The sequence below is a fragment of the Lysobacter sp. TAB13 genome (assembly GCF_052113885.1).
GTDB lineage: Bacteria > Pseudomonadota > Gammaproteobacteria > Xanthomonadales > Xanthomonadaceae > Lysobacter > Lysobacter gummosus.
Genome location: NZ_JBFRDR010000011.1, coordinates 112,299 through 208,815, shown reverse-complemented (window position 1 = coordinate 208,815; position 96,517 = coordinate 112,299). Strand labels below are relative to the sequence as shown.

Annotated in this window: 87 protein-coding genes and 2 pseudogenes (1 of these 89 running past the window's edge); 63 read left to right on the top strand and 26 right to left on the bottom strand. The window is 67.3% G+C overall.

All coding sequences use genetic code 11. The annotated features are described in order from the left end of the window. A pseudogene (locus AB4Y92_RS15195) lies at positions 1-87 on the bottom strand (IS1595 family transposase); the annotation flags it as partial. A 230-nt stretch (positions 88-317) separates the two neighbouring features. Continuing rightward, a complete protein-coding gene (locus AB4Y92_RS15190; RefSeq protein WP_235110637.1) occupies positions 318-926 on the bottom strand; it encodes a class I SAM-dependent DNA methyltransferase in 609 nt (202 codons plus the stop codon). Between the two features lie 109 nt (positions 927-1,035). On the opposite strand from AB4Y92_RS15190, the gene AB4Y92_RS15185 reads away from it, so the two are divergent. After that, positions 1,036-1,458 (top strand): CopD family protein, encoded by a 423-nt coding sequence (locus AB4Y92_RS15185; protein ID WP_441820417.1) that lies wholly within the window; start codon positions 1,036-1,038, stop codon positions 1,456-1,458. Positions 1,459-1,730: 272 nt separating this feature from the next. On the opposite strand, the gene AB4Y92_RS15180 is transcribed toward AB4Y92_RS15185, so the two are convergent. After that, complete coding sequence (locus tag AB4Y92_RS15180) at positions 1,731-3,440, bottom strand: alkaline phosphatase (protein ID WP_441820416.1); 1,710 nt, start codon at positions 3,438-3,440, stop codon at positions 1,731-1,733. Between the two features lie 224 nt (positions 3,441-3,664). Further along, complete coding sequence (locus AB4Y92_RS15175; RefSeq protein ID WP_441820415.1) at positions 3,665-4,837, bottom strand: MFS transporter; 1,173 nt, start codon at positions 4,835-4,837, stop codon at positions 3,665-3,667. Positions 4,838-5,021: 184 nt separating this feature from the next. On the opposite strand from AB4Y92_RS15175, the gene AB4Y92_RS15170 reads away from it, so the two are divergent. Both AB4Y92_RS15170 and AB4Y92_RS15165 read left to right on the top strand, forming a co-directional pair. Further along, on the top strand, positions 5,022-5,465 hold the full coding sequence (locus AB4Y92_RS15170) for an ArsR/SmtB family transcription factor (RefSeq protein WP_441820414.1): 444 nt from the start codon (positions 5,022-5,024) through the stop codon (positions 5,463-5,465). 201 nt (positions 5,466-5,666) lie between these two features. Continuing rightward, the gene (locus AB4Y92_RS15165; protein ID WP_441820413.1) at positions 5,667-6,989 is read left to right on the top strand and encodes a dicarboxylate/amino acid:cation symporter; all 1,323 of its coding nucleotides are present in this window, start codon (positions 5,667-5,669) and stop codon (positions 6,987-6,989) included. A gap of 32 nt (positions 6,990-7,021) precedes the next feature. Here AB4Y92_RS15165 and AB4Y92_RS15160 read toward each other — a convergent pair whose 3' ends face one another. Then, complete coding sequence (locus AB4Y92_RS15160) at positions 7,022-8,653, bottom strand: DHA2 family efflux MFS transporter permease subunit (protein WP_441820412.1); 1,632 nt, start codon at positions 8,651-8,653, stop codon at positions 7,022-7,024. Positions 8,654-8,717: 64 nt separating this feature from the next. On the opposite strand from AB4Y92_RS15160, the gene AB4Y92_RS15155 reads away from it, so the two are divergent. The 4 genes from AB4Y92_RS15155 to AB4Y92_RS15140 all read left to right on the top strand — a co-directional run bounded on the left by AB4Y92_RS15155 (position 8,718) and on the right by AB4Y92_RS15140 (position 11,609). Continuing rightward, positions 8,718-9,335 carry a TetR/AcrR family transcriptional regulator gene (locus tag AB4Y92_RS15155; RefSeq protein WP_441820411.1) on the top strand — a complete coding sequence of 206 codons (618 nt, stop codon included), beginning with the start codon at positions 8,718-8,720 and terminating at the stop codon, positions 9,333-9,335. 25 nt (positions 9,336-9,360) lie between these two features. Next, a complete protein-coding gene (locus tag AB4Y92_RS15150; RefSeq protein WP_441820410.1) occupies positions 9,361-9,810 on the top strand; it encodes a PaaI family thioesterase in 450 nt (149 codons plus the stop codon). Further along, complete coding sequence (locus tag AB4Y92_RS15145) at positions 9,807-10,943, top strand: HlyD family secretion protein (RefSeq protein ID WP_441820409.1); 1,137 nt, start codon at positions 9,807-9,809, stop codon at positions 10,941-10,943. Before AB4Y92_RS15150 ends, AB4Y92_RS15145 begins: the two co-directional genes overlap by 4 nt. A 132-nt stretch (positions 10,944-11,075) precedes the next feature. Beyond that, the gene (locus tag AB4Y92_RS15140) at positions 11,076-11,609 is read left to right on the top strand and encodes a hypothetical protein (protein ID WP_441820408.1); all 534 of its coding nucleotides are present in this window, start codon (positions 11,076-11,078) and stop codon (positions 11,607-11,609) included. A 181-nt stretch (positions 11,610-11,790) separates the two neighbouring features. On the opposite strand, the gene AB4Y92_RS15135 is transcribed toward AB4Y92_RS15140, so the two are convergent. Then, positions 11,791-12,279, bottom strand: coding sequence for an NUDIX hydrolase (locus AB4Y92_RS15135; protein WP_215056417.1), 489 nt, complete (start codon positions 12,277-12,279; stop codon positions 11,791-11,793). A 222-nt stretch (positions 12,280-12,501) separates the two neighbouring features. Between AB4Y92_RS15135 and AB4Y92_RS15130 the strand changes: the two genes are divergently transcribed. The 4 genes from AB4Y92_RS15130 to AB4Y92_RS15115 all read left to right on the top strand — a co-directional run bounded on the left by AB4Y92_RS15130 (position 12,502) and on the right by AB4Y92_RS15115 (position 16,810). Beyond that, positions 12,502-13,932: a M16 family metallopeptidase gene (locus AB4Y92_RS15130; protein ID WP_441820407.1), complete on the top strand. Its 1,431-nt coding sequence runs from the start codon at positions 12,502-12,504 to the stop codon at positions 13,930-13,932. A gap of 11 nt (positions 13,933-13,943) precedes the next feature. Next, positions 13,944-15,362 (top strand): M16 family metallopeptidase, encoded by a 1,419-nt coding sequence (locus tag AB4Y92_RS15125; RefSeq protein ID WP_441820406.1) that lies wholly within the window; start codon positions 13,944-13,946, stop codon positions 15,360-15,362. A 324-nt stretch (positions 15,363-15,686) separates the two neighbouring features. Next, positions 15,687-16,316 (top strand): NADPH-dependent FMN reductase, encoded by a 630-nt coding sequence (locus AB4Y92_RS15120; protein WP_441820405.1) that lies wholly within the window; start codon positions 15,687-15,689, stop codon positions 16,314-16,316. After that, positions 16,313-16,810, top strand: coding sequence for an acyl-CoA thioesterase (locus AB4Y92_RS15115; RefSeq protein ID WP_057942157.1), 498 nt, complete (start codon positions 16,313-16,315; stop codon positions 16,808-16,810). The genes AB4Y92_RS15120 and AB4Y92_RS15115 overlap by 4 nt, the downstream gene beginning before the upstream one ends. A gap of 873 nt (positions 16,811-17,683) precedes the next feature. On the opposite strand, the gene AB4Y92_RS15110 is transcribed toward AB4Y92_RS15115, so the two are convergent. Beyond that, positions 17,684-18,340, bottom strand: a complete 657-nt coding sequence (locus AB4Y92_RS15110) for a C40 family peptidase (protein ID WP_441820404.1) — start codon at positions 18,338-18,340, stop codon at positions 17,684-17,686. Between the two features lie 248 nt (positions 18,341-18,588). Then, complete coding sequence (locus AB4Y92_RS15105; RefSeq protein ID WP_441820422.1) at positions 18,589-19,239, bottom strand: C40 family peptidase; 651 nt, start codon at positions 19,237-19,239, stop codon at positions 18,589-18,591. A 61-nt stretch (positions 19,240-19,300) separates the two neighbouring features. Between AB4Y92_RS15105 and AB4Y92_RS15100 the strand changes: the two genes are divergently transcribed. Then, positions 19,301-19,780, top strand: coding sequence for an FKBP-type peptidyl-prolyl cis-trans isomerase (locus AB4Y92_RS15100; protein ID WP_057942160.1), 480 nt, complete (start codon positions 19,301-19,303; stop codon positions 19,778-19,780). Positions 19,781-20,034: 254 nt separating this feature from the next. Further along, positions 20,035-21,267, top strand: coding sequence for a DUF418 domain-containing protein (locus tag AB4Y92_RS15095; protein WP_441820403.1), 1,233 nt, complete (start codon positions 20,035-20,037; stop codon positions 21,265-21,267). A gap of 90 nt (positions 21,268-21,357) precedes the next feature. Here the strand turns inward: AB4Y92_RS15095 and AB4Y92_RS15090 are convergent, their stop codons facing one another. Both AB4Y92_RS15090 and AB4Y92_RS15085 read right to left on the bottom strand, forming a co-directional pair. Then, positions 21,358-23,169: a M4 family metallopeptidase gene (locus tag AB4Y92_RS15090; protein WP_441820402.1), complete on the bottom strand. Its 1,812-nt coding sequence runs from the start codon at positions 23,167-23,169 to the stop codon at positions 21,358-21,360. Positions 23,170-23,701: 532 nt separating this feature from the next. Continuing rightward, positions 23,702-25,534 carry a M4 family metallopeptidase gene (locus tag AB4Y92_RS15085; protein ID WP_441820401.1) on the bottom strand — a complete coding sequence of 611 codons (1,833 nt, stop codon included), beginning with the start codon at positions 25,532-25,534 and terminating at the stop codon, positions 23,702-23,704. Between the two features lie 539 nt (positions 25,535-26,073). On the opposite strand from AB4Y92_RS15085, the gene AB4Y92_RS15080 reads away from it, so the two are divergent. From AB4Y92_RS15080 to AB4Y92_RS15060, 5 genes are all read left to right on the top strand, one after another. After that, entirely contained in the window at positions 26,074-27,369 is a 1,296-nt protein-coding gene (locus tag AB4Y92_RS15080; protein WP_441820400.1) for an NAD(P)/FAD-dependent oxidoreductase, read from the top strand. Continuing rightward, positions 27,366-28,745 carry a glutathione-disulfide reductase gene (gorA, locus tag AB4Y92_RS15075; protein ID WP_441820399.1) on the top strand — a complete coding sequence of 460 codons (1,380 nt, stop codon included), beginning with the start codon at positions 27,366-27,368 and terminating at the stop codon, positions 28,743-28,745. Before AB4Y92_RS15080 ends, gorA begins: the two co-directional genes overlap by 4 nt. A 63-nt stretch (positions 28,746-28,808) precedes the next feature. Then, positions 28,809-30,956, top strand: a complete 2,148-nt coding sequence (locus AB4Y92_RS15070) for a prolyl oligopeptidase family serine peptidase (RefSeq protein ID WP_441820398.1) — start codon at positions 28,809-28,811, stop codon at positions 30,954-30,956. A gap of 8 nt (positions 30,957-30,964) precedes the next feature. Beyond that, the gene (gene hutG / locus AB4Y92_RS15065) at positions 30,965-31,774 is read left to right on the top strand and encodes an N-formylglutamate deformylase (protein WP_441820397.1); all 810 of its coding nucleotides are present in this window, start codon (positions 30,965-30,967) and stop codon (positions 31,772-31,774) included. Further along, the gene (locus AB4Y92_RS15060; RefSeq protein WP_441820396.1) at positions 31,771-33,141 is read left to right on the top strand and encodes a winged helix-turn-helix domain-containing protein; all 1,371 of its coding nucleotides are present in this window, start codon (positions 31,771-31,773) and stop codon (positions 33,139-33,141) included. Before hutG ends, AB4Y92_RS15060 begins: the two co-directional genes overlap by 4 nt. A gap of 33 nt (positions 33,142-33,174) precedes the next feature. Here the strand turns inward: AB4Y92_RS15060 and AB4Y92_RS15055 are convergent, their stop codons facing one another. The 3 genes from AB4Y92_RS15055 to parE all read right to left on the bottom strand — a co-directional run bounded on the left by AB4Y92_RS15055 (position 33,175) and on the right by parE (position 36,035). After that, the gene (locus tag AB4Y92_RS15055) at positions 33,175-33,480 is read right to left on the bottom strand and encodes a hypothetical protein (protein ID WP_441820395.1); all 306 of its coding nucleotides are present in this window, start codon (positions 33,478-33,480) and stop codon (positions 33,175-33,177) included. A gap of 30 nt (positions 33,481-33,510) precedes the next feature. Then, the gene (locus AB4Y92_RS15050) at positions 33,511-33,852 is read right to left on the bottom strand and encodes a hypothetical protein (RefSeq protein WP_236465760.1); all 342 of its coding nucleotides are present in this window, start codon (positions 33,850-33,852) and stop codon (positions 33,511-33,513) included. Positions 33,853-34,115: 263 nt separating this feature from the next. Further along, the gene (gene parE, locus AB4Y92_RS15045) at positions 34,116-36,035 is read right to left on the bottom strand and encodes a DNA topoisomerase IV subunit B (RefSeq protein WP_441820394.1); all 1,920 of its coding nucleotides are present in this window, start codon (positions 36,033-36,035) and stop codon (positions 34,116-34,118) included. Between the two features lie 445 nt (positions 36,036-36,480). On the opposite strand from parE, the gene AB4Y92_RS15040 reads away from it, so the two are divergent. From AB4Y92_RS15040 to AB4Y92_RS14985, 12 genes and pseudogenes are all read left to right on the top strand, one after another. Further along, positions 36,481-36,705 (top strand): hypothetical protein, encoded by a 225-nt coding sequence (locus AB4Y92_RS15040; RefSeq protein ID WP_057942171.1) that lies wholly within the window; start codon positions 36,481-36,483, stop codon positions 36,703-36,705. A 278-nt stretch (positions 36,706-36,983) separates the two neighbouring features. Then, a complete protein-coding gene (locus AB4Y92_RS15035) occupies positions 36,984-37,388 on the top strand; it encodes a hypothetical protein (RefSeq protein WP_441820393.1) in 405 nt (134 codons plus the stop codon). Between the two features lie 29 nt (positions 37,389-37,417). Beyond that, positions 37,418-37,795: a DUF488 domain-containing protein gene (locus AB4Y92_RS15030; protein WP_441820392.1), complete on the top strand. Its 378-nt coding sequence runs from the start codon at positions 37,418-37,420 to the stop codon at positions 37,793-37,795. Between the two features lie 54 nt (positions 37,796-37,849). Next, entirely contained in the window at positions 37,850-38,263 is a 414-nt protein-coding gene (locus AB4Y92_RS15025; protein ID WP_441820391.1) for a hypothetical protein, read from the top strand. Positions 38,264-38,447: 184 nt separating this feature from the next. After that, positions 38,448-40,106, top strand: a complete 1,659-nt coding sequence (locus AB4Y92_RS15020) for a CTP synthase (RefSeq protein WP_441820390.1) — start codon at positions 38,448-38,450, stop codon at positions 40,104-40,106. A gap of 224 nt (positions 40,107-40,330) precedes the next feature. Next, a complete protein-coding gene (gene kdsA, locus AB4Y92_RS15015; protein WP_057942175.1) occupies positions 40,331-41,164 on the top strand; it encodes a 3-deoxy-8-phosphooctulonate synthase in 834 nt (277 codons plus the stop codon). Between the two features lie 192 nt (positions 41,165-41,356). Beyond that, positions 41,357-42,643 carry a phosphopyruvate hydratase gene (eno, locus tag AB4Y92_RS15010; RefSeq protein WP_441820389.1) on the top strand — a complete coding sequence of 429 codons (1,287 nt, stop codon included), beginning with the start codon at positions 41,357-41,359 and terminating at the stop codon, positions 42,641-42,643. Between the two features lie 25 nt (positions 42,644-42,668). Then, positions 42,669-43,046: pseudogene (gene ftsB / locus AB4Y92_RS15005) on the top strand (cell division protein FtsB); the annotation flags it as partial. Positions 43,047-43,188: 142 nt separating this feature from the next. Next, positions 43,189-43,884: a 2-C-methyl-D-erythritol 4-phosphate cytidylyltransferase gene (gene ispD, locus AB4Y92_RS15000; RefSeq protein ID WP_441820421.1), complete on the top strand. Its 696-nt coding sequence runs from the start codon at positions 43,189-43,191 to the stop codon at positions 43,882-43,884. A 289-nt stretch (positions 43,885-44,173) separates the two neighbouring features. After that, on the top strand, positions 44,174-44,647 hold the full coding sequence (gene ispF / locus AB4Y92_RS14995; protein ID WP_441820388.1) for a 2-C-methyl-D-erythritol 2,4-cyclodiphosphate synthase: 474 nt from the start codon (positions 44,174-44,176) through the stop codon (positions 44,645-44,647). Continuing rightward, positions 44,644-45,714, top strand: coding sequence for a tRNA pseudouridine(13) synthase TruD (gene truD / locus AB4Y92_RS14990; RefSeq protein WP_441820387.1), 1,071 nt, complete (start codon positions 44,644-44,646; stop codon positions 45,712-45,714). The genes ispF and truD overlap by 4 nt, the downstream gene beginning before the upstream one ends. A 371-nt stretch (positions 45,715-46,085) precedes the next feature. Beyond that, positions 46,086-46,331 carry a hypothetical protein gene (locus AB4Y92_RS14985; RefSeq protein WP_441820386.1) on the top strand — a complete coding sequence of 82 codons (246 nt, stop codon included), beginning with the start codon at positions 46,086-46,088 and terminating at the stop codon, positions 46,329-46,331. A gap of 51 nt (positions 46,332-46,382) precedes the next feature. Here AB4Y92_RS14985 and AB4Y92_RS14980 read toward each other — a convergent pair whose 3' ends face one another. Together AB4Y92_RS14980 and AB4Y92_RS14975 are read right to left on the bottom strand one after the other, a co-directional pair. Then, a complete protein-coding gene (locus AB4Y92_RS14980; RefSeq protein ID WP_441820385.1) occupies positions 46,383-46,970 on the bottom strand; it encodes a Smr/MutS family protein in 588 nt (195 codons plus the stop codon). A gap of 510 nt (positions 46,971-47,480) precedes the next feature. Continuing rightward, positions 47,481-48,224: a helix-turn-helix transcriptional regulator gene (locus tag AB4Y92_RS14975; RefSeq protein WP_441820384.1), complete on the bottom strand. Its 744-nt coding sequence runs from the start codon at positions 48,222-48,224 to the stop codon at positions 47,481-47,483. 137 nt (positions 48,225-48,361) lie between these two features. On the opposite strand from AB4Y92_RS14975, the gene surE reads away from it, so the two are divergent. From surE to AB4Y92_RS14930, 9 genes are all read left to right on the top strand, one after another. Continuing rightward, positions 48,362-49,168, top strand: coding sequence for a 5'/3'-nucleotidase SurE (gene surE, locus AB4Y92_RS14970; RefSeq protein WP_441820383.1), 807 nt, complete (start codon positions 48,362-48,364; stop codon positions 49,166-49,168). Then, entirely contained in the window at positions 49,165-49,845 is a 681-nt protein-coding gene (locus AB4Y92_RS14965; RefSeq protein ID WP_057942183.1) for a protein-L-isoaspartate(D-aspartate) O-methyltransferase, read from the top strand. The genes surE and AB4Y92_RS14965 overlap by 4 nt, the downstream gene beginning before the upstream one ends. 28 nt (positions 49,846-49,873) lie before the next feature. Then, positions 49,874-50,485 (top strand): YqaA family protein, encoded by a 612-nt coding sequence (locus tag AB4Y92_RS14960; RefSeq protein ID WP_441820382.1) that lies wholly within the window; start codon positions 49,874-49,876, stop codon positions 50,483-50,485. A gap of 96 nt (positions 50,486-50,581) precedes the next feature. After that, positions 50,582-51,394, top strand: coding sequence for a peptidoglycan DD-metalloendopeptidase family protein (locus AB4Y92_RS14955; protein WP_441820381.1), 813 nt, complete (start codon positions 50,582-50,584; stop codon positions 51,392-51,394). Positions 51,395-51,423: 29 nt separating this feature from the next. Beyond that, the gene (locus AB4Y92_RS14950) at positions 51,424-52,047 is read left to right on the top strand and encodes a hypothetical protein (RefSeq protein ID WP_441820380.1); all 624 of its coding nucleotides are present in this window, start codon (positions 51,424-51,426) and stop codon (positions 52,045-52,047) included. 72 nt (positions 52,048-52,119) lie between these two features. Continuing rightward, complete coding sequence (locus AB4Y92_RS14945) at positions 52,120-53,331, top strand: hypothetical protein (protein WP_441820379.1); 1,212 nt, start codon at positions 52,120-52,122, stop codon at positions 53,329-53,331. Positions 53,332-53,514: 183 nt separating this feature from the next. Then, positions 53,515-54,855 (top strand): hypothetical protein, encoded by a 1,341-nt coding sequence (locus AB4Y92_RS14940; RefSeq protein WP_441820378.1) that lies wholly within the window; start codon positions 53,515-53,517, stop codon positions 54,853-54,855. Positions 54,856-55,613: 758 nt separating this feature from the next. Continuing rightward, a complete protein-coding gene (locus tag AB4Y92_RS14935; protein ID WP_441820377.1) occupies positions 55,614-55,808 on the top strand; it encodes a hypothetical protein in 195 nt (64 codons plus the stop codon). Next, the gene (locus tag AB4Y92_RS14930) at positions 55,805-56,464 is read left to right on the top strand and encodes a hypothetical protein (RefSeq protein ID WP_441820376.1); all 660 of its coding nucleotides are present in this window, start codon (positions 55,805-55,807) and stop codon (positions 56,462-56,464) included. The genes AB4Y92_RS14935 and AB4Y92_RS14930 overlap by 4 nt, the downstream gene beginning before the upstream one ends. 227 nt (positions 56,465-56,691) lie before the next feature. On the opposite strand, the gene AB4Y92_RS14925 is transcribed toward AB4Y92_RS14930, so the two are convergent. From AB4Y92_RS14925 to yhbY, 3 genes are all read right to left on the bottom strand, one after another. Further along, positions 56,692-57,297 (bottom strand): hypothetical protein, encoded by a 606-nt coding sequence (locus AB4Y92_RS14925; RefSeq protein ID WP_441820375.1) that lies wholly within the window; start codon positions 57,295-57,297, stop codon positions 56,692-56,694. Positions 57,298-57,435: 138 nt separating this feature from the next. Beyond that, positions 57,436-57,810 (bottom strand): Mth938-like domain-containing protein, encoded by a 375-nt coding sequence (locus AB4Y92_RS14920; protein ID WP_441820374.1) that lies wholly within the window; start codon positions 57,808-57,810, stop codon positions 57,436-57,438. 99 nt (positions 57,811-57,909) lie between these two features. After that, entirely contained in the window at positions 57,910-58,215 is a 306-nt protein-coding gene (gene yhbY / locus AB4Y92_RS14915) for a ribosome assembly RNA-binding protein YhbY (protein WP_441820373.1), read from the bottom strand. 78 nt (positions 58,216-58,293) lie between these two features. Here yhbY and rlmE point away from each other — a divergent pair, with 78 nt between their 5' ends. The 19 genes from rlmE (at position 58,294) to AB4Y92_RS14820 (ending at position 84,244) form a co-directional block, all read left to right on the top strand. Continuing rightward, positions 58,294-58,941, top strand: a complete 648-nt coding sequence (gene rlmE / locus AB4Y92_RS14910; protein ID WP_057942192.1) for a 23S rRNA (uridine(2552)-2'-O)-methyltransferase RlmE — start codon at positions 58,294-58,296, stop codon at positions 58,939-58,941. 162 nt (positions 58,942-59,103) lie between these two features. Further along, the gene (gene ftsH / locus AB4Y92_RS14905; protein WP_215056455.1) at positions 59,104-60,999 is read left to right on the top strand and encodes an ATP-dependent zinc metalloprotease FtsH; all 1,896 of its coding nucleotides are present in this window, start codon (positions 59,104-59,106) and stop codon (positions 60,997-60,999) included. Positions 61,000-61,267: 268 nt separating this feature from the next. Then, positions 61,268-62,167, top strand: coding sequence for a dihydropteroate synthase (folP, locus tag AB4Y92_RS14900; protein ID WP_441820372.1), 900 nt, complete (start codon positions 61,268-61,270; stop codon positions 62,165-62,167). A 1,186-nt stretch (positions 62,168-63,353) separates the two neighbouring features. Continuing rightward, positions 63,354-64,343 (top strand): tRNA (adenosine(37)-N6)-dimethylallyltransferase MiaA, encoded by a 990-nt coding sequence (gene miaA / locus AB4Y92_RS14895; protein ID WP_441820371.1) that lies wholly within the window; start codon positions 63,354-63,356, stop codon positions 64,341-64,343. A gap of 192 nt (positions 64,344-64,535) precedes the next feature. After that, positions 64,536-64,808: an RNA chaperone Hfq gene (gene hfq / locus AB4Y92_RS14890; RefSeq protein ID WP_057942196.1), complete on the top strand. Its 273-nt coding sequence runs from the start codon at positions 64,536-64,538 to the stop codon at positions 64,806-64,808. Positions 64,809-64,906: 98 nt separating this feature from the next. Next, complete coding sequence (hflX, locus tag AB4Y92_RS14885) at positions 64,907-66,205, top strand: ribosome rescue GTPase HflX (protein ID WP_441820370.1); 1,299 nt, start codon at positions 64,907-64,909, stop codon at positions 66,203-66,205. A 141-nt stretch (positions 66,206-66,346) separates the two neighbouring features. Beyond that, positions 66,347-67,462: an FtsH protease activity modulator HflK gene (gene hflK, locus AB4Y92_RS14880; protein WP_441820369.1), complete on the top strand. Its 1,116-nt coding sequence runs from the start codon at positions 66,347-66,349 to the stop codon at positions 67,460-67,462. Continuing rightward, entirely contained in the window at positions 67,459-68,325 is an 867-nt protein-coding gene (hflC, locus tag AB4Y92_RS14875; protein ID WP_057942199.1) for a protease modulator HflC, read from the top strand. Before hflK ends, hflC begins: the two co-directional genes overlap by 4 nt. A 6-nt stretch (positions 68,326-68,331) precedes the next feature. Further along, on the top strand, positions 68,332-68,523 hold the full coding sequence (locus AB4Y92_RS14870; RefSeq protein WP_386791288.1) for a DUF2065 domain-containing protein: 192 nt from the start codon (positions 68,332-68,334) through the stop codon (positions 68,521-68,523). A gap of 558 nt (positions 68,524-69,081) precedes the next feature. Then, a complete protein-coding gene (locus AB4Y92_RS14865) occupies positions 69,082-70,782 on the top strand; it encodes a hypothetical protein (RefSeq protein WP_441820368.1) in 1,701 nt (566 codons plus the stop codon). Between the two features lie 475 nt (positions 70,783-71,257). Continuing rightward, on the top strand, positions 71,258-73,012 hold the full coding sequence (locus AB4Y92_RS14860; protein WP_441820367.1) for a hypothetical protein: 1,755 nt from the start codon (positions 71,258-71,260) through the stop codon (positions 73,010-73,012). Positions 73,013-73,392: 380 nt separating this feature from the next. Beyond that, positions 73,393-74,685, top strand: coding sequence for an adenylosuccinate synthase (locus tag AB4Y92_RS14855; protein ID WP_441820366.1), 1,293 nt, complete (start codon positions 73,393-73,395; stop codon positions 74,683-74,685). Positions 74,686-74,935: 250 nt separating this feature from the next. Then, a complete protein-coding gene (locus AB4Y92_RS14850; RefSeq protein ID WP_441820365.1) occupies positions 74,936-75,763 on the top strand; it encodes an NAD(P)H-dependent oxidoreductase in 828 nt (275 codons plus the stop codon). A gap of 84 nt (positions 75,764-75,847) precedes the next feature. Continuing rightward, the gene (locus tag AB4Y92_RS14845) at positions 75,848-76,792 is read left to right on the top strand and encodes a hypothetical protein (protein ID WP_441820364.1); all 945 of its coding nucleotides are present in this window, start codon (positions 75,848-75,850) and stop codon (positions 76,790-76,792) included. A 524-nt stretch (positions 76,793-77,316) separates the two neighbouring features. Then, entirely contained in the window at positions 77,317-79,224 is a 1,908-nt protein-coding gene (locus tag AB4Y92_RS14840; RefSeq protein WP_441820363.1) for a hypothetical protein, read from the top strand. 77 nt (positions 79,225-79,301) lie between these two features. After that, a complete protein-coding gene (locus tag AB4Y92_RS14835) occupies positions 79,302-80,018 on the top strand; it encodes a tetratricopeptide repeat protein (RefSeq protein ID WP_441820362.1) in 717 nt (238 codons plus the stop codon). Between the two features lie 322 nt (positions 80,019-80,340). Continuing rightward, entirely contained in the window at positions 80,341-81,000 is a 660-nt protein-coding gene (locus AB4Y92_RS14830) for an ankyrin repeat domain-containing protein (RefSeq protein WP_441820361.1), read from the top strand. Positions 81,001-81,067: 67 nt separating this feature from the next. Further along, positions 81,068-82,288: an XVIPCD domain-containing protein gene (locus AB4Y92_RS14825; RefSeq protein WP_441820360.1), complete on the top strand. Its 1,221-nt coding sequence runs from the start codon at positions 81,068-81,070 to the stop codon at positions 82,286-82,288. 144 nt (positions 82,289-82,432) lie between these two features. After that, the gene (locus AB4Y92_RS14820; protein ID WP_441820359.1) at positions 82,433-84,244 is read left to right on the top strand and encodes a hypothetical protein; all 1,812 of its coding nucleotides are present in this window, start codon (positions 82,433-82,435) and stop codon (positions 84,242-84,244) included. Positions 84,245-84,292: 48 nt separating this feature from the next. Here AB4Y92_RS14820 and AB4Y92_RS14815 read toward each other — a convergent pair whose 3' ends face one another. The 3 genes from AB4Y92_RS14815 to AB4Y92_RS14805 all read right to left on the bottom strand — a co-directional run bounded on the left by AB4Y92_RS14815 (position 84,293) and on the right by AB4Y92_RS14805 (position 86,604). After that, the gene (locus tag AB4Y92_RS14815; protein WP_441820358.1) at positions 84,293-84,757 is read right to left on the bottom strand and encodes a carboxymuconolactone decarboxylase family protein; all 465 of its coding nucleotides are present in this window, start codon (positions 84,755-84,757) and stop codon (positions 84,293-84,295) included. Between the two features lie 246 nt (positions 84,758-85,003). Then, the gene (locus AB4Y92_RS14810) at positions 85,004-85,846 is read right to left on the bottom strand and encodes a type 1 glutamine amidotransferase domain-containing protein (protein WP_441820357.1); all 843 of its coding nucleotides are present in this window, start codon (positions 85,844-85,846) and stop codon (positions 85,004-85,006) included. Between the two features lie 50 nt (positions 85,847-85,896). Then, positions 85,897-86,604 carry a type 1 glutamine amidotransferase domain-containing protein gene (locus tag AB4Y92_RS14805; RefSeq protein WP_441820356.1) on the bottom strand — a complete coding sequence of 236 codons (708 nt, stop codon included), beginning with the start codon at positions 86,602-86,604 and terminating at the stop codon, positions 85,897-85,899. A gap of 101 nt (positions 86,605-86,705) precedes the next feature. Between AB4Y92_RS14805 and AB4Y92_RS14800 the strand changes: the two genes are divergently transcribed. From AB4Y92_RS14800 to AB4Y92_RS14790, 3 genes are all read left to right on the top strand, one after another. Next, positions 86,706-87,605 carry a LysR substrate-binding domain-containing protein gene (locus AB4Y92_RS14800; protein WP_441820355.1) on the top strand — a complete coding sequence of 300 codons (900 nt, stop codon included), beginning with the start codon at positions 86,706-86,708 and terminating at the stop codon, positions 87,603-87,605. 618 nt (positions 87,606-88,223) lie between these two features. Further along, on the top strand, positions 88,224-89,027 hold the full coding sequence (locus tag AB4Y92_RS14795; RefSeq protein ID WP_441820354.1) for a MipA/OmpV family protein: 804 nt from the start codon (positions 88,224-88,226) through the stop codon (positions 89,025-89,027). A gap of 218 nt (positions 89,028-89,245) precedes the next feature. Next, positions 89,246-89,983, top strand: coding sequence for a siderophore-interacting protein (locus AB4Y92_RS14790; RefSeq protein ID WP_441820353.1), 738 nt, complete (start codon positions 89,246-89,248; stop codon positions 89,981-89,983). 54 nt (positions 89,984-90,037) lie between these two features. Here AB4Y92_RS14790 and AB4Y92_RS14785 read toward each other — a convergent pair whose 3' ends face one another. Further along, positions 90,038-91,411 carry a DUF2252 family protein gene (locus AB4Y92_RS14785; protein WP_441820352.1) on the bottom strand — a complete coding sequence of 458 codons (1,374 nt, stop codon included), beginning with the start codon at positions 91,409-91,411 and terminating at the stop codon, positions 90,038-90,040. Between the two features lie 186 nt (positions 91,412-91,597). Here AB4Y92_RS14785 and AB4Y92_RS14780 point away from each other — a divergent pair, with 186 nt between their 5' ends. Then, positions 91,598-92,614 carry a M28 family peptidase gene (locus AB4Y92_RS14780; protein WP_441820351.1) on the top strand — a complete coding sequence of 339 codons (1,017 nt, stop codon included), beginning with the start codon at positions 91,598-91,600 and terminating at the stop codon, positions 92,612-92,614. Positions 92,615-92,656: 42 nt separating this feature from the next. On the opposite strand, the gene AB4Y92_RS14775 is transcribed toward AB4Y92_RS14780, so the two are convergent. The 3 genes from AB4Y92_RS14775 to AB4Y92_RS14765 all read right to left on the bottom strand — a co-directional run bounded on the left by AB4Y92_RS14775 (position 92,657) and on the right by AB4Y92_RS14765 (position 94,796). After that, positions 92,657-93,217 (bottom strand): hypothetical protein, encoded by a 561-nt coding sequence (locus AB4Y92_RS14775; RefSeq protein WP_441820350.1) that lies wholly within the window; start codon positions 93,215-93,217, stop codon positions 92,657-92,659. Between the two features lie 187 nt (positions 93,218-93,404). Continuing rightward, positions 93,405-93,749 (bottom strand): hypothetical protein, encoded by a 345-nt coding sequence (locus tag AB4Y92_RS14770; RefSeq protein WP_441820349.1) that lies wholly within the window; start codon positions 93,747-93,749, stop codon positions 93,405-93,407. Positions 93,750-93,971: 222 nt separating this feature from the next. Then, positions 93,972-94,796, bottom strand: a complete 825-nt coding sequence (locus AB4Y92_RS14765; protein ID WP_441820348.1) for a helix-turn-helix domain-containing protein — start codon at positions 94,794-94,796, stop codon at positions 93,972-93,974. Positions 94,797-95,012: 216 nt separating this feature from the next. Between AB4Y92_RS14765 and AB4Y92_RS14760 the strand changes: the two genes are divergently transcribed. After that, on the top strand, positions 95,013-95,900 hold the full coding sequence (locus AB4Y92_RS14760; protein ID WP_441820347.1) for a methyltransferase domain-containing protein: 888 nt from the start codon (positions 95,013-95,015) through the stop codon (positions 95,898-95,900). A gap of 475 nt (positions 95,901-96,375) precedes the next feature. On the opposite strand, the gene AB4Y92_RS14755 is transcribed toward AB4Y92_RS14760, so the two are convergent. Further along, positions 96,376-96,517, bottom strand: partial view of a hypothetical protein gene (locus AB4Y92_RS14755; protein ID WP_441820346.1) — the 3' end only. It continues 239 nt past the right edge of the window; the window shows 142 of its 381 coding nt (coding positions 240-381); the start codon falls outside the window, past its right edge — the gene reads right to left on this strand; the stop codon is at positions 96,376-96,378.

Sequence of the window (96,517 nt, the reverse complement as noted above, 5' to 3'; positions counted from 1 at the left end):
GAGATCCAGTGCCCAACAGCGCACGAGCGCCCGAAATCGGGCCTCGCTGATTTTCGAACGGCTGTAGTACCTGTTTTTCTTTTGCATTTCAGGAAGATAGCTGCGTTATGGGACAGCTTTGCTTCCTAAGACCCTTGAAAAAGGGGGCGAGCGCCCGGCGGTGGTACGAAGTCGGTGCAGATGCTGTAGCGCGGGGGATTTGCTTTTGCTTGTGGGAAGCGCAAAAGCAAATCCCCCCTGGCCCCCCTTTTTCAAAGGGGGGAACAGCTCAGTAGAGGGGGATCAGAAGAGGGGGAACGGTTTCGTCGTGGCTTGGATCAATCCGCTGTTTCCAACGCCGCTGTGCCGCCGCGCAGCATCGGGCCCAGCCACAGATGCGAACCCAGGGCGGCGAATCCCTGCGCGGCGAAGCGCTCGCGGTAGAACTTCGCCGGCCGGCGCTTGAAGCCGTCGGTGTCGCCTTCGATGCCGTCTTCGCGGGTGAAGGTTTCCAGGAACGCCACCCCGCCGCACAACTCGGCCAGGCCGGGCAGGCCGCGATCGAGTTCGCGCGTGTCCAGGTAATGCAGCACGTCGCTGCAGATCAGCAGATCCACCGGCGCGCACGGCCGCAGGAATTCGAAGTCGCCGAATCGGGCCAGATGCAGATTGCGGCTGCGACCGAAGCGCGCAGTGGCGTACTGGCTGCTGTCGAATCCCAGATACTGCAGGCGCGGACGCAGCTTGAGCAGCGGCGCGCGCCACGGGCCTTCGCCGCAGCCGATGTCGAGCACGCTGCGGATCGGCCGTTCCAGGTGGTACTCGGCCGTGGCGACGGTGAGCGCGACCTTGCGCGTCAGCCGCGCGGCGCCGCCGATGGCCTGATCCTTCAGGGCCGGGTCGCGGTACCAGCGTTGGAAGTAGTCGCGGTCGTATTGTTTGCTCATGGTGGCCGTGCGTGGCGTGGGGGCGTGGCATCCTAACGCGCCCGGCCGATCGCCCGCATAAGCCGCCGCCGTTCGCCGTCACTGCCAGCCCGTTTTCAGGAAGCCCGCGATGAATGCCTATGTCTGGACCAAGACCTTCCATGTCGTATTCGTGATCGCCTGGATGGCCGCGGTGTTCTACCTGCCGCGAATCCTGGTCAACATCGCCGAAGCCGGCGAGGAACCGGTGGTGCGCGCGCGTCTGGTGTTGATGGGGCGCAAGCTGTATCGCTTCGGCCACATGATGTTCGGGATAGCGGCGATCCTGGGGGTGACCTTATGGCTGGTGTTCCATATGAGCGGCGGTTGGCTGCACGCCAAGCTGGGTTTGGTCGCGGTGCTGCTGGTGTACTACATCTTCACCGGGCGCTGGCTCAAGGGCGTGGACAAGGGGCGGGCGTTGCCTTCCTCGAGCACGTTGCGCTTGTTCAATGAGCTGCCGCTGGTGGCGTTGATCGCGATTGTCTGGTTGGTGTTGGCTAAGCCGTTTTGATGGTTCTTTCTTGGGGGAAGAGCAAATCCCCCTTAATCCCCCTTTTTCAAAGGGGGAGACTGGTTTGTCGGTAGTGGGGTGGCGCTGCGATTTGCGCGATCGTTATGCGTGGCGAAAAAAAACGGCGACCCTTAGGGCCGCCGTTTTTTTACTACCGAAGCGCGTGCTGTCCCCGATCCGAAGCTCCCCCCGAAGCCCATGCCGTTCCCCCCCTTTGAAAAAGGGGGGCAGGGGGGATTTGCTCTTCAATCGGAACGCCGGCCTCAACCACCTCAGTTCTTCTTGAAGTCCTCAACCTTAGGCAACATCACCGGCACCTTGTTCGCATCGCAATCGCCCTTGGCGCACAGCGCCGCGCGCAGCTTGGGCATCGACTGCAACATGAAGTGATAGATGGTGTTCTGCTCGACGCTGCCGCGCACCGCGGCGCTGCCGGGGCCGCGCGCCCAGATGCCGACGTCGTCGCCGCCGTGGGTTTCGTTGCTGGTCGGCACCAGCGCTTCTTGCATGTAGTCAGGCGCCTGGGTGTCAACGTTGGTCAAGTCCGGACGGCCCTTCTCGATTTCCTGCATGCCGCTGGCGGTGTGCGGGAACTTGTGCGGGCCTTCAGGCTGCTGCGAGCTGGCGCCGGTGTAGCCCGGGCCGTTGCTGTAGTTGAGCGTGGTGTACGGCTTGCCCAGCGCGTCGCGGGCGTAGTCGTTGGCGTCGCCGTCTTCGCCGCTGGTGCCGCGTACCTTGCCCAGCATCGGGTTGCCGCGGACCGGGTAGCCGACGAAGCTCAGCGTGTGCGAGTGGTCGGCGGTGACCAGAATCAGAGTGTCGTCGGCCGAGGTCGCCTTGTTCGCCGCGTCCACCGCCTGGCTCAGCGCGATGGTGTCGGTCAGCGCGCGGTAGGCGTTGCCCAGGTGATGGGCGTGATCGATGCGTCCGCCCTCGACCAGCAGCACGAAGCCGTTATCGCCCTTGATCTTCTTCAGCCGCTCGATCGCCGCCACCGTCATCTCCGCCAGCGACGGCTCGCCCGCGCCGTCCTGCGGGCGGTCGTGGTCGAACTGCATGTGATCGGGCTCGAACAGCGCGAACAGCGGCTTGTCCTTCGGCGCGGCGGCGAACTGCTTGGCGTTCCACACGTACTCGCCGCCGGGGTGGCGCTGCTTCCAGGTCGCGATCAGGTCGCGGCCGTCCAGACGCTGGCCGACCTTGTCGTCGTATTCCGGATCGCGCTGCTCGACGGTCATGAAGTTGCCGCGGCCGCCGCCCATCAACACGTCCGGGCCGGTGCCGTAAGGCGATTCGATCATCTGCCGGGCGATGTCGATGCAACCCTGGGCCTTGGCCTTGTCGGTCAGGTCCATGTCGTTTTCCCAGTTGCGCTCGGCCGAATGGCTGAAGGTCGCGCCCGGGGTGGCGTGGGTGACGCGGGTGGTGGTGACCACGCCGGTGGCCAGGCCACTGCTGGCGGCGAGTTCCCACAAGGTCAGCATCGGCGCCTGCAGCGCGGCCGCGCAATCGCCGCGCTGACCTTTCTGGCCGATGCTGAGCACGCCGGCGCGGGTCTTCACGCCGGTGGCCATCGCGCTCATGGTGCCGGCCGAGTCGGGCGTCTGCGAATCGGTGTTGTAGGTCTTGCTCAGCGCGGTCGCCGGGAAGCGCTCCCAGCTCAGGCGGTTTTCTTCGCCGGGCGCGCCCTTGAGCTGGCCGTCGAGAATGCGCGCGGCGGCGACCGTGGTCAGGCTCATGCCGTCGCCGACGAACAGGATCACGTTCTTGGCCTTGCCGGTGCTGGCGCCGCGCTGCGCGGCCTGGGCGGCGCCGTCGCGGTACCACCATGCCGGGGTTTCGTCCTGCGGGTGCTTGATCTGCGGGACATCGACGACGACGCCGCTGGCGGGCGCGTCGGCGCGCGTGGTCGGCGCGGCCGCGGCGCAGGCGGTGAGCAGCGCGGGAACGAGGAGAACGGAAGCGGAACGCAGCTTGGACATGGGCGGGCCGGGCGTTGGGAATGACAAGCCGGCGATTATGCCCTGGGCGTGTGACCGCGGTTGGGCGCCGGCGCCGGTTGTACGGCGCCGGATGTTTGCTGGTCGTGGCGGTCTGGCAGGAGCGGGGAAGCAGAAACGAGTTCAGAGGAGTGAGGAGTGAGAGAAAGCACGGCCCTTACTCACTCCTCACTCCTCTGAACTCGTTTTTGCCGCCCGCCGCCCGCCTAGATAGCCATGTCCAAACGCCGATCCGCCCGATGCTCCAGAAAATTCACCACCAGCCCCAGCCCGATCACCGCCGCGGCCACCACCAGCACCTGATTGAGCCCGACCTGGCGTAGCACCGCGCCGCCGATCAGCGACCCCAGGGCGATGCCGATGTTGTAGCCCGACACGGTCAGGCTGGAGGCGATCTCGGCCGAGCCGGGAATCAGGCGGCGCGACACCTCGATTCCGTAATGCCCCAGCGACGGCGTCGAACTCATCGCGAACAATCCCAGCAGCAAGATGCCGGCGTAGGCGAACGAGGGCAGGCCGATCAGGAAATAGATCGCCACGAACAACGCCGCGATCAGCGCGTAGTTGAAGCCGATCGTGCGCGACACGCCGTACCTGGCCGCGGCGATGCCGCCGAAATGATTGCCTAGCACCACGCCGACGCCGAACAACAGCAGCAGGAAATTCGCCGTGTCCTGGCTGTAGCCCAATGAATCGATGATCAGCTTGGGCAGATAGGTGTAGGCGATGAAATAGCCGCCGAACAGCAGCACGATCTTCATCAGCGCCGACAGCACGCGCGGGTTCGAGACCACTTCGGCGAAGCGCACTTGCTGCGATTCAAGCGTGCGCGCGCCGGCCTGCGCCGGAATCCAGCGCCACATCGCCGCAGCCGCGATCAGGTAGGCGCCGCCGAGCAGCCAGAAAGTGACCTGCCAGCGGTAGTGATCGCTGACGAAACCCATGATCGGAATGCTCAGCACGATGGCGATGGTCAGGCCGGAGATCACCTGCGCCATGCCTTCGATGGTCGAGCGCGGGCTGAGCCGGCCGGCCAGCGGCATCGCCAGCGAGAAGAATAGGCCGTGGTTGGCGCCCAGCAGCAGGCGCGCGGCCAGCAGCAGGCCGAAGTGTTCGCTCATCGACGCCAGCACCGTCAGCGCGCCGGCCGCGGCCATCGACACCGCCAGGGTCAGGCGGGTGTCGTAGCGCTGCAGCAGCCGCGTCAGCACCGGTGCGCCGATGGTGACGCCGATGGCGTAGATCGCCACCAGCCAGCCCAGTTCGTCGCTGCTGCGATGCAACTGGTGCGTCAGCGACGGAATCAGCCCGACCGTGCCGAATTCGGCCGAGCCGAGGGCGAAGGCGCCTAGCAGGAGTGCGAAGAGTGCTTTGTTCATGAGGCCGGGATTGGGGAGTCGGGATTCGCGACAGCGATTGCGCAGCGATCGGGGCGATTGGGTTCGCAGGCGGGAAAGCGGAGCAGCGCCGCGGGTGAGTTCCGAATCTGGATGCGGTATAGTTCCAATATTCGGAACTATGGAAAATATAGCAGCAGGCCCCGGCTTGTTGCAAGCTGTCGCCATGAGACCTCTGCATCACCCCGCCACCGACGACATCGAACTGACCACCGTGCTGTACGCGCTCGCCGATCCGGTGCGATTGGGCCTGGTGCGCGGACTCAGCAAGGATCAGCCGGTGTCGTGTATCGGCGCCTGCATCGACGAGGAATTGCCGCGCGCGACGCTGTCGCGGCATTTCGATGTGTTGCGCTCGGCCGGCCTGGTCCATACCGTCAAATCCGGAACGCAAAATCTCAATACCCTGCGCTGCGACGATCTGGAGCGCCGTTTCCCGGGCCTGCTGAGCGCGATCCTGGATTGCGCCGGCGGCGTGCCGGCGGCGAAATATCCGGGCAAGACGCCGGCGGCGCCGGCAAAAGCCGCGGTTAAAGCCGCCAGCAAGCCCGCCGCGCGCGCCCGCCGCGGCGAGCCGGCGCCCGCGCGTGCCGGCAAGGCCCGCGCATGAAAGCGCCTGCCGCGATACGGCGTTTTGCCGAAGCGGTTCACACTAATGAAGTTTCGTTGCCGGCTTATGCACTTCCATCAGCCGGCGCGATGGCGAAGCTGTTTATCGTGTCGTCCTCTCGCGCCGCCGCCCGCGCGGCGCGCGCATTCGCAACCGCGCGCGCAGGCGCGTCCCACGCTGAATTGACTGGATAGTCCCGCGATGAGTGCTCTGTTCTCGGCCTGGTTCCGCATTCCGTTCTGGCAACGCGTGGTCGGCGGCTTCGTGCTCGGCGCGCTGGCCGGCTGGGCCTTCGGTCATTCGGCCGAGACCTGGTTCGGGCCGCTGGGCGATCTGTACGTCACCCTGATCAAGATGATCGCGGTGCCGCTGGTGTTCTTCGCGGTGATCAACGCGGTGGCCTCGCTGCACGGGCAGAAGTCGATCGCCGCGCTCGGCGGCCGCACCTTCCTGTGGTTCGCGCTGACCGCGGTGCTGGCGGTCGGCGTCGGCCTTGCGGTCGGCACGATCCTGCAACCGGGCACCGGCGTCATCGGCCTGGCGATGGATTCGTCCTACAAGCCGCGCGACGTGCCCAGCGTGACCAAGGTGCTGCTGGACGTGGTGCCGAGCAATCCGTTCTACGCCCTGACCGGCATCGGCACGACCAAGAACGCGGCCGGCGAAACCGTGCTCGCCGCCGGCAAGGGTTCGATCCTGCCGGTGATCTTCTTCGCCGCGCTGCTCGGCTTCGCCATGGTCAAGCTCGGCGAAAAAGTCGCTGGCGTGCGTAAGCTGGTCGGCGAAGCCAGCGAGCTGATGATCCAGGTCACCCGCTTCGTCCTGGAATTCACTCCGATCGGCACTTTCGGCCTGATCGCCGCGCTGGTGGGCGCGTACGGTTTCGAAAAGCTGCTGCCGCTGGGCAGTTTCGTCCTGGCGCTGTATCTGGCCTGCGGCATTCATATCGTTGTGGTCTACAGCGGCCTGCTGCTCGCGCACGGCCTGAACCCGCTGAAATTTTTCCGCGGCGCCGCGCCGGGCATGCAGGTGGCGTTCGTGAGTTCGTCCAGCTTCGCCGCGATGCCGGTGGCGATGCGTTCGATCACGCACAACCTCGGCGTCAACAAGGATTACGCCGCGTTCGCTTCGCCCCTGGGCGCGAGCATCAAGATGGACGGTTGCGGCGCGATCTATCCGGCGCTGTGCGCGGTGTTCATCGCGCAATACACCGGCACGCCGTTGACCGCGGACCAATACCTGATCGTGCTGATCGCCTCGGTGCTGGGCAGCTTCGGCACCGCCGGCGTTCCCGGCACGGCGGTGATCATGGCCACCGTGGTGCTCAGCGCCGCCGGCCTGCCGCTGGAAACCATTGGCTATCTGTACGCCATCGACCGCATCCTCGACATGATGCGCACCATGACCAACGTGACCGGGCAGATGCTGGTGCCGGTGCTGGTGGCGAAGGAAACCGGCCTGCTCGACCGCGCGGTGTACGAGGCGGCGCCGACCAACGTCGGGATCGAGCAGGAAAACGCTTAGCGCAGCGCGGCGCCGCCGAAACGGCGCCGTTCTCAATGCGCGTCGGCCGGCGGCGGCGCGTTCGACACGGCCGGCCGGCAGAACGGCACCATGATCAGCGCCGCGGCGAACATCCATGCCATCAGCCGGAACACGTCGTTGAACGCCAGAGTCAGCGACTGCCGCGCCACCACCTTGGCCATCTCGCCCTGCGCGATCAACAGCGCCTGGGCCGGGTCGGGCGTGAGCGCGCCGACCTTTGCTGCCAGATCGGCGATGAAGCCGCTGGCATGGCGCCCGGCTTCGCCCAGGCTCTCGCCGAAGTGCGCGGCATGGATGCGGGTCTGGTCGCCGAGCCAGGTGTTGACGATGGCGATGCCGAGCGCGCCGCCGAGATTGCGCATCAGATTGAACAGCCCCGAGGCGTAGCGCAGCTCGGTCATGGCGAAACCGCCCAGGGCCATGGTCACGCTGGGCACGATGCACATCATCACCGCCAGCCCGCGCAAGGCCTGCGGCAGCAAGAACGCGCCGAAGCCCCATTCGGCGGTCAACTGCGAAGTCATCCACAGGCTGCCTGCGAACAACACCAGTCCCAGGGTGATGATCTTGCGCGGATCGACCCGTTGCGAGGCGCGCGCGACCAGCACCGTGCCGAATAACTGCGCGATGCCGGTGACGAACACGGTGGTGCCGATGTCCAGGCTGTTGTAACCGCGCACCCGCCCCAGGAACACCGGGATCAGATAGGTCGATGCGTACAGGCCGAAGCCGATCACCAAATTGAAAACGCAGGCGAACACGAAGGTGGGATTGCGAAACGGCGACAACCGCACGATCGGCCCCTGCGAGCGTAACGAACGCTCCAGAAACAAACCGAACGCCACCAGCGAAAACCACGCCGCCATGACGATGCCGTCGTCCTCGAACCAATCGTGGCGCGGGCCTTCTTCCAGCACGTACTGCAACCCGCCCAGGAACACCGCCATCGCCAGCAGATGCGAATAGTCGATGCGTTTGAGCATCGGCAGATTGGCGTGATCGACCCGGATCAACGACAGCGACAACGCCGTCACCGCGATGCCGGGGACGATGTTGATGTAGAAGATCCAGCGCCATCCGGCCACGTCGGTGAGCCATCCGCCGACAGTCGGCCCTAAGGTCGGCGCCAGCACCGCGACCATGCCCAGCACCGCCGGAATCAACGCGCGCTGCGGCCCGGAGAACAGGGCGAAGCCGGTGGCGAACACGGTCGGGATCATCGCGCCGCCGACGAAGCCCTGGATCACCCGGAAGGCGACCATCGAGTCGATGTCCCAGGCCAGTCCGCACAGCGCGCTCGACAGGGTGAACAATCCCGCCGACAAGGCGAACAGCCAGCGCGTGGACAGCGCCTGGGTCAAAAACGCCGAGAACGGGATCATCACCAGCTCGGCCATCAGATAACCGGTCTGCACCCAGCTGATCTCGTCCGGCCCGGCCGACAGCCCGGCCTGCACCTCGTTGAGCGAGGCGGCGACGATCTGGATATCCAGCAAGGCCATGAACTGGCCGAACGCCATCACCCCAAAGATCAACAGCTTGCGCGCCTTGGGCAGATCGCCCGGCGCGATCAATGCCGGCGCGGCACTAGGCGGGGCGGCGTCTGGATGGGCGTCCCCGGCGGCGACAACGGATGCGTTCATGGGTGCTTGCCAATCGCGGAGGACTTAGTATGATGATTATCATATAAGGCGCCAGGGTCAAGCGATGCGCTACGACAGCGAACACAAACTCAAGACCCGCGAGCGGGTGCTGGCGGCGGCGGCCGAAGCGATTCGCAGCCAGGGACCGCATCGGATCGGCGTGGCCGCGGTGATGAGCGAAGCGGGCTTGACCCACGGCGGCTTCTACGCGCATTTCGCCTCGAAGGACGAACTGGTCACCGCCGCGATCGATCACATGTTCATCGACGCGCGCGGGCGCTTCGAAAAATACGCGCCCAGCGACAAGCCGGCGGCCGAGGCGCTGCGGGGCTATATCGATTTCTATCTGTCCACGCGCCATCGCGATGCGATGGGCAAGGGCTGCCCGGTAGCGGCGCTGGCCGCGGATGTTCCGCGCCTGTGCCAGGCCTCGCGCGAGCGTTTCAGCCAGGGCGTGACCGCTCTGAGCGAGCACATCGCCGCGCCGTTAGCGCAGCTGGGCCACGCCGATGCCGGCGCGCTGGCGCGTTCGGTTCTGGCCGAACTGCTGGGCACCTTGGCGATGGCGCGCAGCGAGCCCGACCCGGTGCGATCGGATTCGATCCTGGCCGACGCGCGCGTGCTGATCAAACGCCGCCTGGGACTGGATGCCGGCGCCGCCGCCGTCGCGAAATCGAACTGACACCGCACGCCTTCGGAGAAACGCGATGAGTCTCGTGGAAGAAACCGGCGCCGGCCTCGACGGCTTGGGCCAACTGCACGCATTGATCGCGGCCGGGCGCAGGCCCGGCATCGCGATCTCGCTGGATTTCGATCTGGCCGAAGTCGGCGACGGCACCGCGGTCTTCGTCGGCACGCCCGGCCAGCACGCCTACAACCCGATCGGCATGATCCACGGCGGTTACGCCGCGACCTTGCTCGATTCGGCCTGCGGCTGCGCGGTGCACACGAAACTGAGCGCGCAGCAGCTCTACACCACCTTGGAAATCAAGGTCGCCTATCACAAGGCGATCACCGACCAGAGCGGGCCGATGCGCGCCGAAGGCCGGGTGATTTCGATCGGCCGCCGCGCCGCGTTCGCCGAAGCGCGGCTGATCGACGCCAACGGCAAGCTGCACGCCTCGGCGACCTCGACCCTGCTGGTGATGGAGCGATGAACGCCGCCGCCGACGGCGCGGCCAAGCCGCGCTGGAAGCCTTCGCGCAAGGCGGTGATCGCGGTATCGGTCGCCGCTGCGTTGGCGATCGCCGGCGCGGCCTACATCGTCTCGCCCAAATCCTCCGTGTCCACCGACAACGCCTATCTGCAGGCCGACAGCTCGGTGATCGCGCCCAAGGTGCGTGGCTTGGTCGCGCAAGTTTTGGTGCGCCACAACCAGGCGGTGAAGCGCGGCGATGCCTTGCTGCGCATCGATTCGGAAGAATTCGACGCCAAGGTCGCCTCCGCCTCGGCCGATCTGCAGGACGCGCGCGCCGCGGTGCAGGCCGCGCAGGCGGCGTTGTTTTCGCTCGATGCCGAGGAAAAACTCGCCGCGGCCTCGGTGCATGCGGCGCAGGTGTCGATCCGCGCCTCCGATGCGCAGAGCGAAGTGGCCCAGGCCAATCGCGTGCGTTACGACAATCTGGTCGCCTCCGGCGCGGTCGCGCGTCAGGATGTGGAGCAGTTCCGCGCCGCGGCGGTGACCGCGCAGGTCGGCGCACAGCGCAGCCGCGCCGAGTTCGCGGTAAGCCGCAATCAGGCCGGCGTGACCCGGGCCAAGCGCTCGCAGCTGATTGCCGCGCAGGCGCAGGCGCAGGCCACCGTCGCGCGTGCGCAGGCGGCGTTGAATCTGGCGCTGCAGGATCAACGCCACACCCTGATCCGCGCGCCGATCGACGGCGTCGTCGCCGACCGCCAGATCGAGCAGGGCGACTACGTGCAGCCCGGCACGCGGGTGATGAGCATCGTGCCGCTGGGCGCCTTGTATGTCGTGGCCAATTTCAAGGAAACCCAGACCGCGCGCATGACCGTCGGCCAGCGCGCCAGCATCGAAGTGGACGCCTTGCCCGGCACGGTGTTGAACGGCCGCATCGACAGCTTCGCCCCGGGCTCGGGCTCGCAGTTCTCGCTGCTGCCGTTCGAACCGGGCACCGGCAACTTCACCAAGATCGTCCAGCGCGTACCGGTGCGGATCCGCTTCGATGCCGATCAGCCAGAACTGGCGAGATTGCGGCCGGGGCTGTCGAGTACGGTCAGCGTGCGATTGGAGGCGCCGACGCGTGCGACGGCGATGCTGATGCCGGGTTCTTGAGTTTCTGCGCGGCTCCTTCGCCTGCGATCCAGCCCAACGCGCGACCCTCTGGCCTGCACGCTGGCTATCCGGTTATCGTGAGCCCATGGGAGCGAACATTGCCTGCCGCTTGATTCAGTCACGGAGGACAAGATGAAGTCATGGATGGCTGCGATTGCGGCCCTGAGTTTGGCCGCCTGCGCCAGCACGCCCACACCCCGCGAAGACCCGCGCAGCGGCGCCGTCGGTGTGCGTTCGATCGACAAGCTCATGCCGTCCGACGACCGCATGCAACTGGCCGACAACGAAACCTTCCAGATGCCGCTGGCCGAGGCGGGTAACGCGGTGCCGGTGTATCCGGCCGAGTTGTTGGCGCAGCGGTTGGCGCCTCAGACCGTGTGCCTGCGGGTGGCGATCGGCGCCGACGGGCGGGTCATGGACAGTCAGCCTATCGACGATGTGCAGGCCGGCTGCGCGATCGGGTCGGATGCGCGCTTCGTCGAAGCCGCGCGCGCCGCGGCGGCGCAGTGGCGTTTCGATCCTGCCTTCCGCTGCGTCTATCCGGGCGCGAAACCCGATGAGCAAGGCTGCGTGACCGGGAAGGAAGAATCGGTGGCGGTGAGCCTGGCTTTCAGCTTCGTGTTCGAGCAGAAGGACGGCAAGGGGTCGGTGCGGGTCGGCGGTTGAGGGTTTGCGAGGTGCCGGCCTTTGCGTGGAACATTTTTGTGGGAGGGGCGCTTTTGTGGGAGGGAGCTTTAGCCCCGATGCTTTTTTATCAGCACAGGTGAAAATTCGGTGACCTGACCGAAAAGCATCGGGGCTAAAGCTCCCTCCCACAAAAACTGCCCTCCCACAAAAGCGCCGCCCCTCAAATCCGCGAAAACTTCCAAGACACCATCCGCCCGTCGCGATACGGCATCACCCCATGGAACGGCCGCGGGTCGGCGTCGAACACCAGCGGCAGGAATTCGCGGTCGCCTTCCCACATCGGCAGCTCGTGCAGGCGCTCGATGTCCACCCACTCCAGCGTGCCTTCGGGATTGCTCGCGAACGGCGCGCCCTCGAAAGCCGTGATGGTGAACACGAAGCCCAGCCAGTCCTCGCCGTGCTTGCCGAAGCCCGGCCAGCTGATGGTGCCGCGCAACTGCATGGCGGTGCAGTCGATGCCGGCTTCCTCGAAGATCTCGCGGCGCATGCCCGCGACCACGTCTTCGTCGGCCTCGAGCTTGCCGCCCAGGCCGTTGTACTTGCCCAACTGGTGATCGTCGGGGCGGGCGTTTCGATGGACCATCAGCACTTGGCGGCCATCGGGCGAAATCACGTAGCCCAGGGTGGCCACGATAGGCGTGTACGGCATCGGGGGATCGGCGTCGGAAAGGGCGCAGCGGGACTGCAGGCGCACAGTGTCGACGATTCGTCCGATAACGGCCAGCGGCGCCGGTCTCCCTACGTGACTTTCGACCTGCCCCGGTGTCATCGGCGCGGGTTAAGGTGCCCGGGCCCGCGGCGACGGCATGCGGCCATAATCGCCACGGATCCATCACGATCCGAATATCTAGACAAGGACAGGGAGCACTCCATGCGCAAGCGTCACCTGAGCGTGCTGCTGGCCGGCCTGACCACGATCACGACCGCCGCGTTCGCTACAGCGTCCGCGGCCGAGAGCGATCGCTGGCAAGTGCCGGTGGCGGTCAAGAAACTCGACAACGGACTGACCGTGGTCGTATCGCAAGACCACACCTCGCCGACCGTCGGCATCAGCGTGGTCTACCACGTCGGCATGCGGCTGGAGCCCAAGAACCGCACCGGCTTCGCGCACCTGTTCGAGCATCTGATGTTCCAGGGCACGCCGGTCGCGCCGAAGGGCGTGTTCGACAAGGTCATCAGCGGCGGCGGCGGACGCAACAACGGCTCGACCCGCCCGGACTTCACCAACTACATCGAAATCGCGCCGGTGTCGGCGCTGGACCGCCTGCTGTGGCTGGAAGCGGACCGGATGAAGACCCTGGACTTCAATCCGGACACGCTGAAGAACCAGCAGGACGTGGTCAAGGAAGAAATCCGCGTCAACGTGAAGAACCAGCCCTACGGCGGCTTCATGTGGATCGACATCAGCCAGCATGCGTTCCAGAAGTGGGAGAACAATCACGACGGCTACGGCAGCTTCCAGGATCTGGAAAACGCCAGCCTGGCCGACGTGCAGTCGTTCCACCGCGATTACTACGGCCCCAACAACGCCGTGCTCGGCATCGCCGGTGACATCAGCCCGGACGAGGCGTTCGCGCTGGCCGACAAGTATTTCGGCGCCGTCCCGGGCCGCCCGACGCCGGCCGCGCCGGACTACAGCGAAGGCCTCAACACCGCCGAGAAGCGCATCAACCAGACCGACGCGCTGGCGCAGGTGCCGGCGATCGCCGCCGCCTGGAAGATGCCGGCGCGCGGCAGCCGCGATCACGCGCCGATGGCGGTGCTGGGCAACGTGCTGGCCGGCGACGACGCTTCGCGTCTGTATCAGGGCCTGGTCAAGCAGCGCCAGATCGCCTTGAACGTCGAGCCGCTGTACGGCCTGGTCGATCCGTGGACCTACAACGGCCCCACGCTCTACACCTTGTTCGCGCTGTACAAGCCCGACACCAACGCCGACGCGGTGCTGGCCGCGATCGACGAGGAAGTGGCCAAGATCGCCCGCGACGGCGTCGATGCGGCCACGCTCAAGCGGGTCAAGACCAAGATGCTGGCCGACTGGTACAACGGCCTGGAGAGCTTCATCGAGCGCGCCAACACCATCGCGCTGATGCAGACCCTGTGGGGCGATGCGAACGTGGTCAACAAGATCCCGGGTTTGATCGAAGGCGTGACTTCGGCCGATCTGCAGCGCGTGGCCAAGACTTATCTGACCCGCGCCAACCGCACCGTGATCGATCGCCGGCCGGCCGCCATGGCCGCCGCGCCCGCGGCCAAGGCCGACGCCGCGCCCTCCCAGACGGCCGCGCCGTCGGGCAAGAACTGAGGACCCGCGCCATGAGAATCCACACCAACTCGCTCGCGTTGTCGCTGGCCCTGACCCTTGTCGCCGGCACCGCCGCGGCCGGCCCCAACGCCAAGCTGCCCGAACGCCTGCCGCCGCTGGCCGCCGACAAGGCGCTGCCGGTGCCGCAGATCGCGCAGAAAACCCTCGCCAACGGCCTGCAGGTCTGGGTCGTGCCGCGCCAGGGACTGCCGCGCGTCGACTTCGCTCTGACCGTGCGCAACGCCGGCTATGCCAGCGACGCCGCCGACGCGCCGGGTTTCTCCGCGTTGTACTCCGGCCTGCTGGTCGAAGGCACCGCCAAGCGCGACGCCAAGGCGATCGCCGAAGCCGCGCAGAGCTACGGCGGCGTGATCGGCGCGATGCCGTACAACGACGGCCTGACTCTCAGCGGTTACGCGCTGCCGTCGCAGGCCGCATCGATGATGCAGCTGCTGTCGGAAGTCGCCGAAGGCGCGAGCTTTCCCGACGATGAGGTCAAGCTGGCCAAGGCCAATGCCCTGCAAGGCCTGAAGGCGCAGCAGTCGCAGCCCTCGTTCAAGGCCACGCGTGCGCTGCTGGCGACGACCTACGGCGATCATCCCTACGCCCGCACACAGCCCACCGAGGCGGCGATCACCGCGGTTACGGCCGAGACGATGCGCGCCGAGCATGCGCGTCGCTTCCGTCCCGACCGCGCGCTGCTGGTGGTGACCGGGCGGATCAGCGCCGAGGAAGGCTTCAAGTCCGCCGAAGCCGCATTCGGCGACTGGAAAGCCAGCGGCGAGCCGATCGCCGATATCGCCCCGGCGCGCAGTTCGGCGCCGGCGCAGCGCGTGTTCGTGCAGCGCGACGGCAGCGTGCAATCGGCGCTGCGCCTGGGCCGTCCGGCGATCGCGGCCACCAATGCCGATTACATTCCGGCGCAACTGGCCGGCATCGTGCTCGGCGGCGGTTTCAGCAGCCGTCTGATGCAGAAGTTGCGCGAGGAGAAGGGCTACACCTACGGCGCGCGCGGCGGACTCAGCGCGTTCCGCGCCGGCGGCGCGGTGCAGGCCTCGGCGGACGTGCGCAACGAAGTCACCGGCGCTGCGATCGGCGAGTTCATCTACGAACTCGGCCGCCTCAGCGACTATCCGGTGCCGGCGCAGGAGCTGGAAGACACCAAGCGCTACGTCGCCGGCGGTTACCTGATCAACAACCAGCTGCAGGCCTCGGTGGCGTCGTCGTTGGCCAGCAACTGGCTGTACGGCCTGCCGCCGGAATTCCTCGGCGAATACGTGCCGAAGGTCCGCGCCGTGAGTGCCGAGCAGGTGCAGGCGATGGCGAAGAAGTATTACGCCGTCAAGGATCAGTCGATCATCGTGGTCGGCGATTACAAAGCGGTGCAGTCGCAGCTCAAGGAGTACGGCGAGTTCAAGCAGGAGAAGTGAGTTCGCTGCCGATGGGCGGCGGGCGCGGCTGACGGGTTGTCGGCGTGCTTGCGATCTTCGCGACAGACAAAAGCCCCGGCCGTTCGCGGCCGGGGCTTTTTGGTTTGATCGCTGTCTGAGCCGAAACGGCAACTTGCGCGGAATCCGCTTTTTCGCTCGTCATTCCCGCTAACGCGCGAACGACGCGCAGGTAGGAGCGAAGGCCAGGCGCGAACATCCCCGCCGGCATGAGCGCTTCGCATCTTCGCCACCCCAATTCCGAATCCCCGATCCGGCCCCCGACCCCCGATCCCGCATAATGCCCGCCTTGCCACGGAGGACCGTATGTCTGCCGCCAGCCCGCTCGCCGATCCGCCCGCTGCCCCGCGTCTGCTCGCCTTCGCCGGCAGTCTGCGGTCGGGGTCTTACAACCGCCGCCTGATCCCGGTGCTGGTCGAAGGCGCGCGCGCCGCCGGCGCCCAGGTCACTCATATCGAACTGCGCGATTACTCGCTGCCGATCTACGACGGCGACATCGAAGCCGAAGGCCTGCCCGACAACGCCCGGCGCCTGCAGGCGCTGATGGCCGAGCACGATGGCCTGCTGATCTCCACGCCCGAGTACAACGGTTCGATGCCGGCCTTGGTCAAGAACACGCTCGACTGGATTTCGCGGCCGCTCGGCGACGGGCGCTCGGGCACCACGCTGTTTACGGACAAGGTCGCCGGCATCGTCTCCGCCTCGCCCGGGCCGCTGGGCGGACTGCGCTCGCTGCTGGTCCTGCGCGACGCGCTGGCCAAGCTGGGCCTGATCGTGGTGCCGCAGCAGGTCGCGGTCGGCCAGGCCGGGGAGAAGCTGCTCGACTACGGCCAACTCGGCGACGAGCGCGCGCGCGAAGCGGTGCATCGCGTCGGCGCCGCGGTGGTGCGGCATCTGCACGTCTACAACCCATCCAACGCCGGAGCCCGCGCATGAAAGGCCAGCAACGCGAATTGAACCTGCGCTTCCTCGCCCAGCCCACCGACGTCAACTACGGCGGCAAGGTCCATGGCGGCATGGTGATGAAGTGGATCGACCAAGCCGGCTATGCTGCCGCGGTGGGTTGGAGCGGCAAGTACAGCGTCACCGTCGCCGTTGGCGGCATCCGTTTCGTCGCCCCGATCCGCATCAGTGACTTGGTGACCGTGCACACCAAGCTGATCCTGACCGGCAACAGCAGCATGCATTTCGCCGTAGACGTGAAAGCGCGCGACCCGGGTCTGGACGACGGCGAGCCGGAAGAGCGGTTGTGCACCCACTGTGTGATCGTGTTTGTCGCGATGGATCAGGTCGAGGGCAAGCCGACGGCGGTGCCGTCGTGGACGCCGGAGACCGAGGACGACAAGCGCCTGGCCGAGTACGCGCTCAAGGTGATGGAGCTGAGCAAGGGCATCGAGGCTACGGTGGAGCGGTACGTCAAGGAAGGTTGATTCGGTAGTTGCTGTTCCCCCCTTTGAAAAAGAGGGCAGGGGGATTCGCTCTTAGCCGCAGTTGCCTGCGTTCCCACGAAAAGCAAATCCCCCGCGCTCCGATCGTTCCTCAGAGACGAACCCCGCGCCGGGCGCTCGCCCCCTTTTTCAAAGGGGGCAATGGGACGCGCCAGCACCGCGCTTGCTGTTCTCCAACTACTCCACCCCAGCCTTTGCTGTTCCCCCCTTTGAAAAAGGGGGGCAGGGGGGATTTGCTCTTAGCCGCAGTTGCCTGCGTCCCCCACGCAAAGCAAATCCCCCGCGCTCCGGTCGTTCCTCAGAAACGAATCTTGCGCCGGGCGCTCGCCCCTTTTTTAAAAGGGGGCAATGGGACGCGCCAGCACCGCGCTTGCTGTTCTCCAGTTCCTACGCACCCAGCTTTTGCTGTTCCCCCCTTTGAAAAAGGGGGGGAAGGGGGGATTTGCTCTTAGCCGCAGTTGCCTGCGTCCCCCACGCAAAGCAAATCCCCCGCGCTCCGATCGTTCCTCAGAAACGAACCCTGTGCCGGGCGCTCGCCCCCTTTTTCAAAGGGGGCAATGGGACGCGCTAGCACCGCGCTTGCTGTTCTCCAGTTCCTGCGCACCCAGCTTTTGCTGTTCCCCCCTTTTGAAAAAGGGGGGGCAGGGGGGATTTGCTCTTAGCCGCAGTTGCTTGCGTCCCTCACGAAAAGCAAATCCCCCGCGCTCCGGTCGTTCCTCAGAAACGAATCTTGCGCCGGGCGCTCGCCCCCTTTTTCAAAGGGGGCAATGGAACGCGTCGAATTCGCCTAGCCCACAACGAAACAGGCCGCCCAAGGGCGGCCTGTTTCATCGAATCGCTGATCGAGCGCGAACCTCAGATCCCATCAACCCGACGCGCTTCCATGAACTTGGCGCTCCAATAACCGCTGTCCAGGCTGGACACGGTCACGTCCTTGCCGGTGCGCGGTGCATGCACGAAGCGGCCTTCGCCCAGGTAGATGCCGACATGGTCCACGCGGCCGCGGCGGCCGAAGAACACGAGGTCGCCTTCGGTCAGCGAGTCGCGCTCGATCACTTCGCCGGTCTTGGCCATCTCGCGCGAGACACGCGGCAGTTCGATGCCCAGGGCGTTGCGGAATACGTAGCCGACCAGGCCGCTGCAGTCGAAGCCCTGGTCGGGCGAGGTGCCGCCCCAACGATAGGGCGTGCCCAGCAGGGCCAGGGCGCGTTGCAGCATGCCCTTGATCCGGCCCTGCTCGGCGACCGGCATGTCGGTCTTGCTCAGCTCCACGTCCTGACCCTGGCCCAGCAGGCGGTTCAGGTCGGTAGCGAGCATCATGGCGCGGTCGGACAGGGTCATCGCCTCCGGCAGCATGTTGCTGGCGGTCGGCTCCGGCGCGTCGGCCGAGTCGTTGCGCAGCGACGGGCCGCCCGGAAGGGCGCCGCCGGCCATCGACGAGCCGGCCACGCCGGTCGGCGCGGATTGGGCGAAAACGGGCAGGGCGCAAACCGCCAGCACGGCGGTCAGCAAAAGACGTTGGGTAGCCCGGCCGGAGTGGCTCTGGGCGGTGTCGCGGGATGCTTGGGGGGTGGCAGCCTGGCGGTTGTGGCGAGTGGTTTGGGTCGTCACTTATTAATCACGAAGTCGTCACCGGTAGGGGACGATACCTTCGAAGAGCAAGAGGTTGGTTCAAATTTCGTTAGACGGTCGTTAACAGGTATGTGATTTTCCTCACATTTCTGACGAGTCTGAGACCGATGCCGCATTCATAAAGGGTCTCAGTTCTTTCTGAGAACCCGTTTGGCACCACTGTAGTGGTCCCGCCAGTAGGGGCCGTCGAGCCGGTCCAGGCGTACCGTGCCGCCGCTGCTGGGGGCGTGGACGAAGCGGCCCTCGCCGACGTAGATGCCGACATGGCTGACGTTGCCGGAGCTGCCGAAGAACACCAGATCGCCCGCCGCCAGCCGCATCGGGTCGATGCGCGGGCCCTGGTAGCCGGCCAGGTCGCGCGAGGTCCGCGGCAGGCTCAGGGCCAGCATGTCGCGATAGACGTAGTTGACCAGGCCGCTGCAGTCGAAGCCGCCTTCCGGGGTATTGCCGCCGTAGCGGTAGGGCGTGCCGACCAGGCTGAAGGCGCGCATCAGCACCGAATTGGCGGCGCCGGGGTTTTCCGGATCGACATGCGGCCAGACCCGGACGGGCTGGGACGGCGGCGGGTGGCGGACGATCTGTTTGCCGCCGCCGCAGGCCGCGAGCAGCCCGCACAGGGCCAGCCCCAGCAGCGCCGCCGACGACGGCAGCGGCCCGCGCGCTGGCGCGGACACGGTGTTGCCGGGATAATGCGCGGCCTTCGTCACGGCCGATAGCTTGGCGGCTATCGGCGGCGGCGACAAGACAATCCATGTGACCTTTTGTGGCGGCCCGCGCATGTCGGTGCTGCCGTTACCTTTCCTGATCGCCCCGTGGGCGGTCATCCCAGCCGGACTTGCCATGAAAATCGAAAAAGATCGCGTCGTGCGTTTCCACTACACCGTTTCCGAGCAGGGCAGCGAGCCGCTGGAAACCTCGGAAGGCCGCGATCCGCTGGCGATCCTGATCGGCCACAACAACATCATTCCGGGCCTTGAGAAGGCGATGGAAGGCCACGAAGCCGGCGACAAGTTCGAAGTCGACGTGGCCGCGGCCGACGCCTACGGCGTGCACCAGGAAGGCCTGACCCAGCGCGTGCCGAAGAAGTATTTCAAGGACGCCAAGCTGTTCCCGGGCATGCAGGCGGTGCTCGAGACCAACTTCGGTCCGCGCGCGGTGACGATCCTGAAGATCGGCATGAGCGTGGTCGATGTCGATCTGAACCACCCGATGGCCGGCAAGGATCTGCATTTCGCGGTCGAGATCGTCGAAGTGCGTGAGGCGGTGGAAGAAGAGATCGCGCACGGTCACGTGCACGGCGACGGCGGCCACGCTCACTAAGAAACAGGTGGCCGGGCGGCGTTGTCGCGCCGCCGGCACCGCACGACGACGGCCCGCGCGAGCGGGCCGTTCGTTTTTGTGCGATAGCGATGGCGAGGCGGTTGCCGGATGAGAGGCTGGTCGCGCTGTGCACGAACAGCGTCGGGGCTGAAGCCCCTCCCACAAAAGACCTCGCGGCAGACGCCGTTGCCGGCATCATCGTCGCTCGTGCCATCGCCGAAGCCATCACTCATACCCCACACGCCACCGACTCGATGATCGCCGCCCCGCCCGAATTCGCGCCCATCCCCGCACGCGAGCGCCTGCTCGCGCTGGACGCGCTGCGCGGGATCGCCCTGCTCGGCATTTTGCTGAGCAACGTGGCCAGCTTCGCCGGCCCGCTGGCGGAATTGAGCGAGGGCATCGATCCGACGCTGAGCGGATCGGACTACGGGCTGTCGGCGTTCGTGTACGTGGCGATCCGCAACAAGTTCTGGACGCTGTTCGCGCTGTTGTTCGGCATGGGTTTCGCGGTGATGCTCGAACGCGCCCGCGATGCCGGCCGCGGGTTCGGCGCGATCTACCTGCGCCGCAGCATCGGGCTGCTGGCGATCGGCCTGATCCACGCCTGGCTGATCTGGGCCGGCGACATCCTGGTCACCTACGCCTTGAGCGCGTTCGTGCTGCTGGCGCTGCGTTCGTGGTCGGGCGCAGGCTGGCTCAAGCTCGGCGCGGCGTTGTATCTGGGAACGATCGCCTACCTGCTGCTGGTCGCCGCCGCGTTGACCGTGCCCGGCGTGGCCCAGGGCGACGCGACCGATCTGGCGCGCGCCCAGGCCGAACGCGCGGCGGAAGTCGCCGTGTACGCGCGCGGCGATTACTTCGCCGTCACCGGGCAACGCCTGCGCTTCTTCTTCGAGTCCACGACCCGCGGCTGGATCATGATGCTGCCGCTGTCGCTGGGCCTGTTCCTGATCGGCGCCGGACTGGCGCGCACCGGCCTCATCGCCGATCCGCGCCGCCATCGCGCGCTGCTGCGCGAGTTCGTGCGTATCGGCCTGCCCATCGGCGCGATGCTGACCGTCGCCAGCCTGATGATCGACAGCGCGCCGTCGCTGGCCTTGTTCAGCGCGTCCTCGATGCTGGCGCAGACCCTGCACATGCTCGCCGGGCTGCCGTTGGCGCTGGCCTTGATCGCCGGTGTGTTGCTGCTGATGCAGGGCGGTGCGCGCTGGCCGCTGCGTTTCGCTCCGGCCGGGCGCATGGCCCTGAGCAACTACCTGGGCCAGTCGCTGATCGCGACCTGGGCGCTGTACCACCACGGCCTGAATCTGTGGGGACGGCTGTCGTATACCGAACTGATCGCCGCCGCGGTGGCCTTGTTCGCGCTGCAGATGGCCGCCAGCACCTGGTGGCTGCGGCATTTCCGCTTCGGTCCGCTGGAATGGCTGTGGCGCGCGTTCGCGTATTGGCGCCGGCCGGCGATGCGCATTCGCGACCGCGATTGAGCCGGCCGGGATCGGCTTGCGCGCTGGCGCGGACAAAAGAACGGCCCGCTCGCGCGGGCCGCTCCGTTTCGCAGGTGTCGCCGCCCCGCCTTAGTTGACGCTGGCCGCGCTCCATGCGCGGGCGAGGATCTTGTACTCGTTGGAGGTGTTGCCGTACAGATCCGACGCCGCCTGCAGCGTCCACGTCCGCGCCTGCGGATAGGTGGTGCTGGAGACGAAGTAACGGGTCAGCGCGCGATAGAAGATCGCGCCGACCTTGTCGCGGCCGATGCCGACGATGGTGGTGTCGGTGTTGCAGACCAGCTGCGCCTTGGTATAGCTGAAGCCGCTGGGCACCACCACGCCTTCCGAAGCCAGGTAGTTCACCCGGTTGAGCACGCCGGAGGTGTAGTGCGGATCGTACGTGCCGCCCTGTCCGGTCTGCGAGGCGGTGAAGCCGCCGCTGGGATAACAGACCTTGGAGCGGCCGTCGGCATCCTGCTTGAACAACACGCGCAGCGCCTTGGTGCCGGTCGTATTGTTCTTGACCAGCTTCTCGCCCATCAGATAGTCGCCAGCATCGTTGGCGTTGTTGGCGTAGAACTCCACCAGCGTGCCGAAGATGTCCGAGATGCCTTCGTTGAGGCCGCCGGTGTCCTTGATGTTGTAGTAGCCCAGCTTGGCGGTGGCTTCGGTCACGCCGTGAGTCATTTCGTGGCCGGCGACGTCGAGCGCGACCAGCGGCAGGAAGCTGGAACCGTCGCCGTAGGCCATCAGCTTCTGCGAGCCGTACCAGAACGCGTTGTCGTAGGCGCTGCCGACATGCACGAAGCTCTTCACGCCCTTGCCGTCGTTGAAGATGCCGTTGCGGCCGTGCACGTTCTTGTAATAGTCCCAGGTCACCGCGACGCCGTAATGCGCGTCGGCGGCGACGGTGGCGCGGTCGGAGGTGGTGTTGCTGCCCCAGGTGTTGTCCGTGTCGGTGAACAGCGTCGCGCCCGGGAAGCCGGTGGTGTAGGTCATCGCGCCCTTGGCGTCGTAGGTCGAGCCGCTGCCGCGGTTGGGATCGACCAACTGGAAGCCGCCGCTGACCGAATTGGCGACGATGCCGACGTTGCCGACCAGCAGGGTCTTGCCGGTGCCGTTGGCGGCCGCGGTCTGGATGCGGTCTTCGGCGTGCAGCAGCTTGCCGTTGCTGGCGTCGATGAAATAGGCGATGTGGCCCGGGGTCTGGTCGTTGCGGCGGTCGCCCATCAGTTCCATCTGGTAGGCCAGGGTCGGCTGCGTGCCCTGCGCGAACACCACCAGGCCGGCGTTGTCGATCGAGTTGACGGTGCCGTCGAAGGCGGCGCCGGCTTCGATCTTGGCCTGCGCGGCGCTGATCTTCGGCGCGATGTCGGGGCGGCCGAAGGTGCGCATGTTGTCGCCCTGGCTGATCGACTTGAGCTCGCCGTTTTGCGAATGCACGACGAAGTCGCCGCCGACCACCGGCAGGCCCTGGTAGCTGCGCTCCATGCGCACGTGCTCGGTGCCGTCGCGGTCGATCATCACGTCGCGGGCGAGAAAGGCGTCGGCCTGGACGCGATGGACTTCCTGCGCTGCCGCGCCGGACAGCAAACCGCGCGCGCGGTTGGCGGCGGGCGATGCGTCGGCCTGCGCCGGCGACTCGGACGAAGCGGCCAGGTCGCTGCCCGGACGCGCGCCGGACGCGCTGGCGATCGCGCCGAGGGCGGAATGACGCGGCGCGACGGCCGAGGCGATGGCGGGCGCGGCGGCGTGGGCCGCGGCGACGCCGGAGGGCGCCGTCGCCGGGCTCTGGCGCGACAGCGATTGCATCGGGTTCGAACCCGAGCCGACTTGGGCGGACACAGCGACGAGCGCGGCGACCACGGCCGTGCTCAGCAGAGCGGTCTTGAGTTGCATTCGATTGGATCCCCTACAAGGTGGATGGAATGTGGTTGCGCACCTTCTCGCGAATGCGCGCAAAACAACGCTCCCGCAGCAATGGGAGGCTCATCGGCGTTGGATGCATGTTTCTTATGTGCCTGCGAGCGTTGAAAACCATATGCCTGCGCCGCCGATGCACGCAGCGAAAACCAGCGCATCGCGTCACACAATCGCGCGCGCTAGTTCGCAAGGCGTCACAGAACTTCATCAAGGTGTAAACGCGGCGTCGCAAAGGCGGGCATCGCGTTGCGCGGGCAAGGTCGAATCGGGGCGAAGCATTCGCCGTAATAATGCAGTCGAGCCTTTGCGTAAGTGCGCATGCGCGATGCGGCCGCCGGTATGCGCGCGATTGCCGCTGCGATCGGTTCGGCCGATGCCGCGGCGGTCAACGAAACCGGCGCGAGTGCGTGGTTCGATGGCGGGGCCGGGCCATGCGGTGGCACCGGCCCGCGCAAATAAAAAAACGGCCCGCGATGCGCGGGCCGTTTCGGTGACATCGATGGATCGATCAGTTGACTTTGGCCGCGCTCCAAGCCCTGGCCAGGGTGGCGTACTCGGGCGAGTTGGCGCCGTACAGGTCGCTCGCCGCTTGCAGGGTCCAGGTGCGCGCCTGCGGATAGGTGGTGCTGGAGACGAAGTAGCGGGTCAGGGCGCGGTACATGATCGCTCCGATCTTGTCGCGGCCGACGCCGACGATGCCGGTATCGTTGTTGCACACCAGCTGAGCCTTGGTGTAGCCGAACCCGGCCGGCACCACCGCGCCTTCGGAGGCCAGGTAGAACACGCGGTTGAGCACGCCGGAGGTATTGTGCGGATCGTAGGTGCCCCCCTTGTAAGTCTGAAAGGCGGTGAAGCCGGTGCTGGGGTAGCACACCTTCGACTTGCCGTCGGCGTCCTGCTTGAACATCACCCGCAGCGCAGCGGTTCCGCTGGGGTTGCTCTTGTAGACTTTCTCGCCGATCAGATAGTCGCCGGGATCGCTGGCATTGTTGGCGTAGAACTCGACCAGCGTGCCGAAAATGTCGGAGATGCCTTCGTTGATGCCGCCGGTATCCTTGATGCTGTAGTAACCCAGCTTGGCCGTCGCGCTGGTGATGCCGTGAGTCATTTCGTGGCCGGCGACGTCGATGGCGACGAGCGGATTGTAGGTGGTGCCGTCGCCGTCGCCATAGGCCATGTATTTGATGTTGGCGTTATCGTTGTACCAGAAGGCGTTGACGTAGTTCGTGCCGACATGGACGACGCTGCGCACGCCGTTGCCGTCGTTGAAGATGCCGTTGCGGCCATGGACGTTCTTGTAATAGTCCCAGGTCACCGCGACGCCATAGTGCGCGTCGGTGGCGGCGCTGGCGCGGTCGGAGGCGGCGTTGTTGCCCCAGAGGTTGTCCGCATCGGTGAACAAGGTCGCGTTGGGGTAGCCGCTGCCGTAGTTCTTGTCCGATTCGTTGTTGGCGTCGTAGGTCGCGCCGTTGCCGCGGTTCGGATCGATCAAGCGGAAGCCGCCGGAGACCGAGTCGGTGACGATGCCGACATCGCCGTAGATGATGCTCTTGCCGGTGCCGGCCGCGGCGGCGGTCTGAACCCGGTCTTCGGAATGAAGCACCGAGCCGGTGTGGGCATCCACGTAGGAGGTGAAGCGGCCCGGCGCCTGATCGTTGCGGCGGTCGCCGCGCAATTCCATCTGGTAGGCCAGGGTCGGCTCGGTGCCTTGCGCGTACACGACCAGCCCGGCGTTATCGACCGAATTGACGGTGCCGTCGAAGGCGCTGGCGGCTTGTTTGCCCGCTTGCGCGGCGCTGATCCTGGGCTGGATGTCGGGACGGCCGAAGGTGCGCATGTTGTCGCCCTGGCTGATCGACTTGAGTTCGCCGTTTTGCGAATGCACGACGAAATCGCCGCCGACCACCGGCAGGCCCTGGTAGCTGCGCTCCATGCGCACGTGCTCGGTACCGTCGCGGTCGATCATCACGTCGCGGGCGGCGAAGGCGTCGGCCGCGACGCGATGAACTTCTTCGGCGGCGGCGCCGTTGAGCAGGTCGCGCACGCGGTTCGCGGCAGGGGAGCTGTCGGCCTGCGCCGGCGACTCGGAGGCCGCAGCCAACTCGCTGCCGGGACGGGCGCCGGTGCCGGCGGACAGGTTCGACAGCGTATGCCGCGCCCGTGCGGTCTGGGAGGCGGCCGGCATGGCGGACGCGGTCAGGCCGGCAGCGGAGCGGACCGCGTCCGGGCGAGGCGCGGTGCCGGCATGGGTTGCCTGCGTATCGGTATGTGCGGCATGGAAGCTCAGGCCGGCGAGCGCGGCCAGGACGGCGGTGCTGAGTAGAGCGGTCTTCAATTGCATGGTGAGGTCCCCTGGAAAGTGCTACGGAAAGGCGGCATCCGGGCCGGGCCGCGAGCGGTTGCGGCTCGCGCTGGCGGTGCCGGTACGACGCCGCCACGACCGGCCCGGTGGCGGCGGGCGATCGTGAACTGCGTCGGGATTTACGTTAGGGCTCGCATCGGCGGCGGCTATGGGTCAAGGCTGTTTTTCTGAATTAGAAAATGCTATTCAAATCACACTTTTGTTGGATTCAGACTTGTCCTAGATCGCGAACGGTGATTGAACCTTCTCGCGCTTGCCGCCCAAGGCGACTGCCTTCGGCGCGCGGGAAGGGGGCAAGCGAGAGAGGGGGCTGAGTTTCTATCGGCCGCCCTGAGTCGCGCTTCGGTTCCGCCGCCGCCACCGCGATTTGCATCCGCATCACCGAAACCCTGCATCCGATCCACAACACAGCTGTATCGGCGCGCGCTCGTTACTATGTCGTCGGCGCCGCGCGAAGCGGCCCACGCCAGCGCCGCGCCGCCGCGCGCTGATCAGTTCGAACCGAGCGACGGAGCACAATGGGCGCAGCGCAAGTGGAAGTGGATTCGGCGGCCGCCGTGGGCGGGCGCGAAGACGTCATCGTCGTCGGCGCCGGCGTGATCGGCCTGACCTGCGCCCTGGCCCTGCTGGAAAGCGGGCGCGGCGTAAGAGTGATCGACGCCGGCCCGGTCGGCGGCGGCAGCTCGCACGGCAACTGCGGCACCATCACCCCCAGCCACGCCACCCCGCTGGCCGCGCCGGGCGTGATCGCGCAGGCGCTGCGCTGGATGCTGACCCCGGACGCGCCGCTGTACGTGCATCCCAAACTCGATCCGCAGCTGTGGAGCTGGCTGCTGCGCTTCGCCGCGCGCTGCAACGCCAGCGACTGGCGCGCCAGCGCGCAGGCCAAGTCGGCGCTGCTGAACGATTCGCGCGAGCGGCTGGAAGACTGGGTGACGCGCTACGGCCTGGTCTGCGAGTTCGACAGCTCCGGCGTGGACTACGTGTTCCGCGACGCTGCCGCCTTCGCCTCCGGCCAGCATGAGCTGGACCTGCTGCGCGAGTTCGGCGTGCAGATCGAACTGATCGACGGCGCCGCCTACGAGGCCCAAGACCCGGCGTTCAAGCCCGGCCTGGCCGGGGTGATCCGTTTCGATCACGACGCGGTGCTGCGCCCGGACCGCTACGTCGCCGAACTCGCCCGCACCGTGCGCGCGCGCGGCGGCGAGATCGTCGAGCGCTGCGCGCTGCGCGGGGTGCAGCACGGCGCCGGCGGCATCGAGCTGGACACCACGCACGGATTGATGCGCGCGCGCGAGGCGGTGATCGCGCTCGGCGCATGGTCGCCGAAGTTGTCCGACGCGATCGGCCTGCCTTCGCTTAAGCGCACCATGCAGCCGGGCAAGGGTTATTCGATCACCTACGACCGCCCGGCGCTGACGCCGTTGCGGCCGGTGGTGCTGCGCGAACGCAAGGTCTGCGTGACCATGTGGGACAGCGGCTTCCGCCTGGGCAGCACGATGGAATTCTCCGGCTTCGACGACAGCCTCAACCCGCGCCGCCTGGCCGCGCTGGAACGCGGCGCGGCCGAATATCTGCACCAGCCCGTCGGCCCGGTCGAGCGCGAGCGCTGGCAGGGCTGGCGGCCGATGAGCGTGGACGACGTGCCGCTGATCGGCCGCGTGCCCGGCCGCGACGGCCTGTGGCTGGCGACCGGCCACGGCATGATGGGCGTGAGCATGAGCGCCGGCACCGGCCAGCTGCTGGCCGACCTGATCGCCGGTCGCGCGACCGCGATCGACCCGCATCCCTACCGACCGGAGCGTTTCGCTTGAACGCAGACGAACAAAACAAGACCCACTTCGACCTGATCGTGGTCGGCGGCGGCTCCGGCGGCCTGGCCGGCGCGTTCCGCGCCGCCGAGTACGGCGCACGCGTGGCGCTGCTGGAACCGGCGCTGCTGGGCGGCACCTGCGTCAACGTCGGCTGCGTGCCGAAGAAGGCGATGTGGCTGGCCGCCGACATCGCCGGCAAGCTGCGCATGGCGCAGTCGCTGGGCTTCGCCATCGACCAGCCGCCGCAGCAACGTTGCGAACTGGACTGGCCGACCTTCATCGTCCATCGCCAGCGCTACATCGCCAACATCCACGAGAGTTACCGCAAGCGCCTGGACGCGTCCGGCATCGTGCTCGCGCCGATGCGCGCGCACCTGCTCGACGCGCGCACGGTGGAGTGCGAGAACGGCGCGCGCCTGAGCGCGCCGCGCATCCTGATCGCCACCGGCGGCCACGCGGTCAAGCCGGACATGCCGGGCGCGGAACTGGGCGGCACCTCGGACGATTTTTTCGCCTGGAACGCGGCGCCGGAGCGGGTGGCGATCGTCGGCGCGGGCTATATCGCGGTCGAGCTGGCCGGCGTGCTGCAGGCGCTGGGCAGCCGGGTCGAGGTGTTCGTGCGCGGCTCGCGCCTGCTCGAAGGCTTCGATGCCGAACTCACCAAGCAGTTGTCGGACGACTACTGCCAGAGCGGCGTGCGCCTGCATTTCGATCACGCGGTCGCGGCGCTGGAAGCCGACGGCGTGCGCGTGCGCCTGCGCGGCGCCGACGGCGCGCTCAGCGAAGCGTTCGACAAGGTGCTGTTCGCGACCGGACGGCGGCCTAACAGCGCCAAGCTGGGCCTGCAGCAGCTGGGCGTGAAGCTCGATGCGCGCGGCCATATCGTCGTCGATGAATTGCATGCGACCAGCGTGGCCGGCGTGAACGCGGTCGGCGATGTCACCACCGATGTCCAGCTGACCCCGGTCGCCATCGCCGCCGCGCGCCGGCTGATGGATCGCGTCTACGGCAAGCGCGAAGGCCGCCTGGATCAACACAACATTCCGACCGTGGTCTTCGCCCATCCGCCGATCGGCAAGGTCGGCCTCACCGAAGACGAAGCCCGGGCGCGACATGGTGACGATCTGCACATCTATCGCGCCGGGTTTCGGCCGATGCTGTATGCCCTGGCCGAATCGCCGCAGCGCAGCTTGTTCAAGCTGATCTGCGTCGGCGAGGAACGCCGCGTGGTCGGCATCCATCTGCTCGGCGAAGCCGCCGACGAGATGCTGCAGGGCTTCGCGGTCGCGCTCAAGCGCGGCATCACCCTGGACGACCTGCGCGACACGGTCGCCATCCATCCGACCAGCGCCGAGGAAGTGGTGCTGATGCGCTGAGCCGGCCGCAAGGTCGCCGCGCTGCCTGGTCGGTCACTATTCAAGCGGCACGGAGCAGGCGGCATGAAGGCAATACAGCGCGGGACGACACGGCTCGGCAGGATCGGCGCGGCGGCGGGCATCGCCATGGGCATCGCGCTCGCCGGCGCCGCGCAGGCCGCCGACGGCGGCATGGACATCGCCGATCTGCTGAGCGCGCCGCAGCCCGAACAGCTGACCGCCTCCCGCGGCGCGCCGGTGCTGGCCTGGGTGTCGAACGAGCGCGGCGCGCGCAATCTGTGGTCGGCGCGCGCGCCGGAATTCGTGCCGCGCAAATTGACCGCGTTCGACGAAGACGACGGCCAGTTGCTCGGCAGCCTGCAACTCAGCCGCGACGGCCGTTGGCTGGCCTACGTGCGCGGCAGCGGCCCGGATGCGGCCGGCAACAACAGCAATCCCACCAGCGATCCCGACGGCGAAGAACAGGCGGTGTGGGTCGTCGCCAGCGATGGTTCGGGCAAACCGCAGCGCATCGCTCCGGGCCGCTCGGTGCAGTTCGCGCCCAACGGCGACGCGCTGATCGTGCAGGGCCGCGGCGTGGGCTGTTTCGCGCTGCCCGGCGGCAAAGCGCCGGACTGGTGCAAGGAAGCGTTGATCAAGAGCCGCGGCGCCAACAGCGCGGCGGAGTTTTCGCCCGACGGCAGGTTGCTGGCCTTCGGCAGCAATCGCGGCGATCACGCCTTCGTCGGCGTGCTCGATCTGGCCGCGCGCACGGTGCGCTGGATGGGCGCGGATTTCTACAACGACGCCAATCCGGTGTTCTCGCCCGACGGGCGCCGCGTTGCGTTCCTGCGCACCGCGCCGACCCGCGCCGACGATGCGTTCGATCTCACCGCCGCCAACGCCTTCGAAATCTGGACCGCCGATGTCGCCACCGGGCTGGCGAAACGCGTGTTCCGCTCCAGCGACAAGGCCGGCGGCTACGCTCAGTTCAGCGCCGGCACGCCGTTGTCGTGGAGCGGCGACAACCGCCTGATCTTCGCCTCGGAACAAAACGGCTGGCTGCATTGGTACGCGCTGTCGCCCGACGCCGACGGCGGCAAGAACGCCGAGCCGGTCGCGCTGAGCCGCGGCGAATGCGAGGTCGAGACCAGCACCCTGGCCGATAACGGCGAATTCGTGTTCAGCGGCAACTGCGCCGAAATCGATCACCGGCAGATTTTCAGCGTCGATGCCAAGGGCGCGGCGCAGAAGCTGCTGACCGCCAAGAATGAGATCGCGACTGAACCTGTGGCGGTGGCCGGCGGCCAATGGCTGGCGTTCCGTCACGCCGATGCGCGCCGGCCGACCGCGATCGCGGTGATGCCGCGCGCCGGCGGCGAGATCAAGCGGATTTTCCCGGCGCGGTTGCCGGCGCAGTTTCCGCTGGACCGTCTGGTCGAGCCCAAGACCATGACCTTGCGCGCGAGCGATGGAGTGATCTCGCACGCGAACGTGTTCGAGCCGCCGAAATCCTTCACCGGCAAACGCCCGGCGCTGATCTACGTGCACGGCGGGCCGATCCGGCAAGTCGTCGCCGGTTGGCATTACATCGGCTACTACTATTCCGACTACGCCAACAACCAGTGGCTGGCCAGCCAGGGTTACGTGGTGCTGGTGTTGAACTACCGCGACGGCATCGGCTACGGCCAGGCTTTCCGCCGCGCCGACAAGCAGGGCCCGCGCGGCGCCAGCGAGTACCAGGACGTGCTGGCGGCGCAGGCCTGGCTGGCCAAGCGCGAGGACGTGGACGCCAAGCGCATCGGCATCTACGGCGGTTCCTACGGCGGGTTTTTGACCGCCTCGGCGCTGTCGCGCAACTCGGACCTGTTCGCCGCCGGCGTCGACCGCCACGGCGTGCACGACTGGCGCGTCAGCGCCCAGGGCGGCGACAACAGCGGCCTGTGGGGGCTCAAGCCGGACGAACTGGAGACCGCATTCAAGTCCTCGCCGGTCGCGCACATCGACGGCTGGCGCTCGCCGGTGCTGATCGTGCACGGCGACGACGACCGCGCGGTCAAGTTCGCCCAGAGCGTGGATCTGGTCGAGCGCCTGCGCGCGCGCAAGGCGCCGGTGGAAACCCTGGTGATCCCGGACGAAGACCACTTTTTCCTGCGCTACGCGACCTGGCTTCAGGTCCATCGCAGTACCATGGACTTCTTCCGCCGGCATCTGCAGTCCGGCGCCGACTGAATGCCCCCATGAACGTTCCGCACCCGACCGAGCCCGTGTTCCAACTGCATCGCGGCAGCGCGCCGCTGTTGATCAGCCTGCCGCACGACGGCTCGCTGATCCCGGAAGCGTTCAAGTCGCGCATGGTCGAATCGGCGCGGCGCGCGCCGGATACCGACTGGCACGTCTCGCGCCTGTATGCGTTCGCTCGAGAGCTGGGCGCATCGATCCTGGTGCCGCGCCATTCGCGTTATGTGGTCGATCTCAATCGCCCGCCCGACGACGTCTCGCTGTATCCGGGCCAGAACACCACCGGCCTGTGCCCGGGCGTGCAGTTCAGCGGCGAGGCGGTGTATCTGGAAGGCCAGGCGCCGGACGAAGCCGAAGTGGCGCAGCGCGTGGAGCTGTACTGGCGTCCCTACCACGACACCCTGGTCGCCGAGCTCGACCGCATCCGCGGCGAACACGGCCGCGCGGTGTTGTGGGAAGGCCATTCGATCCGCGGCGAAGTGCCGTTCCTGTTCGACGGGGTCTTGCCGGATCTCAACCTGGGCACCGCCGCGGGCAAGAGTTGCCTGCCGGAACTGCAGGCGCGGCTGGAAGGCATCCTGTCGGCGCAGAACGATTACGACTGGATCGCCAACGGCCGCTTCAAGGGCGGCTACATCACCCGTCACTACGGCGATCCGGAAATCGGCGTGCAGGCGGTGCAGTTGGAGCTGAGCCAGCGCAACTACATGGACGAGGATTCCTTCGCCTACGAGCAAGCCAAGGCCGCGCGCCTGCAACCGCTGCTGCAGGCGCTGCTGCGCGCCACCTTGCAAGCGCAGGACGCATGAGTCCCGCGGCGCCGCGACGCAAGCCGGCGTCGGAGTCAGCACAATCCGTATCGGCCGATCGCGCCGCCGGCGATGTCGCGGCCAAGCCCGCGCCGGCCAAGCGCGCGGCGAAGCCAACCTCCGCCGCCGATCCGGCGCCGATTACCCTGACCCAGGCGCGCGCGCTGCACCTGCATGCGCAAGGCCTGCTGACGCGGCCGCGCAAGCGCGCGACCCAGGCCGATGCGCTGGCGGCGATCGCGCGCATGCAGTTGCTGCAGATCGACACCATCCACGTCGTCGCGCGCAGTCCGTATCTGGTGCTGTTCTCGCGCCTGGGCTCGTACCCGGCGCGCTGGCTGGAAGAACTGCTGGCGCAGCGCGGGATCTTCGAAGTGTGGGCGCACGAAGCCTGCTTCGCGCCGATGGACGATTACCTGCTGCACCGCAACGCCCTGCAACAACGCGAGCACCATTGGGCGATCCGCAACGCCCAGCACCATCGCCAGACCAGCGCGGACAAGATCGATCGCCTGCTCGCGCACATCCGCGAGCTGGGCCCGGTCAAATCTTCCGACTTCGAACGCGAGGCCTCCAGCGGCGGCGGCTGGTGGGGCTGGAAGGACGAAAAACGCTGGCTCGAAGCCGGCTTCGCCCTCGGCGAGCTGATGGTCGCGCGGCGCGAGAACTTCCATCGTGTCTACGACTTGTCCGAACGTGTGGCCGGTCTCGCCGTGCCCGGCTGGGACAGCACCCGCATCGACGCCGACACGGTGCGCAGCCAGACCATCCTCAAGTCGGTGCGTGCGCTCGGCATCGCCCAGGCGCGCTGGATCGCCGACTACTTCCGCACCAAGCCGCGTTTGCGCGATGCGGACCTGGACGCTTTCGTCGAGCGCGGCGAATTGACGCGGGTGGCGGTGAAAGGCTGGAACGCGCCGGGCTACGTGCACCCTGATCACGCCGAGGCCTTGTCGCAGGCCGCCGCCGGCCGCTTGCGCGCGAACCACGCGACCTTGCTGTCGCCGTTCGATCCGGTCGTGTGGGATCGCGAACGCGCCAGCGAATTCTTCGGTTTCGACTACACCCTGGAGTGCTACACGCCCGAGCCCAAGCGCCGTTACGGCTACTTCGTCCTGCCGATCCTGGTGCGCGGCCGCCTGGTCGGGCGCCTGGACGCGAAGGCGCATCGCGCCCGCGGCGAGTTCGAGATCAAGGCGCTGTATCTGGAAGAGGGCGTCGATGCCGACGATGCATTGGCGGCGCAGATCGCCGGCGCGATCGACGACTGCGCGCGTTGGCACGAAACGCCGAAGGTGAAGCTGTCGCGCTGCCGGCCGGCGGCGTTCGCCAAGCCTCTCAAGGCGGCGTTGGCGGCATTGCGCTGAGCGAAGTCGGGTGCGGACGGCCCGCGGGATCGATCAGCACGCCAGGATGCCGAGCACGATCACATCGTCCGCGCGCAAGGGAAAATCCCGGTCCTGGCGCGCGCAATGCTCGCCGTCGGCGCGCAGCACGTGGATGTCGACGTATTCCTCTTCGCCGCTGACCAAGTCGCGGTGAATGAAATAGCGGCCGTCGTGCTGGTTCGATTCGATGAGTTCGACCGCGTATTCGGCCTGATACGCCGCCAGCGCCTCGCCGAGGGTGGCGGCCTGCACCGACAGGCCTTCGTCGGGCACGCCCGGCCAGCCGATGCGATGTTTGGGGCCCTGGATCATCGGCATGCGATCACTGTCCTTGTGCTGCGCCGCCGCTCAGGCGCGCTCGGCCAGCACCATATACGCCGCCAGCAGTCCCAGCAACGGAATCATGTTCAAGACCAGCGCCGGCACCGCCAGCGAGCGACGCTCGCCGCGGAACAGCGCGGTCATCGCCAGCAGACTGCCGAACAGCCAGCTGGCGGCGCTGTACATGATGGCCTTGCCGGTGCAGTGCAGGCTCCAGTTGCCGCACTGGTTTTCCGGGGTCAGCCCGAACACCACCAGCCACGCCAACGCCGGCCCGAGCAGCAGCGCGAACCAGGCCAGCGCGCCGAACAGGCGGCCGGCGGAATCGGCCGCGGATTTGCGTCGGATGGTGTCGGTTTCAACGGCCATGGCCATGGTCCTCGCCGTGAGGTCGATCCGGGCAGTGTGGGGCGGAAGTGCCGCGTCCTTTCATCTTGATCTCCTGATCGCGGGGCGATGCCCGCACGATGCCGCATTAAGCCGCATGACTGCGTGATTATGCCGTCGAATGGGCATCGATCGGATGAGTCGAAAAAGAAACGCCGCCTTGCGGGCGGCGTTGTGTCGTCTCTAAGCGAAGCGGGCTTGCGGCATTCGGCCTCGCGGGACGGGCGCGGCGAACCGCGCGCCTATCAGACTTCCAGCGTAGCCAGATCGCCCTTCGTTTCCAGCCAGTTCTTGCGGTCGCCGGCGCGCTTCTTGGCCAGCAGCATGTCCATCAGCGAATGCGTTTGCGCGTTGTCGTCGATGGTCAGCTGAACCAGACGGCGGGTGTCGGGGTGGATGGTCGACTCGCGCAGCTGCGAGGCGTTCATCTCGCCCAGGCCCTTGAAGCGGGTGACGTTGATCGCGCCGCTCAGGCCCTTCTTGCGATCACCTTTCTCGCGCTCGATCTTCTCCAGCAGGATGCGCTTTTCCTCTTCGTCCAGCGCGTAGAACACGGTCTTGCCCACGTCCACGCGGAACAGCGGCGGCATCGCCACGAAGATGTGCCCGGCCGCGACCAGCGCCGGGAAATGGCGCAGGAACAAGGCGCTGAGCAAGGTCGCGATATGCAGGCCGTCGGAGTCGGCGTCGGCCAGGATCACCACCTTGCCGTAGCGCAGGCCGGCGATGTCTTCCTTGCCCGGATCGCAGCCGATCGCCACGGCCAGATCGTGCACTTCCTGCGAACCCAGCACGCTGCCGGAAGCGACTTCCCAGGTGTTGAGGATCTTGCCGCGCAGCGGCAGGATCGCCTGGAAGTCCTTGTCGCGGGCCTGGCGCGCGCTGCCGCCGGCCGAGTCGCCTTCCACCAGGAACAGCTCGGTGCGCGACAGGTCCTGCGAGGAGCAGTCGGCGAGCTTGCCGGGAAGGGCCGGGCCCTGGGTGATCTTCTTGCGGGTGATCTGCTTTTCGGTCTTCAGGCGCGCGGCGGCGCGCTCGATCGCCAGTTGGGCGATCTTCTCGCCCAGTTCGGTGTGCTGGTTGAGCCACAGCGAGAACGCATCGTGCGCGGCGCCTTCGACGAAGCCGGCGGCCTGGCGCGAGGACAGGCGTTCCTTGGTCTGACCGCTGAACTGCGGATCGGTCATCTTGACGCTGAGCACGAAGGCGACCCGGTCCCACACGTCTTCCGGCGCCAGCTTGACGCCGCGCGGCAGCAGGTTGCGGAAGTCGCAGAACTCGCGCAGCGCGTCGGTGAAACCGGTGCGCAGGCCGTTGACGTGGGTGCCGTGCTGGGCGGTGGGAATCAGGTTGACGTAGCTTTCCTGCGTCAGCTCGCCGTCGGGCACCCAGGCCACGGCCCAGTCGGCGACTTCGTTTTCCTTCTTGAGCTGACCGACGAACAGGTCCGGCGGCAGCAGCTCGCGCTGCGGCTGGCCCTCGCGCAGTTCGCTGGACAGGTAGTCGCGCAGGCCGTCCTCGTAATACCACTCCGAACGCTCGCCGCTGGCCTCGTCGAACAGCTTGACGTTGAGGCCGGGGCACAGCACCGCCTTGGCGCGCAGCACGTGCTTGATCGAGCGCAGGTTGAACTTGTTGGTGTCGAAATACTTCGGGTCGGGCCAGAAGCGCACGCGGGTGCCGGTGTTCTTCTTGCCGACGCTGCCGACCACTTCCAACGGGGTGGCGCGGTCGCCGTTGTTGAAGGTCATGCGGTATTCGTTGCCGTCGCGCTTGATGTGCACTTCGACCAGCTTGGACAGCGCGTTGACCACGCTGACGCCGACGCCGTGCAAGCCGCCGGAGAAGGTGTAGTTCTTGTTGCTGAACTTACCGCCGGCGTGCAGGCGGGTCAGGATCAGCTCCACGCCGGGGACTTTTTCCTCCGGATGGATGTCCACCGGCATGCCGCGGCCGTCGTCGGAGACCTCGCAGCTGCCGTCGGCGTGCAGGATCACCTCGATGCTGCGCGCGTGCCCGGCCAGGGCTTCGTCCACCGAGTTGTCGATGACTTCCTGGGCCAGGTGGTTCGGCCGGCTGGTGTCGGTGTACATGCCCGGGCGGCGTTTGACCGGGTCCAGTCCGGAGAGGACTTCAATGTCGGCGGCGTTATAGCGACTGCTCATTAACTGTTGGGCGTGGCCGTGGTGTTCGGAGCGGCGAGGATGAAGACGGCGGGCAGGGTGGTCAAGCCGGGCGTGGTTAAAACCGGGTGAACGGTCGAGCGAGAAGCTTGGCGGGTCGAGGTCTCGCGGGGTGAGACGGGTTCGCGGCGGTGCGCGGCCGGGGCCGGTCGGGCGGGTTTCGGGGGAGCGGTGGCCAAGGATCGGCCGCGGCTGCGCGAATCGGATCTGCGCGGGATTGAGCCGGCACCGGCGCAACCCCATATTCTGGTTCGATCCGGCGGCGTTCGCGCCGCTCCGGCGGTCGTTCAGGTCCGAGCGAGGGTGCCGGGGCTAGGGTTCGCGGCGTCGCAGTACCGACGCGGCGCGCCACCCGCGACGCCGGACGCCACCGATGCCAGCCATGGCCGCTCGATGCCGGCTCCCACACGTTTCAGGAGGTCAAGTCATGAAGATCCGCAAGCTGCTGCTCCCCGCCGTCATCGCCGCCGCCCTGACCGTGCTGATCGCGCCCGCCGCGTTCGCCCAGCAGGACCCACAGGCCGACAAGAAGGCCGAAGACGCCAAGAAGGCCGAGGACGCGAAGAAAGCCGAAGCCAAGAAGAAGGCCGACGCCGAGAAGAAGAAGTCCGGCGACCGCGGCGTCGAGCCCGAGGAAGAAGGCGACAAGTAATCGCGCGACCGCGCAAGCGGCTCCGTCCAGGAAAACGCCCCGGCTCGCCGGGGCGTTTTTCGTTGCGGGACACGGCGAGCGGCGCAGTGGTGCGGCCTGGGGCGGCCCGCGTGGGTGTTTCGCCCGGCCCCGGTAGCCGGCGGCGGAACCGCGGGTAGCGTTATCGGCTACCTCGCACGTGGCCGCGGGCGTTTGCGCATGCCGCTGTCGCGGGCGGCCTAGGATCGCTCGAAGCGGCGCGCGAGCGCCCGGTCGGGGCGAAGCCCAGGGAGTGGCGGATGAAACGATTGCTGTTGAATCTGGTGCGGGTCGCAGCCGGCCTGTGCCTGCAGATGCTCGGCTTGTGGGTTTCATTGGGCATTGCGCCCTTCAACGACGAAGCTCCAGGCCCGTTTTCGCTTTTGGCCTTCAGCGCGATCATGGCGGCGACCGGGGCCGTCGCCGGCCTGGTGGCACGTCGGTACCTGTTGGTGCCGGCCTTGTTGTTGCTGTGGTTTGCGTGGGTGGTGTTCATCGGCATGGACCTGTTGTCCGAGATGACGCGCGGCGATGCGACTTACGTGGACGGATTGGTCGATCGCTGGCCGATGATCATCGCGTCCAGCGCCGCATTGGCCGCGGGCATCGAGCTGGGCTACTTTGGCGCCAGGCGGCTGTGGCCGGCCGCGGTGACGGCCGCCTGAGCAGTCGCGCCGATCAGGAGAATGCAACGATGGCCGTTCGCATCGTCAGACTGGGAACCCCGCGCGCGCAGGGCGAAGGCACCCGCATCGGCACCGTGCGGCGGCCGCCGCGCGGGGTGCCCAAGAGCGAATTCGCTACGCAGGACTGGTACGACGTGTGGTTTCCGAATCTCGCCCCCAGCCTGGAAACCATGAAACAGGCCCAGGCCGCGCAGACGCCGGCGCAGTGGAACGCGTTCGTGCGCAAGTACAAGGCGGAGATGGCCGTGCCCGACGCCAGCCACGCGATCGAACTGCTGGCGAGGTTGTCGCATCACAGCGACTTTTCGGTCGGCTGTTATTGCGAGGACGAATCGCATTGCCATCGATCGATTTTGCGCGAGCTGCTGGTCGCGCGCGGGCTATAGTCGAGTGACCCACGGCGAAACAACGCCTCGACGGCATGCAACGGAGACGGTCGCTTGAGTTCCACTTGCGGAAGCAGCGCGGAAATAGCCGCGAATGCCGAATCGGCCGCGCACTACGTGGCGACGCATCCTGGGCTCGCAGTGTTCGTCATCGCCGTGGCGGCGCTCGCCGCCTGGCGATCGCGTTCGGCGCGAAGCGCGTGGCAACTGGCGTGGATGGCGGTGTTTTTCTGGGGCGCTGCGGTTTGCGCCGCGTATGTCGGCACGCGCGTGTTTTTGAACACGATGTTCGGCAGCGGCGACTGCATCGGCATGCCTTGGCTGATGATGGCCCCGGCGATCGTGCTGGCCGCGCTGGCGGTGGCCCTGGTGTTGGGACTGGGATTGTGGATCGGCTTCGTTCCGGTGATCCGCCATGCCCGCCGGAGCCGTCTGGCCGGCCAGGCCCGGCGCGGCCCAGGCCCGTAAGCCTGCGCGGCCCCGAATCGCGGCGAGGAGCGCTGGTTTGATGCGTGGCCAAATCCGTCGAGTCCGCGCAAAGCCGCGTCCGGCAAGCCTTTCGCCCTCCTGATCCGGGTCGGGGCGGCTGTCAAGCAGTCGCGGCTTCACGTCCAAGCCTGTAAACTGCGGCTTTCCAGCGGCAGCAAAATCCATGACTCCCCTGATTTTCGTCACCGGCGGCGTGGTGTCCTCCTTGGGTAAGGGCATCGCAGCGGCCTCGTTGGCGGCCATCCTCGAAGCGCGCGGCCTGCGCGTGACGATGATGAAGCTCGACCCCTACATCAACGTGGACCCGGGCACCATGAGCCCGTTCCAGCACGGCGAGGTCTACGTCACCGACGACGGCGCCGAGACCGACCTGGATCTGGGCCACTACGAGCGCTATCTGCGCACGCGGCTGAGCCGCAAGAACTCGATCACCACCGGCCGCATCTACGAGAACGTGATCCGCAAGGAACGCCGCGGCGATTACCTCGGCGGCACCGTGCAGGTGATCCCGCACATCACCGACGAGATCAAGCGCTGCATCGTGGAGGCCACCGAAGGCTTCGACGTGGCCCTGGTCGAGGTCGGCGGCACGGTCGGCGACATCGAGTCGCTGCCGTTCCTGGAGGCGATCCGCCAGCTGCGCACCGAGCGCGGCCCCGAGCACGCCTTGTTCATGCACCTCACCCTGGTGCCGTTCATCGCCGCGGCCGGCGAGCTCAAGACCAAGCCGACCCAGCACTCGGTGAAGGAACTGCGCTCCATCGGTATCCAACCTGATGTGCTGCTGTGCCGCAGCGAACAGCCGCTGCCCGACAGCGACCGCCGCAAGATCGCCTTGTTCACCAACGTCCCGGAAAAAGCGGTCATTTCCGCGGTCGATCTGGACAACATCTACAAGCTGCCGCAGTGGTTCCACGAGCAGGGCCTGGACGCCATCGTCCTCGACCGCCTGCGCCTGCAGCCCGGTCCGGCCAATCTGGTGGAGTGGAACGAAGTCGTCGATGCCTCCGAGCATCCGGTCGATGAAGTCACCATCGCCGTGGTCGGCAAGTACATCGACCATCAGGACGCGTACAAGTCGCTGTCCGAAGCGCTCAAGCACGGCGGCCTGCGCCAGCGCACCAAGGTCAAGCTGAAGTGGCTCGAATCCAGCGAGATCGAGCGCGACGGCGTGGAATCGCTCAAGGGCGTGGACGGCATCCTGGTGCCGGGCGGCTTCGGCGATCGCGGCTTCGAAGGCAAGGTCGCCACCGCCCGCTATGCGCGCGAAAACAACGTCCCGTACTTCGGCATCTGCTACGGCATGCAGGCGGCGGTGGTCGATTACGCGCGCCACGTGGTCGGTCTGGAAAACGCCAACAGCAGCGAGAACGACAAGCACAGCCCGCACCCGGTGATCGGCCTGATCACCGAATGGCGCACCGCCACCGGCGAAGTCGAGCGCCGCAACGAGGCCAGCGACCTGGGTGGCACCATGCGCCTGGGCCTGCAGGATCAGCGCATCAAGCCCGGCACGCTGGCGCGCGAGTTGTACGGCAAGGACGTGGTCGGCGAGCGTCACCGCCACCGCTACGAGTTCAACAACCGCTACCGCACCCAGCTGGAAGACGCGGGCCTGGTGATCGCGGCCAAGTCGATGGACGACCTGCTGGTCGAGATGATCGAACTGCCGCGCAACCAGCACCCGTGGTACCTGGCCTGCCAGGCGCATCCGGAATTCCTGTCCACGCCGCGCGACGGCCACCCGTTGTTCATCGGCTTCGTGCGCGCCGCGCGCGAGGCCAAGGCCGGCGGCAAGCTGTTGCGCGAGGTCAAGGCTTGAATCCAGCGCCGCCCGTTGCGGCGCAGTCCGCGCAGGCCGTCCCCGCGATGGGCCGGCCCGCGCGCCAGGATGTGCGCGGCGCCGGCAAGCGGTCGCCGGTCGCCGCGTTTTGCGACAACGCTCGATGAGCGCCGCCGCGCTTGCGCTCAAGCCCGGCCGCATCCATGTGATGGCGATACCCCGCGCAGGCTCGGCCGCGCACTCATGAACCTAGGAAGCAAGCGATGAAACTCTGCGGCTTTGACGTCGGTCTCGACCAGCCTTTCTTCCTGATCGCCGGCCCCTGCGTGATCGAGTCGATGCAATTGCAGCTCGACGTCGCCGGCCAGCTCAAGGAAATCACGTCCTCGCTCGGCATTCCCTTCATCTTCAAGTCCAGCTTCGACAAGGCCAACCGCACCTCGGCGACCAGCTTCCGCGGCCCGGGCGTGGAAGAGGGGCTCAAGGTGCTGGCCGAGGTCAAGCGCCAGATCGGCGTGCCGGTGCTGACCGACGTGCACGAGTACACGCCGCTGGGCGAAGTCGCCTCGGTGGTGGACGTGCTGCAGACGCCGGCGTTCCTCTGCCGGCAGACCGATTTCATCCAGAACGTGGCGCGCGCCGGCAAGCCGGTGAACATCAAGAAGGGCCAGTTCCTTTCGCCCTGGGAGATGAAGCACGTCACCGCCAAGGCCCAGGCCGTCGGCAACCAGCAGATCATGGCCTGCGAGCGCGGCGCCAGCTTCGGCTACAACAATCTGGTCAGCGACATGCGCTCGCTGTCGGTGATGCGCGACACCGGCTGCCCGGTGGTGTTCGACGCGACCCATTCGGTGCAGCTGCCCGGCGGCATGGACGGCAAGTCCGGCGGCCAGCGCGAGTTCGTGCCGGTGCTGGCGCGCGCGGCGATCGCGGTCGGCGTCTCCGGCGTGTTCATGGAAACCCACCCGCGCCCCGAGGAAGCCCTGTCCGACGGCCCCAACGCGGTGCCGCTGCCGAAGATGCGCGGCCTGCTCGAGACCCTGGTCGAGCTGGACCGGATCACGAAGAAGAACGGGTTCCTGGAACAGGATTTCTGATGCCGGCCGCAGCGCGGTCCGTTCCCGCAATTTCGCCCGCGGCGCCGATCCGGCCGGCCGCGGGCCCGCTTTGCCCCGACGTCCCATCGCCGCCGACCGGCGCCGCAGTTTCGCGCGGCCCGCGCCCGGCGCGGCCGCTTCTCGGCTATCGTTCGTCCCGACCCTTTCCCCACTGAACCCGACCGCCCTCACATGAGCACGATCACCCAGATCCACGCCCGCGAAATCCTCGACAGCCGAGGCAACCCGACCCTGGAAGCCGAGGTCACCCTGGCCGACGGCAGCTTTGGCCGCGCGCTGGTCCCCTCCGGCGCCTCCACCGGCAGCAAGGAAGCCGTGGAACTGCGCGACGGCGACAAGACCCGCTACCTCGGCAAGGGCGTGCGCAAGGCGGTGGAGAACGTCAACACCACCATCGCCCAGGCCGTGAAGGGCCTGGACGCGACCGATCAGGCCGGCCTGGACCGTCGCATGATCGATCTGGACGGCACCGAGAACAAAGGCCGCCTGGGCGCCAACGCGCTGCTCGGGGTTTCGCTGGCCAACGCCCATGCGGTGGCCGCATCGAAGAAGCTGCCGCTGTGGAAGTACCTGGCCGGCGACCGTCAGGCCGTGCTGCCGGTGCCGATGATGAACATCATCAACGGCGGCGCGCATGCCGATAACAATGTCGATCTGCAGGAATTCATGATCCTGCCGGTCGGCGTGCCGAACTTCGCCGAGGCGCTGCGCGCCGGCGCCGAGGTGTTCCATGCGTTGAAGTCGGTGCTCAAGGGCCGCGGCCTGAGCACGGCGGTCGGCGACGAAGGCGGCTTCGCGCCGGACCTGCGCAGCAACGAAGAAGCGCTGGAAACCATCCTGGAAGCGATCGGCAAGGCCGGCTACAAGGCCGGCGAAGACATCCTGCTGGGCCTGGACGTGGCCTCCACCGAGTTCTTCGATAACGGCAAGTACCACCTGGTCGGCGAAGGCAAGCGCCTGACCAGCGAGCAGTTCGTCGATTTCCTCGCCAACTGGGCCGCGCAGTACCCGATCGTCACCATCGAAGACGGCATGGCCGAAGACGATTGGAACGGCTGGAAGCTGCTCACCGACAAGATCGGCAACAAGGTGCAGCTGGTCGGCGACGATCTGTTCGTGACCAACCCGAAGATCTTCGCCGAAGGCATCGACAAGAACGTGGCTAACGCGATCCTGATCAAGGTCAACCAGATCGGCACGCTGACCGAAACCCTGGAAGCCATCGCCATGGCCGATCGCGCCAAGTACGCGGCGGTGATCTCGCATCGCTCGGGCGAAACCGAGGACACCACCATCGCCGACCTCTCCGTCGCCACCACCGCGACCCAGATCAAGACCGGCTCGCTGTGCCGCAGCGATCGCGTGGCCAAGTACAACCAGCTGCTGCGCATCGAAGAAGCCCTGGGCGCGGCGGCCAAGTACGCCGGCCGCGACGCGTTCGTGTCGCTGCGTCGCTGAGTCCGGCCCGAACGCAATGGCTTCGATGTCGAGCAAGCGCTGGCTGATCGTGCTGGTACTGGCGTTGCTGGCGCTGCTCGCTTTCCTGCAATACCGCCTGTGGTGGGCCGGCGGCGGCAGCGGCGGCAGCGTCGCCGCGCTGCAGGCCCAGGTCGATGGCCAGACCCGCGAAAACCAGGGCTTGCAGCAACGCAACGACGCCCTGGCCGCGGAAGTGGAAGACCTCAAGTCCGGCGAAGCCGCGGTGGAGGAGCGCGCGCGCAGCGAGCTGGGCATGATCAAGCCCGGCGAGACCTTCTACCGCGTGGTCGAAGCCAAGCCGCAGCAGCCCGGCCCGAACGCCGCCGCCGCGGTCAGCGCGGTGCAGAACGGCGCCGTGCAGGACGATCCGGCCGGCAACGACGGCGCCAGCCTGGAAGAACAGGTGGACGAGCCGCCGACCGAAATTCCGCCGCAAACACCGGAGCCGCAACCCATGCCGGCGCCGGTGCACGAGCGGCCGGGCCGTTGAGGCGGGCGATGGGCGCGAACCATCGTCGCCACGGATCCCTGCGATGATCTGGGCCGTGCTTCCCGCCGCCGGACGCGGCCAACGCTTCGGCGGCGACACGCCCAAGCAATACCTGCACGCCGCCGGCAAACCCTTGATCGAACATGCGTTGAACGCCTTGCTGGCGCATCCGCGCGTGGCCGGCGCGATGGTCGCGCTGTCGGCCAACGACGCTTCGTGGCCGGGCTGGACGCAGTTGCACGGCAAGCCGGTGCTGCGTTGCGTGGGCGGCGGCGAACGCGCCGATTCGGTGCTCGCCGCCTTGCGCGCGCTGCCGGCCGAACTCGACGGCGACACGCTGGTGCTGGTGCACGACGCCGCGCGCCCGAATCTGCGCGGCGAAGACATCGAGCGATTGATCCTCGCCGCCGAAACCGGCGACCAGGGCGCCATCCTCGGCGCGCCGCTGCGCGACACCCTCAAGCGCGCCGGCGAAGGCCGCATCCTGGCCACCGAACCGCGCGACGGCCTGTGGCGCGCGTTCACGCCGCAGGCCTTCCGCCGCGCCGCGCTGACCGCCGCGCTGGCCGATGCCGCCGCCGCCGGCGTCGTGGTCACCGACGAAGCCTCGGCGATGGAACGCGCCGGTTTCCGCCCGCGTCTGGTCGAAGGCCGCGAGGACAATCTGAAAGTCACCACGCCGGCGGATCTGGCGCTGGCGCAGTTCCTGCTGCAATCAGACCGTGAATGAGCCGTTGGGCAGCCTTCGCGAGCTGCCGCGGCTTGTTTTGTGGGAGGGAGCTTTAGCCCCGATGCTTTGCGCTCCGACGCGGTAAACCTGACCGAAAGGCATCGGGGCTAAAGCTCCCTCCCACACTAAAAGCCCGCTTTCGCGGCAATGACGGGCAAAATAGATCCATGAATCGGCGAGCGTCCGGTTTCGATCCGGACAGCTCATCACCGGACTCGGTGGATAAGCCGATTCGCCCGCTTCCGATTTCAACTCGATTTTCTATCTAATTCCTGAGGCAACCATCTCCATGCGCATCGGCCAAGGTTACGACGTGCACGCCTTCGGCGAGGGCGACCACATCATGCTCGGCGGCGTGCGCGTGCCGCACGATCGCGGCGTGCTCGCGCATTCCGACGGCGACGTGGCGCTGCACGCGCTGTGCGATGCGATGCTCGGCGCGCTCGCGCTGGGCGACATCGGCAAGCATTTCCCGCCCAGCGACGAGAGCTGGCGCGGCGCCGACAGCCGCCAGTTCCTGCGCCATTGCAACGCCTTGATCGGCGAGCGCGGCTACAAGCTCGGCAATGCCGATGTCACCGTGATCTGCGAGCGGCCCAAGGTGGGACCGCATGCGCAGGCCATGCGCGAGGCGATGGCGGCCGATCTGGGCGTGCCGGCCGATGCGATCAGCGTCAAGGCCACCACCACCGAGCGACTGGGTTTCACCGGCCGCGGCGAAGGCATCGCGGCGATGGCCGTGTGCCTGTTGGTCCGCGCATGAGCCAGGTTCACGACGATCCGACCGCGGACACCGGCCTGCCGCGCGCGCACGGCGAAGCCGCGCTGCGCGCGCGCATCCGCAGCGCGCCGGAGGATTTCCGCGTCGAGGAACTGCCCGGTTTCGAAGCCAGCGGCAGCGGCGAGCATCTGCTGCTGACCATCGAAAAACGCGGCATGAACACCGCCTTCGCCGCCAAGCGCCTGGCGCAGTGGGCCGGGATCGGCGAGGTCGGCATCGGCTACGCCGGGCTCAAGGACCGCCACGCGGTCACCGTGCAGCGTTTCAGCGTGCATCTGCCCAAGCGCGTCGCGCCGGATCTGGCCGCGCTGGAAAGCGATGAAATGCACGTGCTCGAACACCAATGGCATGCGAAGAAATTGCCGCGCGGCGCGTTGGCCGGCAACCGCTTCGTGCTGCGCTTGCGCGAGGTGGAAGGCGAGCGCGCGGCGATCGATGCGCGCCTGACCCGCATCGCCGAACGCGGCGTGCCGAATTACTTCGGCGAACAACGCTTCGGCCGCGACGGCGACAACGTCGCCAACGCGCTGGCGATGTTCGCCGGCCGGCGCATGCGCCGCGAGCAGCGCAGCCTGCTGTTGTCGGCGGCGCGTTCGGAGTTGTTCAACCGCGTGTTGGCCGCGCGCGTGCGCGACGGCAGTTGGGACGGGTTGCGCGAGGGCGCGCCGTTGCCCGGCGAGGTCTGGTCGCTGGCCGGCAGCCGCAGCGTGTTCGGGCCGGAGCCGTGGAGCGATGCGCTGGCCGCGCGTCTGGCCGGGTTCGACATCCATCCCAGCGGGCCGTTGTGGGGCCGCGGCGAGTTGCGCAGCCTCGATGCGGTGCATGCGCTGGAGCTGGAGGCGATGGCCGGCGATCAGGCCGCGGCCTTGCGCGCCGGGCTGGAAGCGGCGGGCATGGATCAGGAGCGGCGCGCGCTGCGTCTGCGTCCGGACGGGTTGAGCTGGCAGTGGCTCGACGACGGCGCGCTGGAAGTCGCCTTCGTGCTGCCGGCGGGCGCTTACGCCACGGTGGTGCTGGCGGAGTTGGGACAGATCGAGGGCGCGCGTTAGTTCGATGGATTGTTGTGGGAGGGGCTTCAGCCCCGATGTTTTTCTTTCAGGCCCAAGCGGCGATCTGAGCGCAAAGCATCGGGGCTGAAGCCCCTCCCACAAAAGACCTCCAGGCTATGCGGTCGGGCTGCGCATTCGCCGCCAAGCAAGTTCGCAGCGCGCAGTTCGATCGACCGCGCGGTGTCCCGAAACATCCATTAAGCCCCCGACACGCCGCATTCGGACGCCGGAAACGACCGCTTGTCGGATGGTATCGGACGGCACTGGCTCACAGTTTCCGCCGGCGTATAAGCCGAGTTAACAGCGGGCAGGGGCCTGCTGCCGCCCGGCGCCCAGCGCGACCGGGTTTCACGCGTCAGGGAGCCAGCGTCATGAACGCATTGTCGCGTACCGTCGTCCTGTCGTTGTCCATCCTGGGGCTGGCCGCTTGCGCCGGCACCCAGAGCAAATCCACCTACGTCGAACCGGGCATGTCCAATCACCAGATCGCCGGCATGAGCCGCGACGACAGCTATGTCTCCGCGGTCGAGCGTCTGGCGCGAAAGCGCGGGATCGAGGTGATGTGGGTCAACCCGCCGGATCGGCGCAAGCTGATCAGCGAGGCGACGCCGCAATAATCGGCCGATGCTGGCGCCGGCGTTCGCGCCGGCGCCGCTATTCGCAGCGGTTCAACGCCGCCGTTGCGATTTGGCCAGCAACACCACCACCGCTCCGGTGCCGCCTTGCGCAGGCGGCGCGGAGTGGAAGGCGAGGATATCCGCGCGCTGCCGCAGCATCCGATCCACCAGATTCTTCAGCACCGGCGCGCCGCGGCTGTCGAGGTAATCGTTGACGCCGTTGCGGCCCTTGCCGTGGATGATCCGCACGCACCCCAGCCCGTGTTCGCGCGCGTCGTTGAGAAACGCGCGCAGCAAGGCTTCGGCCTCGCGCACCGGGCTGCCGTGCAGATCCAGTTCTTCTTGCGCGGACATCTCGCCGCGGCGCAGCCGGGCGAACACTTTCGGCGGCAGTTCGTCGCGGCGATAACTCAGCGCGTCGCCGGCTTCCAGCAGGCTTTGATCGAGGGCGTGGCGGAATTCGTCGCGCGCCAGCGCTTCGTCGCGTTCGGCCATGCGCGGCAACGGCCGCGGCTTGGGCGCGGCCGGCGGCGGCGCGGCGTCGGGCAGGCGGCGCACCTCGCCGATCGCGGCGCGGAACAGGGCCGCGTCGTCGTCGCCGTCGGTGTCTTCGTCGGGGCGGTCGGGCAGGGGCGTCATCGGCACAGGATAATCGCCGCGCGGCGCATGCGCGGGCGGCATCGCCGGAATCGCGCGCCGGCGGCGCGGCGTCCGCGAATAAAAGCCCCGGCCCTTCCATGGGAACTGCGACCCGTCGGTATCGGGCCTGCACCGGGGAAACAGGTGATAGGAACGGTGCTCCGCCGCGAAGTCCCCTCGCGCCGTGCGTCGCGCATGCATCGGCGGGCGCCGTGAGCGAAGTGGACCACGCGCGGCGGCGGGCGCGAGGCGGCGACTGTCAAAACTGACAGGCCGGGCGAGGCGGCCGGGCGGGCGGGATCTCGCCCGCGATCGGCGCGCGGCGAGGCGGCGAACCCGCGAACCCGCGAGGAATCGGCCGTGGCAGTGGATCGAGGGCCGCGCTGGGCGGTGTCGCGGGCCGCGAGCGAATCGGCCGATTAAGTAAAGTCGCCGCGCGTCATCGCGGCACGGATGCGCGGTCCGCCCCTCGCCATCCCCGCCGATGCGAACCTCAGCGCTCCGCGCGCATCACAGCACGATCAAGCCCATCGCCACTGCGCGCGCGCAAGCCGCGCGCCGGCCCTTGACGCCGAGCTTGCGCGAGACCTGCTGCAGATGAAAATTCACCGTGCGCTCGCTGATGCGCAGGATCATCGAGATTTCCCACGAGGTCTTGCCGATCGCCGACCAGCGCAGCACCTCGCATTCGCGCGCGCTCAGCCGCGGCGCGCCGACCGGACGGCGCAGCAGCCGATCCATCGCCGCATGCATGCAGCTGACGAAATACACCGACTCGCCGAGCACCGGCAGAAGCTCGCGCGGGTCCAGCCGCGACTGCAGGGTGAAGGTGGTGAACGCCCATTGCGTGCCCGGCGACCAGCTCGGCACGGTGATGCCGCCGTGCAGGCCGAATTCGCCGGCCTGCACCAGGGTCTTGCGCGTGCGCAGCGCCAGCGCGATGCGCGGCGCCTCGTAACTGGTGTGACCGCGCGAATTCCACGCCACCGCCGGAAAGCCTTCGCGCGACAGCACGATGCGCGGATCGGTCTGCTCCGAATGCGGCGTGGCCAGGCGCGGATAGGTCTTCGACCAATCGCTGTCGAAATCTTCGAAAAACACGAAGTCGCCGCCGTCGCCGAGCGGCTCGCGCAGCTTGGTCGCGTAACCGTGGTGCTGGAACCCGGCCGCCCGCGTATAGGCGGTGGTGGCCGCTTTGACTTCCTCCAGCGTACCGGCGCGCATCACCCGATCGATATGATCCCAATACTCCATGCCGTACCTGTATACCTGCGTCCCGGCGGGCCGTGGACATCATACGCCGGCCGCCGCGGGCCGCGGCGCGGGAAGGCGGTCGCCCTATCGGGTATCATTCGGGCTCTGATTGCCAGCCTTTTTCTCAGCGGAGCCTCATGCGCGTATTGGTCAGCAACGACGACGGCGTCGACGCGCCCGGCATCCGTATCCTCGCCCAGGGGCTGCGCGAGGCCGGTCACGAAGTGCTGGTGGTCGCTCCCGATCGCGATCGTTCCGGCGCGAGCAATTCGCTGACGCTGGACATGCCGGTGCGGGTGAATCAGCTCGACGAGCGCACCTGGCGCGTCTACGGCACGCCCACCGACTGCGTGCACGTGGCCTTGGCCGGCATGCTGAAGCTGGAGCCGGACATCGTGGTGTCCGGGATCAACAACACCGCCAACATGGGCGACGACGTCATCTATTCGGGCACCGTCGCCGCGGCGATGGAAGGCCGGTTCCTGGGCCTGCCGGCGGTGGCGATGTCGCTGGTCACCGCCGATCACCACGGCCATCACTACGAAACCGCCGCGCGCGCCGCGGTCGAGATCATCGCCCGCCTGCGCACCGACCCGCTGCCGGCCGACACCATCCTCAACGTCAACGTGCCCGATCTGCCCTGGTCGCAGGTCGCCGGTTTCGAAGTCACCCGCCTGGGCAACCGCCATCGCGCCGAGGCCTGCATCGAGCAGAAAGACCCGCGCGGCCGTCAGTGGTGGTGGATCGGTCCGGCCGGCGCCGAGGCCGACGCCGGCCCGGGCACGGATTTCCAGGCCGTGCGCACCGGCAATATCTCGATCACCCCGATCCACGTCGATCTGACCCGCTATCAGGCGCTGGAACAGGTCGCCAGCTGGGTCGGCGGCCTGGCCGCGGCGCTGGACGCGCCGGCGGCCGACGCCTCGGCGGAGCGCGGGGCATGATCCAGCGCATGCGCCTGCAGCCCGAAGCCATCGGCAGCGGCCTGACCTCGCAGCGCGTGCGCGACCGCCTGGTCGAGCGCCTGCGCGAGGCCGGCATCCGCGACGAACGCGTGCTCAACGCCATCCGCACCGTGCCGCGCCATCTGTTCGTCGATGAAGCCCTGGCGATGCGCGCCTATGAAGACACCGCGCTGCCGATCGGCCACGGCCAGACCATTTCCCAGCCGTGGGTGGTGGCGAAGATGACCGAGGCGCTGTTCGAGGACGGCGTGCCGGCCAAGGTGCTGGAGATCGGCACCGGCTCGGGCTATCAGGCCGCGATCCTGGCCGCGCTCGGGCTGGAAGTGCACACCGTCGAGCGCATCGGCGAGTTGCTGCGCACCGCGCGCAAACGCTTCCGCCAGCTCGGCCTGAACGTGCGCAGCAAGCACGACGACGGCCGCATCGGCTGGCCCGAGAACGGCCCCTTCGATGCGATCATCGTCACCGCCGCCGCGCCGGCGCTGGTCGATGCGCTCACCGATCAGCTCGCCGTCAACGGCACCCTGATCGCGCCGGTCGGCGCATCGTCCTCGCAGTCGCTGCTCAAGCTGCGCAAGGACGCCGACGGCAACATCGTCCAACACACGCTCGCGCCGGTGGTCTTCGTGCCGCTGCTGTCGGGCATGATCGACTGACCCCCCGCAGCCGACAGGAATTCCCCCTTTGAAGATTTTCGGCCCGCTCTACGAGCGCACCATCACCTGGGCCCGGCACCGGCACGCGCCGGCGTACCTGACCGGCCTGAGCTTCATCGAGGCGATCATCTTCCCGGTGATGCCCGAGGTGATGCTGGCGCCGATGTCGGTGGCGCAGCCGCGGCGCGCGTTCTGGTTCGCCACCTTGAGCCTGATGGGCTCGATGGTCGGCGCGCTGGTGGGCTATGCGCTGGGCCATTACGCCTTCGAAGCGCTCAAGCCGATGTTCGCCGCGCTGGGCATGCTGCCGGCGATCGAGTCGGGCATCGCCACCGTGCAGGCCAAGATGGTCGAGTCGCCGTGGGCGGTGTTTTTGTTCCTGGTGCTCGGCGGCTTCATGCCGATTCCGATGAAGGTGTTCACCTGGGCGTCGGGCATCGTCGGCGTGCCTATGTTGCAATACATCCCGAGCATGTTGATCGGCCGCGGCAAGCGCGTGTATCTGCTGGCGCTGGCGATCCGCATCGGCGGCGAACGCGCCGAGCAGGCGCTGCGGCGCTACATCGAGCCGATCGGCTGGTTCGCCACCGCGCTGGTGGTGGCCGCGGTCGCCTGGTTGGTCTGGCGTTCACAGCACTGAGCCGGGCCTGACGCCACACTGGCGCAGGCGGCAACACCCCACCGGCGAACCACCGGACACAACGCGCGCGAGCAGCGGCGCGGCAAGAGGACAGGCATGAGCAAGACGACCCGAACCCCGACCTTGGCGATGGCTTCCTGTGTGCTGGCCTCGCTCGTCCTGATCGGTTGTTCGAGTTCGGTCGTCCGCGAACCCAACCGCGGCGGCGGACGGCCCAGCGCCTCGCGCCCGAGCGGCTCGCGTCCCGCGCCGCCGCCGGCGTCGCGACCCAAGTACGGCGCCACCGTCACCGTCCAGCGCGGCGAAGGCCTGTACCGCATCGCCACCAACAACGGCATCCAGCTGGCCGACCTGGCCGCCTGGAACAACCTGTCGCCGCCTTACAACCTGTATCCCGGCCAGCGTCTGCGCCTGTATCCGCAAAGCGGCGGCCGGCCTTCGTCGGGTTCGGTCAGCGGCGGTTCCTCGGTCGCCGGCGGCACCACCGCGCCGCGTCCGAGCACGCCGCCGCCGGCTCCGACCGCGCCGGTCGACAGCGGCATCCGCTGGCGCTGGCCGTCCGACGGCCCGTTGCTGGGCCGTTACCTCGCCAACGAACCGACCAAGCAGGGCATCGACATCGGCGGCGCCAGCGGCGCCCCGGTGCGCGCGGCCGCCGACGGCGTCGTCGTCTATTCGGGCACCGGCCTGGTCGGCTACGGCGAGCTGATCATCGTCAAGCACAACGAACAATGGCTGTCGGCCTACGGCCACAACCGCAAGCGGCTGGTCAACGAAGGCCAGCTGGTCAAGGCCGGCGACCAGATCGCCGAGATGGGCCGCAGCGGCGCGGCGCGCGACATGCTGCACTTCGAGGTGCGCTACAACGCCAAGCCGGTCGATCCGATGTTGTATCTGCCGGCGAAATAATCGCCCCGCGCACTGTCTGAAGGATCAGCATGCCGACACCGCCGGAAGAAATCCGGACCGAGCCGCCGCCGGGCTCGCCCGATGACGGCGAGGATCTTCGATGGGACGGCATCGACGCCACGCCGGGGCAAATCCAGACCCGGCCGCTCGATGCGCGCGACTGCGAGGTGTTGGTCAGCATGCGGTCGGGCGCCAGCGGAATCATCGGTTCCGTGGGCGCGATGGCTGCGATCATCGGGATCGTATTGGCGGTGACCGGGATCTACAGCCTGGACATTCGCGCGATCGCGGCCATCGTTTTTGGCGTCGTCTGCGTCCTGGCCGTGCCGGCGTTCCTGATGTCGAAAGAGGACGCCAGGCTGCGCTCGGACCTGGATACCGGCATCAAGCTGATCATATCCGGCCGCATTGACCGCATGGGTTCCGAAGAGGGCGACGGCCCCGGTTTCGTCACCGTGCTGATCGACGAAACGCCATCGCGGAAGCTCGAGTTTTTCGTGGAAAAGCGCTTGTACCAGTTGGTCAAACCGGAAGACATCGTGCGTATCGCCTACGTTCCGCTCAGCAAGACGGTTCTTCAGCTGAGGGCCGGGCATTGCAGTTACTCCCGGCGCCCGGATCCGAGCAAGGGCGGGGCGAATATGGCGGCGTGAGGGGCGCGGCGGCGCGTTAGGATGGAACCTGTCGAGGCCCGCGCGGCTCGCGAAACAGTCTGAAGGATCAGCATGTCGACATCGCCGGAGCAAACGCAAACCCAGCCGCTGAGCCAGGACGAGATCGGCCGCTTGGATGCGCTCAAGTCCGACGGCGTGCCTACGGCGATAGCGTTCGTCGTGATCACGCTCGTAGCGGTGATGGTGTCGTGGGAGCGTTACGGCGTTTTCTGGACGGTGGTGGCGTTGCTGGCTGGCCTGGCCATGGCCGCGCTGACGGTGCTGGGCAGCTACAGCGCGAGTAAGAACCTGCAGGCCGATATCGATGGCGGCATCAAGCGGCTGGCCGCGGCGAAGGTGATGAAAGTCGTTCATGGCGGCGAGCAGTCCCGCTATCGCATCGAACTGCTGACGCAGGAAACGCCGCCGTGCAAGCTCGAATTCACCCTGGCGGAACGTGAGTTCTTCGAGGTCGAGTACGGCGAGCAAGTCCAGGTCGCCTATGCGCCAGCCAGCAAGACCGTCATCAACGTCGTCGCGGTGGGGTGCGAATACACGATCGGTGCGGAGGATGCGGCCTGGCGGGATGCAGCGGAGCAGAACGGCTCGGACCAGTCGCGTCTGGAACTGCACAGGGCGCAGCGCGATGCGGCGCGCAAGCTGCGGCAGGCGGCGGCGTCCGCGCAACCGGCTGGCGATGCCCCTGACGATGCCGGTGAGCGTCGCCCGCAAGCAGCTGCGAGCATGGACAGCGCGCCGCAGCCGGCAGCGCAGCGCATCACCGAGCCGCTCAGCGCGCACGACCGGGACCGGTTGGCTCCGACGCGAATAGGTGGTTGCCGGATCGTCGTTTTCCTGTGCGTTCTGGGATTGGTTTTCGCGGCGATATGGGCGCTGGCCGGAATGAGCGGTGTCGGCGCTGGAGCGAGCGCGGTGACCGCCGCCATTACTGTGGTCGTTCTCGGCTGGGTGGGTTTCATGCTGGCGAATGAAGACGACAAGGTGCAGGCGGATATCGATGAAGGAATCAAGCTGAGCGTCCGCGGCCGTATCAGCCATATGCGCACCGAGAGTTCCGAAGGCGGCAGCCCGTACTGCGTCATCACAGTGACGACCGACGAGTCGCCGCCGAAGGCGATCGTGTTCCTGGTGGAGAGCCGCTTGTACCATGCGTTGCTGCCGGAGGATGCGGTGCGCATCGTTTACGTTCCGGTGAGCAAGACGATTCTGCATCTTCGGACCGATACGTACAGTTATTCGTTGCGCCAGGAAGAATCGGACTGAGCGCGATCAATGGCGCCGATGCCTGCGTGGCCGTCCGCGGCGACACGTTCGGTATCCGTTCGACGCGTGCCACACCAGTGACATCTGCAATAGCGCGAAACAAACCTATAGCACTGTGAGGCCCAGGCCGTCGTAACTAGCATCGACACGAGACCGTGCGGCGGTCGACTCGATGAGGCGTGCATGAAGTCAGCGATATGGGCGGGTGTGTTGGGCACGACGCTGTCGTTCGCCCCGTCCGGTGCGGTTGCCGCCGAGGCCGCGACGAAAACGCCGGACGAATCCGCGATTCCACCGGAGCGTGCCGTCGAAGTGTTCGCGCTGGCGCGCACGCTGTGCGAACGCGATGCCGGCAAGCTGTGGGGCGCATCGTTGTGCGCACCGATCATGCTGGTGGATCCGAAAACCCGCGGCATCCTCGCCAGCCAGGCGGATGCCGACGGCGCCTTGAAGGCCAGCGGCGCGGTCTTCGTCGGCAGTCTGCCGGCCAAGGACAACGCCGCCAACACCGCGACGCACTGGTCGGGCACGCACTGGACTCAGCTGGTCTGGCCGCTGCCCGAAGATGAAGCGCGGCGTTCGGTACTGATCGCGCACGAACTGTTCCACCGCTTGCATCCGCAGTTGCGCATCGCCGCCGTGGAAGGCGGCGACAATACGCATCTGGATACGTTCGAAGGCCGTTACGCGTTGCAACTGGAATGGCGCGCGCTGGCCGCCGCGTTGCAGGCCGACGATGCCCAGGCCCAGCGCCTGGCCATCGACGATGCGCTGGCATTCCGCGCCGATCGCTATCGGCGTTTCCCCAAGGCCGCGAACGACGAGGCCGCGCTCGAACTCAACGAAGGCCTGGCCGAATACACCGGCGTGATGGTCGGCGAGGCCACGCCGGAGAGGCGTCTGCAGGCCGCGCTGCACGATCTGCGCGTGCATGTCGGCGATCCGAGCTTCGTGCGTTCCTTCGCTTACGCCACCGGTCCAGCTTATGGACTGTTGCTGGATCGCCGTGCGCCGGGGTGGCGCGAACGACTCGCGACGCCTGCGAGTCTGTACGCGCTGCTGTCCGCCACGGTGAGCGCCGATGAGAATGCCGGCACGCAGACCTTGGATCAACGCGCCGCACGTTACGACGGCGCGGCCTTGCGCAAGAGCGAGCAAGCGCGCGAGCTGGCGCGCCAACGCGCGTCCGCGAACAACCTGCGCCGTTTCGTCGACGGCCCGGTGCTGCGTATGCCGTTGCAGCATATGAATATCCAGTTCGATCCGCGCAATCTGCAAGCCCTCGGCGAGCACGGAACGGTCTATCCGAGTCTGCGCATCAGCGACGACTGGGGCACGCTGGAGGTCAGCGAAGGCGCCTTGATGAAACCCGATTGGCGCACGCTGGTTCTGGTGGCGCCGTCGAAGAAGGCCCGCGGCAGCGAGGTGTCGGGAGTCGGCTGGAAGCTGCAGCTCAAGTCCGGCTGGGAGTTGGCGGCCGGCGAGCGGGCAGGCGATCGGGTGTTGAAGCAAGTCGCGAAATAAGCGATTCCCCAGAGCAAGACTTCAGTCTGCGATGCGGGCCATCGCCGCGGACTTGGCTTGGCCGCGTCTGCGCAATGCATCAGCCGGTCTGAATTAAATGTTCGCGGTTTCCGGTGTAACGAATCCGGGCGCGGCGATGAGCGGCGACAGGAAGGCGACAGGTGGCGGCTGTATGTGCGCAGTTCCGATGCAAGTGTGGAACGAGTCATGGCTGTGAGTTGGGATTCGTTTTTATCCCGTAAAAACGCCGGCTTTTCGCGTGGTCGCAGCTTGTCGGCGAAGCAGCCGTGCGATCCGATGCGAATGCCGGCCTTGCCGGGCCCGCATTGCGCAAGAAAACCGGGCCTGTATCTCAGATCGAAATAATCGTCGGCCGAATCGATCGAATGCATGCCGTATTCGAATACTTGTTCGGTAAACCGCGTGCTAGTGTCCGCGCCGCGGTGCGACTGTGGCTGCTGCGAGCGATGTTCTCGCGCGGCGCGCACCTGTACCGATGCGGAATGGAACCGCAATGGAGTACGAGCGGGCCGATGGATCGGCGCATCGACATCACCGGACGAAACCCAGCCCTTGTCTTTGCGCGACTTCGACGTCGCGCAAGCTGGGCTGCGTTTTTCAGAAGTTGAATAAGTTTCGCGTTGATGGTCTCGCATCGGCGTGCACGAGTTTGTTCGCATCGCGCGAGTCGTGCATGCGAGTAAAAACGGAACGCGTACCTAGGGTGATTACTAGGTTTTAAATCCGAATGAACACGGATGAAAGGCCGGCAAAAACCGATGAAAGGTCGGCGAAAAAATTCTGATTCGATGCGTTTGATTCAACACAAGTTACCCGCGCAACAAACGATCGCGTTCGAGTCGTTTGCGCGCATCGCGATGAATGTGATCGGCGCATCGCACGAATACGCAAGCCGCGCGCAGAATTCGGAAATAAAGCTCGATGTCGCTTGACCGTTGCACGCATGCAAGTACAGCTTCGATGCATGCGGCACGAAAGATTTCGCTTCGCCGCCCCGCACACTTCCCCCGCCGCAAGAAGAACGCACATGCTGACCCTGAACCAAGAAGGATGGAGTCTCCCGCTCGGAGATCTAGAACCGATCACCACCTGGAACGCCCGCGCCGACACCAGCCGGCCGCTGAGCGAATTCGAACGCAGCCAGCTTGTCGCCAGGAGCGGCGGCTATTGGATGGTGCTGACCGCGCTGCTGCTAGCCGCCGCCGCCGTGGGCTCGCTGGCATTGCCGTTCGGCTTCGGCGGCGAAGTGGCTTTCGTGGCCGCCGGCCTGGTGTTCATGCTTTCGCTGAATTTTCCGATTGCGGAAAACCGCGGACGTTATGTGCGCGACGACATCGAGCTTGGAGTGAAAGTGCTCGCCAGCGGCCGCGTCGCGTCCATGCGTGTCGCCGGCGGAAAGCTGCGGCCGTATTGCGTCCTTACTTTGATCGGCGATAAAACGCCCGCGAGCACGATCGAGTTCAAGGTGCCGCGCAGTGCGTACACCGCGCTGCAGAAAGACCGCCGGGTCAGCGTCTGGTACGTGCCGGCCAGCGGCATTGTAATGGAGCTGAGCACAGCTTCTTATCGCTATCGCCTGGGCGACTGAGGTTTTGTCGAGCGAGATGCTCTTAGGGGCTGTCAAAGGCGCTGCTTCGTAGCGAGCGCCCGCGTTTTTTTTGCTCGTCATTCCCGCGAAGGCGGGAATCCAGCGACTTCAGACGTTCTCGCACGAAAGTCACTGGATTCCCGCCTTCGCGGGAATGACGGGCAAAAAACGATCTTCGTTGAGCCCATGCGCGAGCCTTACTTGTCGCGCCGGACAGAGGGGCGGCTTCAACCCGTCGACGATTTCCCGGTTGCGGCATCCGGCGGCGACGAAATCATCTTGCCGTGCCCATCGAGGATGACGTACTCGTAGTTGCCGTTGATCAGATTCAACAGCTCAGCTTGGCGCGGCGTATAGGCGATCCGGACGCGATCGCCTTGCGCGACCGCGTGATAACAGGCCGACGGAACCCGGAAGCTCATGGGCGACTGCGGATCGGGATCGCTATCAGGCCTGGGATCGATCGCAATCTCGACACTGTAGTGGGTCCGCCCGGTATCGCTGTCCTCGCTCGCCCGCAGCGCATGCACATAGCCGTCTCGCCAAAGTTTGACGCCGCCGGCCAGATCCGCGCGCAGCGCCTGCTGATTGTGATAGACCGACAACATCACCAACGGCCCGAACAGAAACAGCACGCCGAACTCGAACAGCGACCCGTAGTCGTGCAGCTCCGGCGAGGCGATCACGATCCCCAGGCCAACCGCGACCGCGATCAGCACGCCGATCAACAACAGCCTCGGAGGTATCGTGGAAACTTGCGAACGCAAATAGTCCAGCTCGCGCGAATCCAGCGGCGCGCTGTCGATATCGTCCGTGCTATCGCTTGCGGCCATGCCGAGCCCTCGGTGCAATTCGCGATCATCCGCCGCGATGCACTTTTATAGCGCCGACGCCGTGCTCGCGCCAGTTTGCGCGGCTCGTGGACAAGAAGTCGGAGGGGTCGAGCCGCAGACGCGGACCGGCGCGGCGACTCACGCCCCGAGCACGAACCCCGCGACCACGCGCCGGCCTTCGCCGGCCAGCACGTTGAAGGTGCGCGCGGCGGCGGCGTTGGTCATCGACTCCAGGCCGACGCCGCGGCGCAGGCAGGCGGCCAGGGTCGCGGCCGGCGGGAACGCCTGGGTGGCGCCGCAGCCGAGCACGATCAGCTCCGGCTCCAGCGCGAACAAGGGTTCCAGGTCTTCGATCGTCAGTGAGCGCACCTCGCCCACGGCCCAGTCTTCGACCAGGCGGTTCGGCGCCAGCACGAAACTGCGCTCGATCCGGCGATCGTTCACCAGCGCGGCCTGGCCGTCGGCGCCGCGCAGAAAGAATTCGTGGTCGGGGCGTTCGAGGGTCAGCTGCATGGGGCGGGAATCGGGAATGGGGAATCGGGAATCGATAAAGCCAATTAGAGAGGAGGGGGTAACCGATTCCCTATTCTCGATTCCCCATTCCCGGCTTTATCAGGCGCGCGGCAACACGATCTGCCGCTTTTCCTTGCTCGGCCGGTACAGCACGGCGGTGTGGCCGATGCGCTGGACCAGGGCGGACTCGGTGCGCTGGGCGATCTCAGCGATCAGTGAGTCTCGGACTTCGCGGTCGTCGGCGCCGACCTTCACCTTGATCAGCTCGTGGTGTTCCAGGGCCAGGTCGATTTCGGCGACCAAGGAATCCGTCACCCCCTTACCGCCGACCTGGAGCATCGCTTTGAGGTCGTGGGCCAGTCCGCGCAGGAAGCGGGTCTGGGCGGAGGTCAGCAGGGTCGGCATCTGGTCACACGAACGGAGCGGAAAGGGCGCTCAGGGTATCATGGCGTCCCCAACCCCCACCGGGACGGCCGCCCGCTCATGGCGACCCGCAGCAAATCCAGCCAGCGCTGGCTCAAGGAACACTTCTCCGACCCCTTCGTAAAGAAGGCCAAGGCCGAAGGCTTGCGCTCGCGCGCGGCCTATAAATTAGAGGAACTGGTCGAACGCGACCGCCTGCTCAAGCCCGGGATGATCGTGGTCGATCTGGGCGCCGCGCCCGGCGGCTGGTCGCAATGGGTCCGCAGCGAGCTGGACCGGATGAACCCGCGCCAGCCCGGACGGGTCATCGCCCTGGACATCCTGGAGATGCCCGGCTTGGCCGGGGTCGATTTCATTCTCGGCGATTTCCGCGAAGACGAGGTCCTGGCCCAGCTGGAAGCCAGCGTGGGCGGGCAGAGCGTGGACCTTGTGCTGTCCGACATGGCCCCCAATATGAGTGGCGTGGATGCGGTTGACCTGCCGCGGGCGATGCACCTTTCGGAGCTGGCGATGGATTTCGCCGACCGGCACCTGAAGGTCGAGGGCACGTTCCTGATCAAGCTGTTCCAGGGCGTGGGCTTCGACGATTACGTGCGCGAACTGCGCCGTCGCTACGCCAAGGTGTCGATCCGCAAGCCGGCGGCTTCGCGCAAGCGGTCGCCGGAGGTTTACGCGCTGGCGCAGGGCAAAAAGGCCGCGATGACCTGAGCCTTGGGCTAACGGGTGATTGCACCGGGCGCTGAACCGGCCGAATCTCGGCAAGTGCCCGGCGACGGGTGTGTGACAATCTGGGCGTTACCGCCGGCGCACGAGGCGTCGGAGGACACGAGACCCCCCACATAGCCTGTGGGGTCGCAGGGTAGGAAATACATGAACGATTTGGCCAAGAATCTGCTGCTCTGGGTGATCGTCGCCGTCGTGCTGATGGTGGTGTTCCAGGCGTTCGGTCCGCGCACGCCGGGGACCGAAGTGCTCGCCTACGACCAGTTCATCAACCAGGTTCAGACCGACCGCATCAAGGAGGTCAAGATCTCCGATGACGGTGCGACGATCACGGGCAAGCGCAAGGACGACAGCTCGTTCACGACCTACAGCACGCGCGATCCCTACCTGATCAACGACCTGATCAACCATAAGGTCGTCACCGAGCAGACCCCGCCGTCGAGCAGCCCCTCGCTGATCATGATTCTGATCAACGTGCTGCCGTGGCTGCTGTTCATTGGCATCTGGGTCTATTTCATGCGCCAGATGCAGCAGGGCGGCAGCAAGGGCGCGATGAGCTTCGGCCGCTCGCGGGCCAAGCTGCAGGGCGAGGACCAGGTCAAGGTGACCCTGGCCGACGTCGCCGGCTGCGACGAGGCCAAGGAAGAAGTCGGCGAGCTGGTCGAGTTCCTGCGCGATCCGTCCAAGTTCCAGAAGCTGGGCGGCAAGATCCCGCGCGGCGTGCTGATGGTCGGCCCGCCCGGCACCGGCAAGACCCTGCTGGCCCGCGCCATCGCCGGCGAGGCCAAGGTGCCGTTCTTCTCGATCTCCGGTTCGGACTTCGTGGAAATGTTCGTCGGCGTCGGCGCCAGCCGCGTGCGCGACATGTTCGAGCAAGCCAAGAAGCACGCGCCGTGCATCATCTTCATCGACGAAATCGACGCGGTCGGCCGTCATCGCGGCGCCGGCCTGGGCGGCGGTCACGACGAGCGCGAGCAGACCCTCAACCAGTTGCTGGTCGAGATGGACGGTTTCGAAGGCGGTGAAGGCGTGATCGTGATCGCCGCGACCAACCGCCCCGACGTGCTCGATCCGGCGCTGCTGCGTCCGGGCCGTTTCGACCGCCAGGTCGTGGTCGGCCTGCCCGACGTGAAGGGCCGCGAGCAGATCCTGCGCGTGCACATGCGCAAGCTGCCGCTGCACGAAGACGTCGAGCCGATGACCATCGCCCGCGGCACCCCGGGTTTCTCCGGCGCCGACCTCGCCAACTTGTGCAACGAGGCGGCTTTGTTCGCCGCGCGCGAGAACGCCAAGGACGTGCGCATGGAGCACTTCGACAAGGCGCGCGACAAGATTCTGATGGGCGCCGAGCGCCGTTCGATGGCGATGAGCGAGGACGAGAAGAAGCTCACCGCGTATCACGAAGCCGGCCACGCCATCGTCGGCCGCGTCGTGCCCGAACACGACCCGGTCTACAAGGTCACCATCATTCCGCGCGGCCGCGCCCTGGGCGTGACCATGTACTTGCCCGAAGGCGACAAGTACTCGATGAACCGCGTGGCGATCGAATCGCAGCTGTGCTCGCTGTACGGCGGCCGCGTCGCGGAGGAATTGATCTTCGGCGTGGACAAGGTCACCACCGGCGCGTCCAACGATATCGAGCGCGCGACCAAGATGGCCCGCAACATGGTCACCAAGTGGGGCCTGAGCGACGAGATGGGCCCGATCGCCTACGGCGAAGAAGAAGACGAAGTCTTCCTCGGCCGTTCGGTCACCCAGCACAAGAACGTGTCCAACGAGACCGCGCGCCGCATCGACGAAGTCGTGCGCGGGATTCTGGACAAGGCTTACGGCCGCACCTCGCAGATCCTCAAGGACAACCTCGACAAGCTGCACATCATGGCCGACGCGTTGTTGCTGTACGAAACCATCGACGCGACCCAGATCGACGCCATCATGGCCGGCCGCGAGCCGGGCCCGCCGGCGGATTGGGCCAAGTCGGGCAAGGTGTCCAAGGACGACAACCGTCCGGGCGCGATCGGTGGGCCTGCGGCGCAGACTTGATCGGATTGGGCCGCGTAAGCGGACATCGCTGAGAGAACGGGAACGCCGGGGCTTGCTCCGGCGTTTTCTATTTGGGGTGTCCGGTGTTTGAACGAAAAGCATCGGGGCTGAAGCCCCTCCCACAAAAGACCTCGTGCATCCCGGAAGTCTTTTGTGGGAGGGGCTTCAGCCCCGATGCTCTTCGATCAGCCCCCATCGCCCCTTAGCGAACCCACACAGTCCACCAGCGGTTAGCATTCCAATCATCGCCGCCCGCCCGGAACCGCCCATGTTCGACCTCGCCCCGACTCTGGACTGCAACGGCCGCCGCCTCACGCTCGATCGCCCGCGCGTACTCGGCATCGTCAACGTCACGCCCGATTCCTTCTCCGACGGCGGCGCCCACGACACGCTCGAAGCGGCCGTCGCGCACGGCCTGAGGCTGGCGGAGGAGGGCGCGGACGCGCTCGACATCGGCGGCGAGTCCACCCGTCCTGGCGCCGACGAAGTCCCGCTGGAGGAAGAACTGCGCCGCACGATTCCGGTGATCGAGCGGCTGGCGCGCGAGACCTCGCTGCCGATCAGCATCGACACCTCCAAGCCCGAGGTCATGCGCGCCGCGGTCGCCGCCGGCGCCGGCCTGATCAACGACGTCTACGCGCTGCGCCGCGAAGGCGCGCTCGATGCCGCGGCCGAACTCGGCGTGCCGGTGGTGCTCATGCACATGCTGGGCGAGCCGCGCTCGATGCAGCAGCAACCCGAGTACGACGATGTCGTCGCGCAAGTGCACCGCTTCCTGGCCGAACGCATCTTCGCCGCCGAGATGGCCGGCATCGCCAAGAAGCGCATCGTGGTCGATCCCGGCTTCGGCTTCGGCAAGACCCTGCAGCACAACCTGACCCTGCTGTCGCAGCTGGAACGCTTCACCGAACTCGGCGTGCCGTTGCTGGCGGGCCTGTCGCGCAAGCGCAGCATCGGCGAGCTGACCGGGCGCGAGGACGCGCGCGAGCGCGTGCACGGCTCGGTCGCCGCGCATCTGATCGCGGCGCAGCGCGGCGCGATGCTGCTGCGCGTGCACGATGTCGCCGCGACCGTGGATGCGCTCAAAGTCTGGGCCGCGGTGGCGGCGCAGCAGATGCCCAAGCGCGCCGCGGCATCGGCGATGCCGAAGTGGCCTGACGACGAATAACACCGGGTTGCCGGCGATGCCAGGGCGATGGCATGAGTGGTGCGCATCGCGTGTCTGCGGCAAGCGCGTATCTCCGGGTACAAGCGACGCGAATCCAGAGCCTTGACGAAACCGCGATCTCACGGCAGCGACCCGCATCGCTCGCGGAAAATCGACGCCGACACGACGCTCGGAAATTCGCTGCGCACGACGCGAAATCGCCTTGGCTAAAATTTAGCCATAGTGGCCGAGCCCTTGCGGCATAAGGCGTGAAACACGATGCCAATGCGTGTATCCGCAGGTTTGTCCACAGCGTTTGTGGACATAAAAATTCGCTGCGTGAACCCGCCGGCGACGATGCGCCGGCACTCTCGAAATCGCTTGCAATCCACGAACGATTCTGCATCGCGCCGCCGCTCGAACGCATGCGCGCAAACGCGAAAAAGTCAAACGAAATCGTTGGCTAAAATTTGTCCATAGTTACTCGGGCCCTTGTCAGGCAAGGCGCTCAGCGCAAACCGCACATGCCTGTCCGCAGGCTTGTCCACAGGCATTGTGGACAGCGCTCGCGTCCGCGCGGTGCGACGAACAAGCGCGCTCGCCGCCGCATCGATTGCGATGCGCGCTCGATGCGATGCCGACGCGACAGCGTCTTCAAGCATTCATCGCGCACCCGCCGAATCGCATCGTCCTGTCAAGCGATTTGTGCGGTCAAAAAATGTCCAAACATACGCGGCCCCTTGCAGCGCAAGGCCTGCAGCACCGACTCCACATCGGTGTCCTCAAGCTTGTCCACAGACTCTGTGGAAATCGCAATCGACGCTCGCGCGAGCGCATCGGCCGCGCGCGAGCCAACACGCCGATCGCGCGATCGAAGTCAAGAAAATTGAGTGGTCAATTTTTCGCCAACCCTCTTGCAATGCTTATGCCGCAACGCTTCGCGCAGGTTGATCCGGAATCTGTCCGCAGGCTTGTCCACAGGCTGTGTGGACAACCGTGACCGAGTGGTCAAAAAACCGACAAACCGCCGCAAGCCGTTGCGGGGCCTGGGCTGCGGGCGCTTATCAACAGGCTTGCCCCAGTGGTTCTCCACACGATCTGTGGGGAACCGGCCGGACGGCCAGCATCCGCCAGGCGGGGCGTGCCGCGGCTTTCGTCGCGCCCGTGCCTGTGCGAGGCTTCCGGCTCGTTTCGCCTCGCCGCCCGCATGACCGCTTCCTCCGACCCGCGCCCACTCGCCATCGCCCTGATGGGGCCGACCGCCTCGGGCAAGACCGCGCTCGCGCTGGACTGGGCGCAGCGCCTGGACGGGGAGATCGTCAGCGTCGATTCGGCCCTGGTCTACCGCGGCCTGGACATCGGCGCGGCCAAGCCCACTCAGGCGGAGCAGGCGCAAATCCCGCATCACCTGATCGACCTGCGCGATCCCTGGCAGACCTACTCGGCCGCCGAGTTCGCGCTCGACGCGCGCCGGGCCATGGATCAGATCGTCGCGCGCGGGCGGGTGCCGATCCTCGCCGGCGGTACCGGCCTGTACTTCCACGCCCTGCTGCACGGGCTGTCGGACATGCCCGAGGCCGATCCTTCGATGCGCGAGCGGATCAGCGCCGAAGCCGCCGAGCAGGGCTGGGACGCCATGCACGCGCAGTTGGTGGCGATCGACCCGGAGGCCGCCGCGCGCATCCACGCCACCGACGCCCAGCGCATCCAGCGCGCGCTGGAGGTCTATCGGCTGTCCGGCCGCGGCATCAGCGATTGGCGCCGCGCCTCGGCGCAGGCGCCGCGGCTGCCGTACCGCGTACTCAAGCTGGTGCTGGCGCCGGCCGATCGCGCGGTGCTGCACGGGCGGATCGAACGCCGCTTCGACCAGATGCTGGAGGCCGGCTTCCTCGACGAAGTCCGGCGCCTGCGCGAACTGCCGGGCTTGCAGGCGCACCCGCAACCGCTGCAACTGCCGGCGATCCGCGCGGTCGGCTACCGCCAGGCCTGGGAACATCTGAACGGCGCCTACGCCGCGGCCGAGTTCCGCGACCGCGGGGTTTTCGCCACCCGGCAGTTGGCCAAGCGCCAGTTGACCTGGCTGCGCGGCGAGCTTGACGCGCGCTGGTTCGATCCTTTGCGCGACGCGGCGGAACTCGCATACGCCCTGAGGCTGTTCGCGCCCGGGCGGCTGCGCGAAGGGACAGGCGCCGCATAGAATGGAGCGCGCAAACCCGGAACCGGGTCGCAATGTTTGCTTGCACTTGCGTTAACATCGGGCAGTCGCCCCTGTGGGGACAACAGCCGGCGATACGGAAGCACCCGCCTTCGGGCCTCCCGGGGCACACTGGGAACCCGCCGGAGCGGGGCGCGCCGTCCTAATAACTAGAACATGCTGGGGAACTAGAAGATGTCTAAGGGGCAATCCCTGCAGGATCCTTTCCTGAATGCGCTGCGTCGCGAACGCGTACCGGTCTCGGTGTACCTGGTCAACGGCATCAAGTTGCAGGGCACCATCGAATCTTTCGACCAATTCGTGGTGCTGTTGCGCAACACCGTAAGCCAGATGGTCTACAAGCACGCCATTTCCACCGTGGTCCCCGCGCGCAACGTCCGCGTCGGCCCGGGCGGCGGCTATGTGCAGTCCGCCGACGGCAGCGACAACGGCGAAGAAGCCGAATAAACGCCGGAGCGGGCGGTGGAGAATTGAGAAACCGGCGCGGCGCCTCCATATGAGTTCGTTCTGCCTGTTCCTCACTTCTTTGAGCACCCATCCGACTGATGTTCGAGCGTTCTAAAAAGGGCGAACACGCCCTGTTGATCCAGCCTCATGCCGGCGGCGCGCCGGATGAGGACCTGCTGGAAGAGTTCGCCGACCTGGCGCGATCGGCCGGCGCCTCCGTGGCCGCCGTGCTGACCGCGCGCATCGACCGGCCCAACGCGGCCACCCTGATCGGCAGCGGCAAGCTCGACGAGGTCAAGGCCGCGGCCGACGCCAGCGGCGCCGACCTGATCCTGGTCAACCACTCGCTGTCGCCCGGCCAGGAGCGCAACCTCGAGCGCCTGCTGGAGCGCCGCGTGGTCGATCGCACCGGCCTGATCCTGGACATCTTTTCCCAGCGCGCGCAAAGCGCCGAGGGCAAGCTGCAGGTCGAACTGGCCCAGCTCAAGCACATGTCCACCCGCCTGATCCGCGGCTGGACCCACCTGGAGCGCCAGCGCGGCGGCTCCATCGGCTTGCGCGGTCCCGGCGAAACCCAGCTGGAAACCGACCGCCGGCTGCTGCAAAAGCGCCTGGAGCAACTGCAAAAACGCCTGGACAAGGTCGAAGTGCAGCGCACCCAGATGCGCCGCGCGCGCATGCGCAGCGAACTGCCGCGCGTGGCCCTGGTGGGTTACACCAACGCCGGCAAATCGACCCTGTTCAACGCCATGACCGGCGCCGACGCCTACGCCGCCGACCAGTTGTTCGCGACTCTGGACCCGACCGTGCGCCGCATCGATCTGTCCGGCGGCGCCGCGGTGCTGGCCGACACGGTGGGGTTCGTGCGCGACCTGCCTCATGATTTGGTCGCCGCGTTCCGCTCGACCCTGTCGGAAGCGCGCGAGGCCGACCTGCTGCTGCACGTGATCGACGCCGCCGACCCGCTGCGCGACGAGCGCATCGCCCAGGTCGATGAAGTCCTCAGCGAAATCGGCGCCGGCGATCTGCCGCAGGTGCTGGTGTTCAACAAGATCGACCGGCTCGACGGCGTGGCCGCGCGCATCGACCGCCCGGGCGAGGAAAAGAACCGGGTCTGGGTCTCCGCCCGCGACGGCCAGGGCCTGGACCTGCTGCGCACCGCGCTGGGCGAAGCCCTGCAGCTGCGCCACGTGCAGGGCAGCGTGCGCATCGTGCCGCAGGCGGCGAAGCTGCGCGCGCGCCTGCACGAACTCGGCGCGGTGCGCGCCGAGCAGGCCGACGAGCTCGGCTGGCTGGTCGAGGTTGACCTCGCCGTGGCCGACGCCCAGCGCCTGTTCGTGCAGGCGCACGGCGAGGTTTTGCGGCCCTTGCTTGAGGCCGCCCAGGCCCCCACCTAGAATCGACAGGTTCGCGCGCCATGAATGCGCGCGGATCGCCGCGGCGCCCTTGCGCCGGGGGCCGGCCGCGATCAGTGTCGCGGCCGGCGCAGCAGGCAGGACAGGATGTCCCGTCTGGCGTCCACTTCTTTAGGAGCAGGCATGGCCTGGAACACCCCCGGCAGTGACAATTCCGGCGACAACCGACCGTCGCGGCAACGCAAACCCCCAGGCCGCGGCCTGGACGCGCTGATCGAGCCCCTGCGCGGGCTGTTCGGCAACGGGGGCGGCGGCATCCTGCGCTGGGTCGCGCTGCTGATCGGCCTGTGGCTGCTGTTCAACTGCTTCGTCCTGGTGACCGAGCAGGAACGCGGCGTGGTCCTGCGCTTCGGCCAGTTCTCGCGCGTGCTCCAGCCCGGCCCGCACTTCAAGGCGCCGTGGCCGATCGAGAGCGTCACCAAGATCAACGCCACCCAGAGCAAGGCCTACAGCGAGACCATGCCGGTGCTGACCCGCGACGGCAACATGGTCAACGTCGAGATCAACGTCCAGTACCGGATCGAGTCGCCGTACAAGTACCTGTTCGGTTCGCGCGCGCCCGACGACGTGCTCAAGCAGGCCGCGCAGAGCGCGGTGCGCGAGCAGATCGGCCGTTCCGACCTGGACACCGTGCTTGGCGCGCGCAGCCTGCTGACCACCCAGGTGCGCCAGCGCCTGCAGGGTTCGCTGAAGGATTACGAGACCGGTCTGACCGTGACCGAACTCAACCTGCCCAACGCGCGCCCGCCGGACGACGTCAAGGACGCCTTCGACGAAGCCCAGCGCGCCAACGCCGACAAGACCACCTCGATCAACCAGGCCCAGGCCTACGCCAAGCAGATCGTGCCCGAAGCGCGCGGCGACGCGCAGCGCATCCGCACCACCGCCGAAGGCTACAAGACCTCGGTCGTGGCGCGCGCGCAGGGCGACGCGACCCGCTTCTCGCTGCTGGTCGATCAGTACAAGAACGCGCCGGACGTCACCCGCAAGCGTTTGTGGCTGGACACCGTGCAGGACGTGCTGAGCCAGAACCGCAAGATCGTCGGCGGCGATTCGCGCCAGATGATCTACGTGCCGATGTCCGATCGCGGCGGCGTGCCGGTCACGCCGGGCCCGGTCAGCGTGCCGCTGGCCCAGCCCGAGCTGCTGAGCCCGGTCACCGCGACCGACTCGCTCTCCACCGTTCCCAACGTCGGCCGTCCGCCGCGTCCGAAGACCCGCGATGAGGTGATGCGATGAGAGTTCCTGCCCTGATTGCAGCGGGCGTGGCCCTGCTGCTGGCCTTGCTGGGCTCGGTGTTCGTGGTCAAGGCCGGCCAGAGCGCGATCGTGTTCCGCCTGGGCACCATCGTCAGCGGCGAAGAGCTCGGCCCCGGCCTGCACTTCAAGTGGCCGCTGATTGAATCGGCGCGCGTGTTCGACCGCCGCCTGAAGATCCTCAACTCCGAGCCCGAGCGTTACCTGACCGCGGACAAGCTGGACGTCAGCGTGGATTTCTTCGCGCTGGGCCAGATCGACGACATGCGCAAGTTCTTCCAGGCCACCGGCGGCGACGAAGACGTGGCGGTCGAGCGCGTCGCGCCGATCATCCGCGATTCGCTGCGCAACGAGATCAACTCGCTCAAGCTGCTCGACGTGGTCAAGGGCGATCGCGAAGCGGTGATCGGCAAGCAGCTGGAAACCATCAACAAGGGCGCGGCCACGCTCGGCATCAAGATCAAGGACATCCGCATCAAGCGCATCGATCTGCCGCAGGACAGCAACGTGCTGGCCTCGGTCTACAACCAGATGCGCTCGCAGCGTCTGCAGGTCGCCAGCCAGTTGCGCGCCGAGGGCGTGGAGCAGGCGCAGGCGATCCGCGCCACCGCCGACCGCGACAAGACCGTGATCCTGGCCGAAGCCGAGCGCGACGCCCAGCGTCAACGCGGCGAAGGCGATGCCGAGGCCACCCGCCTGTACGGCGAGGCCGCGTCCAAGGATCCGGCGTTCTTCGCCTTCCAGCGCAGCCTGGAGTCGTATCGCAAGTCCTTCGCCGACGGCCAGAGCGTGATCGTGCTCGACCGCGACGATCCGTTCCTGCAATACCTCAAGTCCGATCGCTGATCGGACGTGATCGGCGAATTGATCCGGGCGCTGTGCTTGGTCGCAGTGCTCGAAGGCCTGTTCCTGTTCGTCGCGCCAAACGGCTGGAAGCGCGCGGCCGAACAGTTGCAGGCGTTGCCCGATAAACAGCTGCGCATCGTCGGCGGGATCGTGGTGGCGGTGGCGGTGATCGCGTTGTGGGTGTTGCGCGCGGTCTGATCGGAAAGCCCGCGGGCGCGTCGTGCGTTCGGCGGGCTTGTTCACAGCGCGGTTCGATCGCGTGATTCGGCGCGTCGAATCAGCCGGACGATTCGCTCGCCGCTTCGGCGCATTCATCCCGGCCATCCATTCAATCGTGCGACTCAGCCGTGTAGTAGTCCGACCGGCTGATACACCATGCGTGCGGCTGCAAGGTGCCAGCCCGTGTCCGCTCCGGCACGCACTCGCATAAATCGCCCGCATTCGACAGCGGCAATGGCCGCGGCGTGACCGCGGTCACTCAACTGCGACGATCGCCGGCGACAATGCGAAAGCGTCCCTTTGCGTCCACATTCGTTCCTGCCTTCGCGCTGTTTCCAGCGCGAATGCACGCCAAAAACCGACGGTGATACAGCGAGCGCGGGGCCGGCGTGCCGGCCCTGGAATGCACCGCGCACTGCCCGGTTTTCGTCGCGATCGCATGGCTTCGGGTTGGCGCGCCGCCGCGCTTGAACGGCGGCGGCGCTGGATGCGGTCGCGACGCAACCCCGCTGTACCATCGACCTTTGGAGTAGTCCCATGAAGGAATCATCGTCATTGCGCCGCAGCGCGCTGGCCCTTGCACTGTTGTCGTTGAGCGGTTCGGCGCTGGCCGCCACCTGCGCGTCCGCGCATCCGGACGAGAAGACGCACAAGCTGTATCTGCTGTTTCCGTCCGCGCCGCTGAGCTATCCCTCATTCGGTTTTTCCGCCGCCTCGGCGACCGATCCGGCGGCGCGGTTCTCCGCCGCCGACCTGCCGGGTTTCAGCGGCTCCACCGACGCGTTGCGCGAGGCGATCACCGATGCGGTCGCGCAGGATTACTGCGGACTCAACGTGCAGGTGCTGGATACCGCGAGCTTGCCGCCGGCGATCCACGCTCATCGCAATATCGTCGCGGTAACCACCGCATCCGATGTGTCCGAGGGCTTGTTCGGTTATTCGCAAAACACCGATGTCGGCGATCGCGAAGCGGTCGATTATTCCTACGTCTGGGCCAAGACCTACCAGGACTGGGCTGGCGGCGCGTTGAGCGGCGCCAATTCGACCCTGCAGCGCTGGGCCAACGCGATCGCCGGCACCGCCGCGCACGAATCCGGGCATAACTACGGCTTGGCGCACAGCGCGGCGATCGACAAGGCCGACGTGCGGCAGCATCTGATGGCGGCCGGCAGCGGCATCGACGCGGAAACCCGCGCCGGCGGCGATCGCTATTTCGGCGACAGGGAATATTCGTGGCTGGCCGCCAATCTCGGCCTGTCGATGCAGACCATGTGGAACTGGGAACTGGTCAATCCCAACGCGACCGCGGCGCACAGTATCGAATTGCGCGTGCTGCACCCCTCGCGCACCGCGCCTTCGCTCGACGGTGCTTACGCCGGCTGCGGCAGCCCCTGGCTCGCGCCGGTCGTGACCGGCCCGGTCGGCCCGGCCGAAAGCGCGCAAGGCGGCACCTACTACCCGTATCTGATCACCTGGAGCGCGCCCAATCCGGCCTGGGGCACGGGCGAATGCGCCGGCGCCGCGGGCGCGCCGGGGCAGGCGGCGGGCGGTGCGCGCTTCTATGTCGGCGCTTCGTTCATGGCGAGTCAGTTCGATTTGTCCACGTCCGAATCGTTGCTGCTGCAAAGCGTGGTGCTGCGCGACGGCGCGGGCAAGGCGATGGGTTTGAATCCGCGCGTGCACGCCTTCGACGCCGGCAGCTTCGACGAAGCCGGCAACTGGAACATCGGCGTGTCCAACCCGGGGCCGGTGCCGCTGCGCGTGCAGAACCTGCGCATGCGCGAACTGGCGCGGCCGCTGGCGCAGGAACAGTTGACCGTGCGCGGCCGCCTGCTGGATCTGCACGGACGCGATGTCCTGGTCTGGCCGGGCGGCGATCGCGACTTCGGCGGCACGACCACACCGCCGGCGGAAGCCTGGACGGTGCCGGCGGGCAAGGTCGGGGAGGAGCGGCACGACTACGACGTCGTCGATACTTCCGATTGCGACGACAGCTTCCTGCGTATCGTCGACACGAAGCGATGCGGCAGCGGCGCGGTGGTCGGTCTGTTCCCGTCCACGGCGGTCTATTTCACCGCCGACAGCACCGATCCCCAGGCGACGTACTGGGACCCGGGCAAGCGCCAGTACCTGCGCGGCGCGCTGACCACGCGCACTTACTACCAGCTCAGCGGCCATCGCCTGGACCGCAACCGCAACGGCATCGACGACTACATCGAGGCGCGCCAGGCCCGGTGACCTGAGCGATGTGAAGGCGCGCCGCGCGGATCGCGGCGCGGCGGCGACTCGGCGCAAGGCCGGGTTCGCGTTTGGTCGCGCTTGCGCGTCGGGCGCTTCCACGCCCGGCGCCTCCGTCGCGAGCCGCCGTAATCGCGCCCGCCGGCCGCTCACGCAATCTCTCCGCATCCGACGCCGATCAAGCCGGCAGCGAGACCCGCATCACCGCCGCGCAATCGCGCTCGCGAAACCTTCCCGGCCTGTCCCGGGCGCGACCCGGTTTCGCCCTGTCGCGCGGACCATCGCAGGCCTAGAACGGAACACGGCAAGGACGCGCTCGACGACGGCAACGGCCGCTCGGCCCCGCGCGCATCGCGCCGTTTCCGTCGCCACCGCCCACGCCAGGCCATGCGACCCGCCGCGTCCGCGCGACGGCTCCGGCGCGAGCCCGCGACGCATACCCAATGCAGCACCTACACGACCATGGAGTAGCGTCATGAAGGAATGCTTACCTCTGCGCCGGACCGCGCTCGCGCTCGCCCTGTTGTCGCTGAGCGGATCAGCGCTGGCGGCCACGTGCCCGGCCTACAACCCGTCCAACAAGGCCAACAAGCTTTATCTGGTGTTCCCGACCGCGCCGTTGGCGTACCCCTCGTTCGGCTTCTCGGCGGCGTCGGCGACCAATCCGGCCGCGCCGTTCAACGCCGCCGACCTGCCCAGCTACACCGGCACCACCGCCGCGCTGCGCGGCGCGGTCAAGCACGTGGTCGAACTCGACTACTGCGAGTTCAACGTGCAGGTGCTCGATCAGACGACCTTGCCGCCGACCACCTTCCCGCGCCGCAACACGGTCGCGGTGACCACCAAGTCGGACATCACCGACGGCTTGTTCGGCATCGCCCAGGCAGTCGATACCAACGATCCGACCGCGGTCGATTACGCCTACGTCTGGGGCAAGACCTACCAGGACTGGACTGGCGGCCCCGGCGGCGCGCTCAACGGCGCCAACTCCACCTTGGACCGCTGGGCCAATTCGATCGGCGGCACCGCCGCGCACGAAGCCGGGCATAACTACGGCCTGGCCCACAACACCACGGTGGTCGCCGGCGAAGACACCTACAAGCACCACATGATGCCGGCCGGCGGCAGCCTCAACGCCGAGGACCGCGCCGGTTATCGCCGTCATTTCAGCGATACCGAATTCTCCAGCCTGGCCGCCAACCTGGGCCTGTCGCTGCAGACCATGTGGAACTGGGATCTGGCCAATCCGAACGCGGCGCCGGCGCACAGCCTGGAACTGCGCGTGCTGTATCCGCTGGCGACCGCGCCGACCATCGACTGGTCCTACGGCGGCTGCAACAGCCCGTGGATCACCCCGACCGTGATCGGCCCGATCGGCCCGGCGGAAACCTTCCAGGGTGGCACCTACTATCCCTACACCGTCAAATGGAGCACGCCGAATCCGGCCTGGGGCACCGGCGGCTGCGTCGGCCTGCCGGGTCCTCCGGGACAGGCGCCCGGCGGCGTGTTGTTCCACATCGGTGCATCCTTCGCCGGGGTGAACTTCAATTTGTCGACCTTGAATCCGATCGTGATCAAGGACATCACCCTGCGCGACGTGTCGAGCACGGCGATGGCCTTGAACCCGCGCCTGCACGCCTTCGACGCCGGCACCCTGGACACGGTCAACGGCACCTTGAACCTGGGCGTGTTCAACGTCGCCGGCGCCGCCGCGCGGCCGTTGCAACTGCAGAACCTGCAGATGCAGGAACTGCCGCGCGTGCTTTCGCTGGATGAGATGGTCGCCAACGGCCGCATCGCCGATTTCACCGGCGCACCGTTCGAGCCGTGGGAGAAGACCACCCGCACCTTGGTGCGCATCGCCGAGACCTCGCCGGGCAAGGGCATCAGCGTGCCGATCGCCAAGCTCAACCAGCCGCGCCACGTGTACGAGGTGATCACCGCCGACGATTGCAAGAAGGCCCAGGCCGACAGCTTCCTCAACGGCCCCGATACCGCCGACTGCCGGCCGGGCACCAACATCGATCTGTTCCCGGCCACCACCGTCTACTTCACCGCCAACACGGTCGAGCCCGACGCGACCTACTGGAACGCGGAAAAACGCGAATACGTGAAGGGACCGCTGACCACGCGCACCTACTACCAGCTCAGCGGACGGCGCCTGGATCAGAACAAGAACGGCATCGACGACTACATCGACGCACGCCAGGCGCCCGCGCCGGGCAAGTAAGGACCGCAAGCGTTTGAGATCGCCGGGCGCGTCGGACCGCGCGGCGATGGCGGGCCCGGCGCAAGGCCGGGCCCGCGTTTTACCCGGGGCCAAGAGCGGCCGGGTAGCCTCGGTTTGGGCCGCCGCGGGCCGCGTTCGCGGCCCCTGAGCATGAACGGAACGGGACAAACACCGCCGATCGTGCGGCTGCCGACCGTTTCGGACCGTTTTTGGGGTGGCCTTGGCCACCCGAAGTCCGGATAATGCACAAAAGCCGGACGGGGCCATCCCCGCCGGCTTTTTTCCGTTCATGGCCCTGTGGCGCGGCATCGGCTGCGACTGGCCCATGGCGGACCTCGCGGCCAAGGCCGCTTTCACAGCAAGCGCAGGAGTTTGGACTCATGGGTCAGTCAGTCGTCGTTCTCGGTGCCCAGTGGGGCGATGAAGGCAAGGGCAAAATCGTCGATCTGCTGACCGAGCAGATCGGTGCGGTCGTGCGGTTCCAGGGCGGCCACAACGCCGGCCACACCTTGGTGATCGGCGGCAAGAAGACCGTGCTGCATCTGATCCCCTCCGGCATCCTGCGCGAAGGCGCGCTGTGCCTGATCGGCAACGGCGTGGTGCTGAGCCCGGCGGCGCTGCGCAAGGAAATCGGCGAGCTGGAAGCCACCGGCGTGGAAGTGCGTTCGCGCCTGAAGATCAGCCCGGCCACGCCGCTGATCATGCCGTACCACATCGCCCTGGATCAGGCCCGCGAAAAGGCCGCCGGCGGCAAGGCCATCGGCACCACCGGCCGCGGCATCGGCCCGGCCTATGAAGACAAGGTGGCGCGCCGCGGCATCCGCGTGGCCGACCTGCATTACCCGGCCCAACTCGCCGAGCTGCTGCGCAGCGCGCTGGATTACCACAACTTCGTGCTGACCAAGTACCTGGGCGTGGAAGGCGTGGATTACCAGCAGACCCTGGACGAAGCGCTGGCCTTCGGCGAATACGTCGAGCCGATGAAGTCCGACGTCGCCGGCATCCTTCACGAGCTGCGCAAGCAGGGCAAGCGCGTGTTGTTCGAAGGCGCGCAGGGCTCGTTGCTCGACATCGATCACGGCACCTATCCGTACGTCACCTCGTCCAACACCACCGTCGGCGGCGCGCTCGCCGGCACCGGCGTGGGCGCGGATTCGATCGACTACGTGCTCGGCATCGCCAAGGCCTACGCCACCCGCGTCGGCGGCGGCCCGTTCCCGACCGAACTCGACGACGAAATCGGCCAGGGCATCCGCGACCGCGGCCAGGAATACGGCGCCACCACCGGCCGTCCGCGTCGTTGCGGCTGGATCGACATCGTCGCGCTCAAGCGCGCCGTGGCGATCAACGGCATCACCGGCCTGTGCATCACCAAGCTCGACGTGCTCGACGGCATGAAGACCTTGAAGATCTGCATCGCCTACGAATACCGCGGCAAGCGCACCGAATACGCGCCGCTGGACGCGGCCGGCTGGGACGAGTGCACGCCGGTCTACCTGGAGTTCCCGGGCTGGGACGAAAACACCCACGGCATCACCGAGTGGGACAAGCTGCCGCCGGCCGCGCGCGCTTACCTGCGCGCGTTGGAAGAACTCGCCGGCTGCCAGGTGGCGATCGTCTCCACCGGCCCGGACCGCGACCACACCATGGTGTTGCGCGATCCCTGGGCGTAAGCCTGCGGCGTTGCCGTTTCATCGAAAAGCCCCGCGAAAGCGGGGCTTTTCTTTTGCGCGGCCTGGGCAGGCGTTGAGGCGGACGGCGGCGCAATGTTCGCGCCGTTGCCGCCGTTACCGCGTCCGTCGATCAAGGCGGGGCTGCCGAATGATTGGTTCCTGATAGTCCCCGATGAAGCGTCCGGGGCGAACCCTGCGTAGCGCGATGCGCCTGTATCGTTGGGCCTCTCGAATCTTCCCTGCCATCGCCATGAACTCCGAATCGCCGCAAACCGCCACCGACTCCAAACGCGTACTGATCGTCTACGCCCATCCGGAACCGGCGTCGTTGAACGGCGCGCTCAAGGACGCGACGCGCGAGCACCTGCTCGCGCGCGGGCACGAGGTCGAGGTCAGCGATCTGTATGCGCAGAACTGGAAGGCCAGCGTCGATGGCGACGATTTCCCGTTGCGCGATGCCGCCGCGAAACTGGTCGTTCCCGCCGATTCGCGCCGCGCCTTCGACAGCGACTCGCTGACCGGCGACGTGCGCCGCGAGCAGGACAAACTGCGCTGGGCCGATGCGGTGATCCTGCAGTTTCCGCTGTGGTGGTTCTCGATGCCGGCGATCCTCAAGGGCTGGGTCGATCGCGTTTACGCCTACGGCTTCGCTTACGGCGTGGGCGAACATTCCGACCGGCGTTGGGGCGATCGCTACGGCGAAGGCCGGATGGCCGGCAAGCGCGCGATGCTGTCGGTCACCGCCGGCGGTTGGGAAGAGCACTACGGCCCGCGCGGAATCAACGGCCCGATCGACGACATGTTGTTTCCGATCAACCACGGCGTGCTGCATTACCCGGGCTTCGAGGTGATGCCGTCGTTCGTGGTCTACCGCACCGATCGCATGGGCGAGGATCAGTTCGCGGGCGTCCGCGAACGGCTGATCCAGCGCCTGGATGGTTTATGGACCGACGTGCCGATCGCGTTCCGCCAGCAGAACGCGGGCGATTACGAGGTGCCGTCGATGACGCTCAGGCCCGGGTTGGAACCGGCCGGAACGCAAGGGTTCGCCCTGCATGTGGCGGCCGGGCGGGACTGATCGGTCGCGATTGATACACGCCGCGATGGCCGCCCGCGCCGGCGCCGGGCGTTGTCCTGAGCGGGAAGGCACAAGGAGCGGGCCGTGGTCGCGTATTCATCGTGGTGGGGCAAGCGCGGCTTGCCGCTGGCGTTGTCGTTGATCGTCTGCGCCGCCGCCGCACCGGCGCGCGGCGCCCAATGCGGCATGAGCCTGTCGTTCCAGCAAACCGACGGCAACGCGCACGGCGGCCGCACCGCGGTGTGGGCCGATCCGCAGTCGGCGTCGCTGTTGTTCGTGGAAGCGCTCAACGTCAACACCGACGGTACGCGCCGTTCGTATCGCGTGGACGATTTTTGGGGCGAGCGGGTCGCGCTCAACAATCTGTGCAATGCGATGAGCGATGCTTGCGCGGGTTTGTCCAGCGCGCAGCTGCGCGCGCGACGCATCGCGACCGAGCAGGCCAGCGCCGCCGGCTGGCCCGCGGCGCAATTGCAGGCGACGCGGATTTCCTCTTCGATCATTCCCTTCCGCAACGGCAAGCCGTGTCCGGCGGTCGATGGCTTCCTGGTCTCGGCCACCGCGCTGCATGCGCCGGGCATGAGCGATGCCTGCGACATCGGCAACTACGTCGATGCCTTGCTGACGCCGGCGCTGGTGATTCCCAAGGCGCCGTCGCCGTTCGCCGCGCGCGCCAAGGTCGGCGATCTGGCGGTGACGATGGTACCCGGCACGAATCGCGTGGTGTTCGCGGTGGTCGGCGATTCCGGGCCGTCGCGGCAACTGGGCGAGGCGTCGATCGCGTTGAACGGCAAGCTGCTGGGCCGCGAAGGCTTGCCGCAGAACTATCTGGAAGTGCGCGGCAAGCCGCCGTTCCTCGGCCGCGGCTGGACCGTGCCGCGCGCGGCGGTGTTGATCTTCCCCGGCACCCGCGACACGCAACGGCCGTTCATGACGCCCGAGCGCATCGACGCGGCGGCGCGTGCCCGCTTCGAGCAGTGGGGCGGGGTAGAGCGGTTGTCGAAGTGCGTGGGCGATTATTCGTCCTGAGCTCGGGGCTGACAAAGCTATCTGCTGATGACGGGAGCCCGTTTGAGCCCCTCTCCCGCGCGCGGGAGAGGGGTTGGGGTGAGGGCGCGGGTAGTCGCAGAAATCCAAGCAAGAGCAATCGCGCCCACGGCGCTCACCCCCTCACCCCAGCCCACCCCGGCCCGAACGCATAGCGGTCGGGTGTTCGGTGCCGCGCGAGCCGGTGGCTCGCAAGCGCGGCCCGTCACCCCCGAAAGCGGGGAGGGAGAGGGAGAGGTCGCGGTCTTAGGCCGTTGCAGCCCTCGCCTTCGGGCCTGGCCGGGCCCCTGCGTCCCCCGGCTCCTACACAATCCTCACGCTTCCTCATCTAAAAAGTGTGCTGTCCGGCACATTTTGACCCGGACTCAAGTTGATTCCGGCGGCGTCTGGTCGCCTGCAGATCGAGGGGGCGACCGCCGCGAGCGGCGCCGGCCCCGGGTCCGCCGACGGCGGCGGACGATCCTGCGGTGGCTGCGCGCCTGCCTCACAGGGGGAGTAGGCGGCTCATGGTTACAGACAACGCGTGGCGCCCTGCGCGCCGAGGGTGTGCGGCCGCGCTGGCCGCGTTGATCGCGGCGGCGGTATTGCCGGCGCAGGCGCAGGTGCAGCGCACCTTCGTCAATCTCGGTTTCGAACAGCCCGATCTGGGCACCGGCGCCTGCGTCGCGTTCCTGGTCGGGCCGCAACAGGTCACCGGCTGGAACACTACGCACCCTTCTGGCATCGCCGGCGGTTGCGGGGTGACGCCCAACCCGGCCAGCGGGCCGGTCGTGGAACTGTGGGGCAACAGCTTCAACTCCACGCCCGCGCGCGCCGGCAAGCAGCACGCCGAACTCAACGCCAGCCAGGCCTCGCGTATCTTCCAGAACATCTGCCTGACCAACAGCGAAGTGATCAGCTGGCGGCTGAGCCATCGCGGCCGCAACTCGGCGACGACGCCGGACGTGATGAGCTTCGGCGTCAACGCATCGGGCAGCACCGCCACCGCGGTGACCAGCCCGATTGCCCAGATCGGCACCACCAACAACGGCACCGATCGCGTCGATACCGCCGGCACGCCGTCCTCGGCCAGCCAGGGCACGCTGAGCATCGGCGCCAGCAGCAACGGCTGGCGCGACTACAGCGGCAGCTTCACCTACACCGGAACCTCGGGCGTGCAGCAGGTCGGATTCGCCGCGGTCAGCAGCAGCGGCGCCATTTCGCTGGGTAATTTTCTCGACGAAATCCAGATCACCCTGCGCCCTTACATCGAATTCGACGCGGCCAACTACAGCACCCGCGAAGGCCAGGCGGCGACATTGCCGCGGTTGCGCGTGATCGGCACCGTGCCGGCCGGCGGCATCGTGGTTCCCGTTCGCATCACCGGCGGCACCGCCGCGCTCGGCAGCGATTTCAGCGTGACCAGCGGCAGCGGCAACATCGTCAACGTCAGCATTCCGGCCGGCAGCTACGACAACACCAGCTTCGACTTGCCGATCAGCATCACCGACGACGCGGTGATCGAGGACAACGAAACCGTGCAGTTCACCGCGCAGCCCAGCGCCAACGACTACACCCTGACCTCCACCACCAGTTGCGCGAGCGGCAGCGCCGGCCAGACGACGGCGACGCTCACCATCGTGGACAACGACGTCGATCTGCAGGCCGCCAAGCAGGTCGATAACGCCGCGCCCACGCCGGGCGGCAACGTGCAGTTCACCGTCACCTATCGCAACAACACCGCGCGGCCGACGGTGGGCGATACCAGCGCGCACGACGCGGCGGTGAACCTGTCCGACGCGGTGCCGGCCGGACTCACCTTCGTCTCGTGGACCTGCACGCCGATCGGCGCGGCGACCTGCCCGGCCGCCAGCGGCAGCGGCGCGATCAACGCCACCGCCACCTTGCCGGCCGGAAACGCCGCGGCCGGCGCGGGGCTGAGGTACACGATCAACGCGACCCTGGGCGCCGGCCAATGCGCGGCCATCGTCAACACCGCCACCATCGCCGCCCGCGCGCCGTTCGCCGAAGGCAGTTCGGCGCAAGCCGGTTTCGTCACCCCGGCGCCCGGCGGCAGCGCCGACAACAGCGCCGCGGCCACGGTCGATGCGGTGTGCGTGTCGTTGTCGCTGAGCAAGAACGACAACAACGTGAGCTACACCCCGGGCGGACAGGCCGACTACATCGTGCGCGCCTGCAACGCCAACGGCCCGGATGCGGCCAGCGGCGCGACCATTCGCGACAACCTGCCCAACGGTGCGCTTCTGCGCGCGCCGTGGTCGTGCGCGCCCGGCAGCGGCGGCGGCACTTGTCCGGCCGGCGGCGGAGCGGTCAACGACAACGCGATCGCGGTAACCGGCGTGGTGTTGCCGGTGGGCGCATGCGTGGACATCACCGTGCCGGTGCGCTTCAGCGCGAATCCCGCCGATTACTGATCGGCCCGCCGCCGCGCCGCGGATTTCGCGGCGCAGCGGCGGCGCTTAAGCTCGTGCGCAACTGCCAGGGAACCCATATGAAAGCCGGCGATTTCATCATCCTGCAGGACGACAACGGCGACTGGAATACGGTGCGTATTCTCGAAATCGACATCTGGCCCGATGGTAGGGAAGTCTTCCATTGCACCGGTTACCGGCCGACGCGCGAGCGTCCCCACATGGATGCGCTGCGGATGCTGGAAGTCGCGGTGCATCACGCGCCGATCGACGCGGCCGATTTCAAGGCGCGCTGGAGCGTGCTGCATTCGCAGCCGCTCACCGACGCGGACAAGGCCGGCTTCTTCGAATACCTCAAGCACACCGATTTCCCGCGCTATGTCGAAGCCACCGGCCAGGATCTGAGCGCGCTGATCGCCAGCGCCAACGCCGAATACCGCCAGGGCTGCGCGTTGAGCGAACAGGCCCAGCCGCAACGCGCGATCGAACATTACCAGCGCGCCTTCGATCTGTTTCCGCTGTTCTTCGAGGCGATCGACAACCGCGCTTTCAGCTTGATGGAACTGGGCGACTACGCCGCGGCGTTGACCGGCTTCGAGCATTCCCTGCGAGTGAATCCGCAAGGCCATGCGGCGAGGTTCTCGCGCGGCGAATGCCTGCTCAAGCTCGGCCGCTACGCTGAAGCCGAAGCGGTGTTCCGCGACGGCGCGCAGCGTCCGGGCGAGCATCAGGCGCTGTATCGGCAATTCGAAGAAACCGCGCGCAATCAGCGTTGGTTGGCGGCGCGCGGCAAGTAGTCCGGCACGGATCGGCCGACCGGATCGAGCGCTTAGCGACGATCCCTATCACCCGATCACGCACTCGATTCCGTATCGGTATCGAGGCCGACATTCGCGCCGTCGCACGCCGCGGAATCGCCCGCCTGCATGCCATGCGCCGCAAAACTGTGACGCAGTCCCGGCTGCAACGTCACCCAGTTCTTGCTAGGCTCCCCGGGCCACGGTACGTGGCCGTATGTCGCAAGGCGCTACGGCGGGGGTGTACGTGCGCTTCGCAAGACCTCCCGCCTTCAGGCGGGCCTCGGGGAAAGTCCGCAAGGTGCTCAGGAGGAGTCCAAAGATGTCCGAAGCAGTGACGCATCAGGTATTCGCAGATCCGCGCGTGGCCGAGCTGGCCGACGCCGTCGCCGCGGGCGATCGCGCCGATATCCGCCGCCTGGCCGCGGGCGTGGATCTGTCCGCGCGTGGCGACAGGCAGGTGACCCTGCTCGAATGGGCGGTGTTCAATCAAAGCCTGGACGGGTTGAGCGCGTTGCTCGAACTCGGCGCCGATCCGGCCTGGCCCGGCGTGGACGGCGGCACCGCCGTGCATCTGGCGGCGATGGCGAAAGATCCCGCGTTCCTGGAGACCCTGCTCGCGCACGGCGCCGATCCGGACACGCGGCATTCGGTGACCGGCGCGACACCGCTCAGCGCCGCGTTGATGGGCGAGAGGCCGGTGCAGTTCAAGCGTCTGTTGAGCGCGGGCGCCGATCCCAATCACGCCGATCGCATGGGCAATACCGCGCTGCACGTGGCCGGCAAGATCAACCAGCCCGATCACGCGCTGGAACTGCTCAAGGCCGGCGCCGACGCCAACGCGCGCAACGCTCAGGGCGTGACGTTCCAACGCTACGCCTTCATGACGCCGCCGAGCCTGCTCAACGCGCGCACCCGCGCCGACCGCGATGCGCTGCATGCGTGGCTGCGCGAGCACGGCATCGCGCTGGAACGCGGTTGAGACCTCGGCGACATCGCGCCGGACATCAGGAACTACGGCACACCAAGGAATTCAGGGAGACCGCAGCATGAGCCAGTCAAGCCAACCGCCCGCGGGCGAGCAGCCGCAATCCTTCGCCGATCAAGTGCGCGGCCAGCAGGCCAAGCCGATCGACAAGACCCTCGCCCGGCTGATGGACGACCTCTACGATCTGGGCCCCGGCATCGACGGCTTCAAACCGTTGAACGCCGAGCAACTGACGGCGGCCGGCATCGATCCGTCCAGCCTGGAAAACAAGGACTCGGGTTTTCTCGCGCGCATCTACGGCGACGAACACGGCCACTACGTGCTGGCCTATTCGGGCACCGACGAAGGCAAGGACTGGGTGACCAATTTCCGCCAGGGCCTGGGCTTCAAGGATGCGCAGTACAACCAGGCCATCGCGCTGGCGAGCGAAGCCAGCGTGGCGTTCGGCGATGAGGTGGTGATCACCGGTCATTCGCTCGGCGGCGGTCTGGCCGGCGCGGCGTCGATCAGCAGCGGCATTCCGGCGGTGACCTTCAATGCTTCGGGCGTGCACGACAAGACGCTCGAACGCATCGGCATCGACGCCGACGCGGCCAAGCGCGAGGTCGCCGAGAACGGCCAGATCCGCCGTTACGCGGTGAAGAACGAAATCCTCACCGATCTGCAGGAGCACAGCATTCCGCTGAAGTGGGCGATGCCCGACGCGGTCGGACACAAGATCGAACTGCCCGATCCGGACCCGCAGTCGTTCTGGGAGCGCATGGTGCCCGGCAACGGCATCAAGCACGGCGTGCAGATCCACTACATCGACGCGGTGATCAAGGCGCAGGAAATGGCCATGCCCGGCCCGGGGCAGCACGACGCCGGCCGCGGCCGCGTCGCCAGCGAGCCCGGCGCGGCGCTGGCGCCGCAGGCCCAGTCCGGGCCCGCGGACCCGGCCCATCCCGGCCATGCGCTCTACGGTCAGGCGCTGCGCGGTCTGCGCGGCCTGGAGCCGGGCGCGCTGGATTTCCGCGGCGAGCAGGGCTATCGCAACGCCGCCAGCCATTGCGCGCTGGACGCGCGCGCGCAGGGCATGGAGCGCATCGATCACGTGATCCCCGGCCGCGACGGCGGCGGTTTCTTCCTGGTCCAGGGCGGACTGGACGATCCCGGCCATCGTCGCGTGTTCCTCGACCAGCAGCGCGCGGTGTCGCAACCGCCGGACAACGCCGCGCCGGCCCAGCCCGCGCCGGCCGAAGCGCCCGCGCACAGCGAGCAACGCCGCGCGATGAGCAACTGAGCCGCATCGCCGGCGGCGGCCGCGGCCCCGCCGGCTTGTTCGAGTTCACGCTTTGCCGGTTCCGATCCGCGCGCGATACGGGATACGGGGCCGTTGCTTCGTCTGCATAAGGAAGTCCATCTCCCGACAGGACGTTCCCGCGTCATGACGCCGATTTCCTCGCCCGACCTGCCGCGCGCGCAGGCCGAGCTGCTCAAGCCCGATTCCAGCAACAGCAACCGCCGTCGCGTCGCCGACGCCCATCTCAAGCGCTATCCGCGCGATCCGGTGGTGTTGTACGCCTACATCGCCAGCCACATGCGCGACACGATCAAGTGGAGCATCGGCAACGACGACCGCACCCGCTATCCGTGGGCGCTGGGCCGCGCGCTGGCGACCGCGTTCGAAGTGCTGGCCCAACCCGATTCGCAGGCCTCGCCGATCCGCCCGGCGCTGGCGCGCGCGACCAACGTCGCCGCCGCGCTGCTGGCGCTGGAAGACCGCCCCGACGCGGCCGCGCTGGAACAGGCCGGCCTGCGCCTGGATGCGTACAAGGCCCTGGATGCGCAGCCGTTCCAGGACTACGAACGCGAGCAATGGTTTCCCGACAGCCACTACCGCGCCGCGCGCGGACGCTTGCGCGCGTGGCAGGCGGTGCTGGACAGCGAAACCCGCGCGCAGCCCGAATTCGGTTTCCTGGCCGACTACATCGAATCGCGCGATCTGCGCTGGGCCTTCGATCCGCTGGTGCTGCGGCCGCAGTTCCAGGCCTGGGCGCGACGCGAACTGCGCGAACGCCGCGGCAGCCGCGGCGGCGGCGCGATAGAGTTCGATTGCGTGGATTCCTATCGCAATCACGCCACGGTGCCTGAAAAGCAGATGTCGGCCTTGATCGTCGGCCGCCTGCTCGCGGCCTTGCTCGCCGGCATGCCCAATCTGGTTTCGAACGCGTGGCGGCTGAGCCTGTTCAAATTGCCCGGCACGGCGATCTATCTGGATGCCTTGTTCGCCGCCGGCCTGGACCCCAACGCGACCATGCGCGACGGCCATCCCTTGCTGCATTACGCGGTGGAGAAGGGCGATACGGTCGCGGTGCAGGCCTACCTCGCCGCCGGCGCCGATCCGCTGCGCGAAGTCGGCAACGACAACGCTCTGGACTACGCCAATTCGGTGGCGGTGAAAAAATTGCTGGAAGACGCCACGCGCCCGCGCGCGGCGCCGGCCGATGTGGCGCAGCTGCAGTCGGGCGCCACGCGCCTGAATCCGGCCGAGGCGGATTTCTGGGCCGGTTTGTACGGCGACAGCGCCGGCGACTTCGACGCCACCCTGGCCGAGTTGCAGCGCACGCCGCCGGAGAGTTGGAACGACGCGCTCGGCGGCGCGCTGTCGCAGCGCGCGCCGTGGCATCACCTGTTGCTGGCGCGCAGCCTGGCGCTGGCCGGCGTGCGTCAGTCGCCGTGCGGAACGCCGGGCCGCGAACCGATGTGGGTCTGCGGCGATCTGCACATCAACGGCCCACTGGAGCTGAGCCATCCGCTGGTAGTTACCGGCGATCTCACCGTCGACGGGCCGATCCTGGACTGCGACGAAAGCCTGCTGGTGGTGGCCGGTTCGCTCAAGGCGCGCGCCTTGATCACCGAAGGCGCGCTGCTGGTCGGCGGCGATTGCGAACTGGGCGAATTCCTGTGGGGCGATTACAACGATCAGCAGTTGATCGTGCGCGGCGGCTTGTCGGTGCCGTTGCTGGTGTTGAGCGATCACATCGCTCGCATCGGCGACGAAGACCGGGTCGGCTATCGGCTCGACGATCCGGATCAGGCCGGATTGTCGGACTGGTTCGTGCGCCAGGCCTTCGAGAACGAATGGTTGTCGCGCGACCGCATCGCGCGCTTGTTCAAGTCCGGACAGCCGGTGCTGCGCGCGCGCAACGCGCCGACGCCGGTGTTCGCCAGCGCGCTGTCGTGTTCGCGCATGTGAGCGCGTGCGCGGCGCGTCGTCGGCACCGCACACACGCCACGTTGCTGCTCACGCCTTCCAGACGCCCACCGGCTGCTTCACCGCGACGTTGAGCCGGTTCCAGACGTTGATGTTGGCGATCGCCACCACCAACGCGGCCAGCGCGGCTTCGTCGTAATGGCGCGCGGCTTCGCTCCAGATTTCGTCCGACACCGACTCGGGGCGATCGCTGATCCGGGTCAGCGCTTCGGTGAGCGCCAGCGCCGCGCGCTCGGCGTCGTCGAAGTAGGGCGCTTCGCGCCAGGCCGCGACCGCGAACAGGCGCTCATCGGTTTCGCCGGCCTTCTTGCCGGCCTTGGCGTGCATGTCCACGCACGCGCCGCAGCCGTTGATCTGGCTGGCGCGCAACTCGATCAGGATCAGCGTGGCATCGGGCACGCCCTTGCGCTCGACCGAGGCCTTCAGCGCCCACAGCGCTTTCATCGTTTCGGGCAGCACCACGGCGGGGTGATTCATGCGGGCTTGGAGGGTCATGGGTGGATCTCCTGTCTGGGTGAGGGGTGTTGAATCGGGCGTTCACTGGTCTGACGAAGCAGGCGCCGCGAACGTGACATCGGCTTGGTGAATATTTCCGCCACGTTCGCATCGGCCTTACACCGGGTCTGACGAGGCAGGTATCGCGAACGTGACATGCCCCCAAAAAGAAAACGGCCGTGCATCGAGCACGGCCGTTTTGGTGTGTTGCGTGGCGAGCGAAAAACGCCGAAGCGGGTTTGCCGCTTACTTCAAGCGTTGCAGCAACTCCTTGCCTACATCCGCCGCCGAGGCCGGGTTCTGCCCGGTAATCAGTTCGCGGTCGACCACCACCTTCGAAGTCCACGGTTGGGTATTGCTGCTGTAGCGCGCGCCGGCCTGTTCCAGCGCGGTCTGCGGATAGAACTTCATCTCCCCGCCCTTGAGCTGCGGCTTGGCGATGGTCTCTTCCTGATTGCTGATCACCGTGACCCGATAACCGGCGTAGATCCACTGCGCCGGCGTCGATGCGCGGCCGCCAGTGGCGAGCTGCGCGGTGAAGCTGGCCGCGTCGGGCAGGGTGGACAGCAACGCGATCGGGCCGTGGCAGACCAGCGCGGTGGTTTTGTTCTTGGCATGGAAATCGCTGAGCAGGCGGCCGAGCGCGGGGCTGTTCAACAAGTCCTGCATCGGCGCGTGGCCGCCGGGGATATAGACCGCGTCGTAGCGGTCGTAACCGGTTTGCTCGATCCGCGCCAGACTCACCACCGGCGATTTTTCCGCCGAAGTCAGCGCCAATTGATCGAGCAGCGCCTGATGCGCGCGCAGCGCTTCGGCGTCGCCGCCGAAGTACATCGGATCGGCCGAGCTGCGATCCAGCGTCGGCGCGCGGCCCTGCGGCGTGGCGAACGTGATCTGGTGGCCGGCGTCCAGCAAGGCCTTGACCGGCTGCATCAGTTCGTTGAGATAAAAACCGGTGGACAGCGTTTTGCCGTCCTTGAGATCGAGGTGGTCGGCATCGGACAGCACGATCAGCACCGAGCCGGCGTGGGCGCTGCCGAACGACAAGGCGAGGGCGAGAGAAGCGGCGAGTACTTGCAGGGATTTCATCGGAGGGCTCGTAGACAGGGGGGCGCCGCAACGGCGCGGGAATGCGTGGATCAAACGGCGGTGCGCGTCAGCAGCAGTTCGCGCAGCGCGGCGCCGACGGCACCGGCCGATTGCGGGTTCTGTCCGGTGACCAGGCGTCCATCGACGACGACCTGGCGGCTCCAGTTCGGCGCCGGCTGATGCAGCGCGCCGCGTTCGCGCAAAGTGCTGGCGAGCAGGAACGGCACCACATCGCTCAGGCCGACCGCGGCTTCCTCTTCGTCGGTGAACGCGCTCACGCGTTTGCCGGCGACCAGATACGCGCCGTTGCTGAGGGTGACGTTGACCAGCGCCGCCGGGCCGTGACACACCGCGGCGACCGCGCCGCCGGCTTCGAAAATTTCGCGCGTGACCCGGCGCACCGCGTCGCTGACCGGGAAGTCCCACATCGCGCCGTGGCCGCCGGCGAAGAAGATCGCCGAGTAGCGCGAGGCATCGACCGCGTCCAATGCCCGGGTGTCGCGCACCGCGGCGCGGAAGCCGGCGTCGTTCCAGTAGCGCGCGTTGAGCGCGTCTTCGACCTCCAGGCCGTCCACCGGCGGCTCGCCGCCCTGGATCGAGGCGAACTCCACCGCGATCCCGGCCGCTTCCAGTTCGGCCAGCGGATGGGTGACCTCGCCCAGGTAATAACCGGTCGGCTGGCCGGTCGAGCCTTTGACGCCGTGGCTGGTCAGCACGAACAGCACGGGCTTGAGGGAGGCGGAGGCGTTCGGGCTCATGGCGGTGTCCAGCGGGGAAGGGAGAGTGCGGGCACTGTATTGGCTTCTTCGGCGGCGATAAAATCCTGTAAAAACAAATCATCTGTTCTTCAGGAGCAAAGATGAGCCGTCGATTCGACCACCTGGGCGATGTGGAAACCTTCATCGCCGTCATCGAGCACGGCTCCCTGACCGCGGCGGCGGTGGCGCTGGCGACCACCCCGTCGGTGATCAGCCGCGCCATCGTCCGCCTGGAAAACCGGCTCGGCACCCAACTGCTGCGGCGGACCACGCGCCGCCAGGGGCTCACCGACGCCGGCCGCGTCTATCTGGAACACGCGCGTTCGGCCTTCGCTCTGATCGACGATGCCGAGCGCGCGATCCAGGACCAGAACGGTGAACTCAGCGGACGGGTGCGGCTGAGCGTGCCGACCACCTACGGCCACTACCGTCTGCCGGCGATGCTTCAGCGTTACGCGCAGCGGTATCCGCGGGTGTCGATCGAACTCAACATCGCCAATCGCAATGTCGATCTGGTGGCCGAGGGCTACGACCTAGCGATCCGCCTGGGCCAGTTGCCCGACAGCGGTCTGGTCGCGCGCAAGCTCGAAGACGCGATGCTGTGCGTGGTCGCCTCGCCGGAGTACCTTCAACGCGCCGGCATTCCGCAGGGGTTGGACGATCTCGCCGCGCACGTGTGTTTGCCGTTCGAAATGCCGAGTACCGGCCGCATCGCGCAGTGGCAGTTCCGCGATGGCGAGCGCGACATCGACTGGACGCCGGAATCGACCTTGCGCGTTTCCGACGACGTGCTCGGCGTGGTATCGCTGGCCGAGCACGGCGCCGGCCTGTGCCAGACCTACGACTTCATCGTCGCCGATCGCCTGCAGCGCGGGCACCTGGTCGAAGTACTGCCGCAACTGCGCGGACGCTCGCGTCCGTTTTCGTTGATCTACGCGCCGCATCGGCGCTTGTCGGCCGCTTCGCGTGCGTTGATCGATTTGATGGTGGGGGAGGCGTAAGGGGGCTGTTCTACGTCTTCAACGTTTCGGCTTCGAGTGTGGCGCACCTGCTTTTTTTGTTCGTCATTCCCGCGAAGGCGGGAATCCAGAGACTTCAGCGCCATGCCTCCAGTCCGTCATTCCCGCGAAAGCGGGAATCCAGCGACTTCAAACGTTCTCGCACGAAAGGCACTGGATTCCCACTTTCGCGGGAATGACGTTCTGAAAGAAGACGCTGAAGTCTCTGGATGTTCGGCTCCGCCGAAGTAAAGCGGAGCCCGCCTTCGCGGGAATGACGAGCAAAAACGAAGATGCTCCGCACCTGAAGCAGCTACGTTGAACCAACTCCAAGAACGGACACGATCTCGCCAGGAAGCAGCGCACTGCGCGGACCGTCGCGCAACCCCGAACGCCGCGCACGAACCAACCGCATCGATACGCCCCCGTGTAGTGGCACGCCATCCCGCCGCGACGCGGCGGTTTCCCTAACGGCCGCTAAACCCAAACGACCTTTCTCGTTTTATATGTCGGCAAAGCGACCGGGTTTAAAGAACTCTTAAACCGCGCTCGCTAGCATCGCGTGGTGCGAAGGCCGCGTCGCGTTCCTCGCGCTCCCCACTCTCCTGACAGGACTATTTCATGCGCATGGTTCGCCTCGTATCGCCGTTGCTGTTGTTGCTTCCCTTCGCAGTGTCGGCCCAGGTACGCCAGGAGGGCGAGGAGCGCGCCGACGTCGCACCGTCCAACTGGAGCCTCGGCATCGCCGGCGGCATCCGCACCGAGCTGTATGCCGGCGAGGGCAATCACACCCGCGCCATTCCGTTCTTCGGCTACGAAGGCGAGCGCTTCTATTTCCGCGGCATCACCGCCGGTTACCACCTGGTCAAGAGCGACAGCTTCGTTCTCGACGGCTTCGTCTCGGGCCGCCTGGACGCGATGGACGGGGACGATTTCGGCCGCCGCGAACTGGCGCGCCGCGGCATCAACCGCGACCTGCTCGAAGATCGCGACGACAGCGTCGATGCCGGCGTTTCGGCCAGCTGGCGCGGCACGGCCGGCGAAATCCAGGTGGAAGTGAAGGCCGACATCGCCGATGTCAGCGGCGGTTACGAGGCCGATGTCAGCTATCGCTATCCGATGCAGGCCGGCGGCTGGCTGTTCACGCCCAGCGTCGGCGTGACCGCGCTGTCGAAGGATCTGGCCAACTACTACTACGGCACCCTGGACAAGGAAGTCGCGCGCGGCGTGGTCAGCTATCGCCCCGGCAGCGTGACCATTCCCCACATCGGCGTGACCGTGGCCAAGCCCTTCGCCGAGAAGTGGCGCTTCATCGCCAACCTGAGCTATCAGGTGCTGCCGGACGACATCAGCGACAGCCCGCTGGTGGCGGAAAACACCGACGGCGTCGGCCAGGCGTTCTTCGGAATTACGCGCAGCTTCTGAGTGCGGCGCGCGTTACCTGAGTTGAACGAGGCAAGGCTCCGGTTCTCGCCCTTTGACGGGCGAGAGCCGCGAGCGATTTCGTAACCGGTGTATGTCATCGAGCGACTGCCTTCGCCCGTTAGCGGGCGAAGGCGCCCGAAGAGCCTGCCCCGCGCCAGCGCGGGACGGATGAGGAGGCTCTTCGCAATCCATTGCGATCGAATCAGGAGTCCGTACTCATGCATCAATCCGCATTACCCGCACGACAGGCGCCCGGCGCCGGACTGTTGGAACGGGCCTTCACCCGCTTGCTGATGCGGCCGGTGCAGATCACCTCGGTGCAGGCGCCCGATCCGGATTTCCGCCTGATCGCGATGCAGGGCGACGCGCTCAAGCGCGGCGCATGGTCGCCGGGCGACAAGATCCAGCTCAAGCTCGACGGCGGACTGCAGACGCGCACGTTCACCCCGATCGAACTCGATCCGGCCAGCGGCCGCATGCGCATCCTCGCTTACTGCCATGGCAGCGGCCCTGCCTCGGACTGGGCGCGCGGCGTGGCCGAGGGCGAAGTGCGACAGATCTTCGGCCCGCGCGGTTCGCTGAATCTGCAGAACCTGGCGTCGTGCACGGTGGTGTTCGGCGATGAGACCTCGTTCGCGCTGGCGGCGGCGTTGCAGCGCGACGAGCCCGGCCTGCGTTGCGTGTTCGAAGTCGCCTCGCCGGCGCGATCGCAACGGGTACTGGACCTGCTGGGCATCGGCCGAGCGCGTTTGATCGAACGCCGCGCCGACGACACGCATCTGGATCAGACCCTCGATGCGATCCAGCGCAGCGCCGAGATCCGCACCAGCTTCGTGCTGACCGGCCGCGCGCCGGCGATCCAGCGCATCGGCCGCGCGCTCAAGGCGCAGGGCCTGGGCGGCGGCGCCTTGCGGATCAAACCGTACTGGGCGCCGGGACGCACCGGGCTGGATTGAACGCTTGCTTCGCCGCAAGCGTTCGCAGTCGCGCAAGCATTGCCGCCGCGCGCATCAGTACAACGGCGTTCCCGCCTGATACGCCTCGACGAAGGCCTGCCAATCCAGCTGAGTCTGCGCGGCGTAGTCGAACGCGAACGCGCGTAGTTCCGACTTCAGCCCGCTCTTGCTAGTCGCCGCTTCCGTCACCTGCTTGTCGATGCTGTAGCTGACCACCGACACGTCGTAGTCCTGATCGGCCAAGGCATGCGCGCTGGCCAGCGCCTGGCCCAGATACGTCGCCGCGGTATCGAACTTGCCGGCGCTGTCGAGCTTGCTGACATCGAAGTCTTCCTGGAACGGCGACTTCTCATGCACGTAATACGGCTGGCCGGCGATGCTGGCATAGCCGATCAGCACGTCGGCATCGATGGTCTGCGCCTTGGCGGTACGCGCCACTCGCTGGCCCTGATGATCGCCATAGGCGGTGGCCGGCATGCGGCCGGGCGCGGCGATCGCGACCACGCTCGCGGCCTGCTGCTTGAACTCCAGGATCACATCGTCCGCGGTCGAAGCGGTCGGTCCTTCGATCAGCACGTAATAGCGCAGCTTGCCCAGGCTGCCGACGCCGGAGCCGAGCTTCTGGCGCACGTCCTTCACGGTGTAGTAGCTGCTGGCATAGCGCTTGGACGCGGCGATGGTGCCGACGTAAGCGGCCATCGAACCACTTACCGCGCTGTAACCGGCCGCCGGCAGCGCGACCAGATTGGACAGGTTCTGGAAGCGGCGAGCGCTGCCGCTGAGCGCGGTGTATTTCGACAACAGACTCGCCCGGGTCTTGCCGTCGGCCTTGGCGATCAAATCGTCCACCACGCCGGTGGTGTTGTCCTTGCTCAGGCGCAGGCTGGCTTCGCCGTCGCTGCCCTTGAACGCGGACATCTGATCCAGATACGCACCGACCAGGGTGTCGATGGCCGCGCCGATGTCGCTGTCGCTCAGGCCGTTGTCGCGGCCGGCCAGGACCATGCTGGCGGCGAGCCGGCGCAGGTCCCACACGTATTGGCCCAGATAGCCTTCGTCGTAGTCGGCGGCCTTGAACACGGCCTTGCCGCTGGCGTCGCGCGCGGCGTCGAAGTTGCCCAGGTGGGTGTCGCCGCCGAGCCAGGTGTAGCCGGTCTGCGCGCTGGTGTAGGCCGAGGCCGGACGGGTCAGCATGTCCTGATAGAACAGATGATCGGCGCCGCGATAGAAGTCGTAGGCGCTGCCGGCCATGGTCGCCAGCTTGGTGTCCAGCTCGTTGCTCGCGGCGGCGGCGTAGGGATGGTTGTAATCGCGGATCTGCGCGACCACCCAGCTCTTGCGCGCGCCGGCGGCGTCGGCGTCGGGAGCGTTGGTGCAGGCGGCGAGGGCCAGGGCGAGAGCGAGCAAGGGAGCGCTGCGAGGCGGCATGCGGGCGGATCCGGACGGAAGAAGGGGCGCGCGCCGGCCCACGGAAGGTTCCGATGCGCCGCGACAGTCGACCATGCGTCCATGTCAGCGGCATGAATCCCGCCGCCGGCCGCCATGGCGCCGCGGCGCGAACTGCGGTTTGATGGAGCGCCGGAGCGGTTCCGGCGACGGCAAGGAGGCTGGACCGTGCGACGCCTGCGACATCTGCTGTATCTGCTGCTGATCCTCGCCGCGCTCGCCGCCCTGGCGCTGGCCCTGGTCGTGCAGCCCTTCGTCGCGCCGCGGCCCTCGCATCCGCCGGCCGCCGACCCGCAACGGCTGCGCGCCGACGTCAAATATCTGTCGGTGGACCTGTATCCGCGCAGTTACGATCAGTTCGACAACATCGATCTGGCCGCGTGCCACATCCATGAGCAACTGCGGCTAACCGGCGCGCAGGTGAGCTATCAGGACGTGGTGGTGGAAGGCGTCACCTACCGCAACGTCATCGCGCGTTTCGGTCCGCAGAACGGGCCGCTGCGGGTGATCGGCGCGCATTACGATTCCTTCGCCGATGTCGGCCGCGACAGCGACGATGAGCGCGGCTACTCGCCCAAGACCCACACGCCCGGCGCGGACGACAACGCCAGCGGTGTGGCCGGATTGTTGGAGCTCGCGCGCCTGCTGGGCCGCAGCCCACAGACGCGGCCGATCGAACTGGTGGCCTACACCCTGGAAGAGCCGCCGCATTTCCGCAGCGAACACATGGGCAGCGCCTGGCACGCGCGCGCGCTGCGCGAGGCCGGCCGCGAGGTCGAGTTCATGCTGTCGCTGGAAATGATCGGCCGCTTCAGCGACCGCCCCGGCAGTCAGCGCTATCCCGTGCGCGGCATGCACTGGTTGTATTCCGACCGCGGCGATTTCGTCGTCGTCACCGGCCGCATGAGCGACTTCGGCGCGACCCGAAGGATCAAGGCGGCGATGGCCGGCGCCGGCGACCTGCCGGTGTATTCGATCAACGCCCCGCCGCTGCTGGTGCAGGGCGTGGATTTCTCCGATCACCTCAGCTACTGGCACGAAGGCTATCCGGCGCTGATGGTCAGCGACACCGCGTTCCTGCGCAGCAACACCTACCATCAGGCCAGCGATACCTACGACAAGCTCGACTACGCGCGAATGGCGAAGGTGGTGCAGGCGGTGTATGCGGTGACTCAGCAGCCGTGAGCGGCGAGGCGGCGGGTTTTTCGCACCGCCTCGTTCGCGACATCAATCGATGCGATAAACCCGCGCCTTCGGCGTGTCTTCATCGACCTGCAGGAACCAGCGGCCGGCGACGCCGGGGATGACCACGATCTCGGGCTTGACCATCGGCTTGGGCAGTTTCATCGCGCCCTTGAGCACCTTCCACTGCTGACCGTTCTCCAGCTCGAACACCGTGCCCGGCTCCCAGCCGGCGACGTCGTGCTTCAGGCGGCTCTTGATCGGCTCGTCGTTGAGGCCGATGAACTGGCCCGCGCCGGGGCGGTGAGCGGGCGGCGCGCCGGCGCCGACGGCGGGATCGGCGGGACCGGCGGCTTGCGGCGCACCCGCGCCGATCGCCGGGCCGGGCGCGTGCGGCGCGGCTTCGGCCACCGGCGGCGCGGTCTTGTCGTCGGCTTCGCGCAGCATGCGGTTGAGCGTCGCCAGCTGCTCGGCCGACAGGCCGACTTCGCGCAACTGCTCAGGCGTCAGGCGTTGTTCGATCTCGACATACGGCGGTTTGGCCAGGGCCATCGGCGACAGCAGCGCCAGCGCCAGCAATACGGAAACGAGTTTGAACAAACGCATGGGGGAAGGGCCTGTAAAGAGAACCGGCGACCGGACAGGTCCAAAGCGGAGGCTGCCGTCGTGGGATGACGGCAATTTATGGCTGTTGCGTGACAATTCGAAGACAAGGGGCCGGCCGGGCCTGTCTGACCGCTACCGAAGCCGCGACAAGGCGGCAGCCCCCGATGCCCCCGGGGCGGGGCGAGGATCAGCGCGGCGGCGCGGTGTTGCCGCGTTGCGGCGCCGACCACGGCCGCACTTCCACGCTGAAGCCGTAGTCCAGACCCGGATGGCTTTCGGCGACGCGGGCGGCTTCGTCGAGATCGCGCGCATGCAGAAACAGCAAGGCCGTCACCGGCGGCGCCTCGGCTTGCGTAGCGGCCGTCTGCGGGCCGCGATAACGGCCTTCGGCCGCGAGCAGATGCGGATCGAGTCGATGGCCGGCCTGGTTTTGCGCGGCGGCCCAGGGGCCGACGGCCTGGTTCAGACGTTGTTGCTCGGCGTCGTCGAGCGCGGCGCGCGGGCGGCGGAACAGGATGACGTAGGTGTTCATGGCGACAATGGCTCGGGTATCGGGAGAGGGCGCGGCGAGGGGCGCGGCATGGCTGAGCGGCGCGGCGATCGCAAGCAGATACAAGGCGAGTAGCTGCAACGATCGACGGCGCGGCCGCTCGCGGTGAAGGAGATGAAGTGAGTGCATGGCGCGCACTGTGCCGCGCGCGGATCGCGCCGGCTTGTAAAAAATCGGCGTGCCGCCAGCGCGCGGCCGGGCAGATCAGCGCGATACGGCGGCGTCGAAGAACGCGGTCGGCGCGCGGCCGGTGGCGCGGCGGAAGTCGTGATTGAAATGCGCCTGATCGTAGTAACCGGCGGCCAAGGCCAGTTCGGCCAGATCGGCGCCGGCCGTATGCAGGCGCACCGCGCGCTGCAGTCTGAGCATGGAAGCGAACTTCTTCGGCGACACGCCGACCACACGCTTGAAGCGGCGTTCCAGCGCACTCTGGCTTAGGCCGATATGCCGGGTCAGGGCGTCGATGCGCCGCAGCGCCGGTTGCCGCTCAAGCCATGCGACCGCGGCCGTCATCAGCGGATCGGGCGCGGGCTGGCGCAGGCGCGCGAGCAGAAATGCTTCCAGCAGGCGCACGCGCTGCGGGTGATCGAGGGCGAGCGCGAGCCGTTCGTGCAGCGCGCGCAGTTCGTCCTCGCGTCCCAGCACCCCGCTCAGGTCGGTGGTGGTGCCGGCGAATTCGGCCAGCGACGGGCGCAGGAACGCGGCCGCGCCGACCGGCGAGAACGAGGCCAGCAGCACTGAGTGGCCGGCGTCGTGGCGATGCGCGCGCAAGGTATCGCGCAGGCCGGTCAGCGCCGACAACGGCACCGGTTCGCCGGCATCCAGCAGGCAGCGGCCGCGAAACGAAAACGCCGCGACCGCGCCGGTGTCGGGCAGATGCGTGTCGTCGTGCGCGCTGGCGAACTCGACCACCATGAATCGGCGCACGAACGGCCGCAGCGGCGCGCTGGGCGCCTGCTGGAACACCTGCATGGGGGAATGCGGGATCGGATGCATGCCAGAGGCGGTGACCGTCGGCGATGCATGCATGGTATCGAGCCGGAGGTTCGGCCGATAGCGACTGGCCGCCGCCGGCCGCGTGGCCGGCTGACGGCGGCAGCCGCAGCGCTTAATCTGTCGGCACTCGGCGCCTGCTTGCGCAAGCCCGCGCGGTTTCAACCTCGGATGCGAAATGGGCGGAAGCGACAATACACAGCCGATCGCGGCGCCTGCGCGGCATCGCGACGGCGGCCGAGGCCGATGGGCATGAGCGAGGCATTGCTCGCTCTGATCGAGCGCTTGCGCGGCGACCTCACATTGGACCGCCCCGAGCGCCTGCGCGAACGCGTGGACGCGCTCGACCGGATCGAGCGGCTGAGCCTGTACCTGTCCGATGCGCCCGACACGCTGGCGCTGAGCGCGGACATCGCCGCCCAGCAAGCGCGTCTGGACGCGGTCAACGAACGGCTCTATCGGAACCTGCGCGAGGCCATCCGCCGCGGCGACGGCGCGCACTGCCTGCGCGAATGGATGCCGCTCGCCGGACACGCCGACGCGGACACCAGCATCGCGCAAGGCGAGGGCTACGATCATCTCGACGCGCTGCTCGGCGGTATCGCGCAATGGCACGAACCCGCCGACGACGTCGCCGCGCTGGCGCCGGAGATGGTGTTCTATCAACCGACACCGGCCCGGCACATCTTCGATCTGATCCGGCGCCTGGCTCCGGGTGCGGACGATGTGCTGCTGGACGTGGGTTCGGGCCTCGGCCACGTTCCCTTGCTGGTCGGCGCCTGCACCTCCGCGCGCTGCATCGGCGTCGAACTGGAACCCGCCTACGTTGCCAGCGCGCGCGCCGCCGCCGACGACTTGCGCCTGAGCCGGGTAAGTTTTATCCAGGCCGATGCGCGCGCGGCCGATCTGTCGCAGGCGACGGTGTTCTATCTGTACACGCCGTTCACCGGCGGCGTCCTGGGCGAGATGCTCGAACGCATCCGCGAGCAGGCGCAGCGGCGCGACATCCGCCTATGCAGCCTCGGGCCGTGCACACAGGTGCTGGCGGCGCAGCATTGGTTGCGAGCGATCGACGCGGAACTGCACAGCGATCGCATCGCCGTGTTCGTGCCGCGCGGGAGCGGCGACTCCGCATCGTGATCGCGCGCTCGCCTCGGCGGCGCGCACCGGAGAGGCCAGCGCCGCGGCGGTCAGCAGCGCCACCGCGATCCAGCAGGCGATTTCGTGCAGCGAACGCCGCCGCCGCTTCAGCCGCTCCGGATCGCGTCCGGCCAGCTTGAGCCGATACAGGTGGTCGAGCCGGCTGGTATCGCGGACCGGCACCCGCCGGCGTGAATCGGCTTCGTCGATCGTTTGTCCCGGCAGTACCCGACTCGCACCGCGCAGGCGGTAGTCGTCTTGGTCAAACAGTTCCATGTTCCCCTCCCGCCGTGCGGCCGGTCGGTCCTTGCATGACCTAGACAACGCGGGGGATACGGCGGGGCGGACAGTTCAATTTTGCAACGTGCGGGGTTTCGGCTGGAGGCGCGGGATTGAGCGTGAACCGGCTAACTAAGTCTCTCCATTTCTCTCCCTCTCCCGCGAGCGGGAGAGGGGCTCAATCTGCGGTCCCTCGTTATCGCGCCAACGCCTTGCAATCGACCCCGACCGCATCGTTCTTATCGCTGACGCACAGCGTGAACCCCGGCGCGATGTCGATGATTTCGCGCGTGGCGCCGGCCGCCAGATCGAACCGTTCGAACGCGCTCTCGGTGCAA

What these genes read in the sequence shown, in the direction of transcription:
- rlmE (WP_057942192.1), top strand. Translation starts at nt 58,294, where the DNA reads ATGGCGACCCGCAGCAAATCCAGCCAGCGCTGGCTCAAGGAACACTTC.
- AB4Y92_RS14950 (WP_441820380.1), top strand. Translation starts at nt 51,424, where the DNA reads ATGCCGACACCGCCGGAAGAAATCCGGACCGAGCCGCCGCCGGGCTCG.
- AB4Y92_RS15080 (WP_441820400.1), top strand. Translation starts at nt 26,074, where the DNA reads ATGGGCGCAGCGCAAGTGGAAGTGGATTCGGCGGCCGCCGTGGGCGGG.
- AB4Y92_RS15140 (WP_441820408.1), top strand. Translation starts at nt 11,076, where the DNA reads ATGAAGTCATGGATGGCTGCGATTGCGGCCCTGAGTTTGGCCGCCTGC.
- AB4Y92_RS14925 (WP_441820375.1), bottom strand. Translation starts at nt 57,297, where the DNA reads ATGGCCGCAAGCGATAGCACGGACGATATCGACAGCGCGCCGCTGGAT.
- AB4Y92_RS14955 (WP_441820381.1), top strand. Translation starts at nt 50,582, where the DNA reads ATGAGCAAGACGACCCGAACCCCGACCTTGGCGATGGCTTCCTGTGTG.
- AB4Y92_RS14815 (WP_441820358.1), bottom strand. Translation starts at nt 84,757, where the DNA reads ATGACCCTCCAAGCCCGCATGAATCACCCCGCCGTGGTGCTGCCCGAA.
- AB4Y92_RS14790 (WP_441820353.1), top strand. Translation starts at nt 89,246, where the DNA reads ATGCATCAATCCGCATTACCCGCACGACAGGCGCCCGGCGCCGGACTG.
- AB4Y92_RS15040 (WP_057942171.1), top strand. Translation starts at nt 36,481, where the DNA reads ATGAAGATCCGCAAGCTGCTGCTCCCCGCCGTCATCGCCGCCGCCCTG.
- AB4Y92_RS15060 (WP_441820396.1), top strand. Translation starts at nt 31,771, where the DNA reads ATGAGTCCCGCGGCGCCGCGACGCAAGCCGGCGTCGGAGTCAGCACAA.
- AB4Y92_RS15160 (WP_441820412.1), bottom strand. Translation starts at nt 8,653, where the DNA reads ATGAACGCATCCGTTGTCGCCGCCGGGGACGCCCATCCAGACGCCGCC.
- AB4Y92_RS14820 (WP_441820359.1), top strand. Translation starts at nt 82,433, where the DNA reads ATGACGCCGATTTCCTCGCCCGACCTGCCGCGCGCGCAGGCCGAGCTG.
- AB4Y92_RS15030 (WP_441820392.1), top strand. Translation starts at nt 37,418, where the DNA reads ATGGCCGTTCGCATCGTCAGACTGGGAACCCCGCGCGCGCAGGGCGAA.
- AB4Y92_RS15100 (WP_057942160.1), top strand. Translation starts at nt 19,301, where the DNA reads ATGAAAATCGAAAAAGATCGCGTCGTGCGTTTCCACTACACCGTTTCC.
- miaA (WP_441820371.1), top strand. Translation starts at nt 63,354, where the DNA reads ATGACCGCTTCCTCCGACCCGCGCCCACTCGCCATCGCCCTGATGGGG.
- AB4Y92_RS14835 (WP_441820362.1), top strand. Translation starts at nt 79,302, where the DNA reads ATGAAAGCCGGCGATTTCATCATCCTGCAGGACGACAACGGCGACTGG.
- AB4Y92_RS14805 (WP_441820356.1), bottom strand. Translation starts at nt 86,604, where the DNA reads ATGAGCCCGAACGCCTCCGCCTCCCTCAAGCCCGTGCTGTTCGTGCTG.
- AB4Y92_RS15130 (WP_441820407.1), top strand. Translation starts at nt 12,502, where the DNA reads ATGCGCAAGCGTCACCTGAGCGTGCTGCTGGCCGGCCTGACCACGATC.
- AB4Y92_RS14825 (WP_441820360.1), top strand. Translation starts at nt 81,068, where the DNA reads ATGAGCCAGTCAAGCCAACCGCCCGCGGGCGAGCAGCCGCAATCCTTC.
- AB4Y92_RS14840 (WP_441820363.1), top strand. Translation starts at nt 77,317, where the DNA reads ATGGTTACAGACAACGCGTGGCGCCCTGCGCGCCGAGGGTGTGCGGCC.
- AB4Y92_RS15020 (WP_441820390.1), top strand. Translation starts at nt 38,448, where the DNA reads ATGACTCCCCTGATTTTCGTCACCGGCGGCGTGGTGTCCTCCTTGGGT.
- AB4Y92_RS14935 (WP_441820377.1), top strand. Translation starts at nt 55,614, where the DNA reads ATGAAAGGCCGGCAAAAACCGATGAAAGGTCGGCGAAAAAATTCTGAT.
- yhbY (WP_441820373.1), bottom strand. Translation starts at nt 58,215, where the DNA reads ATGCCGACCCTGCTGACCTCCGCCCAGACCCGCTTCCTGCGCGGACTG.
- eno (WP_441820389.1), top strand. Translation starts at nt 41,357, where the DNA reads ATGAGCACGATCACCCAGATCCACGCCCGCGAAATCCTCGACAGCCGA.
- AB4Y92_RS15170 (WP_441820414.1), top strand. Translation starts at nt 5,022, where the DNA reads ATGAGACCTCTGCATCACCCCGCCACCGACGACATCGAACTGACCACC.
- AB4Y92_RS14975 (WP_441820384.1), bottom strand. Translation starts at nt 48,224, where the DNA reads ATGGAGTATTGGGATCATATCGATCGGGTGATGCGCGCCGGTACGCTG.
- AB4Y92_RS14850 (WP_441820365.1), top strand. Translation starts at nt 74,936, where the DNA reads ATGAACTCCGAATCGCCGCAAACCGCCACCGACTCCAAACGCGTACTG.
- AB4Y92_RS14770 (WP_441820349.1), bottom strand. Translation starts at nt 93,749, where the DNA reads ATGAACACCTACGTCATCCTGTTCCGCCGCCCGCGCGCCGCGCTCGAC.
- hutG (WP_441820397.1), top strand. Translation starts at nt 30,965, where the DNA reads ATGAACGTTCCGCACCCGACCGAGCCCGTGTTCCAACTGCATCGCGGC.
- kdsA (WP_057942175.1), top strand. Translation starts at nt 40,331, where the DNA reads ATGAAACTCTGCGGCTTTGACGTCGGTCTCGACCAGCCTTTCTTCCTG.
- AB4Y92_RS15050 (WP_236465760.1), bottom strand. Translation starts at nt 33,852, where the DNA reads ATGGCCGTTGAAACCGACACCATCCGACGCAAATCCGCGGCCGATTCC.
- AB4Y92_RS15085 (WP_441820401.1), bottom strand. Translation starts at nt 25,534, where the DNA reads ATGCAATTGAAGACCGCTCTACTCAGCACCGCCGTCCTGGCCGCGCTC.
- AB4Y92_RS15175 (WP_441820415.1), bottom strand. Translation starts at nt 4,837, where the DNA reads ATGAACAAAGCACTCTTCGCACTCCTGCTAGGCGCCTTCGCCCTCGGC.
- hflX (WP_441820370.1), top strand. Translation starts at nt 64,907, where the DNA reads ATGTTCGAGCGTTCTAAAAAGGGCGAACACGCCCTGTTGATCCAGCCT.
- hfq (WP_057942196.1), top strand. Translation starts at nt 64,536, where the DNA reads ATGTCTAAGGGGCAATCCCTGCAGGATCCTTTCCTGAATGCGCTGCGT.
- AB4Y92_RS14945 (WP_441820379.1), top strand. Translation starts at nt 52,120, where the DNA reads ATGTCGACATCGCCGGAGCAAACGCAAACCCAGCCGCTGAGCCAGGAC.
- surE (WP_441820383.1), top strand. Translation starts at nt 48,362, where the DNA reads ATGCGCGTATTGGTCAGCAACGACGACGGCGTCGACGCGCCCGGCATC.
- AB4Y92_RS15115 (WP_057942157.1), top strand. Translation starts at nt 16,313, where the DNA reads ATGAAAGGCCAGCAACGCGAATTGAACCTGCGCTTCCTCGCCCAGCCC.
- AB4Y92_RS15070 (WP_441820398.1), top strand. Translation starts at nt 28,809, where the DNA reads ATGAAGGCAATACAGCGCGGGACGACACGGCTCGGCAGGATCGGCGCG.
- AB4Y92_RS14800 (WP_441820355.1), top strand. Translation starts at nt 86,706, where the DNA reads ATGAGCCGTCGATTCGACCACCTGGGCGATGTGGAAACCTTCATCGCC.
- AB4Y92_RS14795 (WP_441820354.1), top strand. Translation starts at nt 88,224, where the DNA reads ATGCGCATGGTTCGCCTCGTATCGCCGTTGCTGTTGTTGCTTCCCTTC.
- AB4Y92_RS15135 (WP_215056417.1), bottom strand. Translation starts at nt 12,279, where the DNA reads ATGCCGTACACGCCTATCGTGGCCACCCTGGGCTACGTGATTTCGCCC.
- AB4Y92_RS14760 (WP_441820347.1), top strand. Translation starts at nt 95,013, where the DNA reads ATGAGCGAGGCATTGCTCGCTCTGATCGAGCGCTTGCGCGGCGACCTC.
- AB4Y92_RS14865 (WP_441820368.1), top strand. Translation starts at nt 69,082, where the DNA reads ATGAAGGAATCATCGTCATTGCGCCGCAGCGCGCTGGCCCTTGCACTG.
- AB4Y92_RS15190 (WP_235110637.1), bottom strand. Translation starts at nt 926, where the DNA reads ATGAGCAAACAATACGACCGCGACTACTTCCAACGCTGGTACCGCGAC.
- truD (WP_441820387.1), top strand. Translation starts at nt 44,644, where the DNA reads ATGAGCCAGGTTCACGACGATCCGACCGCGGACACCGGCCTGCCGCGC.
- AB4Y92_RS15155 (WP_441820411.1), top strand. Translation starts at nt 8,718, where the DNA reads ATGCGCTACGACAGCGAACACAAACTCAAGACCCGCGAGCGGGTGCTG.
- hflK (WP_441820369.1), top strand. Translation starts at nt 66,347, where the DNA reads ATGGCCTGGAACACCCCCGGCAGTGACAATTCCGGCGACAACCGACCG.
- AB4Y92_RS14980 (WP_441820385.1), bottom strand. Translation starts at nt 46,970, where the DNA reads ATGACGCCCCTGCCCGACCGCCCCGACGAAGACACCGACGGCGACGAC.
- AB4Y92_RS14810 (WP_441820357.1), bottom strand. Translation starts at nt 85,846, where the DNA reads ATGAAATCCCTGCAAGTACTCGCCGCTTCTCTCGCCCTCGCCTTGTCG.
- AB4Y92_RS14920 (WP_441820374.1), bottom strand. Translation starts at nt 57,810, where the DNA reads ATGCAGCTGACCCTCGAACGCCCCGACCACGAATTCTTTCTGCGCGGC.
- AB4Y92_RS14860 (WP_441820367.1), top strand. Translation starts at nt 71,258, where the DNA reads ATGAAGGAATGCTTACCTCTGCGCCGGACCGCGCTCGCGCTCGCCCTG.
- AB4Y92_RS14775 (WP_441820350.1), bottom strand. Translation starts at nt 93,217, where the DNA reads ATGCGTTTGTTCAAACTCGTTTCCGTATTGCTGGCGCTGGCGCTGCTG.
- AB4Y92_RS15105 (WP_441820422.1), bottom strand. Translation starts at nt 19,239, where the DNA reads ATGCGCGGGCCGCCACAAAAGGTCACATGGATTGTCTTGTCGCCGCCG.
- AB4Y92_RS15150 (WP_441820410.1), top strand. Translation starts at nt 9,361, where the DNA reads ATGAGTCTCGTGGAAGAAACCGGCGCCGGCCTCGACGGCTTGGGCCAA.
- AB4Y92_RS14855 (WP_441820366.1), top strand. Translation starts at nt 73,393, where the DNA reads ATGGGTCAGTCAGTCGTCGTTCTCGGTGCCCAGTGGGGCGATGAAGGC.
- AB4Y92_RS15120 (WP_441820405.1), top strand. Translation starts at nt 15,687, where the DNA reads ATGTCTGCCGCCAGCCCGCTCGCCGATCCGCCCGCTGCCCCGCGTCTG.
- AB4Y92_RS14985 (WP_441820386.1), top strand. Translation starts at nt 46,086, where the DNA reads ATGAACGCATTGTCGCGTACCGTCGTCCTGTCGTTGTCCATCCTGGGG.
- AB4Y92_RS14940 (WP_441820378.1), top strand. Translation starts at nt 53,515, where the DNA reads ATGAAGTCAGCGATATGGGCGGGTGTGTTGGGCACGACGCTGTCGTTC.
- AB4Y92_RS15180 (WP_441820416.1), bottom strand. Translation starts at nt 3,440, where the DNA reads ATGTCCAAGCTGCGTTCCGCTTCCGTTCTCCTCGTTCCCGCGCTGCTC.
- parE (WP_441820394.1), bottom strand. Translation starts at nt 36,035, where the DNA reads ATGAGCAGTCGCTATAACGCCGCCGACATTGAAGTCCTCTCCGGACTG.
- ispF (WP_441820388.1), top strand. Translation starts at nt 44,174, where the DNA reads ATGCGCATCGGCCAAGGTTACGACGTGCACGCCTTCGGCGAGGGCGAC.
- AB4Y92_RS15185 (WP_441820417.1), top strand. Translation starts at nt 1,036, where the DNA reads ATGAATGCCTATGTCTGGACCAAGACCTTCCATGTCGTATTCGTGATC.
- AB4Y92_RS15090 (WP_441820402.1), bottom strand. Translation starts at nt 23,169, where the DNA reads ATGCAACTCAAGACCGCTCTGCTGAGCACGGCCGTGGTCGCCGCGCTC.
- AB4Y92_RS14765 (WP_441820348.1), bottom strand. Translation starts at nt 94,796, where the DNA reads ATGCATGCATCGCCGACGGTCACCGCCTCTGGCATGCATCCGATCCCG.
- AB4Y92_RS15035 (WP_441820393.1), top strand. Translation starts at nt 36,984, where the DNA reads ATGAAACGATTGCTGTTGAATCTGGTGCGGGTCGCAGCCGGCCTGTGC.
- AB4Y92_RS14965 (WP_057942183.1), top strand. Translation starts at nt 49,165, where the DNA reads ATGATCCAGCGCATGCGCCTGCAGCCCGAAGCCATCGGCAGCGGCCTG.
- AB4Y92_RS14785 (WP_441820352.1), bottom strand. Translation starts at nt 91,411, where the DNA reads ATGCCGCCTCGCAGCGCTCCCTTGCTCGCTCTCGCCCTGGCCCTCGCC.
- AB4Y92_RS15125 (WP_441820406.1), top strand. Translation starts at nt 13,944, where the DNA reads ATGAGAATCCACACCAACTCGCTCGCGTTGTCGCTGGCCCTGACCCTT.
- folP (WP_441820372.1), top strand. Translation starts at nt 61,268, where the DNA reads ATGTTCGACCTCGCCCCGACTCTGGACTGCAACGGCCGCCGCCTCACG.
- AB4Y92_RS15145 (WP_441820409.1), top strand. Translation starts at nt 9,807, where the DNA reads ATGAACGCCGCCGCCGACGGCGCGGCCAAGCCGCGCTGGAAGCCTTCG.
- AB4Y92_RS15165 (WP_441820413.1), top strand. Translation starts at nt 5,667, where the DNA reads ATGAGTGCTCTGTTCTCGGCCTGGTTCCGCATTCCGTTCTGGCAACGC.
- AB4Y92_RS14830 (WP_441820361.1), top strand. Translation starts at nt 80,341, where the DNA reads ATGTCCGAAGCAGTGACGCATCAGGTATTCGCAGATCCGCGCGTGGCC.
- AB4Y92_RS15055 (WP_441820395.1), bottom strand. Translation starts at nt 33,480, where the DNA reads ATGCCGATGATCCAGGGCCCCAAACATCGCATCGGCTGGCCGGGCGTG.
- AB4Y92_RS15095 (WP_441820403.1), top strand. Translation starts at nt 20,035, where the DNA reads ATGATCGCCGCCCCGCCCGAATTCGCGCCCATCCCCGCACGCGAGCGC.
- hflC (WP_057942199.1), top strand. Translation starts at nt 67,459, where the DNA reads ATGAGAGTTCCTGCCCTGATTGCAGCGGGCGTGGCCCTGCTGCTGGCC.
- ftsH (WP_215056455.1), top strand. Translation starts at nt 59,104, where the DNA reads ATGAACGATTTGGCCAAGAATCTGCTGCTCTGGGTGATCGTCGCCGTC.